This is a genomic window from Pseudomonas simiae (assembly GCF_000934565.1).
In the GTDB taxonomy this organism is placed as follows: domain Bacteria; phylum Pseudomonadota; class Gammaproteobacteria; order Pseudomonadales; family Pseudomonadaceae; genus Aquipseudomonas; species Aquipseudomonas simiae.
The window spans coordinates 749476-864194 of sequence record NZ_CP010896.1 but is presented as its reverse complement, the minus strand read 5'-3'; the positions used below and the strand labels follow the sequence as shown (position 1 = coordinate 864194).

The following is a 114719-nucleotide window of genomic DNA, read 5'->3' as shown; positions in this document are numbered from 1 at the left end:
GCCAAGGACGCCATTCCTTCGGACCTCAAGCCCCACGACGAGAACGGCGACGTGATCGAAGAGGAAGAACCGCAGGCCCTGGGCAACAACCAGGACCGTTCGTGGTTCAGCTACATGACCTTCGGTGTGTTCGACTGATTGCACCTGCCGTCATCAAAAAGGAGCCTTTCGAGGCTCCTTTTTTGTGGGCGGTATTATTGCGCTGTGCGCCTGGCACGTCCTTGGCTAAACTGGCGCATTCCTTGTCGAGAAACTGCCCATCATGCTTCGTCTACTGTTCTGGATTGCCGTCATTGCCGCCGCAGTATGGTTCTGGCGCAAATTCAAAAGCCCGGCCGCCAAGCAGCAACGCACCAGCGAGCCTGACGCTGCCCTGATGGTGCGCTGCGCCCACTGCGGCGTGCACCTGCCGCAGGATCGCGCCTTGAGCTCGCGCCAGGAGTGGTATTGCACCCAGGCGCATTTGGAGCAAGGGCCGAAGTCTATCCAGCGTTGATCCGACCTTCGGGCGCATAAGGCGCGGGGTCGATGATCGGCGCACGCTCCAGCAGCAGATCGGTAAACAACTGGCACGACGCCGGCGCAAGCACCAGGCCATTGCGGTAATGGCCGCAGTTGAGCCACAAGCCCTTGAAGCCCGGCACTTGGCCGATGTAAGGAATACCTTCCGGCGAACCTGGGCGCAATCCGGCCCAATGCCCAACCACCTCGGCGTCCGCCAGCGCGGGAATCAACTCCACCGCCGAGGCCTTGAGGCTTTCCAGCGCCGTTTCAGTGGGGGTCTTATCGAAGCCTTCATGCTCCAGCGTGCTGCCGATCAGGATGTGCCCGTCACGTCGGGGGATCGCGTAACGCCCCTTGGCCAGGACCATGCTCGACAAGAAATCCGAAGCGCATTTGTACAGGATCATCTGGCCCTTGACCGGTTCGACCGGCAGCGACAGGCCCAACGTACCAAGCAGCTCACCGCTCCAGGCGCCGGCCGCCAGTACGACCTGATCGCCGAAGATCGCCCCATCAGCAGTGCTCACCCCCACTACATTGCCCGCATCCAGCAAAAAACCCGTCACTTCACATTGTTCGTGAATGGTCACGCCGGGCAATGTCAGCAGTGCCGCCTTGAGGGATTTGACCAGACGCGGGTTGCGCACATTGGCGACGTTAGCCATGTAGATCGCATTGGCGTACCCGCCACCCAACACCGGAACGGCGTCATGGGCGGCCGACACGTCCACTTTGCTCAATGGACGGCCTTCGCGCGCAGCCCAGGCCAGGGCCTCGGCTTCATCGTCCAGGTCCAGCCAGTACAGGCCCGTGGTATGAACCTCTGGGTCAACACCGGTCTGCGCAAACAGGCGCTGCGCCAACTGTGGATAAAAGTCCTGGGACCAATGGGCCAGCGCAGTGACAGCGGGGCTGTAGCGCCACGGATACAGCGGCGAGACAATACCGCCGCCCGCCCAGGAGGACTCCTGCCCCAACCCCGCGCGCTCCAGCAACACCACTGCTTGCCCTTGGGTCGCCAGGTTGAACGCCGTCAACAAGCCGATGACCCCGCCACCGACAATCACTACCTGCTGTTGCTCTGCCATCATTTGATCCAGCCGATAAAAAGGAACAAGCGCACCTGGCGCCCAGTCATCCCGCACCCTCATCATTGCCCCCAGCACTGCCTGCGCGAAATGTCAGGTGCAGCGCCCGGATTGGTCCTCGCACCGGTACTGGTCAGGCTGAAGGCGCCGCAACGATCGCCGGTCATGACCGAGTCGACGCCAGGCGTAGCCACCAGCTGGAAATCCTGAGGGTTCAATGCTGCGGTGATTCTATAGCGATCGTTGCCCGCACTGACGCCGCTTGCATCAATAAAAGTGCCGCTCCTCGTATAAAAACGTTCCAGATGCTGAGCCTGGTCGGTCAATAACGCGACGATTTCAGCGCGATAGACCTTTTTCATATGGCCGGTATAGCCGGGGTAAGCAATCCCGGCCAGCACGGCGATGATGGCCACGGCGATCAGTAACTCGATCAGTGTAAAACCCCGCCTGTCCATGCCCATTTCAACGCTCCTTATTGAAGTTGCCGCCAGGCCACCCGCCGGAAACGCGAGCCGCCCTCTTCTTCTACATGCGCATAGACGCTCTCCAGCACCGTGCGCAATTGGCCGCTCAACCCGACAGCCGTCACTCGATATACGTCGGCCACGGTTTGTGGTGGTAAATGCGCCAGCCCCACCGCGCCCCCCAGGGCTTGAACGCCGTATAGACCGCCGTCCAGTGCAGTCCAAGTAATGCCCGACACAGGGTCCACCCCAGCCCCAACCACCGAATAGGCGGCGGCCGGCGGTGCACAGGTGACAATCGACCGGCACGGCGGCAGCGTCGCAAATAACCGCTGCACCACCGACTCCCCACGCCGCAAGCCACTCTCGGCGCTTTGCAGCGATTGATTACGGTGCCAGAGACTGGCGGTGACCTTTTGCTGGCTGACCGCCCCTTGCATGGATGACAGACCGATCAGCGACAACAGCAACAACACCACCAGGCTGATCAGCAGCACCATGCCGGCCTGCCGCAGACGAATAGGCTTTTGAAGCATCATGTCAGCCCTACCCCAGACGGTTACGCAGTGCCGCCACGACGCTGTAGGTTTGATCCTTCACCCGCTCGGTCGGGTCTCGCAGCGTCATCAGGATGCGCACGCTGCGTATCAAGGACAGGTCCGCCGGGCTTGCGTCGTAGCGCGCCACCTGCGTGGAAGACGGTTTGGCGGCCATGCCAAAGCTGATATCAAACCCTTGCACGTTATCCACCAACACCGCCTTGGCAGGCGCCGCAGGCGTGCTCACTCTCAATTGGCCCGCTTCGAAGGTGTAGGTGATCTGGCGCAGCGCAAACCTGATGTGTCCAGGGGCAGGCGCAGGCGCATTGCCGGCGTAAGACTGCGCGGTTCCAGTGCAATCGGACAACACCGTCCAGTCAGGCTTGCCACTCTGCTGACCAACATCCGCCGTCACCAGCGACAGCGACTTCACACCCGCCTCAGCCTTCCAACTGACAGGCTGATCAAAGGCTGCTGGAGCGTCGTCGATAAACGCCGTGGCCAGGCAGCCAAACATGCCCGCCTGGCGAATGTCCTGGACGATCTTGCCCAGCACGAACCGCGCATCGTCCTGCAGCAACATCGCCGCCTGCTGGCTGGCATGGGTGGCTCTGGAACTAATCACCACCTGGCTGACCCCAAGCACCAATACCAAGCCCACAGCCAACGCCAGCAGCACTTCCACCAGGCTGAAGCCCCGAACACGATGCCTCATTGCGCCCCCCTTGATTCATCGCTGATGCGGCTGGTCAGGGTGAACGTTTCCCGAGCGCCCGGCCTGTTCGCGCCCCGGCTGTCGTCCCAACTGATGCTGACAGTCACCTCACCCGCACTGACCGACACCGAGCCTTTGGCGCTGGCCCCGGCAAAGCCGAGGATATTGGCCTCGAAATCATGCAGGTCCAGATCGCGCACGCTGGCGGATGCGCTGCTGGCCGGGGCTCGCTCGGCCCGGCCCCAGGAGTAGTCGACCGCAGAATTGGCGCGGATCCGGTCAAGCATGTCATAGGCAATGAAACTGGCCTGGCTGGTCATTCGGGAACTGTCGGTGTACTTGAGCGCATTCAGCTGGATCACCGCCGTGCCTAACAGGCCAATGGCGAGGATCAACACGGCAACCAGCACCTCGATCAGCGTCATGCCAATTTGGTGCCGAGACAGATCCTGGGGGAAACCGGTGTTGGGGCAGGCTGGCATAACCGTCGTCATCCATGTCGAGGTCCGGAAAAAGCAGGAGAAACCTGCTGTGCGGCCCAAGACTAGCGTCGGTTTTTCGCTCGCGCTGCTCCTGGAACAAAGGGAAATACTTTGGACATGAAGGCCATCATTCGGCGCAATGCACTGGGCGCTATACCTAGGACTGCACCTGAACCCAAGGAGGGACGACACATGCACCAACAAGGTTTCACCCTGATCGAACTGCTGCTCGGGTTGATCGTGAGCGGCATCCTGGCTGGCCTGGCAACCCCCGGTTTCAAGGGGTTGCTGGACTCACAGCAGCGACACGGCGCGGCGCAATCCTTGACCGCAGGCCTGCGCTACGCACGCACCGAAGCCATCGCCCGTAACCAGGCGGTGGTCATTCATGCGCGTGAGAACAGCTGGAGCCAGGGCTGGCGGGTCATTGTGGATGCGAGCGGGCGCGGCCATTTGGATGACGACAACCCAGTCCTGCGGGAGCATCAGGACAATGGTGGAGTGACGATCGTTGGCAATGGGCCGGTCAAAAACCAGGTGCGCTTCAGCGGATTGGGCGAACCGGTTTTTTCAGGCGGAGGTTTTCGCGCTGGCACCGTGCACGTATGCGCCACAGATCTGGCGCAGAGCCTGTATCAGGTGGTACTGGCACCCAGCGGGCGCATCAGCCTGCGCAGCGAGCGTGCCGAGCAGGCGTTGTGCCGGAGCGACTCCGGCACACAGGTACTCAGAGCAGCGAGCGAACCCGTAGCTCCTTGGGCATGGAGAAGGTGATGTTCTCTTCACGCCCAGCCAGTTCATCCGCACCGGTGGCACCCCAGGCATGCAACTGCTGGATAACGCCGCGCACCAGCACTTCCGGGGCGGAAGCGCCTGCCGTGATACCGATACGCTCGACGCCATCGAACCAGCTGCGCTGCATGTCTTCGGCGCCATCGATCAGGTACGCCGGGGTTGCCATGCGCTCGGCCAACTCACGCAGGCGGTTGGAGTTGGAGCTGTTAGGACTGCCAACAACCAGGACCACATCGCATTCATCGGCCAGTTGCTTGACCGCGTCCTGTCGGTTTTGGGTGGCGTAGCAGATGTCGTCCTTGCGTGGCCCACCGATGGCCGGGAAGCGCGCGCGCAGCGCGTCGATCACGCGGCTGGTGTCGTCCATGGACAAGGTGGTCTGGGTCACGAATGCCAGGCGCTCAGGGTTCTGTACCTGCAGGTTGGCGACGTCTTTTTCGTCTTCCACCAGGTAAATTGCCCCGCCATTGCTGGCGTCGTACTGCCCCATGGTGCCTTCGACTTCCGGGTGACCGGCATGGCCGATCAGGATGCACTCTCGTCCGTCACGGCTGTAGCGCGCCACTTCGATGTGCACCTTGGTCACCAGCGGGCAGGTGGCATCGAAGACTTTCAGGCCGCGGCCTGCCGCTTCGGTACGTACTGCCTGGGAAACGCCGTGGGCACTGAAGATGACGATCACGTCATCCGGCACCTGGTCCAGTTCCTCGACAAAGATGGCGCCACGCGCGCGCAGGTCTTCGACCACGAATTTGTTGTGGACGACTTCATGGCGCACGTAAATCGGCGGCCCGAAAACTTCCAGGGCGCGGTTGACGATTTCGATCGCCCGGTCCACGCCGGCGCAGAAGCCACGGGGGTTGGCGAGTTTGATTTGCATGCTGTGCCTCGTGTCTTGCAGCGCAAGAAATTGGATCAACTCAACTCTGTAAGAGTAAGCCTCTGTAGGAGCCGGGCTTGCCCGCGATGCAAACGACTCGGTATATCAAGTACGCCGAGGTGACGCTATCACAGGCATGCCAGCTCCCACAGGAACCGGTTTAGTCAGTCAGAGCGCTTTAACGTCGATGATTTCAACGTCAAAGGTCAAGGTTTTACCGGCCAACGGGTGGTTGAAGTCGATGGTCACTTGCGCGTCATCGAAAGTCTTCACCACACCGGGCAGTTCGGTATTCGCCGCATCGTTGAAGATCACCAACAAGCCTTCCGACAGGTCCATGTCCTGGAACTGCGAACGCGGGATGATCTGCACATTTTGCGGGTTGGGCTGGCCAAAGGCGTTTTCCGGCAGGATCTGCAGGGTACGCTTGTCGCCAGCCTTGAAACCGAACAGGGCCGCTTCGAAGCCCGGCAGCAGGTTGCCATCACCGACCTTGAAGGTGGCCGGTGCTTTGTCGAATGTGCTGTCGACCGTGTCGCCATTCTCCAGGCGCAATGCGAAATGCAAAGTGACTTCCGTGTTCTGGCCGATGCGTTGCTCAGCCAATACCTGATCAGTCATTGACGGTCTCTCCGGTTTTCTTGCTTTTGAACATATCCAGCGCCAGCATGATCGCACCGACGGTGATGGCGCTGTCGGCAAAGTTGAACGCCGGGAAGTACCAGCGGTTCTGCCAATGCACCAGAATGAAGTCGATCACATGGCCCAAGGCAATGCGGTCGTACAGGTTGCCCAGCGCGCCGCCCAACACAAGGGCCAACGCAATAGCCAGCCAGGTGTCATCGCGGCCGAGACGCTTGAGCCACACCACCAGCACCGCACTGACCACCACGGCGATCAGGGCGAACAGCCAGCGCTGCCAGCCGCCGCCATCCGCCAGGAAGCTGAAAGCGGCGCCGGTGTTGTAGGCCAGGGTCCAGCTGAAGTAATCCGGGATCACCACGATCTGCTGGAACATCTCCAGGGAGCCCTCGAAATGAGCCTTGCTGGCCTGGTCGATGACCAGGACCAGCACACTCAATACGAGCCAGCCCAGACGTCCAAAACGACTGGCTGCATTAGGCATAGTGGCGAACCTCACCAGCACCCGAGATGTTGTCGACGCAGCGACCACAGATTTCCGGATGCTCAGGGTTCACGCCGACGTCTTCACGGCAGTGCCAGCAACGGGCGCATTTAGGGAAGGCCGACTTGACCACTTTGAGCTTGAGGCCAGGTACTTCGGTGGCGACCGCATCCGCCGGGGCCTGGGCGAATGGCGCCAGGCTTGCGGTGGAAGTAATCAGCACGAAGCGCAGTTCGTTGCTCAGCTTGGCCAGGTCGGCGGTCAGGCCGTCCTCGGCAAACAGGGTGACTTCGGCTTGCAGGTTGCCACCGACGGCCTTGGCCGCACGCTGCACTTCCAGTTCCTTGTTCACCGCGACCTTCACGGCCATCACACCTTCCCAATACTCGCGGCCCAGTTCGAAGTCGGCCGGCAGTTCGGTCAGGCCTTCGTACCAGGTGTTGAGCATCACGGACTCGTTACGCTCGCCCGGCAGGTATTCCCACAGTTCGTCGGCGGTGAAGGCCAGGATCGGCGCGATCCAGCGCACCAGCGCTTCGGAGATGTGGTACAGCGCGGTCTGCGCCGAACGGCGGGCCTTGCTGTTGGCGCCGGTGGTGTACTGGCGGTCCTTGATGATGTCGAGGTAGAAGCCACCCAGCTCCTGCACGCAGAAGTTGTGGATCTTCGAGTAAACGTTCCAGAAACGGTATTCGCCGTAGTGCTCCTGCAACTCGCGTTGCAGCAACAGGGTACGGTCCACCGCCCAACGGTCCAGAGCGAGCATGTCCTCGGCTGGCAGGAGGTCGGTGGCCGGGTTGAAACCGGTCAGGTTCGACAGCAGGAAGCGTGCGGTGTTACGGATGCGGCGGTAGGCATCGGCGCTGCGCTGCAGAATCTGGTCCGACACGGCGATTTCGCCCGAATAGTCGGTCGACGCGACCCAAAGACGCATGATGTCGGCGCCCAGGGTGTCGTTGATCTTTTTCGGCTCGATCACGTTCTTCAGCGACTTGGACATCTTGCGGCCCGTCTCGTCGACGGTGAAGCCGTGGGTCAGCAGTTCGCGGTACGGCGCGTGGTTGTCGATGGCGCAACCGGTCAGCAGCGACGAGTGGAACCAGCCACGGTGTTGGTCCGAGCCTTCCAGGTACAGGTCGGCACGCGGGCCGGTTTCGTGACCCATGGGGTGCGAGCCGCGCAGCACGTGCCAGTGGGTGGTACCCGAGTCGAACCAGACGTCGAGGGTGTCGCTGATCTTGTCGTACTGCGGCGCTTCATCGCCCAGCAGCTCGGCGGCGTCCAGCTTGAACCAGGCTTCGATGCCTTCCTGTTCGACACGCTGGGCCACGACTTCCATCAGTTCGACGGTGCGTGGGTGCAGCTCGCCGCTTTCCTTGTTCAGGAAGAACGGGATCGGCACGCCCCAGTTACGCTGGCGGGAGATGCACCAGTCCGGGCGGTTGGCGATCATCGAGTGCAGGCGTGCCTGGCCCCAGGCCGGGACGAACTGGGTGTCTTCGATGGCTTTGAGCGAGCGTACACGCAAGGTGTCGCCGGTGGTCGGCTCTTTGTCCATGCCGATGAACCACTGCGCGGTGGCGCGGTAGATCAGCGGGGTCTTGTGGCGCCAGCAGTGCATGTAACTATGCTGGATGGTGGCGGTTTGCATCAGCGCACCGACTTCACGCAGCTTGTCGATGATCGGCTGGTCGGCCTTGAAGATGAACTGGCCGCCGAAGAACTCCAGCGAAGGCACATAGACGCCGTTGCTTTGCACCGGGTTGATGATGTCGTCGTTGACCAGGCCATATTTTTTGCAGATGACAAAGTCGTCCACGCCATAGGCCGGCGAGCAGTGAACAATGCCGGTACCCGAACCCAGTTCGACGTAGTCAGCCAGGTACACCGGCGACAGACGGTCATAGAACGGGTGGCGGAAATTGATCAGTTCCAGCGCAGAGCCGGTGGTGGTCGCGATCACCGAACCTTGCAGTTCGTAGCGGGCAAGGCATGCCTCGACCATTTCCTCGGCCAGCACCAGCAGGCGATCACCGACGTCCACCAGGGCGTAGGTGAATTCCGGGTGCACGTTCAACGCCTGGTTGGCCGGGATGGTCCACGGGGTGGTGGTCCAGATCACGATGGCCGCGGGCTTGCCCAGGCTTGCCAGGCCAAAGGCCTCGGCCAGCTTGGTGTCGTCGGCGATCGGGAAAGCCACGTCGATGGTCGAGGACTTCTTGTCTTCGTACTCGACTTCCGCTTCGGCCAGGGCCGAACCGCAGTCGAAGCACCAATTCACGGGCTTGAGGCCCTTGAACACGAAACCGCCCTTGACGATCTCGGCCAAGGCACGGATTTCACCGGCCTCGTTCTTGAAGTTCATGGTCTTGTACGGGTTGTCCCATTCACCGAGCACGCCCAGGCGGATGAATTCGGACTTCTGCCCTTCGATCTGCTCGGTGGCATAGGCGCGGCACAGTTCGCGGGTTTTATCCGCGCCCAGGTTCTTGCCGTAGGTCACTTCGACTTTGTGTTCGATTGGCAGGCCGTGGCAGTCCCAGCCCGGGACATACGGCGCGTCGAAACCCGACAAGGTCTTCGAGCGCAGGATCATGTCCTTGAGAATCTTGTTCAGCGCATGACCGATGTGAATCGTGCCGTTGGCATAAGGAGGGCCGTCGTGCAGGACGAATTTCGGACGATCCTTGCCAATTTCGCGCAACTTTCCGTACAGGCCAATACTGTCCCAGCGCTGCAGGATCTGCGGTTCGCGCTGTGGCAGGCCGGCCTTCATTGGGAAGGCGGTGTCCGGAAGGTTTAGCGTGGCTTTATAGTCGGTCATTTAAGGCTCTTCGGTTAGCGATGGGCGCTAGGTGCGGCTAGTGCACGGGCGGCGGCGACATCCGCATTGATCGCCGTTTTCAACGCCTCAAGGGAGGCGAAACGCTGCTCTTCACGCAGCTTTTGGTGGAAAACCACCGTCAAACGCCGGTCATACAGATCACCGGCAAAATCCAGCAGGTGTACTTCCAGGTGGGCCTTGCCATCACCTGCAACCGTGGGCCTGACACCTATATTGGCGACTCCCGGCCACGATTGGCCGTCGATGTCGACGCTCACCAGGTAAACCCCGGTCAGCGGCACACGACGGCGCTTGAGTTGCACGTTGGCGGTTGGCGTGCCCAATTGGCGCGCCAGCTTCTGGCCGTGCAGGACCCGTCCGGCAATGCGGAACGGGCGACCGAGCAAACGCTCGGCCAAGGCGAAGTCGGCAGCGGCCAGGGCGTTACGCACCTGGGTACTGCTCACGCGCAGGCCGTCCAGTTCGACGGTTTGCGCGGCTTCGACGGTAAAACCCTGGTTGACGCCCGCATGCTGCAGAAAATCGAAATCCCCGACGCGGTCGCAACCAAAGCGGAAGTCGTCACCCACCTCCAAATGCTGCACGCCCAGGCCATCGACCAGGATACGGTCGACAAACTCGGCGGCGCTCAGGCTTTGCAAACGCTGGTTGAAAGCCAGGCAGAGGACACGGTCCACGCCCTCTTCCGCCAGCAATTGCAGCTTGTCCCGCAGGCGGGCCAGCCGGGCTGGCGCAGTCTCGGGGGTGAAGTATTCCCGCGGCTGTGGCTCGAAAATCACCACGCAGCTGGGCACGCCCAACTCGACCGCACGCTCGCGCAGCCGAGCCAGGATAGCCTGGTGGCCACGGTGAACACCGTCAAAGTTGCCAATAGTGGCGACGCAGCCCCGATGCTCGGGGCGCAGGTTGTGGAGACCTCGAACCAGCTGCATAACGCGCTTCTTGCTCATAAAGTGGTCGATTATAACCACACCCGGCCCCGGACGACAGGCAACAGCACAGGCCAAATGGATCGAATCGATAAAACAACGGTTTTATCGCGGCAAACTCTCTAACCCAGGGACTTGCGATTGAAATCCCGCAGGCGGAAGCCCTGCGCCAGCAACATCCCGAAGTACACCACCACGCCCGCAACGACCAGCACGCCAAGGCGCAGGAAGCGCTCCAGCATATGGCCTTCGTCCCAGGCCGGCATGAAGTGCATCAAACCCAGCAGCACGGCCGACATCACCCCCACCGCCACCAGCAGCTTGAGGGCAAACAGGCCCCAGCCTGGCTGTGGCTGGAACATTTGCTGTTTACGCAGTTGGTAAAACAACAATCCGGCATTGATGCATGCGCCGGCACTGATGGCCAGGGCCAGGCCAGCGTGCGCCAGCGGCCCGATGAACACCAGGTTGAGCAATTGCGTGACGATCAGCGTGAAAATCGCGATCTTGACCGGCGTACGGATGTTTTGCTGGGCATAGAAGCCGGGGGCCAGCACTTTGATCACGATAATGCCGAGCAGGCCGACGGAGTAGGCGATCAGCGCATGCTGCGTCATCAAGGCGTCATGGGCATCGAACTGGCCGTATTGGAACAGCGCCACGGTCAACGGCTCGGCCAGGATTCCCAGCGCCAGGGCACACGGCAGCACCAGCACAAAGCACAGGCGCAGGCCCCAATCGAGGATACGCGAGTATTCCTGGCGATCCTTGCTGGCATAAGTGCGCGCCAGGGTCGGCAGCAGGATCGTGCCCAGCGCCACGCCCAGCACGCCGGACGGCAACTCCATCAGGCGGTCGGCGTAGTACATCCACGACACCGAGCCGGACACCAGCAACGAGGCGAACGCCGTGTTGATGATCAGCGAAATCTGACTGACCGACACGCCCAGGATCGCCGGCAACATATTGCGCATCACGCGCCACACGCCGGTGTCCTTGAGGTTCAGGCGCGGCAACACGAGCATGCCGATCTTTTTCAGGTGCGGCAGCTGATAGAGCAGTTGCGCCAGGCCGCCCGCCAATACGGCCCAACCGAGGGCCATTACCGGCGGATCGAAATACGGGGTAAGAAACAGCGCGAAGATGATCATGCTGACGTTCAGCAGGGTCGGCACGAAGGCCGGCACCGAGAAACGGTTCCAGGTATTGAGGATCGCTCCGGCCAGGGATGACAGGGAGATCAGCAATATATAAGGAAAGGTCACCCGCAGCAGATCCGTGGTCAGCGCGAACTTTTCCGGGGTATTGGCAAAGCCGGGGGCCGTGGCCCAGATCACCCAGGGCGCGGCGAGCATGCCGAGGAGGGTCACCAGCATCAGTACCAGGGTCAACAGGCCCGAGACATAGGCAATGAACGTGCGGGTGGCTTCCTCGCCCTGCTGGGTCTTGTATTCGGCCAGGATCGGCACGAATGCCTGGGAAAACGCGCCTTCGGCGAAGATCCGTCGGAGCAGATTAGGCAATTTGAACGCAATAAAGAAGGCATCCGTGGCCATGCTCGCGCCAAAAATGCGCGCCAGCAACGTGTCACGCACAAACCCCAGAACACGGGAGATCATCGTGATAGAGCTGACAGCGGCCAGCGATTTGAGCAGATTCATTGAAAGAGTTTGCGCCTTTAGATAAAGAGCAGGCGAACAAAGCGCCCACTTATGCGATACTGCGCGCCTGCAACAGCACAGAGCCAAAGCTCGCGAGTTTACAGGTCAAGCGCCGGAAATAAATCACCCGCCTCTTCAGATCGACCACTCAGCAGTTCGCATCAGCCGCTCTTGACAACCCATCAAGTCATCGGCATGATTCGCGGCCTATTTTGTTTGCTATTTCCTAAAAAGTCTTTCGAGGAGCTCGACGGTGGCCAACACACCTTCCGCCAAAAAACGTGCAAAACAGGCTGAGAAGCGTCGCAGCCACAACGCCAGCCTGCGTTCCATGGTTCGTACCTACATCAAGAATGTAGTTAAAGCTATCGACACCAAAGACGCTGAAAAAGCTCAAGCAGCTTACGTTCTGGCTGTGCCAGTTATCGACCGCATGGCCGATAAAGGCATCATCCACAAGAACAAGGCCGCTCGTCATAAGAGCCGCCTGAATGGCCACATCAAGGCTCTGAGCGTTCCTGCTGCAGCCTAAGTGGTAACAACTGCAACGCAACCCAGGTTGCGAAACAGTTAAGAAATGCCCCGTACCGAAAGGTCCGGGGCATTTTTGTTTGTGTGGGAGCGGGCTTGCTCGCGAATGCGGAGTGTCAGTTACCAGATGAGATGTATTGACTGATCCACTGCATTCGCGAGCAAGCCCGCTCCCACATTTCGACCGCAGTGTATTTTCAAGACAAAAAAAACGCCCCGAACCAGTCGGGGCGTTTTTGCTACCTATTGATCAAACCACGATCAATGGTGGTGACCACCTTCACCGTGAACATGACCGTGCGCCACTTCTTCCTGGGAAGCGTCGCGGATGGCAACGATCTTCACTTGGAAGTTCAGGCGCTGGCCAGCCAGCGGGTGGTTGCCGTCGACGGTCACATCGTCGCCGTCCAGATCACGGATGGTCACGATCTGCATTTGGCCGTCCGGCGCGGAAGCGTGGAACTGCATGCCCACTTCCAGCTCGTCAACGCCTTCGAACATGCTGCGGCTCAGGGTGCTGACCAGTTCGGCCGAGTACTCGCCGTAGGCATCTTCAGGTTCTACGGCAACGCTCAGCTCATCACCGACGCTCTTGCCTTCCAGTGCCTTTTCCAGGCCTGGGATGATGTTACCTGCGCCTTGCAGGTAGACCAGCGGCGCGCCGCCGGCGGAGCTGTCGATGACCTCACCAGCGTCGTTGGTCAGGGTATAGTCGATGGAGACAGCCTTGTTAGCGGCGATCGTCATGGGGCGAGACCTTTTGCATAAGAATGAAGAACGGACAAGTCTAAACAAGGATTTGCCCGAAAGCGAACAGAACCCGGACAGACGGGGCCGATCAACGGCTTCCTTCATCATCGGGTTCCATCAGGACGACGACCAGCACTGGGTCGCCGAGCTGTCCTGCGGCCACACCCAGCACCTGCGCCACCAGCCACCCTGGCAGTCCCGCGCCTGGGTGCTCGACCCCGCCCAACGCCTTGAAAAAATAGGCCAGCCCTTTGCCTGCGGCTGGTGTGCGCAAGCGCACGAATAACGATAACCTTGGCGCCTGATTCCCGGTAGACGTTCAATCATAGAACCTCACCGAAGCCATGCACCTTCAGAGAATTCGCATGCAGACTTTTTTTATCGCGCCCACCGATTTTGGTGTGGGTCTGACCTCCATCAGCCTCGGGCTGGTGCGTACCCTTGAGCGGGCCGGACTGAAAGTCGGCTTTTTCAAGCCGATTGCCCAACCGCACCCAGGCGATACGGGCCCCGAGCGTTCCACCGAACTGGTGGCGCGCACCCACGGCCTCAAGCCGCCACAGCCCCTGGGCCTGGCTCACGTGGAGCGCATGCTCGGCGACGGCCAGCTCGATGAACTGCTCGAAGAAATCATCACGCTGTACCAGCAAGCCGCCGTGGGCAAGGACGTGCTGATCGTCGAAGGCATGGTGCCGACCCGCAGCGCCAGCTATGCGGCGCGGGTCAACCTGCACCTGGCCAAGAGCCTGGATGCGGAAGTGATCCTGGTCTCAGCGCCGGAAAATGAAGTGCTCACCGAGCTCTCCGGCCGCGTGGAATTGCAGGCCCAACTGTTCGGCGGCCCGAAAGACCCGAAAGTACTCGGCGTGATCCTCAACAAGGTGCGCACCGACGAAAGCATGGAAGCCTTCTCGGCGCGCCTCAAGGAACACTCACCCCTGTTACGCAGCGGCGATTTCCGCCTGCTCGGCTGCATTCCCTATCAGCCGGAACTCAACGCGCCACGCACCCGCGACGTGGCCGACCTGATGGGCGCGCAGATCCTCAACGCTGGCGACTACGAAACTCGGCGCATGACCAAGATCATCATCTGCGCCCGCACCATGCGTAACACCGTGGAGCTGCTCAAGCCCGGCGTGCTGGTGGTGACGCCCGGCGACCGCGACGACATCATTCTCGCCGTCAGCCTCGCGGCGATCAACGGCGTGCCGCTGGCCGGCCTGTTGCTCACCAGTGACACCTTGCCCGACCCGCGCATCATGGAGTTGTGCCGAGGTGCCTTCCAGGCGGGCCTGCCGGTGCTGTCAGTGAGCACCGGCTCCTACGACACCGCCAACCAGCTCAATAGCCTGAACAAAGAAATCCCCATCGATGACCGCGAGCGTGCGGAGATCATCACCGATTTCGTCGCCAGCCACCTGGATGCGCGCTGGTTGCACCGACGCTGCGGCACACCCCGGGAAATGCGCCTGTCACCGGCGGTGTTCCGCTACCAGTTGATCCAGCGCGCCCAGGCCGCCAACAAGCGCATCGTGCTGCCCGAAGGCAGCGAGCCGCTGACCGTGCAAGCGGCCGCCATCTGCCAAGCGCGGGGGATTGCCCGTTGCGTGCTGCTGGCCAAGCCGGCAGACGTGGAAGCGGTCGCCCGCGCCCAGGGCATCGAACTGCCCGAAGGTCTGGAGATTCTCGATCCGGACCTGATCCGCCAACGCTACGTCGAACCGATGGTGGCCCTGCGCAAGAGCAAGAGCCTCAATGCGCCGATGGCCGAGCAGCAACTGGAAGACACGGTGGTGATCGCCACCATGATGCTTGCGCTGGACGAAGTGGACGGCCTGGTCTCCGGGGTTATTCACTCCACCGCCAACACCATCCGCCCTGCCTTGCAGTTGATCAAGACGGCACCGGGCTGCACCCTGGTGTCGTCGGTGTTCTTCATGCTGTTCCCCGAGCAGGTGCTGGTGTACGGCGACTGCGTGATGAATCCGCACCCCAGCGCGGCCGAATTGGCGGAAATTGCCCTGCAAAGCGCCGATTCAGCGGCTGCATTCGGCATCACCCCGCGTGTGGCGATGATCAGCTACTCCAGTGGTGACTCGGCCAGCGGTGAAGAAGTGGAAAAAGTCCGCGAAGCCACCCTGCTCGCCCACGAACAGCAAAGCTCGCTGTTGATCGACGGCCCGCTGCAATACGACGCTGCCGCCAACGAAAACGTAGCCCGACAACTGGCCCCCAACAGCCAGGTCGCCGGCAAGGCCACCGTGTTTGTGTTCCCCGACCTCAACACCGGCAACACCACGCACAAGGCCGTGCAGCGCAGCGCTGATTGCGTGAGCCTGGGCCCCATGCTCCAGGGCCTGCGCAAGCCGGTCAACGACCTTCCACGCGGCGCCCAGGTGGATGACATTGTGTACACCATCGCGCTCACTGCGATCCAAGCCGCCAACCGACCTATGGATATTTAAATGCTGGCTTTTCTACCTGCCTCCGTGCGCGGGGTGATTGCGTCGCTGTTGTTGGCGCTCAACACGATCCTGTTGTGTTCGTTCCTGTTTATCGTCGCGTTGTTCAAGGCGCTGCCGTTTGCCAAGCGCTTCAGCGAATGGCTGATGAACCACACCCATGAAGCCTGGGTCACCAACAACAAGGGCTGGATGAACCTGGTACGCCGCACGCGCTGGCACCTGACCGGGCTCGAAGGGCTGGACTATCAGCACTCGTATCTGGTGACCAGCAACCACCAGAGCTGGGTCGACATCATGGTGTTGCAATACGTGCTGAACCGGCGGATCCGTCCGCTGAAGTTCTTCCTCAAGCAGGAGCTGATCTGGGTGCCGGTGATTGGCCTGGCATGGTGGGCGCTGGGCTTTCCGTTCATGAAGCGCTACACCAAGGCCTACCTGGAAAAGCACCCGGAGAAGAAAGGCAAGGACCTGGAAACCACCCGCAAGACCTGTGCGAAATTTCGCGACAACCCGGTGGGCATATTCAACTTTGCCGAAGGTACGCGGTTTACGCCGGGCAAGCATGCCCAGCAGAACTCGCCGTTTCGCTACCTGCTAAAGCCCAAGGCGGGTGGTATCGCGTTTGTGCTGGATGCGATGGGTGAGCAGTTGAAGTCACTGGTCAACGTGACCATCCACTACCCTGCTGGCCGCCCAGGTTACTGGGATTTACTGTGCGGGAATGTGAAAGACGTGGTTGTGCAGTTTGAAGAGGTGCAGATTCCGGCCGAGTTCATTGGCAAGAATTATGAGCAGGATGGGGCGTATCGGTTGGCGTTTCAGGGCTGGATCAACCAGCTTTGGGAAGACAAGGACCTCCTGCTGGAAAAACTGCACAAAGATTTCCCAGGCGAACAGTAATCAACATGTGGGAGCGGGCTTGCTCGCGAAGGCGGTTTGTCAGTCGCCAGATGTATTGGCTGATCCACCGCATTCGCGAGCAAGCCCGCTCCCACATTTTTGACCGAGTCTGATCTTGAGAATGAAAAAAGCCCGCCACCGATCACTCGGTGGCGGGCTTTTTTATGGCCGCGAGGGTTAGATCGCGCCGCGCTGACGCAACAGCTCCAGCACTTGCTTGACGCTTTCTTCCAGCGACAGTGCCTGGGTGTCGATCACCAGGTCGGCGTTCAACGGCACGTCATACGGGAAGGACTCGCCCGGGATGTTATCCCCACCGGCGGCGTACAAGCCTTGCGGATCACGCTCGGCGCACACCAGCGGCGACGCTTGCACGTAGACCGTCAGCAGGCGATCGCTGCCGATCAGCGCCTTAGCCTGTTCGCGGCCTTCGGCATCCGGGGCCACAAACGCGGCCAGGGTCAGCAGGCCCGCTTCGTTGAACTGACGCGCCACATGCGCGGCACGACGCCAGTTCTCGGTACGGCCGGCACGGTCATGCGGCAAGCCCTTGTTCAGGTCGTGACGCAGGTTCTGGCCATCCAGTACGAACACCGCACGGCCCATGTCGAAGAGCTTGCGCTCAACCGCGTAGGCCAAGGTGCTCTTGCCGGCGCCCGACAGGCCGGTGAACAGCACGGTGGCCGGTTGCTGGCCGAAGCGCAGCGCGCGTTCTTCGGTGGCTACGTGAGCCAAATTGCCGTGCTGCGCCGAGCTGCCGTGGGTGATAGGCGGCGCGATGATCATGCCGGCTGCCACGGTGCCGTTGGTCAAACGGTCGATGACGATAAACGCACCGGTGGTGCGATTGCTGTCGTAGCCGTCCAGGGCGATGGCGGCATCAAGGCTGACCTTGACTCGGCCAATTTCGTTCAGTTGCAGCGAACTCGCCGGACCTTCGGCCAGGGTGTTCACATCCACGCGGTGCACGATGCTGGTGATGGAGCCCGGCACGTAGCTGGTGGCGCGCTTGATGTCGTATTTCTTGCCCGGCAGCATCGGTTCTTCAGCCATCCACACCAGCATGGCGTCGAAGGCGTCGGTCACTTGCGGCACGTTATCGGCGTGTACCAGCAAGTCGCCACGGGAGATGTCGATCTCGTCTTCCATGGTCAGGGTCACGGCCTGGCCTGGGCCTGCGTGTTCCAGCTCACCCTCAAAGGTGACAATGGACTTGACCCGGCTGCTCTTGCCCGACGGCAATACCACGACTTCGTCGCCCTTGTGCACGATGCCGCTGGCCAGGGTGCCGGCAAAACCGCGGAAGTTCAGGTTCGGGCGATTGACGTACTGCACCGGGAAACGTAGGTCGGTGTAGTTGCGGTCGTTGGCAATCTCGACGGTTTCGAGGATTTCCATCAGCGACTGGCCGGTGTACCAAGGCGAACGCTCACTCTTGTTCACCACGTTGTCGCCCTTGAGCGCCGACATCGGCACAAAGGCCAGGGTGCTTGGCTTGAAGGCGATACCGTCGGCGAACTTCAGGTAATCAGCCTTGATCTGCTCGAATACGCTTTGGTCAAAGCCATTGATGTCCATCTTGTTGACGGCCACCACGATGTGCTTGATGCCCAGCAACGAGGCGATAAAGCTGTGACGACGGGTCTGGGTCTGCACGCCGTAGCGGGCGTCGATCAGGATGATCGCCAGGTCACAGGTGGACGCACCGGTGGCCATGTTGCGGGTGTACTGCTCATGGCCGGGGGTGTCGGCGATGATGAATTTGCGCTTGGCGGTGGAGAAGTAGCGGTAAGCAACGTCGATGGTGATGCCTTGCTCACGCTCGGCCTGCAGGCCGTCGACGAGCAACGCCAGGTCGATATCGTCGCCAGTGGTACCGGACTTCTTCGAATCGCGGGTGATGGCTTCCAGGTGATCTTCGTAGATCATCTTGGAGTCGTGCAGCAGGCGCCCGATCAGGGTGCTCTTGCCGTCGTCGACGTTGCCACAGGTCAGGAAGCGCAACATTTCCTTGCGCTCGTGCTGGCCCAGGTAGGCGAGGATGTCCTCGCTGATCAAATCAGATTGATGCGACATGACAGCCCCTTAGAAATAGCCTTGACGTTTTTTATCTTCCATCGAGCCGGCACCATCGTGGTCGATGACACGGCCCTGGCGCTCGGAAGTTCGCGTCAGGAGCATTTCCTGAATGATGTCCGTCAGCGTCTCGGCTTCGGACTCCACCGCGCCCGTCAACGGGTAGCAGCCAAGGGTACGGAAACGTACTTTCTTTTTGACGATTCGGGCTTTGTCTTCGTCAGACAAGTGCTCAAGGATGCGGTCGTCGTCGATCATGATCAACGTGCCGTTCTTCTCGATCACTTCGCGTTCGGCGGCGAAGTACAGCGGTACGATCGGGATGCCTTCCAGGTAGATGTACTGCCAGATGTCCAACTCGGTCCAGTTGGACAGCGGGAACACACGGATGGACTCACCCTTGTTGACGTTGCCGTTGTAGACGTTCCACAGCTCGGGACGCTGGTTTTTCGGGTCCCAGCGGTGCTTGCTGTCGCGGAACGAGTACACGCGCTCTTTGGCGCGGGATTTCTCTTCATCGCGACGGGCACCGCCGAAGGCTGCGTCGAAACCATGCTTGTCCAGGGCCTGCTTGAGGCCTTCGGTCTTCATGATGTCGGTGTGCTTGGCGCTGCCGTGGGTGAAGGGGTTGATGCCCTGCGCCACGCCGTCCGGGTTCACGTGGGTGATCAAGTCCAGGCCCAGTTCTTCGACCATCTTGTCGCGGAACCGGTACATCTCCTGGAATTTCCAGCGGGTGTCGACGTGCATCACAGGGAACGGCAGTTTGCCCGGGAAGAAGGCCTTGCGTGCCAGGTGCAGCATCACGGCGGAGTCTTTACCGATTGAGTAGAGCATCACCGGGTTGTCGAACTCGGCGGCGACCTCGCGGATGATGTGGATGCTTTCCGCCTCCAGCTGTTTCAGATGCGTCAGTTTGTCGACCATGGTTACTCACGGAAAAACGATCTTATGGACGGCCAGCGGGCCGTGTTCGAGCGAGGCATGCTAGCACAGCACCTGCTTCTATTCAGGGAGCGGACTAGATCGAAACGGTATATGAATATGCCCCCAAGTTTGGGCTTTCTGTGGTGAGGCTCAGATCGGATTGGGGCAATCGATGAAGAGATGTTCCAACGCGAAGCGCCGCGCCAGGTAATCACCCAGCGCCTGTACACCATAGCGCTCAGTGGCATGGTGGCCGGCGGCGATGAAGCTGACGTCGTTTTCGCGGGCGCTGTGAAAGGTCTGCTCGGAGGCTTCGCCGCTCAGGTACAGGTCGACGCCGGCGGCAATCGCCTGGTCGATGTAGCCCTGGCCACCGCCCGTGCACCAGCCGACGCGACGGATCATCTCGCCGCCTTCGATCAATAGCGGTTCGCGGCCCATGACTTCCTGCACGCGGCGGGCAAAATCACGGGGCGACAAGGGCTCGGCAAGGGAGCCGACCAGGCCGACGACCTTGGGGTTGCTCGGGTCAAGCGGGCCTTCTACCGTGATATCCAGCTGACGGGCGAGTTGCACGTTATTGCCGACCTCGGGGTGCAGGTCCAGCGGCAAGTGGTAGGCGAGCAGGCTGATGTCGTGCTTGAGCAGGGTCTTGAGGCGGCGCTGTTTCATGCCGGTGACGCAGGGGTTTTCGCCTTTCCAGAAGTAGCCGTGGTGCACCAGGATCAGATCGGCCTGGGCCTCGACGGCCGCGTCCAGCAGGGCCTGGCTGGCGGTCACGCCACTGACGATGCGCATCACCTGCGGGCGGCCCTCGACCTGCAGGCCGTTGGGGCAATAATCGGCAATTTTTGCACTGCCGAGGTAGCGGTCCGCTTCCTCGACGAGGGTGGTAAGGGGGACGGCCATAAAAGACTCCTAAATATCCCGTTCGCAGGCGTCACAGCCTCGTATAATGCGCGACATTATGGGCGCTCTCTCGCCCCCTGCAACCTGTCAGGACTAACTTGATGCTCAAGGCGCTGCGTTTTTTTGGATGGCCATTGTTGGCTGGCGTGCTGATCGCGATGCTGATTATTCAGCGTTACCCCGAGCTGGTGGGCCTACCCAGCCTGGATGTGAACCTGCAACAGGCACCGCAGACCAGCGCGGTGGTACAAGGCCCGGTGACTTACGCCGATGCGGTCACCATCGCCGCCCCTGCGGTGGTCAACCTGTACACGACCAAGGTCATCAACAAGCCGGCGCACCCGCTGTTTGAAGATCCGCAGTTCCGCCGCTATTTCGGCGACAACGGGCCCAAGCAGCGGCGCATGGAGTCCAGCCTGGGTTCGGGCGTGATCATGAGCCCCGAAGGCTACATTCTCACCAACAACCACGTGACCACCGGCGCCGACCAGATCGTGGTGGCCCTGCGTGACGGCCGTGAAACCTTGGCCCGCGTGGTGGGCAGCGACCCGGAAACCGACCTCGCGGTACTGAAGATCGACCTGAAAAGCCTGCCAGCCATTACCCTCGGCCGTTCCGATGGCTTGCGCGTCGGTGATGTGGCGCTGGCCATCGGCAACCCGTTTGGCGTCGGGCAGACCGTGACCATGGGCATCATCAGCGCCACTGGGCGTAATCAGTTGGGCCTGAACAGCTACGAAGATTTCATCCAGACCGACGCGGCAATCAACCCCGGCAACTCCGGCGGTGCGCTGGTGGACGCCAATGGCAATCTGACCGGTATCAACACGGCGATTTTCTCCAAGTCCGGCGGCTCACAGGGCATCGGTTTTGCGATTCCGGTGAAGCTGGCGATGGAGGTGATGAAGTCGATCATCGAGCACGGTCAGGTGATTCGTGGCTGGCTGGGGATTGAAGTGCAACCGTTGACCAAGGAATTGGCCGAGTCGTTTGGCTTGACCGGACGCCCAGGCATCGTGGTCGCCGGAATCTTCCGCGATGGCCCGGCGCAAAAAGCCGGCCTGCAATTGGGCGATGTGATTCTCAGCATAAATGGCGAACCGGCAGGTGATGGCCGCAAGTCGATGAATCAGGTGGCGCGGATCAAGCCCACGGACAAGGTCGCAATACAGGTGATGCGCAACGGCAAAGAGATCAAGTTGCTGGCGGAAATCGGTTTGCGCCCACCGCCGGCGCCGGTCAAGGAAGAGGAATAATTCGCTGCCCAGGTGCCCATTCGAGGGCACCTGTAAGCTGATATTTCAGAGCGATCCATTCTCATCGGTCATGTTATATTGTTTCAATATCGCTATTGGAATGCTCTATCATGCCGTCTCGAAAAATCGCCCCCTTGGCTGGCCTGGCCTTGGGTTTGCTGCTCGACCCCGCCTACGCCGAAGAAAATACCCTGGAACTCGACACCATCAGCGTCACCACTGACGCCTACGAGTCCGCCTCCAGCCCAGTCAAAGGTTACCGCGCCACCCGTTCCGCCAGTGCGACAAAAACCGACACGGCGATTCGTGACATCCCACAATCCATCAGCGTGATTCCCGCCACGGTGCTCAAAGACCTGGGCAGCACCAACGTGGAACGCGCCCTGGAATTTGCCGGCGGCGTGTCCAAGCAGAACAACTTCGGCGGCCTGACCCTCTACGAATACAGCGTGCGCGGCTTCACCACGTCGGAGTTCTATCAGGACGGCTTCAGCGCCAACCGTGGCTACCCGAGCACACCGGACGCGGCCAACATTGAACGCATCGAAGTGCTCAAGGGCCCTGCCGCCAGCCTGTACGGGCGTGGCGATCCCGGCGGCACCGTGAACATCGTCACCAAGAAGCCTCAGCCTGAAGCCTTCACTACCTTGCAAACCAGCGCGGGCAGTTGGGACCGCTATCGCACCGCTGTGGACGTGAACACCCCGCTGGACAGCGAAGGCAAGGTGCTGACTCGGGTCAACCTGGCGGTGGAAGACAACCACAGCTTCCGTGACCACGTGCAGAGCAAGCGGGTATTCGTCGCGCCTTCGTTCAGCTGGCAGTTGGACCCGGATACCAGCCTGCTGGTGGAAAGCGAATTCGTCCGTCACAGCTCCACCTTCGACCGAGGCATCGTCGACGCCCCCGGCCTATCCCGTTCCACCTTCCTCGGTGAACCCAACGACGGCGATATCGACAACCACAACAACCGCCTCCAGGCCACCCTCGAACACCACCTCAACGACGCCTGGAAACTGCGCCTGGCCAGCCATTACAAGCAAGGCAGCCTGTGGGGCGACGCTTCGGAAAACCGTGCACTGAACCCCGACGGCCACACTATCAACCGCCGTTATCGCGAACGCTCGACGGGTTGGCACGACAGCATTACCCAGCTGGAGCTGCGTGGGCTGTTCGACATTGGCAGTTGGCAGCATGAACTGCTGGTCGGCACCGAGTACGAGGACTACCGCAAGAAAGAACGCGTGACAGCTATCGGCGGCCGTGACTACGCCATTGACATCTACAACCCGGTTTACGGCCAGCCCAAACCCAACGGCACGCGCTCCGGCACCGACTTCTTCGAACAGACCAAAAGCCACGCGCTGAACCTGCAAGACCAGATCATCTTCACAGATCGCTTGCGCGGCATGGTCGGTGTGCGCTTCGAGCATTTCGAGCAGAGCATCGACGACTTCACCCGCAACCACGCCAAGAGCAAGCAGACTCACGACGCCTTTACTCAACGCGCCGGCCTGCTCTATCAGCTCACGCCGCAGGTTGGGGTGTTCGCCAACGCCTCCACGTCGTTCAAGCCCAACAGTGGCCTGGACGCCAACAACAAATCCTTCAAGCCGGAAGAAGGCGTGGGCTATGAAGTGGGGATCAAGAGCGAGCTGTTCGACGACCGCCTCAGCGCAACCCTCGCCGCGTTCCATATCGAAAAGGAAAACGTATTGACGCTGGACCCGGCCACCAATCTCAACCGCGCCGTGGGCAAAGCGCGCAGCCAGGGTCTGGACCTGCAAGTGAGCGGGCAAGTAAGCGATGCCATAAGGGTGATCGGCGCGTTTGCCTACATCGACGCCGAAGTGACCAAGGGCGATAAAACCATTCCCGCCGGCAGCCGGATTCTCGGGGTCGCCAAGCGCAGCGGCAGTCTGTTGGGGGTGTATGAATTCCAGGACGGCGCGTTGCGCGGCTCCGACCTGGGTGCAGCGATCACCTACGTCGGTGATCGCTCCGGTGAGGCCGGCACGGGTTTCGAGCTGCCGGCGTACCACACGGTTGATCTGCTGGCCCATTACAAAGCCACGGAGAATGTCACCGTGGGTTTGAACTTGAACAACCTGTTTGATGAGAAGTACTACGAGCGGTCCTACAGCAATTACTGGATCAATCCGGGTGAGCCGCGCAATCTCACGGTCAGCCTGACGCTTAACCTGTAAACACGGTAAACCATGTGGGAGCGGGCTTGCTCGCGAGTGCGGTCTGTCAGTCACTGATTATTTGACTGATCCACCGCATTCGCGAGCAAGCCCGCTCCCACATTTCGATCTTCACTCGGCTTGAGTTATAGCTGCGTTGGCGCTCTTTCGCACAAAGTATTCAGCGCCTTAGCCCATTGCGGATCATCATTGAGGCACGGCACCAGCACCAACTCCTCGCCCCCAGCTTCGCGGAACTGCTCAAGCCCACGATCGCCGATTTCCTCCAGCGTCTCGATGCAATCGGCCACGAACGCCGGGCACATCACCAGCAGCTTTTTCACGCCTTGCTGGGCCAATGCCTCCAGGCGCGCTTCGGTGTAGGGTTCGATCCACTTCGCGCGGCCCAGGCGCGATTGGAACGACACCGACCATTTATCTTCCGGCAAGCCCAGGCGCGCGGCAAAATCACGGGCGACGCTGAAGCATTGCGCGCGATAGCAGGTCTTAAGCACCTCGTCGGACGCGTTCTTGCAGCAGTCGGCATCCTTGAAGCAATGCTGGCCGGTAGGGTCGAGCTTGGTCAGGTGGCGCTCAGGCAAGCCGTGGAAACTCAGCAGCAGGTGGTCGTAATTCTGTTCCACGTATGGCCGCGCGCTTGCTACCAGGGCATCGAGGTATTCGGGCTGATCGTAGAACGGTTGCAGGATGGAGAATTGCACATCGAGCTTTTTGTCGCGCACCACGCGCTTGGCTTCCTCAATCACCGTGGTCACGGTGCTGTCCGCGAACTGCGGGTACAGCGGCGCCAGGGTGACTTTACGGATGCCCTGGGCGGCGAGGCGGGTCAGCACCGTTTCAATGGACGGCTCACCGTAGCGCATCGCCAATTCCACCGGGCCTTGAGTCCACTGTGCGGTCATCTGCTGTTGCAGGCGACGACTGAGCACCACCAGCGGCGAGCCCTCGTCCCACCAGATGGACGCGTAGGCGTGGGCCGACTGCTCGGGGCGCTTGATCAAGATCAGTGACACCAGCAAGCGCCGCACCGGCCACGGCAGGTCGATCACATAAGGGTCCATCAAGAACTGATTGAGGTAGCTGCGCACATCGGCCACCGAGGTGGACGCCGGTGAACCCAGATTGACCAGTAACAACGCGTGATCCGTCATGCAACATCCTATCTTTAGAGGCGGCTGGACACGTCATCCAGGGCCGCGTGCAACTCAGTAAACTGGAAGGTGAAACCGGCGGCCAACAAGCGCTCGGGCACTGCCTTCTGCCCACCCAGCAACAGGCCGGACAACTCACCCAGGCCGACCTTCAATGCAAAGGCCGGCATCGGCATGAACGCCGGACGGTGCAGCACCCGGCCCAGGGTTTTCGCAAACTCGCGATTGCGTACCGGGTGTGGCGCGCAGGCATTATAAGGACCACTGGCATCAGCCTTGTGCAGAAGAAAATCAATCAGGGCGATTTGATCCTTGATATGTACCCACGGCATCCACTGCCGACCAGTGCCGATAGGCCCGCCCAGCGCCAGTTTGAACGGCAGCAACAGCCGCGACAAAAAGCCGCCCTCGGCCGACAACACCAAACCGGTCCGTACCAACACGACGCGAATCCCCAAGGCTTCGGCGCGCTGGGCAGTTTCTTCCCAGGCAATGCACAGCTGGCTGGGGAAATCGTCCTGCACCGGGCCGCTGGCTTCGGTCAACTCACGCTCACCGCCGTCGCCGTACCAACCCACCGCTGAACCGGAAATCAACACCGCAGGTTTTTGCTCCAGCCCCTCAAGCCACGCCAGCAAGGTTTCAGTCAGACTGATGCGGCTGCTCCAAAGCAGCGCCTTGCGCTTGTGGGTCCAGGGACGATCAGCAATGGGCGCGCCGGCCAGGTTAATGACGGCATCCACCGGGCCGATAACCTGTTGCAGGTGTTCAACGCCTGCTACCTGTGCGCCGCACAGCTTGGCAACCTGTTCCGGATGACGACTCCACACCGTCAGTCGATGCCCTTGAGCAAGCCAGTGTTGGCAGAGTTGGCGGCCGATCAGGCCAGTACCGCCGGTCAGCAAAATGTGCATGGGATCTTCCTCATGTAACGTTCGCCGCCCCGCACTGGTCTATTTTATAAGCAGGGATCAATTTGAACGGGCGTAACGTTGGATTAAGCCTGTGCTTTAACCATAGGTCACGCCGTAAGAACAGGTAAGCCAAAACTTATACCAAAAAACAATATTGTACAGCTATTGGTGTCGGCGTAGTCTGTACCAACGGTAAAACGAGGCCTCCCATGACTGTTCCCATCGCGATCATCGGCACCGGCATCGCCGGTCTCTCCGCCGCCCGAGCGTTACGAGACGCGGGGCACGTCGTACAACTCTTCGATAAAAGCCGCGGCAGTGGTGGCCGCATGTCCAGCAAGCGCAGCGATGCCGGCTCTCTGGACATGGGGGCGCAATACTTCACCGCCCGTGACCGGCGCTTCGTCAACGAAGTGCAACGCTGGCAAAGCAATGGCTGGGCCGAGCAATGGAAGCCCCAGCTGTACAACTTCAAGTCCGGCCAACTCACGCCCTCTCCCGATGAACAGATCCGCTGGGTCGGCACGCCGCGCATGAGCGCGATCACCCGTGCGCTGCTCGACGACCTGCCGGTGGAGTTCGGTTGCCGCATCACCGAGGTGTTCCAGGGCAAACAACACTGGAACCTGCTGGATGCCGACGGCGAAAACCACGGCCCGTTCAGTCACGTGATCATCGCCACTCCAGCGCCCCAGGCCACCGCCCTGCTGGCTGCCGCACCCAAGTTGGCCAGTGCCGCCGCTGGCGTGAAGATGGACCCTACCTGGGCCATCGCCCTGGCGTTCGACAAGCCCCTGGATACGCCGATGGAGGGCTGCTTCGTCCAGGACAGCCCCCTCGATTGGCTCGCGCGCAACCGCAGCAAACCGGGGCGCGACACCCACCTCGACACGTGGGTATTGCATGCCACCAGCGCATGGAGCAGGGCCCATCTGGACCTGTCCAAGGAGGCGGTGATCGAGCACCTGCACGGCGCTTTCGCCGAACTGCTGCACAGCGCCATGCCCGCGCCGTCGTTCAGCCTGGCGCACCGCTGGCTCTATGCGCGACCGTCCAGCAGTCATGAATTCGGCGTACTGGCCGACGCCGATCTGGGCCTGTACGTGTGTGGCGACTGGTGCCTGTCGGGCCGGGTAGAAGGTGCATGGCTCAGTGGCCAGGAAGCCGCGCGACGCTTGATGGAACACCTGCAATGAACCGCATCAATCCCGCAAAACTGCTGCTGTCAAAATGGACAGCAGCGCGCCCCCGAAACAAGGAAAAACACTTCCTGGTCACCGAATTGTTTCGTGATGATGAAGGCACCGTGCTGGAAATCGAACTGCAGGCGGTCATGACCCACCGCAGCGAACGCCTGCCCTGGCAAACCCTGCAGGATATCGACGCCTGGAAAATCGGCTGGAAATAGCCAACGCGCAAAACTTGTACAAATAGTTTGACTTGTACAGCATCGAATCTATGATGGGATTTAGTTGTACAAGATTAAAACCTTGTACAGGAATCTTGCGAGGGTTCGTTTATGTCCAGCATCACCAAACCGAAGATCGCCATCAGCGCCTGCCTGCTGGGCGAAAACGTGCGCTTCAACGGTGGCCATAAACAATCCCTGCTGTGCAGCCAGACTCTCGCCGATTATTTCGACTTTGTGCCGCTGTGCCCCGAAGTCGCCATTGGCCTGGGCATTCCCCGCGAACCCATCCGCCTGGTGGGCGACCCTGCTCACCCGCAAGCCGTCGGCACGGTGAACCGCGAGCTGAACGTCACCCAGCCGCTGGACGACTATGGCCAGCAGATGGCGGCGGAACACACCGACCTGTGCGGCTACATTTTCATGCAGAAGTCGCCGTCCTGTGGCCTGGAGCGGGTCAAGGTGTACCGCGAAAATGGCACTCCGGTGGACGGCGGCGGGCGCGGTATCTACGCCCAGGCCTTTTGTGCCCGCCATCCCAATCTGCCGGTGGAAGAAGACGGTCGGCTGAATGACCCGGTGCTGCGTGAAAACTTCCTGACTCGCGTATTCGTGTACGCCAGTTGGCAGCAACTGCTGGCCGAAGGCCTGACCCGTCACCGCCTGCTGGCCTTTCATTCGCGCTACAAATACTTGTTGATGGCCCACAGTCCGGCGCATTACAAAAGCCTCGGCCACCTGCTGGGCAGCATGACCAAGGACGCCAACCTGGATGAATTGGCCAGCGGTTATTTCAGCGAGCTGATGACCGGCCTGACCAAGTGCGCCACCCGTGGCACCCACACCAATGTGCTGCAACACATCAGCGGTTACCTCAAGCAGGCCATCAGCGCCGACGACAAGCAGGAAATGCAAACCGTCATCGGCCAATACCGCCACGGCATCGTGCCTTTGGTGGTGCCGATGACCCTGCTCAAGCACCACTTTCGTCAACACCCGGACCGCTACATCGCGCAGCAGGCCTATCTGCAACCGCACCCGGAAAACCTCAGCCTGCGAAATGCGATCTAGACCATGAGAGCTGCCCTGCTAGACGAACCCGGCGAAGACTTCGCCCAAGCCCTCGAAGATGGCTGGCTGCCGATCCGCGAAGTGGCGCGCCAGACCGGCGTCAACGCCGTGACCCTGCGCGCCTGGGAACGCCGTTACGGCCTCATCGTGCCCCAGCGCACACCCAAGGGGCATCGGCTGTTCAGCGCCGAGCATGTACAACGTATCCACACCATCCTCACCTGGCTCAATCGCGGCGTACCGGTCAGCCAGGTCAAAGGCCTGATCGACTCCGCCCAGGCCATTCCCGATGCCGTCGAAAACGAATGGCACAGCCTGCGCCAGAACCTGGTGCAAGCCATCAGCGAATTGACCGAGCGCCGGGTGGATGACGCCTTCAACCAGGCCATGGCGCTCTACCCGCCCCGCACCCTGTGCGAGCAACTGCTGCTGCCGTTGCTGCAGGAGCTGGAACAACGCTGGCAAGGCCAGTTCGGCGCGCAGATGGAACGGGTGTTTTTCCTGTCCTGGCTGCGCAGCAAGTTTGGCGCGCGCATCTACCACAATAATCGTCAGCTGCATGGTGCGCCGCTGCTGTTGGTCAACCAATCCGACCTGCCCCTGGAGCCGCACCTGTGGCTCAGCGCCTGGCTCGCCAGCAGCGCCGACTGCCCGGTGGAAGTGTTCGACTGGCCGCTGCCCGCCGGTGAGCTGGCCCTGGCGGTGGAACACCTGCAACCGCGTGCGGTGCTGCTCTATTCGAGCAAGTCGCTCCATCTGTCGGCGTTCGCAAAACTTCTGAGTGGCGTCAGTTGCCCAAAGTTGATTGTCGGACCAACGGTATGCATCCACCAGGCCGAGTTGTCCGTATTAACCCATGACCTCCCCGAATTGTTCGTCGCCGAAGATCCGTTGTCGGCTCACCAACTGCTGATCCAGCGTGGACTTGTTTAAATGCATTTGATCTGGCTGCGCACCGACCTGCGCCTGCACGACAACACTGCTCTGGCCGCCGCGAGCCAGCGGGGCCCGATTGCGGCCGTGTACCTGATCACGCCGCAGCAATGGCAGTCCCACGATGATGCGCCGTGCAAAGTGGACTTCTGGCTGCGCAACCTGCAAGACCTGAGCAAAACGCTGGGCGCGCTGAATATTCCCCTGCTGATCCGCACCGCAGCCACTTGGGACCAAGCGCCCGACGTACTGAGCAAGCTGTGCCGCGAGCTGTCGGCGGAGTCGGTGCACGTCAACGAAGAATATGGCATTCACGAAAGTCGTCGTGATGCTGCCGTGTACAAGGCTTTGGAAGCCGATGGCGTGACCTTCCACCGTTACCTCGATCAACTGTTCTTCCAACCCGGCAGTGTGCTGACCAAGACCGGTACATATTTCCAGGTGTTCAGCCAATTCCGTAAAGTCTGCTACACCCGCCTGCACAGCGCCCTGCCGCGCATGGTTGCAGCGCCAAAGGCCCAGGCGCCGCTCAAGCTGAAAAGCGATCCCGTCCCGAACACAGTCGAAGGTTTCGCCCCACCCAGCGACAGCCTGCGCGCCCTCTGGCCAGCCGGTGAAGACGAAGCCCGGCGGCGCCTCGATGCCTTCGCCGATCAGCAAATCAGCTACTACAAAGACGAACGCGACTTCCCCGCGAAACCCGGTACCAGCCAGTTGTCTGCCTACCTTGCAGCGGGCGTCGTTTCGCCGCGACAGTGCCTGCATGCCGCGCTGCAAACCAACGGCGGCGAGTTCGAAAGTGGCGACCTGGGCGCCATCACCTGGATCAATGAATTGCTGTGGCGCGAGTTCTACAAACACATCCTGGTCGGTTACCCACGGGTGTCGCGCCACCGCGCGTTCCGCCCGGAAACCGAAGCCGTGGCCTGGCGCAACGCGCCCAAGGACCTCGCCGCCTGGCAGGAAGCGCGCACCGGCTTGCCGATCATCGATGCGGCCATGCGCCAACTGCTGGAAACCGGCTGGATGCATAACCGCCTGCGCATGGTGGTGGCGATGTTCCTGACCAAGAACCTGCTGATTGACTGGCGCGAAGGCGAGCGTTTTTTCATGCGCCACCTGATCGACGGCGACCTGGCGGCGAACAACGGCGGCTGGCAGTGGAGTTCATCCACCGGCACCGACTCCGCGCCATACTTTCGGATTTTCAGCCCGTTGAGCCAATCGGAGAAATTCGACGCTGAAGGCGTGTTCATCAAGCACTGGCTGCCGGAACTGGCCGCGCTGAATAAAAAGGACGTGCACAACCCCGAAGCCGCCGGCGGCCTGTTCGGCGTGGCTGACTACCCGCGCTCGATCGTCGACCTGAAAAAATCCCGTGAACGTGCGCTGGCCGCTTTCCGCAACCTGCCCTCGCGCCAAGCCGCAGGGGGCGACTATGAGTGACTTCCTGCGCCGCTTCGCCCAGGCCTTCACCGCGCTGGACAAGCACAACTTGCACCTGCTCGACAGCCTGTACAGCCAGGACATTGCTTTCGCCGACCCGCTGCACGAAGTCCATGGCTTGCCAGCCCTGCACCGCTACTTCGCCGATCTGTACAGCAACGTCAGCCAGCTGCGCTTTGACTTCCACAGTTTCGACCAGGTCGCCGAAGGCGAAGGTTACTTGCGCTGGAAAATGAGTTTTTGCCACCCTCGCCTGGCCAACGGCAAAGTGATCCGGGTGGAAGGTTGCTCGCACTTGATGTGGCGCGACAAGGTGTACCGCCACCGGGACTATTTCGATGCCGGCGCCATGCTGTACGAACACTTGCCCGTGCTGGGCAGCGTCATCAGCTGGCTTAAAAGGAGAATGGGATGAGCCTGACACCGCCCCGCCGTTATTGGCTGACTGGCGCCAGCAGTGGTATCGGTGCCGCACTGGCCGTGGAGTTGCTCAACAGCGGCGCCCATGTGGCGCTCAGTTCCCGCACCAAAGGGCCTTTGGAAGCGCTCGCGCAACGCTACCCCGGCCAAGTGCTGGTGGTGGCGGGCGACCTGACCAACAGCCAGACCGTGCGCGAGATCGGCGAGCATATCGGCGTGGTCTGGGGTTCGCTGGACACGGTGATCCTCAATGCCGGCACCTGCGAGTACGTGGACGCACGTCAGTTCGACTCATCGATCATCGAGCACGTGGTTCGTACCAACCTGCTGGCGAGCAGTTATTGCATCGAAGCCGCCCTGCCGCTGTTGCGCGCCGGGCAGACGCCACACTTGGTGGGTGTCGCCAGCGCCGTGACCTACTTGCCAATGCCGCGCGCCGAAGCCTATGGCGCCTCCAAGGCTGGCTTGCGCTACCTGTTCGAGTCCCTGCGCATCAGCCTGTCGCCGGAAAATATCGACGTGACCGTGATCAGTCCGGGCTTTGTCGATACGCCACTGACCGAACGCAATGACTTCCCCATGCCGCTCAGTTGGTCGGCGGACAAAGCCGCGCGGCACATCTTCGCCAAGCTGGAAAAACGCCCGCTGGAAATTGCCTTTCCCGCCCTGTTTATCGCCACCCTGTGGCCGCTGTCGAAACTGCCAAACCGCGCACAACTGATCATCGGTAAACGCATGTTGCGCAGCCCGCCGCCGAAGAAGGACGACCTATGAAGATCGCCATCATCGGCAGCGGCATCGCGGGGCTGACCAGTGCCTACCTGCTCAGCCGTCGTCATGAAATCACGCTGTTCGAAGCGGGCAACCGCATCGGCGGGCATACCCACACGGTCAACGTCACCGTCGACGATAAAAGCTACGCGATAGACACCGGTTTTATCGTGTTCAACGACTGGACCTACCCGAACTTCATCCGCCTGTTAGGGCAGATCGGGGTGAAGTTCAAACCCACTGAAATGAGCTTTTCGGTGTGCGACGAAAACACCCGGTTCGAGTACAACGGCAACAACATCAACAGCCTGTTTGCCCAGCGCAGCAACATCCTGTCGCCCGGGTTCTGGGGCATGTTGCGCGACATCCTGCGTTTCAATCGCGAGGCACCGCTGGACCTGCAAGAGCAACGCATCAGCGCCGACATGACGCTGGGGGATTACCTCGAAGCGAAAGGCTATGGCCCGCGGTTCATCCTGCATTACATCGTGCCGATGGGTGCCGCGATCTGGTCGATGTCGCTGGTGGACATGCTGAAATTTCCGCTGCAGTTCTTTGTGCGCTTTTTCAAGAATCACGGGCTGCTCTCGGTGAACAACCGGCCACAGTGGTGTGTGATCGAGGGTGGCTCAAGCAGCTATATCGAACCCCTGACCCGCAACTTTCGCGAACATATCCGCCTCGATTGCCCGGTGCATCTGGTGGAGCGCAATGAAGAGGGCGTGGTGGTCCACAGTGCCGCCGGCACCGAAGCCTTCGACAAGGTGGTGTTTGCCTGCCACAGCGACCAAGCGCTGGCGTTGCTCGGCGACCCCAGCGAGTCCGAGCTGCAAATATTGGGCGCACTGCCCTATGCCGACAATGATGTCGTGCTGCACACCGACACGCGCCTGTTACCCGACCGCCAATTGGCCTGGGCCAGCTGGAACTACCGGCTCACCCCCAACCGTCAGACGCAGGCGGCGGTCACCTATGACATGAACATCCTGCAAGGCATCGACAGCGACACCACGTTTTGCGTCAGCCTCAACCAGACGCCGATGATCAACCCGCTGAAGATTCTTGCCCGCTACACCTACGCCCACCCGCAATACAGTCTGGCGGCAGTGGCGGCCCAGGGACGCCGGGAAGAAATATCCGGCGTGCGCAACACCTTCTACTGCGGTGCCTACTGGGCCAACGGTTTCCACGAAGACGGCGTGGTCAGCGCCCTGCACGTGGCCCAGGCGTTTGGAGAAGCCCTGTGAACAGCGCCCTGTACAGCGGCTGGATTGCCCATCGCCGGTTTGCGCCCAAGGCCCACGCCTTTCGGTACCGCATCGGCCTGCTGTACCTGGACCTGAGCGAGGAACACGAAGTGCTCGGGCTTACGCCCCTGGCCGGGCGCAGCCGCCTGGCGCCTTTCGGTTTTCGCCAGCAGGACTACCTGCGTGAATTGACGCGCACCGGCATGAGCTTGAGCGATGCCGTGCGCCAGGAAGTCGGCAAGGCACTGGGGCGTACACCCCAGGGCGTTATCTGCCTACTGACCCAGGCCCGCAGTTGGGGCCTGGCTTTTAATCCCGTGAGTTTCTTCTACTGCTTCGAGGCCGACGGACGTCTGGCCGCGATCCTGTGTGAAGTGACCAACACCCCGTGGCGCGAGCGTTATCACTACGTGCTGCCGGCCCAGGCACTGAACGCGAATGAGCACCAGCACTTCGCCGTCGCCAAGGCCTTCCATGTGTCACCATTCTTGCCGCGCGACCTGGAATACCGCATGAGCTTCAGCCCGCCCGCCGCCAAACTCGGCGTGCACATGGCCGATTGGCAGGGCGAATTGAAAGTCTTCGACGCCACCTTGAGCCTGCAGAAAGAGACGCTGAACCGCACCAGCCTGCACCGCTACTTGTGGCGCTTTCCCTGGATGACCGCCAAGACCTGCCTCGCGATCTATTGGCAGGCCCTGCGCCTGTTGCTCAAACGCACACCGATTTTTTCCCACCGGGCCGCCGATGGCGCCTCTCGCACCGCAGTCGGGTACACCAAGGATCGCCGCCATGAAATCCCCTAGCTTATCGGTCAAAACCCATCGCCTGAACGTCAACGGCATGACCGCCGCGCTGCTGCGCAAGGCCGTGCTGCGGCAACTCAGCCAGTTGCGCCATGGTCAGTTGGTGGTGATCGAGGACGGCGAGCGCCAGGTATTCGGTGCACGGGAAGCGCATCTGTTGGGGGAGATCCAGATCCTGGATTCGGCCGTGTGGGGCCTGGTGGCGGCCAACGGTTCCATCGGTGCCGGTGAAGCCTTTATCCACGGTTACTGGAGCAGCCCGGACCTCACGGCGGTGGTGCGCGTGATGGTCAGTAACCTCGACGTACTCGATGCAATGGAAGGTGGCCTGGCACGCCTGACACGTCCGTTCACCCAGGGCCTGCACTGGCTCAACCGCAATACGCGCAAGGGCTCGCAGAAAAACATTGCCGCCCACTATGACCTGGGCAATGACCTGTTCGAAGAGTTCCTCGACCCGACCATGATGTACTCGGCGGCGCAATTCCTGACCGCCGACGACACCCTGGAACAGGCGCAACTGAATAAATTGGAGCGCATCTGCCAGAAGCTCGCCCTCAAGCCCAGCGACCACCTGCTGGAAATCGGCACCGGCTGGGGCAGCATGGCGCTGTATGCGGCGCAGCAGTATGGCTGCAAGGTCACCACCACGACCTTGTCCAAAGAGCAGTTTGCCTACACTGAAAAACGCATCGTCGCCCTGGGGCTGCAGGATCAAGTCACGCTGCTGTTACAGGATTACCGCGACCTTACGGGCCAGTACGACAAGCTCGTGTCGATCGAGATGATCGAGGCGGTGGGTCATCGCTTCCTGCCGACCTACTTCAAACAGTGCGCGCACCTGCTCAAGAGCGACGGCCTGATGTTGCTGCAAGCCATCACCATTCGCGACCAACGCTACGAACAGGCCAAAACCAACGTCGACTTTATCCAGCGCTATATCTTCCCGGGCGGCGCCCTGCCCTGCGTGCAAAAAATGCTGCAGATCGTCAGCCGCGACACCGATATGAACCTGCTGCACATGGAAGATTTCGGCCTGCACTACGCGCGCACCTTGCGCCTGTGGCATGAGAATTTTCGCCGCGCGCACGGCCGCCTGGCAGAATTGGGCTACGACGAATACTTCCTGCGGTTGTGGGAGTTTTACCTGTGCTACTGCGAAGGTGGCTTTATGGAGCGCACCATCGGCACCGCGCAATTGCTGTTGGCCAAACCATCCGCGATCAACCCGCCGCTGCTCGGTCGTTTCAGTGCTTAAGACACTGGCCAACGCCGTGCTGTTTCAGTGCGGCTGGTTTGCTTGTGTGCTTGGCGGTGACAGCGTGTGGCTACTGGTCGGGCTGGCCGTACTTGCCATTCATCTGCTGTGGATAAGTTCGTGGGCCGCCGACGGCAAGCTGATCCTGAGCGTAACGGTCGTAGGCACGTTATTGGATACCACGTTGCGTGCGCTGGGCGTGTTCCAGTTCACGGAACCGGGGCCGCTGATTCCCTTCTGGTTGATCCTGTTGTGGGCGTTGCTGGCGACGACATTGCGCCATTGCCTGGCCTGGAGCGCCCGTCCCTGGTGGCGTGCGGCAATATTGGGCGCAGTGGGCGGCCCGCTTTCCTACTTTGCAGGCAGCCAATTGGCGGGGGTGAAATTTGGCTTCGCCCTCGCGCCGACGATGGTTGTCCTGGCGCTGCTGTGGGCGGTGGTGTTTGTAGGGTTGCACCGATTGGCACGCTGACGCCTGTCAGTCGTTTCACACCTGTATCACCCGCTTGCCTTACACTGCCCCCTATGACGAACATCCCCCACACCCAAATCACCGAACCCGCGGTCACCTGCTCGACCTGCGCGGCTTGCTGCTGTCAGTTGGAGGTCATGCTGATCACCGACACCGGCGTGCCGGAGCGCTATATCGACACCGATGACTGGGGCGGCGAAGTGATGCTGCGCCTGGACGACGGCTGGTGCGCGGCGCTGGATCGGGACACGATGATGTGTACGATCTACGAGCGACGGCCGCTGATCTGCCGGGAATTCGAGATGGGAGCGCCGGAGTGCCTGACCGAACGCGAAGGGATTGCGACGGCGTATCGCTGATCATGAAATGAGCGGGGATCTAAATGTGGGAGCGGGCTTGCTCGCGAAAGCGGTGTATCAGTCAGACATTTACCAACTGACACACCGCTTTCGCGAGCAAGCCCGCTCCCACAGGGGATCTTCAACGGCCTGAAGGTTACAGCGGCATGGTGTAATGCAGCGCGTAACTCTCTACACCATCGTTATTGCTGCTGATGCCGGCGTTGGAATAATGCGTGGCACGAATGCCCACTTCATGCCCACCCGCGAAGCGCAGGCCGAAACCCAGACGGTCTTCGAACTGGAAAGCCTGGCCGATGTTGTTGTCTTCCACTTTGGTGCGCGAGAACACCGCAACACCAATCCCGGCTTCGATATAAGGCTTGACCTTTTCCCCGGCAAACTCGTACACGAACACCGGCGAGAACGACAGGCTGCTAACGCTGGCGCGCTTGTCTCCGTCCCAATAGGTGTAGGCGCCGCTCCAGTAACCGGTCAATCGACCGGTATCGCTCTGCCACCAGCTTTTATCCCAGTCCGATGTCAGCCCCAGCCGATAGGTCATGGTCGAATCGCTGGTGCCCCCCACACCCAACTCCAGGCCAGCGGCCTGCGCTGAAACAGAGTGCCCCACTACTGCGGCCGCAATCGCAGCCAAACAGAACAAGCGCTTCATAAGAAACATCCTTTCCGAACGAAGTTATATGGTTTTGTACAGGCTATCTCGCTATAGAAGCTGGCGTGTAGTCAGAAGTTCCAGTGGATAACACCGGAATTTCACGAAATTTTCACGCACCAAAGCTTCGCACAACGCCCGGATATTTCCATAGTGTCGGTAGGATATTTCTTAGCTGATACACATCGCCACTGGTCCAGAACTGTGCAGGTTCAGGCTTGCCGTCGGCCAACAGGTCGCGCTCGCCCAGCAAACGCTTGAGCTGGCGGGCCACGGCAGCGCCGGTGTCGATGAGGATGATGCTGGGAGGCAACATCTGCGCCAGGAGTGGCTTGAGGAAGGGGTAGTGGGTGCAGCCAAGGATGATGGTGTCACAGCCGGCGCTGAGCAGCGGCTCGATGTATCCCTGCAACATCTTGCGCAGGGCGGGGCTGTTCAGGTCGCCGGTTTCAATCAGTTCCACCAGCCCTGGGCAGGGTTGGGTAATGACCCGCACATCCGTCGCGAAACGGTCGAGTAATGCCGCGAATTTGGCGCTTTGCAAGGTACCGGTGGTGGCAAGCACGCCGACCACGCCACTACGGGTCGCTGCGGCGGCCGGTTTGACGGCCGGCTCCATGCCCACCAGTGGCCAGTCGGGATAATCCTGGCGCAAGTCAGCAACCGCCGCGACCGTCGCGGTATTGCAAGCGATCACAAAGGCCTTGGCGCCCTTTTCGCGGAAAAACTCGGCAACCAACCGCGATCGCTCGCGAATGAACGCGGGCGTTTTCTCTCCATAGGGGATATGCCCGCAGTCGGCCACGTACAGCAACGACTCATGGGGCAACAATTGCTGGATTTCGTCCAATACCGACAAACCGCCGACACCGGAGTCGAACACACCAATAGGCGCGCCCTTAACCATGCTGAGTCCCGCAGACGCTACAACCGGGGTCACGCTTGACGCGCAATTCGCGAAAGCGCGTGGTCAAGGCATCGATGAGCAACAGGCGGCCCACCAACGGCTCACCGAACCCGGCCAGCAGTTTCAAGGCTTCCAGCGCTTGCAAGCTGCCGACCAGCCCCACCAGCGGGCCGACCACGCCGGCTTCGCTGCAAGTGAGTTCGGTATCGCTGCCGTGCCCGTATAAACAGTGGTAGCACGGGCTTTCGGCGCGACGCGGGTCGAATACCGACAGCTGCCCTTCAAGGCGAATGGCTGCACCGCTGATCAAGGGTTTAGCCGCCGCGACGCAAGCCGCGTTGACCGCTTCGCGGGTGGAGAAGTTATCGCTGCAATCGAGCACCACGTCCACCGCTTCGACCGCGGCTGCCAGTGAATCAACATCCAGGGCGGTGCGGTGGGCGATCAGCTTGATCTCGGGGTTGATAGCCGTCAGGCGGCGCAAGGCCGAATCGACCTTGGTCTGCCCGACGCTGTCGGTGTCATGGATGATCTGGCGTTGCAGGTTGGTCAGGTCGACGGTGTCGAAGTCCGCCAGGTGCAACTCGCCCACACCGGCTGCCGCCAGGTAAAGCGCAACGGGTGCGCCCAGGCCACCGAGGCCGATGATCAGCGCCCGGCTGTTTTTCAGGCGCAATTGGCCGTCAATGTCGACATGCTGCAACAGAATCTGTCGGCTATAGCGCAACAGCTCCTGATCGGTCAGCACGGACGGCGTCCCAGGGTAATGCGCTCGTGACCGCCGAGATCGATACGGCTGTGTACGTCTTCGAAACCTTCACTCAACAGCAGGTCGCGCACGGCGGGGGCCTGGTCGTAACCATGCTCCAGCAGCAATCGCCCACCGGCATTCAGGTGAGCGGGAGCGTGTTTGATGATCAGGCGCAGGTCGTCCAAACCATCATGGCCGGCCACCAGTGCACTGGCCGGTTCAAAGCGCACATCGCCCGCCACAAGGTGCGGATCATTGGCGGCGATGTAAGGCGGGTTGCTGATGATCAGGTCATAGGTATGACCTTGCAACGCGCTGAACCAATGGCTGTTCAGCACCGTGGCGTTAGTGAGGTGCAGCCGCTGGCGATTGCGCTCGGCCAAGGCCACGGCTTCCAGCACGCGGTCGACGGCGGTGACCTGCCAGGCCGGGCGTTCGCTGGCCAGGGCCAAAGCGATGGCGCCGCTGCCGGTGCCCAGGTCGAGGACCTTGGCGGGTGTGGCCGCTAACAACTCCAGGGCGGCTTCCACCAGCAATTCAGTGTCCGGACGCGGGATCAGCGTGTGGGGCGCGACCTCCAGGTCCAACTTCCAGAAGCCTTGCTGGCCAAGGATATAGGCCACCGGCTCACCGCCACGACGGCGTTGCAGGAAACCGGCAAAGGTCAGCGCGTCTTCGCTGGTGACGATTTTTTCCGGCCAGGTGTGCAGGTAACTGCGCGACTTGCCCAACGCCGCCGCCAGCAACAATTCGGCATCCAGACGCGCAGTGGGCGAGTCCGGCAGGTCGGCGGCGCGCAGCAGGCTGGCGATGATGGTCATTTATTCACCTATCGCCGCGAGTTGATCTGCCTGGTATTCGGCGAGCAACGGCTCGATCACCGCGTCGACACCACCGGCAAGAATCTCGTCCAGGGAGTAAAGCGTGAGGTTGACCCGATGGTCGGTGACCCGGCCCTGGGCAAAGTTGTAGGTACGGATTCGTTCGGAGCGATCGCCCGAACCCACCAACAGCTTACGCTCGCTGGCAATCGCGTTGGCGGCGGCGCTGGTCTGCTGGTCGTTGAGCTTGGCCGACAGCCACGACATCGCCCGCGCGCGGTTCTTGTGCTGGGAACGTTCTTCCTGGCACTCCACCACGATGCCCGAGGGCAAGTGGGTGATGCGGATGGCGGAGTCGGTCTTGTTGACGTGCTGACCACCCGCGCCCGACGAGCGGTAGGTATCGATGCGCAAGTCCGCCGGATTGATCTCGATGGCTTCCTGTTCGTCCGGCTCGGGCAGCACGGCGACAGTGCACGCGGAAGTGTGGATACGACCTTGGGACTCGGTCGCCGGCACGCGTTGTACGCGGTGCGCGCCAGACTCGAACTTGAGCTTGCCGTAAACGTTATCGCCTTCAACCCGCGCGATGACTTCTTTATAGCCGCCGTGTTCGCCCTCGTTCTCGGACAGGATTTCCACCCGCCAACCGCGACGCTCGGCGTAACGCGAATACATGCGGAACAGGTCGCCGGAGAAGATCGCCGCCTCGTCGCCGCCAGTGCCGGCACGGATTTCGAGGAAGACGTTACGCCCGTCGTTCGGGTCCTTGGGCAGCAGCATGCGTTGCAGATCGCCTTCCAGCGCGGCGAGTTTTTCCTTGGCTTCGCGAACTTCTTCCACGGCCATCTCGCGCATGTCCGGGTCGCTGTCCTTAAGCAGTGCCTGGGCGCCTTCAAGGTCGGCCTGCACTTTGAGCAGGTTCTTGTAGGTAGCCACCACCGGCTCAACGTCGGCGTACTCCTTGGAATAGGCACGGAACTTGGTTTGATCGGAGATGACTTCGCCATCGCCGAGCAAAGCGGTCAGTTCTTCGAAACGGTCCTGGAGCACGTCCAGTTTATTGAGCAGTGACGCTTTCATTGCGATTTTTTATCCGAAGAGCTATCTGACGCGCCCTCACCGAGGGCAAAGAGTTCCTGGGCCATGGCCAGCGCATCGAGGCGGCCTTCGGCAGTAAGCTTTTTCAATTGTACGCTGGGTGCGTGGAGCAGCTTGTTGGTGAGACCGCGAGCCAGTTGCATCAGCACTTCTTCGGCGCTGCTGCCGTTGGCCAACAAACGCTGAGCCTTGATCAGCTCCTCGTCGCGCAAGCGCTCGCCCTGCTGACGATACGCCTTGAGCACATCCACCGCCGCCAATTCACGCAGGCGCACCATGAAATCTTCGGCGCCCGTGCTGACCATCTCTTCAGCGGCCTGGGCGGCGCCCTGGCGGCTCTTGAGGTTTTCGGCGACCACTTCGTGCAAATCGTCGACGCTATAGAGGTAAACGTCGTCCAACTCGCCGACTTCGGGTTCGATATCGCGGGGAACGGCGATATCCACCATAAAGATCGGCTTGTGCTTGCGCAGCTTCAACGCACTCTCGACCGCGCCCTTGCCAAGAATCGGCAACTGGCTGGCCGTGGAGCTGATGACGATATCGCTGCGCACCAGTTCGGCCGGGATATCCGATAGCAACACAGCATGGGCGCCGAACTGCTCGGCGAGGATGCTTGCGCGCTCCAGGGTACGGTTGGCGACCACGATGCGCTTCACGCCCAGGTCATGCAGGTGACGGGCGACCAGGGTGATGGTCTCGCCGGCGCCGATCAGCAGCGCCTGGCTGCGTTGCAAGTCACTGAAAATCTGTTTGGCCAGGCTGACGGCAGCAAACGCCACGGACACCGGGTTTTCACCGATGGCTGTATCGGTGCGTACTTGCTTGGCGGAGTTGAACGTGGCCTGGAACAACCGGCCCAGCAGCGGGCCGACGGTGCCTGCCTCACGCGCCACGGCGTAGGCGGACTTCATCTGGCCGAGGATCTGCGGTTCGCCCAGCACCAGCGAATCGAGACCGGCTGCCACACGCATCATGTGACGAACTGCCGCATCTTCTTCGTGCACATAAGCACACGCACGCAGGTCATCGAGGCTCAAATGGTGAAAATCGGCCAGCCAGCGCAGTACGACATCCGCTGAAAGATGTTCCTGCTCTATATAGAGCTCGCTGCGATTGCAGGTCGAAAGGATCGCAGCTTCGCGACTGTCGGTGAGCCGGCAGAGCTGCTGCAGGGCCTCAACCAACTGCTCCGGCGTAAACGCCACGCGCTCGCGCACGTCTACGGAGGCAGTCTTGTGGTTAATACCGAGTGCGAGGAAGGCCATTCAATATCGCTGATGATGTCGGGAAGCCGACAATTGTCCTACTTCGATAGATTCAGAACAACCACCGTCGTCTATTGTCCCTATATGTTGTGCCTATGAAAGGCGTCCGCTGAGTCTCGGTTATGTTTGGCCGAAGGCTTGTGTCATGATGATCCGACCGCAGGTTAGTCGTCCTCTTCCTATATGAATAGATCTTCCGCGTTGCTCCTTGCTTTTGTCTTCCTCAGCGGCTGCCAGGCCATGGCACCCGTGTCGCCGGACGGTACGCCGCCGGTGGAAGACAGCACCCCCGCCCCTGAAAAGCCTAAGGTTTATTCCTCGTTCAGTGAAGAAACGGTGTTCAGCCTGCTGAGCGCGGAGCTGGCCGGCCAGCGCAATCGTTTCGATATTGCGCTGGATAACTACGTGACCCAGGCCATCAACACCCAGGATCCGGGGATTTCCGAGCGCGCGTTCCGCATCGCCGAGTACTTGGGTGCCGACCAGGCTGCGCTGGATACGTCGTTGATCTGGGCGAAAAACGCACCGGACGATCTGGAAGCCCAGCGGGCGGCAGCCGTTCAACTGGCACGCGCCGGGCGCTATGACGACTCCATGATCTATATGGAGAAGGTGCTGCAGGGCAAGGGCGATACCCATTTCGACTTCCTCGCGCTGTCGGCGGCCGACACTGACCAGGACACGCGCGATGGCCTGATGAAGAGCTTCGACCGCCTGCTGCAAAAACACCCGAAGAACAGCCAGCTGATTTTCGGCAAGGCCTTGCTGCTGCAACAGGATGACGAAGCCGACGCGGCGCTGAAACTTCTGGAGCAGAATCCGCCGGAAGAAGGCGAAATCGCCCCGATCCTGTTGCGCGCGCGCCTGCTGCAGAACCTCAATCGCGGCAAGGAAGCGATTCCGCTGCTGGAAAAAAGCATCAAGAAGTATCCCGAAGACAAGCGCCTGCGCCTGACCTATGCGCGCATGCTGGTAGAGCAGGACCGCATGGAGGACGCCAAAGTGCAGTTCGCCAGCCTGGTCCAGCAATACCCGGACGATGACGAACTGCGCTACTCCCTGGCACTGGTGTGCCTGGAAGCCAAGGCCTGGGACGAGGCCAAGGGTTACCTTGAAGAGCTGATCCAGCGCGAAAGCCATGTGGACTCGGCGCACCTGAACCTCGGCCGTATCGCCGAGGAGCGCAACGACCCGCAGGCTGCCCTGCTCGAATACGCCCAAGTCGGCCCCGGCAATGACTACCTCCCGGCCCAGTTGCGCCAGGCTGACATCCTGATGAGCAACGGCCGCACCGACGAGGCGGAAAAGCGCCTGGCGGCTGCGCGCGATGCCGAGCCGGACTATGCGATCCAGCTGTACCTGATCCAGGCCGAGACCTTGTCGGCCAACAATCAGAGCGAGCGCGCCTGGAAACTGCTGCAACAAGCCTTGTTGCAATTCCCCGACGATTTGAACCTGCTGTATACCCGCGCCATGCAGGCGGAAAAACGCAATGACCTGGCACAGATGGAAAAAGACCTGCGCCTGATCATCAAACGCGACCCGGACAATGCCATGGCCCTCAACGCGCTGGGCTACACGCTGTCCGATCGCACCACGCGTTACGCCGAAGCCAAGGTGTTGATCGAACAGGCTCACAAGCTCAACCCGGAAGACCCGGCCGTGCTCGACAGCCTGGGCTGGGTGAATTACCGCCTGGGCAACCTGGACGAAGCCGAACGCCTGCTGCGCCAGGCGCTGGAGCGCTTCCCCGATCAGGAAGTCGCCGCTCACCTGGGCGAAGTGCTGTGGGCCAATGGCAAACAACGCGAAGCACGCCAGATCTGGGAAAAATTCCTCAAGGAACAACCCGAAAGCCCCATCCTGCGCGGCACCATCAAACGCCTGACCGGATCCGAGACCCTTTAAGCTTATGTTCTTGCGCCACATTATTATTTTCAGCTTTATCGCCCTGCTCGCCGGTTGCGCGGGTTTCGGCGCCCGTGAATCCGTTGAAGGCCAGGGCAACCCGGCGCAATGGAAACAACACAAGGACAAGCTCAGCAGCATCGATGGCTGGCAGATCGAAGGCAAAGTGGGGGTTCGCGCGCCGAAGGACTCCGGCAGCGGCACCTTGTTCTGGCTGCAACGCCAGGATTACTACGATATTCGCCTGTCCGGCCCGCTGGGACGTGGCGCGGCGCGCCTGACGGGTCGACCGGGGCAAGTCAGCCTCGAAGTGGCCAACCAGGGGCGTTATGAAGCGACCTCGCCGGAAGCGCTGCTGGAAGAACAGATTGGCTGGAAGCTGCCGGTGTCTCACCTGGTCTGGTGGGTACGCGGTCTGCCCGCGCCTGACAGCAAGAGTCGCCTGAGCCTCAATAGCGACAGCCGCCTGGCAACGCTGGAACAAGATGGCTGGCAGGTGGAGTATTTGAGCTATGTGGAACAAAGCGGCTATTGGCTGCCCGAGCGCATCAAGCTGCACGGCACCGACCTTGACGTCACGCTGGTGATCAAGGACTGGCAACCGCGCAAGCTGGGGCAATAACGTGACCGGACAAACATTGACCCTGCCCTCCCCGGCCAAGCTCAATCTGATGCTGCACATTCTCGGTCGCCGTGAAGACGGCTATCACGAGTTGCAAACACTGTTTCAATTTCTCGACTACGGCGATGAACTGACCTTCGCCGTGCGCGACGATGGCGTGATCAAGCTGCATACCGAATTCGAAGGCGTCCCTCACGACAGCAACTTGATCGTGAAGGCGGCGAAAAAACTTCAGGAGCAATCCGGTTGCCGGCTCGGCATCGATATCTGGATCGATAAAATTTTGCCCATGGGCGGTGGAATCGGTGGCGGCAGCTCGAATGCCGCCACCACATTGCTGGGTCTGAATCATTTATGGCAACTGGGCTGGGACGATGATCGCCTGGCAGCGCTGGGCCTGACGCTGGGCGCCGACGTCCCGGTTTTCGTGCGTGGGCACGCGGCTTTCGCCGAGGGCGTAGGGGAAAAACTCACCCCCGAATACCCCGAAGAGCCGTGGTATGTCGTGCTTGTTCCGCAAGTATCTGTAAGTACAGCAGAAATTTTTTCAGATCCACTGTTGACACGTAACTCTCCTCCCATTAAAGTGCGCCCCGTTCCCAAGGGAAACAGTCGAAATGACTGCTTACCGGTTGTAGCAAGGCGTTATCCAGAAGTACGTAACGCTTTGAATTTGTTAGGTAAATTTACCGAAGCAAAATTAACCGGAACTGGAAGTTGTGTGTTTGGGGGCTTCCCAAGCAAAGCTGAAGCTGATAAAGTCTCGGCCCTTCTTACAGAGACCCTTACAGGGTTTGTAGCAAAGGGAAGCAACGTTTCGATGTTGCATCGCAAGCTGCAAAGTCTGCTCTAAAGGAACCGAGTGTTAGGCACTCGTTGCAACAGATACAGGGGCGTCGCCAAGCGGTAAGGCAGCAGGTTTTGATCCTGCCATGCGTTGGTTCGAATCCAGCCGCCCCTGCCATTTCTATACTCATCCAGGTTACCCTCAGCCTCTAGGTACTGCGCGTGTCCAAGATGATGGTCTTTACGGGGAATGCTAACCCCGATCTGGCTCGACGTGTCGTACGTCAGCTGCATATCCCTCTCGGTGACATCTCTGTCGGTAAGTTTTCCGACGGCGAAATTACAGCCGAGATCAATGAAAACGTCCGCGGTAAAGACGTCTTCATTATTCAGCCGACTTGCGCTCCGACCAACGATAACCTGATGGAACTCGTCGTGATGGCTGATGCCTTCCGCCGCTCCTCAGCGACTCGAATCACAGCTGTAATCCCTTACTTTGGTTATGCCCGTCAGGATCGCCGTCCGCGTTCCGCACGTGTGGCTATCAGCGCGAAAGTCGTTGCTGACATGCTCACCGTGGTAGGTATCGACCGTGTGCTCACGGTTGACCTGCACGCTGACCAAATCCAGGGGTTCTTCGATATTCCGGTAGATAACATCTACGGCTCCCCAGTATTGGTGGATGACATCGAAGACCAGCGCTTTGAAAACCTGATGATCGTGTCCCCGGACATTGGTGGCGTCGTGCGTGCACGAGCTGTTGCCAAATCCCTGGGCGTGGACCTCGGGATCATCGACAAACGCCGCGAGAAAGCCAATCACTCTGAAGTGATGCATATCATCGGTGATGTCGAAGGGCGTACCTGTATTCTGGTTGATGACATGGTCGACACCGCCGGCACCCTGTGCCACGCGGCGAAAGCCTTGAAAGAGCACGGTGCGGCTAAAGTCTTCGCCTACTGCACACACCCTGTGCTGTCGGGCCGAGCGATCGAGAACATCGAGAACTCCGTGTTGGACGAACTGGTGGTGACTAACACCATCCCGTTGTCCGCCGCAGCTCAAGCCTGTGCGCGTATCCGTCAACTGGATATCGCACCGGTCGTTGCCGAGGCGGTCCGCCGCATCAGCAATGAAGAATCGATCAGCGCGATGTTCCGCTAAGGGTCAAACCTTCGGCACATCCCACTGACGAAAAGCGCCCCGCCCTGACATTCTGTTGGGGCGGGGCTTTTTTGCCCATGTCGAGTACGGCGCTGGTCGCAAACGCCCCTCGATGATGGCTATTTTGGAGATACAAAATGACTGACTTTACTCTGAACGCTCAAGCGCGTACTGACCTGGGGAAAGGTGCGAGCCGCCGCCTGCGTCACGCCGCCAACATCCCAGCCGTTGTATACGGTGGCAACAAGCCTGCTGAATCCGTGACCATCCTGGCCAAGGAAATCGCCAAGCTGTTCGAAAACGAAGCTGCCTACAGCCACGTTATCGAACTGAACGTCGACGGCGCCAAGCAGAACGTCATCGTTAAAGCGATGCAGCGTCACCCGTCCAAGCAGTTCATCATGCACGCTGACTTCGTTCGCGTTGTAGCTGGCCAGAAACTGACCGCTATCGTGCCTGTGCACTTTGTTGGCGAAGAAGCTCCGGTCAAGAAAGGCGGCGAGATCTCGCACGTCCTGAACGAAATCGAAGTGACCTGCCTGCCGAAAGACCTGCCTGAGTTCATCGAAGTCGACCTGTCGGCTCTGGAAGTCGGCGCAATCGTTCACCTGTCCGACCTCAAAGCCCCTAAAGGCGTTGAGTTTGTCGCACTGGCTCACGGTGATGACAAAGCTGTTGCCAACGTTCACGCTCCACGCGTTGCTCCAGAAGCTGAAGAAGGCGCTGCAGAGTAATTCACTCTGTATTGCCGGAGCTTGAGGAAACATCGCGGACCGAAACGTAGCGAGAAAGCGGGCGATAACGCGGCGTTTACTCTTGAGTAAATAGCTTCTGTCGTCCACTTTCGCCGCACACAGGTTGCGGCGATGTTATCCACAACTCCAAAGGAAGGGCCCCTGTCGTGACTGCCATTAAACTGATCGTTGGCCTGGGAAATCCAGGCGCCGAATACGAACAGACCCGGCATAACGCGGGGGCCCTTTTTGTTGAGCGCATCGCCCACGCCCAAGGTGTGAACCTGGTGGCCGATCGCAAATATTTTGGCCTGACCGGGCGCTTCTCGCACCAGGGTCAGGATGTTCGTCTGCTGATTCCCACCACCTACATGAACCGCAGCGGCCAGGCTGTCGCGGCGCTTGCGGGGTTCTTCCGGATCAAACCCGAGGAAATCCTGGTGGCCCATGACGAATTGGACCTGCCGCCCGGTGTCGCCAAGCTCAAGCTCGGCGGTGGGCACGGCGGGCACAACGGCCTGCGCGACATCATCGCGCAGCTGGGTAATCAGAATAATTTCTACCGCCTGCGGCTCGGCATTGGCCACCCAGGCGTTGCCAGTATGGTTTCAAATTTCGTCCTGGGTCGTGCGCCACGCGCCGAACAGGAAAAACTCGATGCCAGCATCGACTTTGCCCTCGGCGTGCTGCCGGATATCTTCGCCGGTGAATGGAACCGCGCGATGAAAAACCTGCACAGCCAGAAGGCCTGACTCTTACCGAGGGGAAACACCATGGGATTCAATTGCGGCATCGTCGGCCTGCCCAACGTCGGCAAATCCACCCTGTTCAACGCCCTGACCAAGTCCGGTATTGCAGCGGAGAACTTCCCCTTCTGCACCATCGAGCCCAACAGCGGTATCGTGCCGATGCCGGATCCACGCCTGGACGCCCTGGCGGCCATCGTCAATCCAAAGCGCATCCTGCCGACCACCATGGAGTTCGTCGACATCGCCGGCCTGGTCGCAGGCGCGTCGAAAGGTGAAGGCCTGGGCAACAAGTTCCTGGCCAACATCCGTGAAACCGATGCCATCGCCCACGTGGTCCGCTGCTTTGAAGACGAGAACGTGATTCACGTCTCCAACAGCGTCGACCCGAAACGCGACATCGAGATCATCGACCTGGAACTGATCTTTGCCGACCTCGACAGCTGCGAGAAGCAACTGCAGAAAGTCGCGCGCAACGCCAAGGGTGGTGACAAGGACGCCGTAGTCCAGAAAGGCCTGCTGGAGCAGTTGATCGCGCACTTCACCCTGGGCAAGCCGGCACGCAGCCTGATGAAGACCATGGGCGCTGACGAGAAGGCCGTAATCAAAGGCTTCCACCTGCTGACCACCAAGCCAGTGATGTACATTGCCAACGTCGCCGAAGATGGCTTCGAGAACAACCCACTGCTTGATGTGGTCAAGGCCATTGCCGACGAAGAAGGCGCCATCGTTGTTCCGGTGTGCAACAAGATCGAAGCAGAAATAGCCGAACTCGACGACGGCGAAGAAAAAGACATGTTCCTTGAGGCCCTGGGCCTGGAAGAGCCTGGCCTGAACCGCGTGATCCGCGCTGGCTACGAGATGCTCAACCTGCAGACCTACTTCACCGCCGGTGTCGAAGAAGTCCGCGCCTGGACCGTCAAGGTCGGTGCTACCGCACCGCAGGCTGCCGGTGTGATCCACACCGACTTCGAAAAAGGTTTTATCCGTGCCGAAGTAATCGCCTACAACGACTTCATTCAGTTCAAGGGTGAAGCCGGTGCCAAGGAAGCGGGCAAGTGGCGCTTGGAAGGCAAGGAATACATCGTAAAAGATGGCGATGTGATGCACTTCCGCTTCAACGTGTAAGCGTTACCTGCGGTTTATACCGCGAATAAAAAGCCGATGCATTGCATCGGCTTTTTTGTGGGCGTTTGAATTTCACTAACGAAAAAATTAAAAACGTCATGACGTGATACATTTGCTCATAAATTTTAAAAGCGAAACGCAAGACACCCGATAAAAAGCCTCATTGCAAAAACACCTCTTTAGAATATTTCCTTGCAACGTTAAGACTTTCCCTACACCTGAAATGGCGAAACTCGCCCATCAAGACTTGAAACTTTTTTATTCGCTGAAACGTATAACTTTCACGTCATCCATCGCTCTGGCCAGTTCATGACAACATAAAAAAATCCTGTTTAACTGCGTTCATATGGAGATAGCCCTCATCATGCGGCCACCGCACTGGAGCAAAATAATATGTCGACGCTCAATCAGAATAGTCTTATAGAAGATATAACTTTCTCTGATTGCCCGAGCATCGAAAGGACTATAAACAACACCGCCGCTCTGGATATAGATATTCTGCTATTGGGAGAAACAGGGACCGGTAAAGATACGTTGGCACAACATATTCATTACCTATCCCAGCGTAAGGGAAACTTCGTTGCCGTCAACTGCGCCGCCATTCCGGAAAGTCTTGCCGAGAGCCAGCTGTTCGGCGTAAACAGCGGCGCCTATACGGGGGCCATGCAGTCCCGGGCTGGATTCGTTGAAGCAGCCCATCTGGGCACCTTATACCTCGATGAAATCGATAGCATGCCACTGACGCTACAAGCCAAGCTGTTACGCGTGCTGGAATCCCGTGGAGTCGAGCGTCTGGGCTCGACCCGATTTATCCCGGTGGATATGCGCGTGATCGCATCTGCCCAACGCGTCTTGCACGAGATGGTCGAACAAGGCACTTTTAGACGTGATCTCTACTTCCGCTTGAATGTCGTCAGCATCCACCTTCCGGCCTTGCGGGATCGACGAGCGCGAATCATCCCTATGTTCCTCCACATGATTCAGCAAGAAGCTGATCATTTCAAACTCGCCTACCCTCCCCCTCCCGATAGCCAATTGTTGCAGCAGTTGCTGTGCCACCCCTGGAAGGGCAATGTCCGCGAGCTTCGATCTACGGCGAAGCGCTTTGTATTGGGCCTGCCTCCGCTTTCAGCAACCGTGATCACCCGACAGGAAATAGAGATGGGCCTGAAGGCGCGCATGCATCAGATGGAAAAATCGCTGATTGAAGAGTGCCTGCGCCAAAATAGCCATTGTGTGGACAGTGCGGCAACCGAACTGGGCGTTCCCAAAAGAACCCTGTATCACCGCATAAAGCACTTGGGAGTGTCACTGGGTTGAGCGCACCGGAAACAAACCAATACATTTATTGAAACATAGCCTCCAGCGATGCGTGGAACGCATACATTTCTTGAACCACATAATTGATGGAACGGCACTACGGATGGAGAGTTTTTTCTTAAGGCGTGCTGTTTCACTTACACATATTAATTACGGAGAACACTATGGCTATTCCTAGCGGATCATCCTACTCACCTTATTCGGGCGGCTACGGCGGTGGCCAAATGTCTGCTCAAGATGCTGACCAAGGCTTGGAAGCTGCAGAAGCAAAAAAACGCGCAGATGGTGTAAAAAACGCATTTAAGGGTGCAGAAAACCAAAATACCTCGGGTATCAAGGCAGCATCCGACAAACTCAACGTTTAATAGCTTCAACTTACAAAAGCCTTCCTACGGCCCCGGCGGGGAAGGCTTTTTAAGCAAACACGGAGATAAGCCCCCTCAACGTTAGTTTCGACGTTACAGGATCCTACTATGATAGGCATTATTAAGCAGACTGAACGCAACTCTCTATCCGAGTCCCTCACAGACCATAAATTAACGGACTTGAGTACGGATATTGACTTTTTTAACGCCGCCGTAACCGCTTCATCATTTTCGAAACACGCCACGGGTAGCACCGTTACGCAAAACTTACTTTCCGAGGCAGCAGGCAAGCTAAGTTCTGTGACGGACCGTATGACTAGAAGCCTGCGTGCCTTGAGCAGCCCGAATAAGCTGGATGAAGCTCGAAAATATCCGGGCCAACTTTCCGACGCGCTCCTACTTCAGCAGATGCTGTCAAAATCCGTCGGTAAAACCGCACAATGCATTGATAAAATCAGCAGTCTTCAGTAGGTTAAAATGAATCACCTGCTACCGTTTGTATTGGTTATATGTCTCTCTCTCCTGCTGCAGGCCTGTAGTGAACGGGTCGAGCTTCATCGTCAGCTAACTGAGCAAGAGGCTAACGAGGTAGTAGCGGAGCTGGCTGACAAACATATCCGCGCCACTAAAGTTCCGGCAAAAGATGGCGTTATCGTTGTTGTCAACGCCACCGAGATTGCGCGTGCGGTACGAACGCTGGAGGCCGTAGGGCTCCCTCGGGCAGCACGCACTACGCTGGGTAACACCTTTCGTAAAGAAGGTGTGATCTCAACGCCGCTGGAAGAAAGAGCGCGCTATATCTATGCATTGTCTCAAGAACTTGAAACAACTTTATCGAACATTGACGGCGTTATCGTCGCCCGGGTCCATGTGGTATTGCCTGAGCGCGTCGCGCCTGGAGAGCCTGTGCAACCTGCCTCTGCGTCAGTGTTCATCAAACATGATCCTAGGCTTGACCCAGACAGCATCAGGGCGCGTGTTCGCAGGATGGTTGCTAGCAGCTTACCGGGCATGGCCACAGCGGTCGACAACTCGCAGAAATTGACCGTCGTGTTCGTGCCGGCGACAGCTTATCTGGAGCAACAGCGTTTGGCTTACTTCGGGCCGTTCCTGGTTCCCGAAGATGACCTCGGTTTCTGGAGAATCTGTGTGACTGTTTCGCTGCTCGCAGTGGTGTTCATGGTATCGGGAGGTATGTTCTGGCAAAAGCGAAAGCAACGAGTTATGCCGACGCCTGACGTGCGCGCTCAAACACATGAAGTGTCTTCCAGCATGACTGCTCATTCCAGCAATGAGTAATCTCGCCTGGGCCCAATGGTGGGCCGCCCCCTGGTTATATGCGCATGAAGACTGGAAAAGCATCGATAACTACGCGGCACTTATACAACTCCATCGCAGCGGGCAGGTGGCTACGGGGACACATTTCGGTATTGCTCCATGCCTACCTCCGATGCCTGACCCTGCATTAATTCAACTGGCGACTGCTTCTGCGGAGCAACTTGATCTGGCGATTGGGTTGATTGAGGGCATTTGCCGCCCGGCCTATGCGACAGCATTGGATGAGCATCATCACCTGTGGTGTAACAGCCTATCCAAGGCTCTGCCACTTGATATCGTGCAGCCTGATAACGACCCATTGCAATTGCTACGCGCCTGGATTCCTCCGGCGACCTGGCAGCGGATCCGCCTGCGCTTTCCTCGCCACCGTGTACTTGATCTAGAGCAAATGCCATTGGCGCTCAAGGGTTCGCACAGCCGCCTTGATACGCTCTGGCATGCTGTCGTGTGGCGTATTGGCGCCATGGATGGCACCCGCAATCCTGTTGATTCATGGGAGCATGGAGAATAACGATGTTATGTCGCCGCATCATCAACTCGCCTGGCGGAACACGTGCGCTCCCGGGGAGCCTTCTCTCCTGCGAAACCCTGGCAAGTTACACCCAAGCCGACAATGTGGTTGAGCAGGCAAAAGCGGGAGCCCGACAGTTACTACAGGAGGCCAATGAACAACGTGAGCAGCTTCTGGAAAAAGCGAGTCTGGAAATATGGCAACGTGCCGATGCACAGCTCAAACGCTGGGAAGCCGAGCGCCAAGCCTTGTGTGACAACCTCGAGCAATACGCAACCTCAATTGCCAACCAGGCTATCTCCCTTCTACTTGAAGAAACACCCGCCCCCCAACGTATTAAGGCTCTGATCAGGCAACTGCTGGCGTGCCATGTGCCTGCAATTAAGGCAACGCTTTTATGCAACCCACATGAGCTTGAGACAGTCAGGCAATGCCTAGACAGTGACAGCGGTAATTGCTGGACGTTGCGCGCGGAAAATACGATTGAACCTCAAAACCTCATATTGAATACCGAAGAGGGCGACTTTCGTATTGACTGGACAGCCTTGATCAGTGCTCTCGTCAGACAGGATCCCCCCCTTTCGCACGATAGAAGCAGGCAGACGCTTTCCTAAAAATAATTGAATACAACTGGAACTATTTCGAAATAAAAACCAAGAAGAGGTACACCCCTCATGGAATACCTCTATGAAATATTTAGACGGCTTCAAAGACAGGCTTCTAAGCGACGCCAGACATACTAAAAGGGAATACAACTACGCAGCAGAAAACAACTCTGGTTCGGAGGAAGACATCGGGCTGTTTTTCAATCTTTTACAGCGACACCGCACCTCCGAATACGTCTACCAAGAGCAAAACCGAGTGAAGCACATGCTACTGAAGTCCTGCCTGGATAGCGTGCCGTAAATTGAAAGAACTGTTTTCTGAATACCTGAGGAACGGCACCGGGGAATTAACGCTGTTCGAGAACGATGAAGCGGTTGTACTGCGTCACTGTTCGGGAACCCTGCTGCTTAGTGTTCAACTGGCCCGACACTCCCGGAATGAATCAATGCTGGTGAGCTGGATGCGTCTGGGCGCCGTCAGCCTGGCCCACTTTCAAGGTGCGCTCGCTCTGTCACCAGACAGCGGTGACCTCTGGCTGATCCATTGCGTGCCTAACCCACACGACGAACAGCATCTGCTGCACTGCATCGAGAGCCTGCTCAACCAACGCGATACCTGGCGCGCCACCGTCGCGCGCCTGAACAAACCCATCCATCAACTCAAACCTACCTGGCTACGTTCGTTGTTGCACTAAACAGGGAAACACCTATGCATAACACGATCTGCAAGCGCAGCGACTTGCGCATTAACTCGCGTGAAACTTCATCCAGACGTTTCAACTGGTCAAGTCTGGTAGCGCTCGCCTGTTTGCTGTCCCCGGCGCACAACGCCCTTGCCGCGATACCCCCCGAATGGAAAAACACCGCCTACGCCTATGAGGCCGACCACAAACCGCTGCGGGAAGTACTCGAAGACTTCGCCCAGACATTCGGCACGCAACTGCAAATCGAAGGCCTGCTGGAAGGCGACGTCAACGGCAAGATTCGCGCGAATACCCCACAGTCACTGTTGGACAGACTCGGGGTTGAGCATCGTTTTCAGTGGTTTCTCTACAACAACACGCTGTTCATCAGCACGCTGGACCAGCAGGAGTCCGCGCGCCTGGAGGTCTCGTCAGAGACGATTTCCGACCTCAAGCAGGCGCTGACCGATATCGGACTGCTCGATAGCCGTTTCGGTTGGGGTGAGTTACCGGAAGACGGTGTCGTGCTCGTCTCCGGCCCCAAGCGCTATATCGAACAGATCAAGCAATTCAGCAGCCAACGCCGGTCACCGGATGAAAAACAGAGCGTACTGAGTTACCCGTTGAAGTTCGCCAATGCGGCGGACCGCCAAGTGGATTACCGCGGCGAAAAGCTCGTCGTTCCCGGCGTCGCCAACATCTTGCGAGGGCTTTTGGAACCGCGTTCCCCGTCTGCGCTCACAGGCTTGACCCAACGTCCGGCCTCCCAGCCAGCGCCGCTTACGCCCAATGTGCCGCGGCTGGGCAATCCGTTGCTGAGCCAAATGCTCGACGCCAATGGCACCACAGGTCAAATGGCTCCCATGCCTGCATTGACCTCACGGGCCCCGGTATCCACGAGCCGAATCCGAGTCGAAGCCGACGTACGCAATAACGCCGTGCTGATCTATGATTTGCCGGAACGCCAAACCATGTACCGCGAATTGATCACCCAGCTCGACGTCGCGCGCAAGTTGATCGAAATCGATGCGATCATTCTCGATATCGAACGTACGCAATTGCGTGAATTTGGGGTGAACTGGGGTTTCCAGAACAGCCGCTTCCGCGGTGGCGTCAACATGGCGCCCGGCACCTCCTCACAGTTGTCGATTGATAACCGCGACCGTTTCTACGCCGATATCCGCGCGCTGGAAGCCAAGGGGCTGGCTACCATGGTTTCGAACCCCTCGGTGCTCACCCTGGAAAACCAACCAGCGGTGATCGACTTCAACCGTACCCAATACATCACCCCCGGTAGAGATTACGCAACCATTCTGCCCGTCACCGTAGGCACCAGCCTTCAGGTGGTTCCTCGGGTAACGACCGGACGTGGTGTGCACCAGATCCATTTGGCGGTCGATATAGAAGACGGTAATTTCGACGAGACCAATCCCGACCGAGACCCCAATCACCCTGATGTGCGCCGGGGCAAGGTCAGCACGCAGGCCGTGATGCGGGAAAAGCGCTCGCTGGTGGTCGGCGGCTTTCATGTCACTGACAGTTCCGACCAGCAAAAGAAAATCCCGCTGCTGGGGGATATTCCGTTACTGGGCAAGGCGCTGTTCTCTTCGACAGAACGCCACAACAATCGCCGTGAGCGTTTGTTTATCCTGACACCTCGCGTCATCGGGGACCAGGACGACCCGTCGCGCTACTTGCCACAAGACGACCAGGCCGAGTTGCAAGCTGCCCTCGCACCACTGGCCAGGCGCTACTCACCGCATCAGCCGGTGATCAAACGCAGTGACATCATCACCACGCTGGCGCGCTTGGTCAGTGGAGAAGTCCCCAAGGCTTTCAGCGCGGCACCGATGCCTCTGGCGCTGAACACCTTGTGCAGCACCCGTGATTTGCTGGCGCTGAACACCGACCGCAGTCAGTGGTACGCCGGCCCGGAATACAACGTGGCGGTGGTGGTGTTGCGCAACCAGTTCAAACGCAATGTGCGTATCGATGAAAAGGAATGCAGCAACTCGCAGACCCTGGCAGTCACCGTGTGGCCACGTGCCTGGCTCAAGCCGGGTGAAGAAGCCGAAGTATTCATCGCCATGCGCCCGGTAGTGAGAGATGAACACCTCAGCGTGCCCCGCCCCTCCATGATCACTCCAGCTCAGAAGGCCACGCCATGAAAAACCGACTGTTGTGCGTCATCCTGATTGGCGCAGCGATACTCTTCACCGGCTGTACGCCCACGTGCAAAGGTGATTCGTGCTCACGCCCGCAATCGAGCAAGGACAAGATGGTGATCTGGTGGCCGCCGCAGATGCGCGTCGAGCCCGCCCCCTCCGGTGAGCGGGCGGACTACCAGACGGTGTCATTGGAACGATGAGTTCCCCGAATATGCCCGGCGCCCCACGGCAGGTATTTTTCGACAACCTGGTGAGTGGCGCTGCTGCTCACCTGCCCCTGGCGCCCGGTATCAAGGTCTGCGCACAGCACGCTGGCCAGCGCCCTGGGGTGGCCTTGTGCATTGCGCGCGAGGCCCTGCAGGCTGGGCAATTGCAACAAGTGCTAGAGCGACGCTTTGAACAAGCGCTGGTGTTCGAGGGCTGCTTTATCTACCTCGATCCCCAGCACGCCCTGGTGATATGGCACGCGCTGCCGGCAACCGCCAACGCTCTCGACAGAATCCTCAGTCGGATGCTGTCGCTGGCCACTCTGCAAGCCTTGGACAGGTGATCAGCGCCGCTCAAGCTCGGGAAGCTCCAGGGTTTCGCGCTTGGCCTCATCATCGAGCTCGCGCAAGGTTCGGTAAATCAGCGCCACGGCCTGCAAGGTTTCCCGAGGGATGCTCGCGCCCAATTTTTTCGTGTAAAGCGTGCGAGCCAACCATACACATTGGATTACCGGCACGTCGGCCGCCTTGGCACGGCGGATCAATTTGCGGGCTTCATCGTCCGTGCCTTTACTCACCAACATCGGCAGCGGTGTCTTACCCGGCCGGTAATACAAGGCGACAGCAAAGTGCGTCGGGTTGACCACCAGCATGTCGGACTCCTCCAGCTTGGGCAGCTTGACCTTCGGTTCTTCCTGGGCCAACTGGTACGCCAACGAACGGCGCTGCCCCTTCACATGAGGGTCACCCTCCATGTCCTTGTACTCTTTGACGACCTCCACTTGAGTCATGCGCATGCGCTTGGCAAAAAAGTGCTTGGACAGGATCAGGTCGACCAGCGCCAGCACCAGCAGCATGCCAAGGCACACATGCAGCAGATGACGGAACAGCGCGATCAACGCCACGATGTAGCTCTGCAGGTCACTGGTGGCCAGGTTGATCAACGTGCCCACCGAGGGCCGAATTACCACATACAGAATCAAACCGATAAGGAAGGCTTTCGTCACGCTCATCAACAGGTTCATCAACTGTTGGGCTGAGAACATTTGCTTGACCTGGCTGACGGGATTAAGGCGATTGAAATCCATCTTCAGGGCCTCCGGCGCAAACAGCAGCCCGAACTGCATCCAACTGCTGATCAGCTTGGTGGTAATCGCGACCCCGACCATCAACAGAGCAAAGGAGAAGAACACTCCCAGCCCGTCGAACAGCACCTCTTCCAGTGCACGCGTGAAGGGCTGATTCAGGCGTGATATCGGCAACAACATCAATTGCTGGAAGCGTTGCAGGCTGGTTTCGGCGGTGAATAAGGCGATTTCACTGATGGCTGTCAATGCCAGCAGCTTTGCAACATCCTGGCTTTGGGCGACCTGGCCTTTCTTGCGTTGGTCACGCAGTTTCTTGGCTGACGCCGGGTGCTTTTTTTCGCCGGAATCACTCATGGGACCGCGACCTTGATCAACTGTCCCAGCACGTGTTTGAGGTCACCCAGCGAACCCATGCGTCCGACGATCAAGTCCTGCAGCAACGCAAAGTAGAGCAGCAGAATACCGATACCCGCGAGGCTTTTGACCGGTGGCGCCAGCGTACTGACCTGCAGTTGCTGACTGTAGACCCCCAGCAACGCGATGCCGAACTCCAACAACAGCAACACCGCGATAAAAGGAGCGGCATAGAGCAGCATGTGCGTGAAGGTATCGCCCAGCAAGTCGATAAACAGGCTCATCCCATTCTCTGCCGGCAGCGGGAACCAGACGGTGGGAGGCCAGATCAGGTAACTGTCCCAGATCACCTGGGTCAACGCGCCCAACCCCAAGGTAGTCATCAGCAGGAAAATCGCCAATTGCTTGAACAGATGCCCCATCGGCGTGGCATCCGGCCCCAGTGAAGGATTGAGCTGACCGCCGGCCAATGCGCCGCGTTGGTTATCCAGCAACGCCCCCACTCCCTCGAACATCCAGAACGGCATCGACAGCAGTACCCCCAGCAATAATCCCAGGGCCACTTCCTTGAGCACCAGCGCAGCCAATATCAGCGCCGAGTAGTCATGTCCCTCCAACGCTGCATGAATACCCGGTGCGGGCAGCAGTGCCATGACCATCACGATGGTGACCCGCAACCTGCCACGTATATGTTGAAAACAGAACGCCGCGACTAAGATGCCACAGGGATAAATACGCGCCATGCCGATGAGCAGGCTGGGCACGAACTCGAGATACAGCAGCACGGGCGATACCTCAATTCAGGGCCGAGCGGCCGATCATTTCGAAGGTCAGGTTGATCAGCTGGATCAACTCAACGCCGATCCAGCGCCCGGTCATGATCAGCGTGACACCCACCGCCACCAACTTGATACCAAAGGGCAGAGTCTGGTCCTGTATCTGCATCAGCGCCTGCACCAACGACGTCAGCACCCCCACCACCACCGCCACCATCAGCGGCGGCGCCGTCAGCACCACCACCAGCAACATGCCCTGTTTGAACAGCACGATCGGTTCCATAGGCCACTCAGAGATAGGAGAGGAACAAGCTGTCGAGCAGGCGCGACCAACCGGACACCATCACGAACAACAGCAGTTTGAGCGGCAGGGAAATGGTCATTGGCGAGACCATTTGCATGCCCAGTGCCAGCAGCAGGTTGGAGACAATCAGGTCAATGACAATGAAGGGGATGTAGATCAGAAAGCCGATCTCGAACCCCGCCTGCAGTTGCGACAGAACAAAGGCCGGGACCAGCAGGATCAAGTCTTCGCGCTGGACCTCCTGTGCCATTTTCGCCGGCCACAGGCGCGCGGTATTTTCCAGCAGATGGGTCAGTACATCCGGGTCCACGTTGCGCAGCATGAATGCACGCAACGGTTGGATAGCCTCACGTCCCGTCTGCAAAAAATTGATCACGCTGCTTGTGTCCACGGGCGAGGCCTTGATGCCCTCGGCGATCTCGTAACCGACCGGTGCCATGATAAACAGCGTGGCGGCCAACGCGATGCCATTGACGGCCATGCTCGGCGGCACCTGCTGCACACCGATAGCGTTGCGGGTGATCATCAGCACGATGACAATCTTCAAGAACGATGTGCAAATGATCAGCAGCATTGGCATCAACGCCAACGCTCCCACAAACAGCGCCAGGATGAGGGGATCGATCCCCTGGAATGTCATCGACCGAACATCACGCGGGACAACTGTAACCCCAGGCGCCCGTCTATTTCGACCAATTGACCCTGGCCAATCGGCCGGTCGCCGTAATACAAGCCAGCCATGCCCGGCGCATAACCGCCGATGCCGAGCACCGCGCCAGGCGCAAGGTTACGCAATTCGCCCAGGGTAAGGTTCAACGTGCCACAACGTACGTTCAGCGCCATGCTCAGCTCATCGAACGGTTCGTGGCCGAATACGTCCATCACGGGTTCATCCTCTTCATGCCCGGCGTAATGGGGGGCGATGAAATCTTCGTCCATAGACGTGTCCTCGATTGAAGTAAGGGTCAGGCACAACGGCCCGCTGTCATCGTCAATGCGCCCATGCAATCGCCGTGTACCCGCCTGCACGTAGCCGCTGCCCTGGACTAGAAAACAGGCCTGTTCAAAGACCAGCACATCGCCTACACGCAGGTTGCGTGCTTGCGCGATCGGTAACTGCAGACGCCCAAGGACCACCGCAATCGCTAACCGAAACGACGCTGGCATCGGCCTGGCGATGGCGCGCCAAGGCCCGGCATCGCATAGCGCTAGAAAGCTCTCCGGGGCCAGCCACAAATACCCCTCGACCCGGGTTGTCCCCAGGATCACGCTGATTCGACAGCCGAACGCCTTGGGTCGAGCACTCTCCAGCAATCGCACATAGCCCAGCAGGGCCTTCACCTGCGGACTCAAGTGGAGCTGGAACAGCGGCCAGAACCAGGATTCCGGGTCGTTGCCGGACGGCGCCAAGACCACCGGACATTCCCCCAGCAGGCTGAGCAACGGCCCGGCTTCGGCGAGCGCCAACACGCCGCACACCGTTTCGAAGCAAAGAGCTTCGCCACCCGCGGGCGCGCGGCCAGGTTCGAGCAGCAACTGACCGTTGCGCCCTGCCACTTGGAACGGCAGGCACAAGCCACGCCCCAGTCGACGCCGAGCGGCGACCGAGTCGCCCTTGATCAACGGCAATGCGAGCAGTGGCACGATCATGCGCAACTGACATTGGGCAGAAACAGGCTGACCGGCTGTCCCAGCGTCGCCGCGAACCGGTCCTCACACTGTTGCCGCACACCGCTGAGCCAGCGCACCGTCGCCTTCTCTTCCGCATCCAGCTCGACATTCCAGGCGCCCTGTTCTCGGCGCACACTGGCGTTGATCCGCCCCAGGCGGGGCAAGTACAGGACTGCCTGAAGCGGCCACTGCGAGGCAGCCTGCATGCGCGGCGCCAGTTGCTCGGCCAGCGCCTCGATCATCGCCGGGCCACCCGACGTCCTGGTTCGTGCTAGCGGGGTACCCGCCCCAGAGCCCTCACCGTCATCAGCCCACAATTGGGAAAACAATCGCGTTAGCTCCGCAGGAACGACACCCGCCATTCCCGGCTCTCGCTCTTCTCGCGCGTCACGCGGACGGGGCCGCTCGGCGGGCTTATCTGAAACCTGGGTCATGTCGGCTCCTGCGCCAGTAAAAGAGATAACTCCTGAAGTTTTTCCACCTGCCGCAGGCAGGCGGTGACCTGCTTCTGGGCTCGGCCGACGCAGGTCTGCTTTTCTTCCTGCTGGCCCTGCAAGGCTTCCAACTGCCCCATGCCTCGCCGCGTAACGGCAGACAAGGAACGCTCCTGCGCCCCCCAGGACTTCAGCGCCTGCAGGTTCAATACCTGGCCCTGGTGCTGGCTGAGCAGTTGGGCACTGCGCTCGGCTTCATCGCGCCGAGTCTGTTCAAGTGCCTCCTCGGCCTGCCGGATAGTGGCAAGCAGAGCCTGCTGGGCGCGCTTCGCCTCACGCAAGGCTCGCTCGGCCCGATCTGCCCGGTGCCGACGCAGGCGCCGCAGCGTCTCGACTTCGCCAAGCAGACCATCAGAATGGGACATAGGCGGTCAGCTCCTTGAGTTGCTCCAGCGTCGCAGCCATCGGCGCAGGCTCACGCAAGTCCTGGCGCAAGAAATTATCCACAGCCTGGCGACTGTCCACCGCCAGGTCGGTCAAGGCATCGCTGCCGGGCTGGTATTCCCCCAGCTTGAGCATCAGTTCGATCTGTTGATAGGCCGACAACAAGCGTCGCAACGCCGTACCCGCCTGAATATCCGCAGGCTCGGCCACGTTGCTCAGGATCCGCGACAGACTCGCCAGCACATCCACTGCGGGATAGTGCCCGCGCTCGGCCAACTTGCGAGACAGCACGATATGACCGTCGAGCAGCGAGCGGACCTCATCGGCCACCGGATCGTTCATGGAGTCCTGCTCGATCAGCACCGTATAGATCGCCGTGATTACCCCCGCACGGGTCAACCCGGCGCGCTCCACAAGACGCGGCAGCAGGCTGTATACCGATGGCGGCAGACCGCCGCGACCGAGAGGTTCGCCGGCGGCCAGACCGATTTCGCGCTGGGCCCTGGCAAACCGGGTCAGGGAGTCGATCAGCAACAACACACGCAGCCCCTTGCGCCGATAACCTTCAGCCAGTGCCGTCGCGGTGAAGGCCGCGCGGGCTCGCTCCATACTGGATCGGTCGGACGTAGCGCACACCAATACGGCTTTGGAGCGCAGCTGTTCATCGAGTTCATGATCGAGAAACTCACGCAGCTCGCGGCCCCGTTCGCCGATCAGGCCGAACACGATGACATCGCAGTCCACGTTACGGGCGATCTCCGCCAGCAGGGTGGTCTTGCCGCACCCGGCACCGGCGAACAGGCCCACGCGCTGGCCTTCGCCCAACGTCAGCAGGCCATCGATCGACCGCACGCCGGTGGCCAGCGCGCGGTTGATGCGCGGGCGCTCAGTGGGCAGCGGCGCCTCACACAACACCGCACTGGTGTCCGGCAAATCGGCCTCGACAAACGCACCGGGGCCTTCTCCCGTAATCGGTCGCCCGAAACCATCCAGCACTTGCCCCAGCAATGCCTCGCTGACCTGAACCCGATGCGCGACGCCAAGACGCTCCACGCCAGCGCCCACCTGCACCCCCTCCAGATTGCCCAGGGCGCTGAGTACCGCATCCTGCTGATCAAAACCGATGATCTCGGCCAGCATGTAGTCGCCCGGCTTTTTCTCGACCCTGCACAAGTCACCGATACGCGCCTGGGGCAGCCGACACTGGAGCAACATGCCATTGACGCGCTGGATGCGCCCTCGCATCGTCACCGGCGCGAAGGTGGCCAGCGACTGGACTTGACGCTGTTGCCAGGCCTCCAGGCGTGCTTGCATTTCCGCACTCACCAGCGCACCTCATAGCGCTGTTCGCCATCGAACACCACCTTGCTGTTGTCGATCAGCACCAGGCGCAGGCCGTCGACTTCATCCCCGACAAACAGTCGGCTGCCCTCCTCCAGGACCACGTGTCCATTCGGCCCGCCCACGATCTGCACAATCTTGAACGGCAACGTCCCATCGCGTACGCGCACACGGCTGATCACCGGGACCGCGCTGTCGAACTGCTCGCCAAAACGGCTGAGCATGCGCGCGACCAGTTCCACATCATCCTGTGAGACATCCCCATTGAGCGCGACCTGGCCATTGACCACTTGCAAGCTGACACGCTGGCTCAATTCACGTTCGCCGAGCATCTTCAACAGTTGCTGGCGGACCTCAAACGGCGAGGCCAATTCGTGCTTCTGCACCACAGGCGGCATCAGGGATGCCTGAGCCTCAGGCTTCCCGGTGGACGCCATGCCCACCACGATGAAGATCACCGTCACCACCAGCACCAGCGTGATCAGGCGCTTCTGCTGCGCCTGGGAGATGGCCGACAACTTAAGCACCGGCACCGGTTCACTGACCCGTGGCGACACAGCCGGTGCGGGGGCTGGTGCCTGGGGCCAGGGCTCATCGGCCAAGGTGACGCACAACCGCACGTTCCCCACCGAAAACGTTACGTTCAGCCCCAGGTGCGCAATTTGCGCCAGCACCTGACCATCGGCATCCTGCAACAACCCGGCCTCAGCCTGCACCGACCAGTTCGAGTCGACAAGCCGCAACCGGGCATGCTGCTCGGCGATGCCAGGGTCATTCAGCACCAGGTCAGCATCGGCGTGGGCACCGATGCTCCACTGCTCCCCGAACAAGGGCAGCGCCGCTCCCTGATGCCGCCCATCAAGCACGCGCAACTCGAACATCATCGAGCCCTCCGTGCTGAACAAAACCGAACCGTCATGCCACCGCACCGCGCATCAATTCGTCCTGGCCCAAGTCAAAGCGCCCCAGCACCTTGACCTTGGAGGCGCTGCCCAACTCGGCGAAAGACAGCACCGGCACGTGGTTGAACTCCTCCAGCAGCAGCGTGCGCAGCGGGCTGCGCAAATCCTGTGCGACCAGCATCACGCTCTTGAGTTTTGGCCGTACGGGAAAAGCTTGATTGAGCAGGCTGACCAACACCGCACTGTGTTCGTCATCAAGGGCGAAGAACACCCCCGTCTGAGTCTGGCGCAGCGCCTCACGCAGGATGTTTTCAGTCTGCGGCGACAACAGCCAGGCATGCAGGCCGTCGGCTTCGCTGTACTGGTGGTAGATCTGTGCCTTGAGCGCGATGCGCGCGTAGTCGGCCAGCGCGTCCGGCTCACGTTCATGCTGGCCGTACTCGATCAGCGACTCGACGATCAGCCGAACGGCGCGCAACGGCACACCCTCGCTGGCCAGGCGTTGCAGGACCGCCGAAAACCGCGACAGCGGCATAATCCGCTGCAGCTCCTGGACCAGTTCCGGTTGGTTGTGTTCCAGCCAACTGAGGATCGACTTGCTTTCCTGGATCCCCAGGAACTGCGGCCCGCTGAGCATCATCGCCTGCTTCATGCGCTCGACGATGAGGCTCGCCGCGGTGAAGCGCTCCAACTGCGGATCATCCAGCAGCGGATCATCCGGTGCCAACCAGAGCCAATCCTGTTCATCGCGCTCTACCAGCCCCGCAATGGCGTGCGCCGGCTCAACCGACAACGCCTTACGCTCAACCGCCACATGGCTGACAACCGATGCCTTGACCATCGGTACTTCGTGGACACAGAAACGCATTTCATCGTCGGCCAGTGAGTCGTCGAGTTCCACCTCAAACGGTGGCAGCGTCAGGCCGATATTGGCGACCAGTGCATTTCGGGCCTGGCGAATCGAGTGAACAAGATCAGCCACCTCAGGCGTCCCTCGTATCACCGGGGAGAATTGCAACAGATAGGGTCTCGACGGATCAAACCCACGCAAATCCTCACTGCCGTTCTCTTCGGGACGCACCGCTTCGGCGGTTTCAGCAGCGGGCTGTTCCTGCCGTTGACGCTGGCGCATCAGGTAGTACCCCAGGCTGCCGGTAACCAGCGCAATCAGAATGAACACGCCCGTCGGCATGCCGGGTACCACGGCAAAGGCGAGCATGCCCACCGAGGCGATCATCCAGCTCTTGGGTTCGCTGGTCATTTGCCGGGCGATTTCGGCGCCCATGTTGCTGGCGCCCCTGCGTCCGTCCGGCGCCACACGGGTGATGATCATGCCGGCGGTGAGGGAGATCAGCAGCGCCGGGATCTGTGCGATCAGGCCGTCGCCGATGGTCAATACCGAGTACAGCGATATTGACTCGGAAGCGCTCAGGCCATGCTGGAACATGCCCGTGGAGAAGCCGCCCAACAGGTTGACCACAACGATGATCAACCCCGCGATGGCATCCCCTTTGACGAACTTCATCGCGCCGTCCATGGCCCCAAACAGTTGGCTCTCACGGGACAATTGTTCCCGTTTGTCCCGCGCTTGCATGCCGTCAATCAAGCCGGCACGCAAGTCGCTGTCGATGGACATCTGCTTGCCGGGCATCGCGTCCAGGCTGAAACGCGCGGCCACTTCGGCCACCCGCTCCGAGCCTTTGGTGATCACCAGGAAGTTGACCAGGGTCAGGATCAGGAAGATCACCATCCCCACGGCGAGGTTGCCGCCAACCACGAAATTACCAAAGGCCTCGACGATATGACCGGCGTCCTGCTCCAGCAGGATCAGGCGCGTCGTGGCAATCGACAGCGCCAGGCGAAACATGGTGGTCAGCAGCAGTATTGACGGAAACGATGAGAACGCCAGGGGGCCTGGCAGGTACAACGCCAACACGATCAACAGGCATGAGATGCAGATATTGAGCGCGATCAGGATGTCCACCAGCCAGGTGGGCAGCGGCACGATAAAGATGAAGACGATGGCCATCACCACCACGGCGCCCAGCACTTCTGCGCGTTGCGCGACCTTGAGCAGAAAGCTGTTGATGGCCGAAAGCGCAGTCACGCCATGCCCCCCAGCTCAGCAGGAAGACGCGCAGGGCCACGTGTCACCCGATCCAGTTCGCCGATCACGGCCAGGAAACCACGCAGGGTTTCTTCGCGTACTCGACTGTCGAGCCATATCGCCAATGGCAGTTGCTGGACCAGCGGATACAGTGCATTGAGGGCCAACAATTGCTGGGGGCTCGAACTGCCCAACAGGTCGCTCCCGAGTCGCAGTATTTCAGCAGCAGCGATACCTGCACCGGCGTAACCCAGCAGGCGTTGCAGCAGGGCCACGGCATCATGATCGATACCCAGGCGTTGGAGCAGGGCGTTGCAACCGGTCAACACGCCGCTCAACTGTCCACAGCTTTGCAGCCCCAGTAACAGGGTACGCAGCATCGGCGTAGGCAGTGATGACACCTTGGCCGCGATGTCGTCCGCCAAAGCCTTGCGCATCATCTTGAGCCCTTCGGCAAGCCGTTCCTCGCCATACACCCCCAGCAGCGCCTGCATCATCGTCGACAACGATTGGCGTGTGACCACACTGGCGTAGTAGAGCGCACGCAGCGCCTGGCGCTCCTGTGGATCGGCACTGCCCGCCTGCAGCGCCAAAGCAATGTTCAGGCCTGCCTGGATCTGCCCTTTGAAGCGGACCTCCAGCTTGGCGATGGCATCTCGGGCCAACGCCGCTTCCGATGGGCGCACTTCAGCGTCTGCCTGGGTTGCCACATATTTGAGTACCACGAATGCACGCGCGGGGTCCCCGCCAGCCAGCGACAGCAATTTGTCGACACTGGGATGCTGCAGCAATTGCCAGCGGATGCGGCGCGAAAGGCTCGCAAGGGTCGCCTGGGCAGGGTGCCCCAACTGATCATAAATTTGCGCAAGCTGTTCGGCCGGAGGCACGCGCACGCTCATCTTCCGCTGACTCAAGGGCTGGCTGTTGTTTTGCACTTCCAGGCTGAACAGGTGAGCGAGCTCATCCAAGCCCGGAACTGGCACCGGCGTGGAGGTCTGGCTGACAGCAGGTTGATCCAACTGCTGGACGGCTGGCACATCCGGGGAAGATTCGACTTTCATGGACAGACCTGAACAGGAAGAGTGTTTCCCTGTGTGGCAAGGCCAGCTCAAACGGTTCCATCAAGTCGAATGCCACGAAAAATTTGAAAAGACTTGCACAGACCTCCGTGGCATCTATGCAAGGTCCTGCGCAAAATCACTCCACTACAAAATATTTATTCATAAAAATCAGTCAGTTATATAAAAAACAGTCTTGGCATAGCCAGTGCTAAAGGGGTTCCCGTCGACACCTTTTCGACTGCGTCTACACCAAGGAAACAATCATGAATATCCCTATTGAAGCTTTAGCGCACCTCGTTGGCAGCTCGCCTCAATTCATGCTTCACCTGACAGACGAACAGCAAAAAAAACTTCGGCGCTTCATTCACAAGCGCGTACTCAACCCGGAAGATGCAGATGATCTTCTGCAATTGACGTACCTGGAAGCCTGGCGCAACCGAGAGCGTTTCAGCGGCAATGCGACGCTCAGCACGTGGATGTGTGGTATCGCGCAAAACCTTATCCGTAACCACTTCAGGCGCATGTACGCCAAGCCGGTGCATTGCGAGTTTGACGAGTCGCTCTGGCATGGTCAGGAGGACAATCGCAACCTGGATTGGGAATTTGAGGTCAACCGTCGCCTGGAAAAAACCCTGAGCGCTATCGACCATCTGCCGGTGGAAATGCGCAAGACCCTGTACGCCTCACTGGAAACCGACGGCAGCTATCAGGACACAGCCGACGCGTTGGACATTCCTATCGGCACCGTGCGTTCGCGCCTGTCACGGGCCCGCGAACAGCTCAAACGCGCCACGCACAACCCGAAACACCCGTAGCGTCAGTGCACGCGTTGAGCGGCAGGGATATCTGCTCAACGCGATCGAGTTTCGCGGGTACTCGGCAGGGCGAAGAGTGATCCACTCGTCGCCAGATTCGCTGATTTCGCTTAAACAGTTGAAAGCGTAGATAAAAATTCAAAATAAATGCTTGACGCATTGCCGTTCTACGCGAATAATGCGCGCCACTTGGCTACATAGCTCAGTTGGTTAGAGCATAGCATTCATAATGCTGGGGTCCGGGGTTCAAGTCCCTGTGTAGCCACCAAGTACCGATACATAGACGTCTACAGCAGTCTATGAATCACCTCAAGAAGCCCGCCTCGTGCGGGCTTTCTTGTTTCTGGCGTTTCACAAGGCAACAGCCTGACAGCGCCATGTCCTGAACGTCCCTCCCCTGCGCGACACGCTCATCGGCCCGGAAATGCTCACCACAGGGCGACAGTTGGGTTAACCACGAGCACTGAAACTCCATTTCTGTATCCGTTCTGTGTGATTTCCGGTATCGACATCAGATAACGACTACATCCGAAGACATTCGCTTCCAAGCATGATCCCCATGGCTGAAATACAGCCACATTGCCCTGAACTGCCCTCAAGCGGAGGCTGCTTGGATATGAAACAAGGATGTCTTGTGACAAACAATTCAGAGGTGAATGTCGCACCGCCAACACCGCTGATCATTCCCGACATACAACTGCCATTCTCCAACCCGACACCGCGCTCTGATCACGATGTGTTGAGGGAGCGTGTGCTCGCCTGGGCGCAAAGATACGGCCTGATCGGTCGCCGAGGGGCACACCGGCTAAGTACCACTGCGCTGCTCGACCTGGGGATGGCGCTGTGCGGGCAGGCGCCCACGCAGCAAGCCGAAACCCTGGTGTGCTGGTATCTGTGGGCACTCATACTCGATGACCGAATCGATGATGGGCCCTGGGCAGAAAATGGCGTACTGGAGCGTTTCGTCACAGCGGTGCAGGCAATAACCGAGAACGACGGTGCCGATCCGCTGGATGAAATCGGCCGATTTGATGACCCAATGCTCGGTGTCCTGATTGATGATCTGTGGCCACGGACACGGAACTGGGGTAACGAGCGTTGGCGGCATAGACTTGTACAGAATTTGCTCAGACACCTGCGTGCGCAGGCGACACTGGTAAACATGCGCGAAACAGGAGCGGCACTCACACTGTCCGAATATCTGCCGTTGCGACGGGACTCGTTCGGTGCACTGTTCTTCTTTGATCTCATCGATGCGGCCGAAACGCTCGACCCCTACCAGCACTCAGCCGATATCGAATGGTGGAGCAGGCTGCGGGAGCACGCTGCCGATATCATCACCTGGACAAACGATATCCACTCGATTGCCAAAGATGTGGTGTGTGGCGAGCGCTTCAACCTGGTGTCGATTCTCGCGGACAGCGCCGGCACCGACTGGCCTGCATCGATCGAAGCGGCCCATCAGATGGTGAACGCGGCTGTCTCGGCATTCACCGAGCTCGCCGCCAAGCACACCCGCCAACGACCATCCGCCGCCACCGACCCGGACCGACTGCGTCAGGTTGCCCGTGCGGCGGGCGACTGGCACAGGAGCGTGTCCCGGTATCACCTGCAGGCCAACGACCCGACGGGTCGGATCAACCAGCAGGTGGACCTGAACCTCACCCCGCCTACCCTGAAATCCCGGCAATTCGAAATCGACCCCTACCCCCTTTATGAGCGTTTGCGTACCACGCTGCCGATCGTCTACGACGAGCCCACGGATGTGTGGCTGGTCAGCCGGTATGCGGATGTCAAAGCAGCGCTGACCCATCCCGGAGCGAGCAGCAACAACTACAGCTGGCAGATCGGACCGTTGCTGGGGCACACCCTTGTCGCCATGGACGGCTGTGAGCATGCCCAGCATCGAGCGTTACTGAGCCCGTCGTTCCGCAGCAAGGCCCTCGAAGTACTCGAAGCATCGATCACTTCGGCGAGCATGGACCTGCTGGCGCAGATGCAGGGCCGTCACCGGGTGGACCTCATTGCCGACTTCACCTGCGCGTTGCCCGTGCGGGTGATGGCCCGTGCACTGGGTCTTCCGGCGCAGACCACTGAAGAGGTAGAGCAGCTGAAAAAGTGGTGTGCCATTGGCTTCGCCTACATGGGCAACTATCGACAGGATCCGACCCTGTTGACCGGTGGATTGTCCAACCGCGACCGTTTCTACGATTTCATTCAGCCACATATCGACGCCCGCCGCACGGTACCCACCGACGATTTGATCTCTCATCTTCTGGCGGCACGGATTGACGGTCAGCCATTGCCCGAGGCGTTCGTCAGGGCCTACTGCGCGATCCTGATGACGGCCGGCAGCGAGACCAGCCACGGTGCCTTGGCAAATCTCATTGTGAACCTGCTGGACGAGCCCGGCGTCAAGGAGGCGGTGATGGCCAATCCAGACTTGATGGACAATGCGCTCGCAGAAACCTTGCGACGCAATCCTCCCTTGCAGCTCGTTCTCAGGGAGGCCCGTGAATCGTTGGAGCTGCCGTCTGGAACCATTCCTTGCGGCGCGACCTTCGCCTGCCTGATCGGCTCGGCCAACCGTGATCCAGACCACTTCACCGATCCGGACACCTTCAATATGTCGCGCCCTCACCAGGAGACAAATCATTTTGCCTTCGGAGCGGGTCGGCATTTCTGCCTGGGATCGATACTGGCACGGATGGAGATCACGATCGGCGCCCGCCTGCTGCTACAGACCTTTCCAGGCGTCCGCTGGGCTCCAGGGTTCCAGCCCGCCGAACACGGCTTCCTCAACCGCTGCCCCGACCGGCTGGAGGTCGCACTGTGAACACCACTGGCCCAGCCGAGGAACCCGGCTACACCAACAGCTATCTCGGTGATCAGCAGGCCGGCCAACTAATGCGGCTGCGCACCCTGGAGCGTGCCTTTGACCCGTTGAGTCGAACAGTCTTTGGCCTGCTGCCTCTCCCGGAAAGGCCGACCATTCTTGACCTCGGCGCAGGCGCTGGATCATTCGCAAGCTGGCTGAGCACGCGATACTCCGACGCGACTGTCATCGCCACCGACATTGACCCCCGATTTCTCACCGACATACCCGGCATTCGGGTGATCACTCACAATGCCGCGACCGATGATTTTCCTGCGGCGTCTTTGGACGTGGTGCACGTTCGGGCCTTGTTGTGCCACCTTCCCGAACGCGAAGACATTCTGACCCGATTGGCCACCTGGGTCCGTCCAGGCGGCTGGCTGGTAATCGAAGATGTGAGTCTGCAACCCAGCCTTGGAACAGCCAACCCGTTGTTCCGCAAAGTCGCCCAGGCCGGCGTCACGCTCCTGGAGCAGTCCATTGGATCCGACATGCTCTGGGCCGATACCCTTCCAGGCCGGCTACGTGAACGGGGGCTTTCCAACATCGGCTATCGCACCCTGGAAGGCCGAATCGGCGACGACAGCCCGGCTGATGCCTTCTGGGCGACAACTACAGCACACGCCGGGCCGGCACTGCTCAAGCGCGGCCTACTCTCTCAGAACGACCTTGATGCCATGGTCAAACTGCGCGCCTCCCCGACGTTCACCGAGGCCGCTTTGACGTTTATCAGCGCCTGGGGACAAGTGCCCGAACGTGGGTAAGCGACCGCATCTGCACGAAAGAGGACACCCGATGAACGACAAAGTGATTTTAGTCGATGCACACGATATTCAGATCGGTGTGTGTGACAAACGCGACGCACACCTGGGAACGGGACGGCTGCATCGCGCCTTTTCGGTACACCTGATCGACAGCGCCGGGCGCCATCTGATTCAACGTCGCGCAGCAGGTAAAATGCTGTGGCCCGGTTTCTGGTCGAATGCTTGCTGCAGCCATCCGGCACCTGGCGAGACTGTTCCGGATGCGGCGTCACGCCGTCTGCGCGAAGAACTGGGGATCTCTGCCTCCTGCCGCTCGCTGTACAGTTTTGAATACCATGCGCACTTTGGTTCGATCGGGGCAGAACACGAACTTTGTCATGTATTGATTGCTCAATCTGACGCGGTGGTCTCCCCGACCACGGAGGAAGTCAGTGAGGTCGCGTGGCTGACCCGCGCGCAAGTATCAGCCCAACTTTCAGATCCGGCAGTCCCCTTCACACCCTGGTTTCGAATGCAGTGGTGCCGCCTGCTAGCGCAGCACCCCACATTCGATACCCCCGCATGTCAGGAATAAGTTCAGCGCCTTGCCAGGCTTGGTGTCCTCACACGCAGGTCTCCCAGGTCAATCGTCAGATCATTGCCCGGCCGGCTGCCCAGCGTGTCGTTCAGGTTCATCCGCAAGGGCTTATCGGCGTCCAGACCATATTCAAGGTCTGCATTGACGCGCTTCTGGGTATGACTCAGGCCCGCACTGCTGGAAAAACTGAGATTCGTCATCGAGGGTATCGACATGCCATGGGACTGGGTGGCGGTATAGCTCAGACTCATGTGTTTGACCCGCAGATTGGTGCGATCGCTCAGTGCGCGCCTGATCAGCGGCTCAGAACTTTCACCGGCAAGGTGACTGCGCTCTATCGCTCGCAGGATCTCTGGTTTGAGCTCCATGCCAAGCGTCACCGAAGTGCCCTCGCCATGCTGCAACTGATCGAGCACCTGGGCAAATTGTGGGTCAGCCTTCAACCACTGCTCGATCGCCGCTTTGTTGGCCGGCGCCACATCATCCAGCCAGGTATGACGGCCATCGTCCCTTAACCCCACGCGGGTGACAGAAGACTCCACTGACGCCAGTTGGCGAAGACCCTGTTTCACCAGGTCCTGCTGGACCATCAACCCATTCAATGACTGGCTGATGGCATGGTAAGCATCCGGCTTCGTCGCTATCGGCGGGTGCGTCGCGAGAAACCGTTGCACCGAGGCTAGCTGCTGATCCACCGTATTCCCCGACAGCTCGATCGCAGCCAGATCCTGCCTGAACGTCGGTGAGTAAAGCGACACACTGCGCTTCAGGTCATCAACCTGAGACTGAGTCACCGGTTGCGGATGCTTGAAAGAAAAACTGAAGGCCTGCGATTCGCCGCGATCAAACTTCACCATGACCGACAGTTCCGGCAATGCAAACACCGCCGCGCTGGGCCCACCGCTTTCGGCGCTGACCAACGCTAACGCATTGAGGGGCGCGATATTGGCCCCCACGCCTCCTTGCCGGAGGAACTGTGCGCTGGTTGCCGCATTGTGACGGGTGCCGGTTGCAGTGCGTGTGGCGGACTGACTCTTATCGGTATGGAAAAGATTGAGGTTTGCCACCCCGCCAACGCCAGCACGTATAACCGAGTCCAGCTCTGCGATGTCTTCCTGCGGGCTGTACATCAAGCGCAATTGCGCAAGTGCGTCCACATTGACGTCACCACTGACCTTCGAACTCTTACCTGCCGCATGCTCCTCCCCCAAAGCCAGCAGATCATAGACGCTACCTGTCTCACCGGTAAGGATCGACATCATCTTGCCAAAGTCCGCCTCTTTGACGTCGAAGGCGATGCTTGCTCCCTGGTTTTTTGCAACTGCGGCCGTCAGTTCCGCTGCAACCCTCAAGCCCGGCCCTACTGCGCCCGATCCTTTGCCTAAGGTCACGCCCGAGCCCACCGAACCCGCCAGTCGCCGCATGTCGTCCGAACTGATTTCAACCCGAGCGCCTTTGTCGGTACGGCTGATACTTACCCCATGGGTATGAGACTTGGAGACGCCCAGGAAAAACTCTACGGGGGCAATTGGCTTTATCCCCGTCACCATCAACCCCAGGCTTTTGCCTTGGGTTCGGCTCGGGGAAAGGGTCTGGCCACTGCTCAGTTGCTGTACTTGCTGCGTCATCGCGTCTTTGATGGAGGCATCCTTGGGCAATCCCAAGAGCCCCGAAAGATGCCAGTGAAGCGCAGAGCCGGGTGTGCCAAGGTCCTTGGCCAACAGCTTGAAGTTGCCATACAAGGATTCGGCCTGCGCATAACTGGCGATACCTTGGCTGGCCAATGTGTGCACAGGGCTGTCCTGGAACGCTTGCATGACATCCGCAAGAGACTTTTCCAAGCGTGCCAAGGCGCTTGGGCTATGGCCTGATGTAGCGTCGAGCGCCTGTACCAGGTCCGCCAATTGCTTGAGCGTACTCGCATGATGGATCAGATCGCCTTCGATCAATGCCGAGGGGTGATCGAGGTCCCGCTTGCCCCCGGGCTTGGCCGTGGGAAGCGTCACGCCCTGCCCCTCAAAGTTGGCCAACAACGCGGCGGTCGTTTTTTCCGACGAGGGAGAGACTCTCTTAAACGCTTCATAGAGCTGATGCAGCGTCGAGCCAGGGTTGATTTCCGCCCTGTTCAATGTGGGCTTGGGGTCGAACGTTACACCGTGAGCGTCGCCCAAGCGGCGTGCGCTTGACTGGCTACTCTCCTCCACCTGCGTCAGCGCCTGGCGAATCTGCCCGGCCAGGGCCTGTCGCGGTCCTGGTTCGCTCAACGCGGTGAGCCGCAGATCCAATTCAGCCGAAACCGGCCTGCTCTGCGCGAGAGGAGTGAGTTGCTGGTGCAGTCGCCGATCGTCAGCGTAGATGCCCTCCAACCCCTTGCGGCCATTGAAGTGCTGCTGAACACCTTTGGCTTTTTGGCTGAGGGCCTCCAGGGGATGAAAGTGTGCGCTGATCCCTTGAGAATATTGACGCTTGAGCGGCACCCCCTCACGGGTTTGCCCCATGACATTGCTGCCGACTGACAATGCCCCGCCGGGAAACTGCGCGCGCAGTTGCGTACTGGCCAACGTGTCGGCTAACGATGGCGCCGGGGTCGTCGATTGCATCGGGCCCCACTCCAGTGCTGAGGCGCTGGCATTATCCAGTCGGTAGAGCTGCTTGTTCCACCCCCCAATCAAGTGCTTATCAGCGTCCATCCGCAAGGACTCCAACGGTTGGCGACCCGGAAGTTCAACGCTGCTCCAGTGCTGCACGCCCGCGGTAGTGCCCTGCCAGGCTTCGCGATTCAACCTGAACAGTTCTCCGCCCTGGGTATGTGCATAAAGATTGCCCACGTGATCCAGGGCCAGTGTTTTGATGTCAATCGCGGGTGACGCGTGTAACGGCTGGGCGTCCCCATCGCGATGGACCTGAAGCTGGTTGGTCTGGTCGACGGTGACAAAATTGCGGCCGTCAGCGACAGCGAATCCGGTAATGCGCCGCTGACTATCCCCTGCGAGCACTTCGTCAAGGGTCACTTGCGGGCGCGGCGCAGGAAGAGCGGCCAAGTCATGGCTGGCACCCTCCATCAGCGGATCGCGCACTTGGCTGATGGCCACGGCCTTCAGTTGCCCTTCTTGCAGCACATAGGCACGACCATCCAACCCACGCTCCAGATGCTCGACACCGGGCTGAACGGTGTCTTGCCAACGTTGCGCCGCCGCGTCCCAGGTCAACAGGGTGCCCGCATCCAAGGCAACCTTGCCCCGCTGTCCCAGATCGACCGCCGCCGCCAGTGCGTGTTGGCTGGGCAGCGGCAGGCCTTTCTCGATGCCCTTGACCAGCACGTCGCTAAGGTTCCATTGCGGACGTAGGGTGTTTGCGTCCCCCAGGGGCACGCTGTGCAATTGCTGACGTGCGTCGCGAACCTGAGCATTGAGTTGCCCCGCATCATCATGAAAGAAGCCTTCGACACTGACGGCTCCCTTCAACGCCCGCTCCAGCGATTCAAGCGGTTGACGGACCATCGGCAACTGTTGATCTCGCGCTATGCGCAGGTCTGCTTGGACCAATTCTCCGTCCGTGGTCGCGCCATACAGCGCGTTTCCCGACAACCCGATACGGGCGAGCTGCACGGGCGCTCCCAGCTCATCCACCGGCTGCACGGCCTGCACACTCCCGCCCTGGACATGCACCAAAGAAGCCTCCCGGGCCTGGTTCAGCTGCACCGTAGTGCGGCCATGCGCACTGCTGTCGGCAACGCCCTTGGGGGTCTTTAGCAACTGCCCCTCGTTCGTCAGGCCAATACGGTTGAATGCACGAGCGTCTGCGTCATGCATCCACGACAGTGTGAGGGGTTCAAAGCGAAACAGTCGATCGCCGTCCAGGCGAAACTGCTGGCCATCCACCGTCGTTTGAACCGCGCTGACGCTGCCCAGATGCGCGCGCCCCGGACTCTCGACAACGTCGCCGATTGCATCCGGAAGGCTGCTTTTGAACACCGCCGCGACCGCCGGTGTGGAATGGATGTGAAACACATGCTGGCGCTCGTCCTTCATCCGCAACGTATGCGTACCTGCTGTCGAAGGACCATCAGCCACATAGTGTTTATTGGGCTGGTTGAGGTGGTGGGCGATATCACGGCCAGTCAGTGTCGTATCAGCCTGTACCTTGCCATCGTTGAGGGAAACATCGAACTGCATTGAGGTCGGGTGCAAGGGTTGATAGTGCAGCAACACTGGCGGAGACAGTTCCTGGCCCGGCCTCTTCAAGCGTTCCACCAGATCATTCTGTAACTTGAAAAGAGCTTTCAATTCCGTGCGCATGGCAATACTCCCAAACAAAATTCATCACAGCTGTCTAGTGGGCATCCGCCCTGTTTGGTTCCACCACGGGCCTTTCCACAACGGCGACTGCATGCGCACGAAAAAACCACTCAACTGTATTTTGACGCTCGCTTGACCCACTGTTAGTGTCCGGCTCCATCCCTACACGGAGTGCTTTCGATGAAACTGGATATCTTTCAAGTCGACGCTTTCAGTCAATCGGTCTTTGGCGGCAACCCGGCTGCGGTGTGCCCGCTGACCGAGTGGCTCAGCGATGAGCAACTGCAAAACATCGCAGCGGAAAACAACCTCTCCGAAACCGCCTATTTCGTACCCCGTGGCGAGTTCTACGAGTTGCGCTGGTTTACCCCGGAGGTCGAAGTGGACCTGTGCGGCCACGCCACACTTGCGGCGGCCTGGGTGTTGATTCACCTGCTGGGGGATGCGCCTGAAGTGTTGCGCTTTGCGACACGCAGTGGCGAACTGCGGGTCACGCGTAACGGTGACGAGTTGGCAATGGACTTCCCGGCCAAGCAACCCCAGCCTTGTGAGCCACCCGATGGAATGTTGAGCGCGCTGGGCATTGAACAGGCCGAAGTGTTCAGCACCGATGACTACATCGTGTTGCTGGAAGACGAAGCGCAAGTCGCCGCACTGAAACCGGATTTTGCCCACCTCAAGGGTTTGCCGAAACGCGGGATTGCAGTGACCGCCAAAAGCGCACGGTTCGATTTTATCTCCCGCTGGTTCGGGCCCAACGTGGGCGTGAATGAAGACCCGGTCACCGGCTCGGCCCATACGTCACTGGCGCCGTTCTGGGCCGAACGCTTGGGCAAGTCGAGCATGACAGCGGAGCAAGGCGGAACGCGCCGCGGCCAGCTGCGCTGCGAACTCAAGGGTGACCGCGTGATCATTTCCGGCCATGCCGTGCTCTACCTGCAAGGCACGATTTACCTGTAAAAAGCAGTGCCCCAAGGACAACAGATCATTCTCAAAATGAACGGAGTTCAGCGCGTGTTTTCGATTTCCCGCCGTCAACTGTCGGTGATTGCCGCAGCCCTTGCCCTGGCTGCATGCAACACCTCTGTCAACGAACCGCCACCGGCACCGGAGCTGGGTTCAGGCTATCGCACCGACCTCACCACCCAACAGGCCAAGCGTCATATGGCAGCGGCCGCCAACCCGCTGGCGGCCGAGGCCGGGCGCGAAATGCTGCGCAAGGGCGGTTCGGCGATCGATGCGGCGATTGCGATGCAGGCGGTGTTGACCCTGGTGGAGCCGCAGTCTTCCGGCATCGGCGGTGGCGCGTTCATCATGCTCTGGGACGGGAAAAAGGTGCACGCCTATGACGGCCGAGAAACCGCTCCGGCCGGGGCGACGCAGCAGTTGTTCCTGAGGGCTGACGGCAAGCCGATGGCATTTCCGGAAGCGCAGATCGGCGGACGCTCGGTCGGCACCCCTGGGGTATTGCGTGCGCTCGAAATGGCGCACAAGAAGACCGGTCATCTGCAATGGGCCGAGCTGTTCGAGCCGGCGATCCGGTTGGCGGAACAGGGTTTTGCCATTTCTCCACGCCTGCACAGCCTGATCGCGGCCGACCGCTATATCGCGCAATCGCCGGACATGGCGGCGTACTTCCTGAACGCCGATGGCACACCCAAAGCCACCGGTACCCTGTTGAAAAACCCGGCGCTGGCCGATGTGTTCAAACGCATCGCCAAGGAAGGGCCGGATGCGCTGTACCAAGGGCCGATTGCCGATGAGATCGCACGCAAGGTGCAGGGCCATCGCAACGCCGGCAGCCTGTCCCAGGCGGACCTCAAGGGCTATACCGCCAAGGAACGCACGCCGCTGTACACCGATTACAAACAATGGAAAGTCTGCGGCATGCCGCCGCCATCCTCGGGCGGCGTCGCCATCGCACAAATCCTCGGCACCTTGCAGGCGCTGGAAGCCCGCGATCCTGCCCTGGCCATCGCAGCGATGCAACCGCTGAAAAGCCCGTCGCCCGCCGGCCTTGAGCCAACCCCCGAAGCCGTGCACCTGTTGGCCGAAGCCGGACGCCTGGCCTTTGCCGATCGTGGCCTCTACGTCGCCGACGCGGACTTCGTCCCGGTGCCGGTGGCGGGCCTTGTCGCACCGGATTACCTGGCAAAACGTGCCGCCCTGATCGGCGCGCGCAGCATGGGCATCGCCAAGCCGGGCGTGCCGGCGGGCATCCAGGTGGCCTACGCACCGGATCGCTCGCCGCTGCGCATTTCCACGTCGCAAGTGGTGGCGGTGGATGACCTCGGCGGCGCCGTGTCGATGACCACCACGGTGGAAGCGGCGTTTGGCGCCCATGTCATGGTCCAGGGCTTCCTGCTCAACAACCAGATGACCGACTTTTCGTTTATCCCCGAGGAAAACGGCCAGCCCGTGGCCAACCGTGTCGAGCCGGGTAAACGCCCGCGTTCGGCCATGGCGCCGACCCTGGTGTTCGACCGCAAGAGCGGCGAGTTACTGGCCACGGTCGGCTCCCCCGGTGGCTCACAAATCATCGAGTACGTGAGCAAGTCGCTGGTGGCGATGCTCGACTGGAAACTCGATCCGCAAGCCGCCATCAGCCTGCCCAACTTCGGCAGCCGCAATGGCGCGACCGAACTGGAAAGCGGCCTGTTCAGCCCCGCGCTGAAACAGGCCCTCAAGGACAAAGGCCATGCGCTGAGCGAGATCGATATGACCAGCGGCATCCAGGCCATCGTCCTCACCCGGGATGCCCAGGGCAAGGTGTCGCTGAGCGGCGGCGCCGACCCTCGGCGTGAAGGCGAAGCGGTCGGCGACTGATTAATCATTCAACGGAGAAACGCCCGTGCAGCAAGCAGATAACCTCGGCGCCATTCCCGGCATCGACCACGGTTTTTGTTCGATCGATGATCCGCTGCGCCCGGAAGCGGTGTTCATCTGCAAGCAAATGCACAGCGCCTCAGTGATTGAATGGCAAGCCGGCGCAGTGCCCAATACGGTGGAGGCAGATGGGGTATATACCGGCGAGCCTCACCCCATCGCGGTGATCACGGCCGATTGCCTGCCCATTCTCATCGCCGCCACAAACGGCGAGAAGGTAGCGGCCGTCCATGGCGGGTGGAAAGGCTTGCAAGGCGGGATTGTAGCTAACGCCGTGCAGCGTTTTGCTGATGAAGGCATTGCCGTCGACCAGTTGCGGGTGGCGATCGGACCGTCGATCAAGCCATGCTGCTATGAGGTGAGCGAGGGGTTTATCACACAGTTCCAGGCGGATCAGGGGCACTTGTGGTTGAACGGGCGAGCGCCGTGGAGCGCCGCGCAGCCCGCGCCGTTGCTGCCACCTGAAATTGCACCACCCCACGCCAGGCAAGCGGGCAGTGCGTGGTTTGATTTGAGTGGCTATGGGGTGATGTTGCTGCAAGCAGCCGGCATCCGGCGGGAGCAGATCGAGGTGAGTAAGGTGTGCACTTACTGCACCTCTCCCACCTTTGCCAGCTATCGCCGAAGGACGCATAACCCGGAGGAACAGAAGACGTTGATCTATTCGTGGATTGCTCGTCTCACCGACTGATCTTCAACCCCTTACGCCCCGCATGCCGCTCCAATGCCAGCTCGATCAACCGGCTCACCAGCTCGCTGTAGCTCATGCCCGCAGCCTGCCACAACTTGGGGTACATGCTGATGCGGGTGAAGCCGGGCAGTGAGTTGATTTCGTTGATCAGCACTTCACCGTCGTCGGTGAGGAACACGTCGACCCGTGCCAGACCGGAACAGCCCAGCACCTCGAACGCCTCGATGGCCAACCCGCGAATGCGCTCGCTGGCTTCCTGGCTGATATCGGCCGGCACCACCACCTGGGCAGCCTGGTCGTCAATGTACTTGCTGTCGTAGGAATAGAAACCGCTGCTCACCACGATCTCCCCACAACCACTGGCGATGGGGTTTTCATTGCCGAGCACGGCGCATTCGATTTCACGGCCTTTTACGGCGGATTCAACCAACACCTTTTCATCAAAACCCAGGGCCAGTTCGACGGCCGCGTGGTACTCGGCTTCATCGCCGACTTTACTCACGCCTACCGAGGAACCCTGGTTCGCAGGTTTGACGAACATCGGCAGGCCGAGCTTGTTCACCGCAGCCTCAAACGACGTACGTGCCGCGTTGCTACGGGTCAGGGTGATGAACGGGGTGACCGCAATGCCAGCATCGCGCAGCAAGCGCTTGCTGATGTCCTTGTCCATGCACACGGCCGAGCCGAGCACGTCGGAGCCGACGAAAGGCAAGTCCGCCATGCGCAACAGGCCTTGCAGGCAACCGTCTTCGCCGAGGGTGCCGTGGACAATGGGGAAGATCACATCCACATGCTCCAGCAGGCCCGTGCCCGAAGTTTCCACCAGTTGCTGGTTGGCCTTGCCGGGCACGACCGCCAGCTCGCGGTTGGACTGGTTGAGGGCGATCAGGGCCGGGTTTTCCTGGTTGAGCAGGAAATTCGATGTGTCGTTGAGGTGCCAGTGGCCGGCCTTGTCGATGCCGATCAGCACCGGCTCGAAACGGGAGCGATCCAGCGCATCAACAATGTTGCGCGCCGACTGCAACGAGACTTCATGCTCGGCCGACCGGCCACCAAAAATAATACCTACCCGCACCTTGCTCATGACCCGGCCTCACTGTTGAAAGTAAGGCTTCTTACCACGTGTGGTCAGCGATTCGCTACCAGATGTGCACCGAACAACAGGTAGCAGCCCCCGGCAAAGCGGTCGAGCCATTTGCGTGAACGGCTGTAAAGGTCGGCCATGCGCTGACTGGAAAACACCAGGGCCACACACGAATACCAGCTGAACGACAAGGTGGCCATGGTGATTACCGCCAGGGTCAGCAGCATCGGCGAGGGAGACGGCGGCATGGTGGACGCGAAGATGGTGGCCACAAACAGCGCCGCCTTGGGGTTGGACAAGTTGCCCAGCAGGCCCAGCCGCCATGCGGAAAACAACGAGCGCCGTGCCTCAGCCGACAGCATGCCCTGGCCCATGGCCGGTGCCGAGCGCCTGAATAGCTTCAACCCGAGGTAGATCAAGTAGCAGCCACCCATGATCTTGAACGCCAGGTACAGCATCGGCGCAGCGGTAAACAAGGACTTGATCCCCAGGCCTCCGGCCAGTCCCCACAGGATGGTACCCGTCGCCACGCCGGCCGATGCCACCACGCCATGGCGGCGCGAACAACTGGCGGCCAATTGCGCCGTGTTGAAAAAGTTGGGGCCGGGCGTCACCACTGCCACCGTCCACAGCAGGGCCAGCGAAACCAGGGGCGCCAGGTAGGCGGGGTTGAAAAAATCCATGAGAGGCCGCTCCATCAGTGCAAGGCACGAACAGCAATCATAGGCCTCGCCCACACCCTGCACAATCGTACAAGACCTCGGCAGACAATCCGAGCCAGACTGGGTTAACGTACTTCCCTCTCTTTTTTGTGACACGCCACCATGGGCAAACCCACCGCCATCCTCGACTGGCTGCACCGCGCCCCGCATGCCAGCGGCCTGGACCGTATCGAGGCCTATTTTGCCGGCTTCGCCTTCGACCCGCATCGCCATGACACCTACGCCATCGGGCGGACGCTGATGGGTGTGCAGAGTTTTCACTACCGCGGCGACATGGTCCACAGCCTGCCCGGCACCACCATGGTCCTGCACCCCGATGAGACCCACGACGGTCATGCGGGCAGCGACGAAGGGTTCAAGTACCGGATGATTTATGTCGAGCCGTCGCTGATCCAGCAGATTCTCGGCGGCAAGCCGTTGCCGTTCATCCCTAACGGTTTATCCACGGATCCGAGGCTGTTCCGCGCCAGCGAAGTGCTGCTGCAGAACCTCGAAAACCCCATCGACCCGTTGCAGGAACAGGACGCCCTGTTCGACCTGGCCCACGCGCTCAGCAACGTGTCGGGCGCCATCATCAGCCGCAAGACCTTCGACTATGTGGCCGCCGAGCGCGCGCGGGAATTTATCCACAGCGCCCTGGGCCGCAGCATCACCCTGGATGAAATGGCCAACCATGCCGGCCGCGACCGCTGGGCCTTGTCGCGGGATTTTCGCTTGCTGTTCGGCACCAGCCCCTACCGCTACCTGACCATGCGTCGGTTGGATCTGGTGCGCAGCCTGCTGGCCCAGGGCCAATCGTTGGTGGACGCGGCGATGACCGCCGGCTTTACCGACCAGAGCCACATGACCCGGCAGTTTCGCAGCACCTACGGCATGCCACCGTCGCGCTGGGTAAAAATGTCAGACCGTTTCCAGGACAGGTGACCCGGCCGGGCGCTTGGGGCGCAGCGCCAACAGCGCGCCTGCCAGAGCAACAGTGCGAGGAAACAGTACCGGACGCCGAAGCGGTTCATGCGCTCACCCTCCGTCGCCGGGCGCAGTCGGACGATCTCGCTGGTCTATCCGCCGTACCGGCAGTACTCACCGAAGTGGTGAGTTTCACGCCTGCGGCGTCAAGCTCGAAGCCTGGAGTTGACCTCCGATGGTCAAGAAATGCCCGCCTGCCACATGGTGCAACGTGCGCAGTTCATCATGCCCTTCGAAGTGCCACCGGCCGTCGCTGAATACGCGGTCGTCGGCATAGGCCGCGACGACTTCACCCAGGAAAAGATCGTAAGTCTGCTGGTTGTGAGGCTCGGGCAGCAGGCGGCATTCCAACCACGCCACACAACCTTCCAGCAGCGGTGCTTCGGTGTGTTCTCCCTTGAACGTTTGCAAGCCGTAAGCGGCAAACTTGTCAGTCTCGGAGCCGGTGGTGTTGCCGACCGTCTGCACAAGATCCACCTGGGCCGCGCAAGGCACCTGGAGCACAAAGGTGCCGGCGCCTTCCAGCAATTGACGTGTCCAAGTGGCCTTGTCCAGCACCACGGCGACTTTAGGCGGTTCGAAATCCAGCGGCATGGCCCAAGCAGCCGCCATGATATTGCGCTGGCCGTTGTGCGCGGCGCTCACCAGCACGGTCGGGCCATGGTTGAGCAAACGGTAGGCTTTGGACAGCGGAACGGGGCGACGGTGGGTAGGGCTCATGGACGGTCGACTCTTTTATGCCAGAAAGCGCCTACGATACCCGAAGCCCCGGGCTCAACTCGACAGTTGGTTGGCGAACTGCCCGACCGCACTGACCACCTTTTGCGCGCCGTCCTGGATCTCCACGATCACCGTGCCCGCTTCGGCCGCCAGAGCCAGGCCTTGCTCGGCTTGCAGGCGTCCGTCGGTCATCAGGCTGACCGCATCGCGGGCCATGTCCTGGTTCTGACGGACCACGCCCACAATCTCCTCGGTCGCCTTGCTGGTACGCGAGGCCAGTTGCCGCACCTCATCGGCGACCACCGCAAAACCACGCCCCTGCTCGCCTGCACGCGCCGCTTCGATCGCGGCGTTGAGCGCCAGCAGGTTGGTCTGCTCGGCAATGCCGCTGATGGTATTGACGATGGTGCCGATCACCTGGGACTGGGCGTTCAGCGCTTCAATGCCTTCGCCAGCCTGTTGCATGTGCTTGGCCAGGTCGCGCATCACATCCACTGCCTGAGTCACGACGGTCGTACCGCGTTGGGCGCTGTTATCGGTTTGCAACGAAGTGCTGTAAGCCATGTTTGCCGCCTCGGCAACCGCCTGTTCCTGGTTGACCTGATCGGTGATCACCGTGGCGAACTTGACCACTTTGTACAGCCGGTCGGTGGCATCCATCACCGGGTTGTAGGTGGCTTCCAGCCAGACCACACGGCCATGGCTGTCCACGCGTTTGAAGCGCGCCGCGACGAACTCACCGGCGTTCAGACGTTTCCAGAAGTCCTGGTACTCGGTGCTGTTGTATTCCTCCGGCTCGCAGAACATGCGGTGATGTTTGCCCTGGATTTGCGCCAGGCTGTAGCCCATGCCACTGAGGAAGCGATCGTTCGCCGTCAGCACGTGGCCACCAAGGTCGAACTCGATCACCGCGGTGGAACGCACCAACGCGGTGATCAGGTTTTCATGCTCACGGGAAGCCTCGATGGTGCGAGTGAGGTCGCTGGAATAAATCGAGAAATGCTTGATGCGCCCATCGGAACTGCGCACTGGCTGCACAATCGAGCGCAGCCACACTTCCTGGCCATTGCCGCGCACCAAGCGCACGGTGCCGGCGAAATGTTCGCCGCGCACCAGTGCGTTCTTGAAGCGCAGCTGGAACTCGTCTTTGCGCACGTGGGCCGGCACCAAGTCTTCGATCGGACGCCCAAGCAGTTGGCCACTCTGGTAGACCAGTTCCTGCAGGAAGTTGGCATTGGCCCACTCCACCCGGCCTTCGGCGTCCAGCGTCAGGCACAGCATTTCACTTTCCAGGCTCTCCTTGACCTGATTCAAGCTGGACAACTCTTCGCGAAGAGCCGCCAGCTCCTGCTTCAAACGGGTGTTGAACATGGGGCACCGATGATCTAATGGGGGAGATGGATCTGACCTGCATCGGCGCTCCCGGTGTTTTCTGAAGAGGGCTTTAGCCCCATTCCCGAGTATATTTTTAGCCCCATCAGCTGCCATTGTTTCGGCACACGCCCATCACTTGATACTCAAGGGTATTGAGCTTGCCGCTGGAGTCTTCGTAGGTCATGCGCGACGGCACCGTGTTGCACGAGCGGATCGGTGCCGTGACGTTGACCACCTCGGCAATGTCCAGCTTCATGCCATAGCGATAGGCCTGGACTTCGGGTGCCGGCTTGCCCTTTTTGGCGGCGTAGTCGGCCATGGCCTTTTCATTACGCTCCATCATCAGCGCGAACGTACGATCGCCCCCGCCTTCAGCCAAGGCACCAAAAGACAAGACTGCCGTTAACACACCCAGGCCGATTGAATAAACGTTCATGCTTAGTTCCTCGATTGAAAGTTCAGTGTCGAGACTAACCAACTGACCCTGACGCAATCTTCACCAGAACATTACTTATTTGTTAGATAACGGTGAGTTTCCATAATTGTAATGTTCACGCCACGTCTTCGTTATCCAGGGTTTGCAACTATCAGCCCGGGCCAGATCAATAAGAACGCCCACTCCCATAAGAAGCTGAACACTGCCAGTCACCAGGAGCGAACCATGCGTATCCGTCACTACAGCCTTCACCTCTCACTGTGCGCCGCCTTGCCCTTCACGGCTGTGGCCGCGCAAGACCCACCCGAGGGGTTTATCGAAGGCAGCACCGTTAACGTGCTGGCACGTAATTTTTACTTCAATCGCGATGATCGCAAGGGCCAGTCCAGCCCCACCGGCAACGGCTATTCAGAAGCCTGGGCGCAGGGACTGATTGGACGATTCGAATCCGGCTTTACCCAAGGCACCGTGGGGTTCGGTCTGGACGCATTTGCCATGGTCGGCGTGAAACTCGACTCGGGCACCGGTCGCAGCGGTGGCAAAGGTTCGTTCGGCGTGTTGCCGGTGGACAGCAGCAACCACCCGGAAGACAACTACAGCAAAGTCGGGGGTGCCGCGAAATTGCGTGTGCTGGACACCGTGATCAAAGCCGGCGATGTATTCCCGCTGACCCCGGTCGTGGCCTACGGCGATTCGCGCGTCTTGCCCGAAAGCTTTCGTGGCGTCACCGCGCAAAACACCAGCCTGGAAGGCCTGAGCTTGCAGGGCGGACGCTTGACCGGCATGAGCCAGCCTGCGCAAAGCGGCATGGACAAGGGGTTTGCCACCTTCTACGCAGGCCCGGTCGACTCGCCCTGGATCGGCTATTTCGGCGGTGACTACACCGTCAACAAAAACCTTAGCTTCAGCCTCTACAGCAGTCGCTTGAAAGACGCCTGGGACCAGTACTATTTCGGCAGCGCCGCCCGTTATCCACTCAATGACGAGGTCTCGCTGTTCGGCGACTTCAACTACTACAAGGCGGTGGACGAAGGTAAGAAGCGGCTGGGGGCATTCGACAACAACATCTGGAGCGCCAGGCTCGGCGTGAAAGTCGGCGCCCACAGTCTGGCTGTCTCGCACCAGCGCAACAACGGCGATGACGACTTCGATTACCTGCGCCAGTCGGACTCGATCTTCCTCAACAACTCGATCCAGTACAGCGACTTCAACTCGCCCAAGGAGCGCTCATGGATGGTGCGCTACGACCTCGACATGCAGGCCTTCGGCATTCCCGGCCTGTCATTCATGACCCGCTACGGCAGAGGCTCCGGCGCTGACTACAGCAACGCCAACGCGGTGTACATGCGCCGTGATGGGGCCGGCAATCCGCTTACCGATCAGCGCCGCTGGGAACGGGATATCGAAGCCCGCTATGTGGTGCAGGCGGGCCGTCTGAAAGATTTGTCGTTGCGACTGCGCCAGGCGACGGTGCGCTCAAGTGCATTTGAGTCGGACTTGGAAGAAGTTCGGGTGATTGTCGAATATCCAATTGCGGTGCTGTGAGGCAGGCCAATTACATTCACTTTCTAATGCGCTACATCTGTTCACAAGTTGAAATCTGACAGAACTGTAATATCGGCCTCACCTTCTCGTTAAGTTGCACTTTTTACACTGCACATCGAACACACCTCATCTCTGCGGCTTTTGTGTAGCTCCTTTGGAACAGAGATGAACTTTTACGCCCCGGTTGGGGCGTTTTTTTTGAGTGCAGACTTGAGTGACGAATCGTCGCACTTGCCTGAGGCGGCTTGACCCTAAAGCTACTTCACGGTTCAGAATTTTCCTACGCTCAATTCAGCCTCGCTATGGGGCCATGCCCCTGTCGTTTTCTTTGAAGGTAATTCCCCATGCGTATCCTTGTGGTTGAGGACGAACAGAAAACCGCCGACTACCTGCAGCAAGGCCTGACCGAAAGCGGTTATGTCGTCGATTGCGCCGCCAGCGGCATTGATGGCCTGCACCTTGCCAGGCAACACAGCTACGAATTGGTGATCCTGGATGTCAACTTGCCTAACACCGACGGCTGGGAAGTGCTGGAGCAACTGCGCCGCGACGGTAACCAGCGCGTGATGATGCTCACCGCGCGTGGGCGGCTGGCCGACAAGATCAAGGGCCTGGACATGGGCGCCGATGATTATCTGGTCAAGCCCTTCGAGTTCCCCGAGCTGCTGGCCCGTGTGCGCACGTTGTTGCGACGCAGCGAGCACATCCCGCTGCCGGATGTGCTGCGCGTCTCGGACCTGGAACTGGACCCACGCCGGCATCGCGCCTATCGCGGCAACCGTCGGATCGACCTGACGACCAAAGAATTTGCCTTGCTGCACGTGCTGATGCGCCAGGCCGGCGAGGTGATGACCCGCACGCAGATCATCTCGCTGGTGTGGGACATGAACTTCGACTGCGACACCAATGTGGTGGAAGTCTCCATCAGCCGCCTGCGCGCCAAGGTCGATGATCAGAGTGAGGTGAAGCTGATCCACACGATTCGCGGCGTGGGTTACGTGCTGGAGGCGCGCCCATGAAGACCAGTAGCCTGTCGATGCGCCTGGGGCTGACGGTCAGCCTGATGGGCGCCGGGTTGGTTGTGCTGCTGGCGAGCCTGGCGTACCTGGCCCTGACCCACGAACTGGACAAGCTGGCACGCAAGGGCCTGGAAAACAAAATGGAGCAACTGGCCCATACCCTCGGCCAGGGCCTCGATGAACACCGCATCACTAACCGCCCGCACTCACTGCTGGACCTGGTGATGGGCCACGACAATATCTACCTGACCATCATCGGCGCACGCTCCGATGCGCCGCTACTGCTGAGCGTCGGCGCCAAGCCCCAGCAACCGCTGTTGCTCGACGTGCCCACCGGTAAAAACCTGGCTTATTTGAACTGGGTCGACGGCCAGGGCAATCGTATCCTCAGTGCGACGCGCCTGATGCCGTTGCAAGGCGGCGAGTACGTACGCGTGCTGCTATCCCTGGACCGCTCTGATGATGAAGCGTTGCTCAGTGCCTACCTGCGTTCCACGGTGATCGCCCTGCCGATGCTGCTGATCCTGATCGGCATGGGCGCCTGGTGGCTGGTGCAACGCGGGCTTGCACCGCTGCAGCAGTTCAGCCGCGTGGCGGCCAAAGTCAGCACCCAGGACTTGACCCACCGGCTGTCCCTGGACAACCTGCCCAAAGAGCTGGGCGAACTGGCCCAGGGCATCAACTTCATGCTGCACCGCCTGGACGCCGGGGTGCAGCAACTGACGCAGTTCTCCGACGACCTGGCCCATGAACTGCGCGCTCCCTTGACCAACCTGATGGGCAAGGCCCAGGTGACTTTATCCCGCGAGCGGCCCTCAGACGAATACAAGGCCAGCCTGGAGTCCTGCACCGAGGAAATGGAACGCCTGTCGCGCATGGTGTCCGACATGCTGTTCCTGGCCCAGGTCAGCCACCCGGCGGCGCGGGCCGGGTTTGCACCGGTGTCGCTGGAGCAGGAAGCGCAGCGGGTGATGGAGTTGTTCGCCCTCAGCGCCGAGGACAAAAACGTCAGCCTGACCCTGCGCGGCGACGCCTGGGTAACGGGAGATCGCCTGATGATTCAGCGCGCCATTTCCAATCTGCTGTCCAACGCCATTCGCCACACCCCTCGCGACGCCAGCGTCTTGCTGCTGGTGGAAAGCTATGAGCAGAGCGTGTCGCTGTCGGTGGGCAACCCGGGGCGCGGCATCGAAGCCCATCACCTGCCGCATCTGTTCGAGCGTTTCTACCGCGCCGACAACAGCCGCGCCCGTGCTGAAGGCGGCACCGGCCTTGGGCTGGCGATTGTGCAGTCGATCATGCACCTGCATCAGGGGCACGCCGACGTCAGCAGCCAGCCGGGCCGTTTCACGCGGTTCAGCCTGGTGTTTCCTCGTCCTTGCGATGCGCCCACTGATACAGCGCCGGCAGCACCAGCAAGGTTAGCAACGTAGAAGAAATAATCCCGCCGATCACCACCGTCGCCAACGGCCGCTGCACTTCGGCGCCGGTGCCGGTGGCCAGCGCCATGGGGATAAACCCGAGGGAAGCCACCAATGCCGTCATCAACACCGGGCGCAACCGGGTCAACGCGCCTTCGTTGATCGCCATCGACAATGAGCGCCCTTCCTCGCGCAGGTTACGGATGAACGCAATCATCACCAGGCCGTTCAACACCGCCACGCCGGACAAGGCAATAAAGCCCACTCCTGCCGAAATCGACAGCGGAATATCCCGCAGCCACAGCGCCATGATCCCACCGGTCAAGGCGAACGGAATCCCGGTGAATACCAGCAGGCCGTCCTTGAGGTTGTTGAACATCATGAACAGCAAACCAAACACCAGCAGCAACGCCACCGGCACCACGATGCGCAACCGCTCGGATGCTTCCTTCAACTGTTCGAATTGGCCGCCCCAGGTGGTCCAGTAGCCCGCCGGCACCTTGACCTGAGCGAGAATCGCCGCCTCAGCCTCTTCCACGAACGAGCCGATATCGCGTCCGCGCACGTTGGCACTGACGATCACCAAACGCTTGCCGTTCTCACGACTGATCTGGTTCGGGCCAAGCACCAGGTCCAGGCTCGCTACCTGGGACAACGCAATGAAACCCAACTGTCCAGACGCATTACCCGGTACCGGAATCAACAACCGCGACAACCCGTCGATATCGGTGCGCAGCGCGTCAGACAAGCGCACGACCATGTCGAAACGCCGGTCACCTTCGTAGAGCGTGCCCGCCTGGCGCCCCCCGACAGCGACGGCAAGGGTGTCCTGCACATCGCCCACATTCAGGCCAAAACGCGCGGCTTTGTCGCGGTCGATATTGATGGTCAGCACCGGCAGGCCGGAGGTCTGTTCAACCTTGACTTCCGAGGCGCCACCGAGCTTTTGCAGGGTCTCGGCAATTTCCCCGGCGGTCTTGTTCAGCACGTCCATGTCATCGCCAAACACCTTCACCGCCACATCGCTGCGCACACCGGAGATCAACTCGTTGAAACGCAGCTGGATCGGCTGCGATAACTCGTACGCGCTGCCCGGCACAATCGCACTGGCGCGCTGGATGTCGGCGATCAGGGTTTCGCGGGACTTTCGCGGGTCCGGCCATTGGTCCTTGGGCTTGAGCATCACGTAGCTGTCGGAAATGTTCGGTGGCATCGGGTCGGAGGCAATTTCCGCTGTTCCGGTGCGCGCAAATACCCGCTCGATTTCCGGCACCTGGGCCATCAAGGTTTTTTCCAGCTGCTGTTGCATCTGCACCGATTGCGTCAGGCTGGTGCCGGGCACGCGCAAGGCCTGCTGGGCGAAATCGCCTTCGCTGAGGCTGGGGGTAAATTCGCTGCCCATGCGGCTGGCAACAACGCCCGAGGCGACGATGGTCAACACGGCCAAGCCGAACACCCACGGACGACGCGCCATCACCCAGTCCAGCACCGGTGCATAGACCCGACGCGCGCTGCGCATGACAAGGTTTTCTTCTTCCTTGACCTTGCCGGTGACGAACAGCGCAATCGCCGCCGGCACGAAGGTCACCGATAGAATCATCGCGCCCAACAGGGCAATCACCACGGTAAACGCCATAGGGTGGAACATCTTCCCGGCCACCCCGGTGAGGGCGAAGATCGGCAGGTACACCACCATGATGATCAGTTGCCCGAAGATCAGCGCCCGTCGTGCTTCCTTGGCGGCGGCAAACACTTCGTGCAGGCGCTCGCTGCGAGTCAGCAGTCGGCCATGGCGGTGCTGTGCGTGGGCCAGCCGGCGGATGGCGTTCTCGACAATCACCACCGCGCCGTCGACGATGATGCCGAAATCCAGCGCGCCAAGGCTCATCAAATTGGCGCTGACTTTGTTGGTAAACATGCCGGTAAAGGTGAACAGCATCGCGAGGGGAATCACCATCGCGGTGATCAGCGCGGCGCGGATATTGCCCAAAAACAGGAACAACACTGCCACCACTAAAAGAGCGCCTTCGAAGAGGTTTTTCTTCACGGTGCTAATGGCTTTTTCGACCAGGTTGGTGCGGTCGTAGACGGTGACGGCGACCACCCCCTCGGGCAGCGAACGGTTGATCGCTTCAAGCTTTTTCGCCACGGCCTGGGACACGCTCCGGCTGTTTTCGCCGATCAACATGAACACGGTGCCCAGCACCACTTCGCGGCCATTTTCCGTGGCGGCACCGGTACGCAGTTCACGGCCGATCTCGACCTGGGCGACATTGCGCACGCGAATCGGCGTGCCATCCGAACTGGTAATGACGATATTGGCGATGTCCTCGATAGACGCCAATTGCCCCGGCGCGCGGATCAGCAGTTGCTCGCCGCTACGCTCGATGTACCCGGCGCCGACGTTGGCGTTGTTGCGCTCCAGCGCGGTGACCAGGTCATTCAAGGTCAGGTTGTAGGCGGCCAGACGCTTGGGGTCGGGCGCAATCTGGTACTCCTTGGCGAAGCCGCCAATGGTGTTGATCTCGGCCACGCCCGGCACGTTGCGCAGTTGCGGCTTGATGATCCAGTCCTGGATGACGCGCAGGTCAGTCGGCGTGTAAGGCGTGCCGTCGTCCTTGCGCGCGCCCTCCTTGGCCTCAACGGTCCATAGGAAAATTTCCCCAAGCCCGGTGGAAATTGGCCCCATCGCCGTTTCGATCCCCAAGGGCAATTGCTCACGAGCGACTTGCAAGCGCTCATTGACCAACTGGCGAGCGAAGAACAGGTCGGTGCCGTCCTTGAAGATCACCGTGACCTGGGACAACCCGGAACGTGACAGCGAACGGGTCTGCTGCAAACCCGGCAAACCGGCCATGGCGGTTTCGATGGGAAAGGTGATGCGCTGTTCGGTTTCCAGCGGCGAAAACCCGGCCGCCGCCGAGTTGATCTGCACCTGCACGTTGGTGATGTCGGGCACGGCGTCGATGGGCAATTTCTGATAGCTGGCGATGCCGACACCGGCCATCAACAGCACCGCCAGCAGCACGATGATGCGCTGCTCGATGGCAAATTGGATAAGGCGCTCAAACATGGGGAATCACTCGCGGGATCAATGGGCGTGTTCGGCCGAGCCTTTGCCCAGTTCGGACTTGAGGATGAAGCTGCCGACAGTAGCCACCTGTGCCCCGGCCTCAAGGCCCTGGCGCACTTCAACGTAGCCGTTTTCACTCGTCCCCAGTTCCAGGTGGCGGGTGATGAAACCCTCGGGCGTGCGTACGAAGACCGAGGGCTTTTCCTCGACGGTCTGGATTGCGGTTTGTGGGACGGTGACCTTTGCCTCGTAAGAATCTGTGACGAGTTGCACGTTGACGAACAAGCCCGGGCGCCACGCATCGTCAGGGTTGGCGACACTGACGCGCACGGTGGCAGTGCGGGTTTGTTCACCGAGCAGGTTGCCGACAAACGCCACAGTGCCCTGCACTTCGGTGCCCATTTCGGTAGAGCTGACGTTGACCGGTTTGCCGACCCGGACCTTGTTCAAGTCCTTGGGAAATACACCGAACGTGACCCACACGTGGGACAGGTCCGAGAGGGTGAAGGCGTTACTGGTTTCACCCACGACTTCGCCAACGCCCAGGTGTTTTTCCACGACCACGCCAGCAAAGGGCGCGCGCAGTTCGTAACGATTGCCGCCAACCAGCCCCGCACTGCCACTGAGCGCGGTCATCTTCTGGCGGGCATTGTTCAGGGCGATTTCGGCTTCTTGCAGCGTCTGGCGCGCCAACAGGTAATCCTGCTCGGCGGAGATTTTGTCTTGCCACAATTGGCGTTCGCGCTGGAAGGTGGTGCGTGCCAGTTCGACGCGTCGTTCGCTGGCCGCCAACTCGCTGCGCTGGTCGGACACCTGCTGGCTGGCGATCACCGCCAACAACTCACCCTTCTTCACCGACTGACCGAGGTTGACCTTCACCGACTCCACCACGCCCGCCGCACGCGGGACGATGTGAGAGGTACGGTCTTCATCCAGGCGCACTTCCCCCGGTAACGTCAGCAGCGTGCCGATTGAACGCGGTTCAGCCATCGCCAGTTGAATGCCGGCCGCCTGGATCTGCTGTTCGGTGAGTTCGAGTGCGCCCTCTTCTTCGTCGGCCCTGGTGAGGCCGGACAGCATCAGGCCCAGGGCGACGGCGAGTGCGACGCCGTGTCGGTTCTTCATAGTGGACTCCAAAGAGAATCAAAAACGGGCGAGATCGCCGTAAATCCGCTCGATACGCACCCAGGCGTCGGTGGCCTGGGCGGTGGCAGTGAGGTATTGGGTGCGCGCCGCGATCAGGGTGCGCTGGGCGTCCAGCACGTCGAGGAAGCTGAACTTGCCCATTTCGAAACCACGGGTGGCGCTGTCCACCGCGCTTTGGGCGGCGGGCAGGATCTGCTGATTGAATACGCGCACCTCGGTATTCGCGGACTGCCACAGGTCGACGGCCTGGCGGGTTTCGGTACGCAGGCGCAGTTCGGTGGCGTTGCGCAGGTCGCGAGCCTGGTCGGCGCGACGCGTCGCGGCGAGTACATTGCCCTGGTTGCGGTTGAACAACGGGATCGGCATCGACACACCGACCAGGTTCACCCGTTCACGCACGCTGGCATCGTATTGGCTGCCGATGGACACATCGAGGTCGGGAATACGCTGGGCTTTTTCCAAGCCGATGCTGGCTTCGTATTGCAGGATGCTCAGTTCGGCCAGGCGCAACTCGGCGGTTTGCTCAAGGCGTGCCAGCAACTGGGTGGCTGACGGCACGGCCAGTGTGGAAGGGTTTCGTGTGGCGACGGCCTGGAAGTTCGGCGCCGCGCTGCCAGTGCTGGCGGCCAGGCGACGATAGGCATCGGTGAGGCCCATCTGCGCGCGGTCACGTTCCAGGCGAATCTCCGACAACTGCACTTGGGCCCGCGTGGCCTCCACCGGCGAGGCTTTGCCTGCTGTCACCCGACCGTTGGCGACAACCAGCCCGCGTTCGGCCACCGTCATGGAACGCTGCGCCAGGTCGAGGCGCTCCTGTGCGCGCAGCGCACCATAGTAGTTGTCGATGACTTCGGCGCGCAGGCTGTTGCGCCGCTGCTCCAACGTCAATGCGGCGGCGTCCTGCACACGGGACGCGACGTCGATACGCGCCCCCCGTTTGCCGCCCAGTTCCAGGGCCTGGCTGATCTTGATGCTGGTGGTGCGGGAGTCGCGGCGGGTGTCTTCCACATCCCAGGAAGCCACCGGGTTGGGGATCAAACCGGCCTGCTGACGCCCGCCCTGGGCGATGTCGATTTCCCATTGCGCGGCCGCCAAATCGGGGTTGTTGGCGAAAGCGGTTTGCAGGGCTGAATCGAGGGTCAGGGTTTGTGCCTGGGCGGCGCTGGCAACCACCCACAACACACCCGCTCCGAGAAGTTTTTTAACGGAAATTGCCATAACAAGAGTTCCACGCCCATGAAGTACAAGCGGGGGCAATGTAGCCGTCGCGACTTATCAAGGCGGTGGAGCAAAGATTACAAATCCGACAGCAATGGCTCTGCGGCGGGCATCACCGCCTCTTACCGCTGATCGCACCAAAACGGCACATAAGCACTTGGCCAACGTCGTATCAGGTATGCTTTTCGAGCAGGAAACAAAAAGAAACAATTTTCCCGACCTGTTCGATGAGGAGCCCTGTTTTGGAGTTATCGACTGCCGTGTGGATGGTTCACGACACCCGCCTTATGTTCTGTGTACTGCTGGCCATCGCCAGCATCATCGTGCTGATCAGTGCGACCAAATTGCCGCCGTTCCTGTCGATCCTGATCGGTACTTTTATCGCCGGGGTCGGCGCCGGGCTGCCGCCCGAAGCAGTGGCCAAGGCGTTCAGCAAAGGCGCCGGGGCGATCCTCGGTGAAGCCGGGATCATCATCGCCCTGGGCTCGATGCTCGGCGCACTGATGGCGGAGTCGGGTGCTGCCGACCGTATCGCCACCACCTTGCTCGGGTTGGGCAAGGGCAAGGCATTGCCCTGGGTGATGGCGCTGGTGGCCATGGTGATCGGCCTCCCGCTGTTCTTCGAAGTGGGCTTGGTGATGATGGTGCCGATCATCTTGGTGATGGCTAAACGCTCGAACCAGCCGCTGCTGAAAATCGCGATCCCGGCGCTGGCGGGCATGACCACCCTGCATGCCCTGATGCCACCGCATCCGGGGCCGCTGATCGCAGTGAGCGCGTTGCATGCCGACCTGGGGTTGACCATGTTGCTGGGCTTCTGCCTGGCAGTGCCGGCGGTGATCCTGGCTGGCCCGATCTATGGCAACTGGCTGTCCAAACGTCTCCACGTAGACGAGCCGGCCGACATCGGCGCGCTGTTCAGCGCACCACCCAAGGCACCGCGCCAGCCAAGCTTTACCGTGTCATTGCTGATCATTCTGCTGCCGGTGATCCTGATGCTGGGCAGCACCTTGGCCAAAGTCGCGCTGCCGGCTGAAAGCGCCATCGGCCTGACCCTGAAATTCCTCGGCGAACCGCTGATCGCCCTCGGCCTGGCCGTGATCGCCGCTGTGATCTGCCTCGGCTGGGCTGCCGGCATGCCACGCGCGGAAGTCGGCAACACACTGCGCAAGGCCCTCGCGCCCATCGCCGTATTGCTGCTGACCATCGGCGCTGGCGGTGGTCTCAAGCAAACGCTGCTGGATGCCGGCGTGAGCCAGACCATCAGCAAGGTCGCCGAAGGCGCGCACATGCCTTACCTGCTGCTGGCCTGGTTGATCGCCGTGGCGTTGCGCCAGGCAACCGGCTCGGCCACCGTCGCGACCACGACCACCGCAGGCATCCTCGCGCCGATGATGGCCGGGCTCGCAGCGACCCAGAGTTCGTTGGTCGCGCTGGCGATTGGCGCCGGCTCAGTGTTCTTTTGCCACGTCAACGACGCCGGGTTCTGGATGGTGCGTGAGTACTTTGGCCTGCAGTTGAAGCAGACGATCTGGGTGTGGTCGGTGTTGCAGACTATTGTGTCCGTGGTGGGCCTGGTCGGTACGCTGCTGCTCTGGCACTTCCTGACCTGAGCCTTAGGCAGCCAGGGTGTGGCGCTTACCGAACAGCGCCACACTTACCACGCCCACCGCCCCCATCACCACGCAGTACCCCACGCAAATCCACGGGCTGGTCGGCATCAGCGCAATCAGCAACAACGGCGTGGTACTCGCCCACAGCGCGTAGGCAATGTTGTAGGTAAAGGAAATTCCCGACACCCGCACCTGCGCTGGAAACAGGCCGACCATCACCGATGGCACCGCGCCTACTACTCCGCAACTCAAGCCCGCTACGGCGTACGCCGCACCCAGCCAGATACCGCCGCTGATCAGGCTGGCGTACAGCACCGCAATACCCACTGGCAGCAACAGGCTGTAGACGAGCACCGCGCGCCAGGCGCCGATGCGGTCGACCAGCAAGCCGGCCAGCACACAGCCGATATTCAGGAACACGATACCCAGGGCGCTCAAGGCGAATGTGTGGCTGGGGCTCATGCCGAACGTTTTCTGCATCATGGTCGGGGTGATGACCACCAGCACCACAACGGCAGAGGTGAGCACGCAGGTGAGGATCATCGCCGGTAGCAACACGGCGCGATGGTCACGCAGCACGGTGCGCAGAGGGAGTTCGGCGGCGGCCTGGCGGCGGGCCTGCATTTCGAGGAACACGGGGGTTTCGCTGAGCCAGCGACGCAGCCACACGCCGATCACACCGAACACGCCGCCGAGCAGGAAGGGAAAGCGCCAGGCGTAGTCAAGGATTTCGACCGGGGTGAAGACTTGCGCCAGCAGGGTCGCCGTCAGTGCGCCGAGCAGGTAACCGAAGGTCAGGCCGGCTTGCAGAAAACCCAATGCGTAACCGCGATGGTGGGTCGGCGCGTGTTCGGCGACGAAGGTCCAGGCACTGGGCACTTCACCGCCCACCGCGGCGCCTTGCAGCACGCGCAACGCCAGCAGGATCAGCGGTGCGAAATAACCGATTTGCGCGTAGGTCGGCATGATCCCGATCAGCAGGCACGGCAGCGCCATCATCAGGATGCTCAGGCTGAACACGCGCTTGCGCCCCAGATGATCGGCAAAGTGCGCCATCAGGATGCCGCCCAGCGGGCGCGCCAAGTAACCGGTGACGAAAATGCCGAAACTTTGCAGCAGGCGCAGCCACTCAGGCATTTCCGGCGGAAAGAACAGCTGGCTCAAGGTCAACGCGAAAAAAACGAAGATGATGAAGTCGTAGATTTCCAGGGCACCGCCCAGGGCGGCCAGGCCCAGGGTTTTGTAGTCGGAGCGGGAAAAACGCTGCGCCTGTGCAGGAAAGGTGGCAGTCATGTGAAGACTCGGCAGACAAACAAAATGGCGTGCAGGTTATGAGCTGAACCCAGTGATGGCAATCGCGACAGATATATTTGTTTTCCTCATGGATCGATGAAGATAACTGCATTCCCATATCAATGGCCGTAGCGGAACATGCCGGGAAATAGCCTTCACCCTAATAACTATAAGAGGAAAGACTCGTGGCCGACGCTATCGAAGAAAGCCGCTATGCCCGATTTGCCCTGCGCTGCTCCAACTTCGCCGAACGCTGGTTTCCAGACTCCTGGGTGTTTGCGGCACTCGCCGTGATCATCGTCGCCGTGGCGACACTGGGCATGGGCGCCGCGCCGACCGAAGCCGCCAAAGCGTTCGGCGACGGGTTCTGGAGCCTGATTCCATTCACCATGCAGATGGCCTTTGTGGTGATCGGCGGTTATGTGGTCGCGAGTTCTCCGCCAGCGGTGAAACTGATCGACCGTCTGGCGCGTATCCCCAAGAACGGTCGCTCGGCCGTGGCTTGGGTAGCGTTGATCTCGATGGTCGCCTCCTTGCTGAACTGGGGCCTGTCCCTGGTATTCGGTGGTTTGCTGGTGCGGGCGCTGGCACGTCGTACAGATTTGCGCATGGATTACCGCGCAGCCGGTGCAGCCGCTTACCTGGGGCTTGGTGCCGTATGGGCGCTGGGGCTGTCATCGTCCGCCGCGCAGTTGCAGGCCAACCCGGCCAGCCTGCCGCCGTCGATCCTGTCGATCACCGGCGTGATCCCGTTCAACGACACCATTTTCCTATGGCAATCCGGCGTGCTGTTGCTGGCATTGATCGTGGTCTCGCTGATCATTGCCTACGCCACCGCCCCCGGCCCGAACAGCGCACGTGATGCCAAGGCCTGCGGTGTCGACCCGGCGTTCAACATGCCCAAGCTGCAGGCGCCGACCCGCCCCGGCGAATGGCTGGAACACAGCCCGTTGCTGACCGTCCTGCTGGCATTGCTGGCGGCCGGTTGGTTGTTCCATGAGTTTTCAACCAAGCCGGCGATCAGCGCGATCTCGGGGCTGAACACCTACAACTTCCTGTTCATCATGGTTGGCGCCCTGCTGCACTGGCGCCCGCGCAGCTTCCTCGATGCAGTGGCCCGTGCGGTGCCCACCACCACCGGCGTGCTGATCCAGTTCCCACTGTACGGTTCGATTGCCGCGCTGATGACCGTGGTCAAGGGCGGTGACGGCCAGACCCTGGCGCACCATATCTCGCTGTTCTTCACCTCCATCGCCTCCCACGACACCTATGCATTGTTGATGGGCGTGTACTCGGCGGTGCTCGGCTTCTTTATCCCGTCGGGCGGCGGCAAGTGGATCATCGAAGCGCCTTACGTGATGCAAGTGGCCAATGACCTGCAGTATCACCTGGGCTGGGCGGTGCAGATTTACAACGCGGCCGAGGCGCTGCCGAACCTGATCAACCCGTTCTACATGCTGCCGTTGCTGGGCGTATTGGGGTTGAAGGCGCGGGATTTGATTGGCTTCTCGTTTGTGCAGTTGCTGGTGCACACGCCGTTGGTGCTGTTCCTGCTGTGGGCGCTGGGGACGACACTCAAGTACCTGCCGCCCGTGATGCCGTAAACGCTTCTGTCACATCTCCTGCCTAAGCTTCACCCCAGGCCCGGCACGCTTCCGTCACCTTGATCGGCACGCCACCGATCAAGGTGCACAGGATTGCAGTGCAGCGCGGCCACGCTACAAAACCCATGAGTCACCCTCAGAACTTTTATGCCCTAAGGCCTCGCCTTATAGACTGAACCGTTCAAGTTTTGCCATATTTGCCGCCTCTTCACCGAAACATCCAGCAACAAATAAACTAAAAACAGCCGCGAGAAGCCTCGGATGACCAACGAAACAGAAGACCAGAATTCCGTAAAAAAGCCCTCCGACACCCTCCCCGACTCCAGCCGTCGACGCTTTTTAGGCGGCGTTGCCGTGCTTGGCGCCGGGGCGACCCTGAGCGCCTGCGGCAGCCCGGCAGATCAGCCAGGCCCAGTCACCCAACGTGATCTGACGCCTGCCGAACTGGACAAGGCCCTGCACGACAACGTGAAGAATGTGGTGGTGATCTACGGCGAGAACCGCAGTTTCAACAACCTGTTTGCCGATTTCCCTGGTGTGGAAAGCCCGCTGTCCGCACTCAAACCCGCCGACTACCAGCAACGCGACCGCGACGGCAGCCTGCTGGACACGCTGCCGCAAGTCTGGGGCGGCGTGACTCAGCTTGGGCCACAGACGATTGACGGGGTGGTTTACCCCAGCGCCACCCAATATCAGGAGCACTTGCCCAACGCACCTTACGCACTGAAAGGTCCGAACGGCGAAGACCTGCCATTGAGCCTGGTCACTCGCGACCTGTGGCACGTGTTTTACCAGAACCAGATGCAGATCAATGGTGGCAAGAACGACAGTTTTGTCGCCTGGGCCGACTCGGGTGCGCTGACGTTTGGTCACTACCCGCAAACGCGCTACTCATTGCGCTTGTGGGACGTCGCCAAAGAGTTCGTGCTTTGCGACAACTTCTTTCAAGGTGCCTTTGGCGGCTCGTACCTCAATCACCAGTACTTGATCAGCGCTCAGGTGCCGTTTTACCCGGACGCCGCCAATTCCGTGGCCAAATCCCAGATCGCCACGCTGCAGGGCGACGACCCGACCGGCACGCGCCTCAAGCCGCTGGACCAATCCCCGGCCAGCGCCATGACCGGCCCCCCGCAATTCGGCCCCAGCGCACTGACGCCGGACGGCTATGCGGTCAACACCATGGCACCTCCCTACTGGCCGACCTGGATCCGCGATCCCGAGCGCCCGGACTACGCCAAGCCCGATCTGCCCAGCGTGCTGGTGCCGCAGTCCCACGAACACATTGGCGATAAGCTGTCGAAGAAGAACGTCGATTGGGCCTGGTACGGCGGTGCCTGGCAGGCCACGATCGACGAGCACAAGGATTCGCTGGCCATTCCAAAGATCCCGAGCTTTCAGTACCACCACCAGCCGTTCAATTACTTCAAGCAGCAAGGCCCGGAAAACCGCGCTGAGCGCAACAAACGCCTGCGCGATGGCGGCCTGGGCGATGAGCCGAGCACCAACCGCTTCATGGCGGATGCCCTGGCCGGAACACTGCCGGCGGTGACGTTCTACAAACCCCAGGGCAACCTCAACATGCACGCCGGTTATGCCGACGTGGCTTCGGGCGATCGCCATATCACCCGCGCCCTGAAAATGCTGCAGGAAAGCCCGCAGTGGAAAAACATGGTGGTGATTATCACGGTGGATGAAAACGGCGGCTGGTGGGACCACGTCGCACCGCCAAAAGGCGACCGTTGGGGCCCTGGCACACGGATTCCCGCGATTGTGGTCTCGCCATTCGCGCGCAAGGGCACGGTGGACCATACGGTTTACGACACGGCGTCGATCCTGCGGTTGATCACCCGGGTGTTCCAATTGGAGAAACTGGACGGCCTCAAGCTGCGCGACGACGCGATGACCGCCCGTGGCCAGAAGCCCATGGGTGATTTGAGCAACGCCTTGCAGTTCAACCTGTAGGTTTTCTTATCCAATAGCGACATGCACGGTGATTTAGCACGCGATTTCCCTGGTCAACCGCTACTGTGTGCACGTGGGCTTTCACCCCGCGCAGACGGGCTTTCGCTGACAAGGAATCGAGTATGTTCAAACCGAACAGGTTGTCATTCACCCTGGCCGCACTGCTGTCCAGTGCGGCCGTACAGGCCGACATCGAGGTGCAACTGGGCAGCACGCAACGTGTGACCCAGTTGTTCGCGTTCCCCAATAACTGCAACGTGATCTGCTTCCGGCCGTGGACGCTCGAGCAGACTGCCGAGCATTATTTGAACCAGAGCCTGCAGCGTGACGGTTACAACCGCGCCAAGGTCAGCGTCAAAACCCGTGACGGGCAGGTGTCGGCGACGTTCACCGGCGTGCCGGACGGCTACGGCCAGCCCTTGACCACGCTACTCAACACCGCTGACCTGGCCTACCAAGGCGCGAGCAAGCTCAACAGCGACGGCAAATGGGCCTATAACTGGTACCTGTTCCTGCCGCTGGGCATGGCCCTGGAGAACCGCAAAAGCATCGAGTTGCTGCACTTCCCGCCGGATTACTCGCTGACCCAGGCCCAGGACTACCTGGAATCGGCCACCACCGACCGTTGGGCCACCCTGCTCACGGAGAACGGTATCCCGGCTACTGAAACACCGGCTTACCAGACCATCATTGATATCGCGCCCATCGCCGCGCCGTCCAACGCGGGCAAGGACCTGGAAACCGTCTACGGCTACTTCACTGAATACCAGACGCGCATGGTCCAGGAACTGAGTCTGCCGGCCAAAGGAGCGTTGCCGATGGTGGCGTTCGGTGCACCGGTGCGCAGCTGGATCAAGCAACAATACGGGCAGACCGTGGCGGTGCTGGGCCTGGCGCAGATCAGCCCGGTCGCCGGCAAGACCGTCCCGGTGCTGGGCGCCAACCACCCGAGTTACATTTGGTATGCCGCGAGCCCCGACACTTACGACGGCAACGAGCAGAAAGCCGACGAGGCCGGGTTGAAGGTGATGGGCCAGGATCTGAGCGCCGCCTGCTGGCAAGCCGGGATGGGGCAGAAACCGGCAAGCGATCCGAATGTGTTGCTCAAGGCGTGCATGAACACCTGGCAGGTCACACGCAAGGAGCAAACCTGCGAGTTGTTCTATACCTCGGTGCGCAACCTGTCCACGGAGGAGGCCAACGCCAAATGCGCCACGCCGGCCATCAAGACCCAGTTGAAACAACTGAAGAACGCGGCCCCCGCACCGGCCATTGCGGCGCCGGCGCTATAGTTCGCACAAAAAAGCCGATTTGACTGTCAACATTGACAGTAGCAATCGGCTACCTGTTCAGCGAGTCTTGAGCCGCGTCCAACAGCTGCAAGACTGGTAGTCAGCCCCACCCTCTGGTCGATGCAGCCTAAGCCAGGAGAGTTATGAAGACTCAAGCCATGGATAAGGCTAGAACCGCGGTAAGTGACTGCCTTTACCCTTTCAAATCAGAGCTGGCAAAAGGACAAGGCTACCCGTCGAGCACGCAATTCGAGGTCATACAGGCCCCCGGCGGCAGGGTTGCCGGGGTCAAGACTCTCGCGGCCTTTGACGGGCGTGTATGCATCGCCAGGATCTCCGGCTACGTCTTGAGCGAGCGACGCCTGCACACCTTGCAGCTGTCGCCGCGCATCCACCTCTACGACTGTTGGTTCAGTGGGCTGCTGTCGCATTCGTGCAAACCGAACGTGTTTCTCGACGTGCACTACCTGGAGGTCTGGGCCCTGCATGAAATCCCTGCCGGCGCCCTGCTGACCATGGATTACGCGGTGACCGAAGACGCGCTGTTCCGACAGTTCGCCTGCCAGTGTGGCGAACTCAACTGCCGGGGCTGGATTACCGGCCGTGACGAGCCGCTGAACGCCGAGGGGCAGGCGTTCATGGCCCGGTGGCGCGAGCGCAAACGCTCTTAGGCTTCACCCAACGGACGCAGGCGATACTGCGGCGGCAGCTGCTCGAAACCACTGATGGTGGTGTTCAAGCTCTTCCAGCGGCCATCCTTGATGCCGTAGATGCAGCCATGGATCGACAGGCTCTGCCCACGGTGCCAGGCGTTTTGCACAATGCTGGTATGGCCAACGTTGGCCACTTGCTGGATCACATTCAGCTCGCACAGGCGGTCGACGCGCTCTTCTTCGGTCGGCAGCTGGGCCAGCAGGTCACGGTTTTCGTAATAAAGATCACGAATGGTGCGCAGCCAGCCGTCGATCAAGCCGAACTGCCGGTCCTGCATCGAAGCACGCACGCCGCCACAGCCATAGTGGCCGGTGACGAGAATGTGTTTGACCTTGAGCACGTCCACCGCGTACTGGATCACCGACAGGCAATTGAGGTCGGTGTGCAGCACCACGTTGGCCACGTTACGGTGCACGAACAGATCACCCGGCAGCATGCCGACGATTTCGTTGGCCGGGACGCGGGCGTCGGAACAGCCGATCCACAGGTATTCCGGGGTTTGTTGGCGGGCGAGCTTGGCGAAGAATTCGGGATCTTCCTGTTTGATCGCGTCCGCCCAGCGTTCGTTGTTATCAAGCAGGTCTTGTAGTTCGTTCATCAGGGAAAGCCTCAGGAATGATGCGCAGTTTTGTGACTGACAACCCTTCGTCCAGGTCACGCCGCACGCAAATTAGCTTGAATCTTTGGGACGCGCAGCCTGTCCACACACTATAAGCCCCACAGTATGAGGATTGGCCATGACTGAATCACGACGTCCCTACGGCGCTACGCAGCCTGAACCCATTGACGACAACGAAGACCGGATGGGCTCGATGCGCGAGCTGGATTTTGACGAGGAAGCGCCTACGGCAGAGATTGGCGATGAGATTCCACCTCGCGAGCGCGAGCATCTGATGCCCGAAGAGCGGGTGCGTGAGGCCGGGATGACGGGCGCTTCGACGGCGGATCATGAGTCTACGGATGATGACATGAGCCCGGAAACGCTGATCCATGAAGACGGTGCGCGGGATGCCCAGGAAGCCGGTGAAGGCGAGCAGGCGGATTGGGACTTGAGTATCGTCGATGAAGATGAAATTGGCGGCGGGAATGGGTTGGATGAGGCAGAGCTGGCCGACCTTGATCCGATTGACGGCAACCGCTGAAAAAACGCGGTTCAACAGGTGAGAGCGAGCTTGCTCACGAATGCGGAGTGCCAGTCGACCGATATCTTGACTGACACACTGCTTTCGCGAGCAAGCCCGCTCCCACATTTGGATTTGTGGTTAATCCACCAACGTGCAGGCCATGACGACCGCGTCTTCGCGGCCCCCGATGGCAGGGTAGTAATCTCGACGCCGACCAATTTCATTGAAGCCATAGCGCTCATACAGGCGGAACGCGCCAGTATTGCTGTCACGCACCTCCAGGAAGCACTCACGTGCACTGGCGGCGTAGGCACGGGACATCAAGTGTTCCAACAGCGCCAGGCCAAGGCCGCGGCCCTGATTCTCCGGCTTTACGGTGATGTTCAACAGGTGCGCTTCGTCGAGGATGATCTGCACCACGCCATGCCCCACCTGCTGCTCCCCTTCGAACATCAGCCAGATCTGGTACTTGCCCAGCCCATCGAGAAAAATGCCACGGGTCCAGGGATGGCTGAACGCCGCGTATTCGATTTTCAGCACGGCGTCGAGGTCAGCCTCGGTCATCGGGCGGAAGGATAAAGCCTCACTCATCGGTTGTTTTCCAGCGCGCCATCAGCCGGCGCATGGCTTGCCAGACATCAGCCTTACGCTGTGGCTCTTCCATTAATAATTCCAGGCCCGGCAGGGCCCATACCGAACCCAGGCCTTCGACCTGCAGTTCGCGATACCAGGCTTCGGCATTGGCTTCGCCGGCAAAGCGCACGGCGGGCAGGCCGATCAGCCACAGGCACACACAGGGTTCGTCCTCCAGGCGTGCCGACACAAAACCTTGCACAAAATCCCGAGCGGCTTCCGGGCCCTGGTCCATGTTGCCGCGGACCAGAAGCGGCCAGCGCACCGGGTCGCCGACGATCTGCGGGCTGTCGGGCAGGCCGGCGGCGCGCAGCATGTCCTTGAGCAGCATGTAGGCAGGGTCGCGGGTCTGGAAACGTTCGCCGGTGGGCAATTCCACCAGCAGCAGACAGCGTCCGGCACGCAGCAATTGCAGGGCAAAACGCGGTGGCGGCACCACCGGGGCCTTGACCACCGGCGCCGCCTCTTCCACCACCTTGGCGGCCTTGGTCACCGGCGACGGACGCGGCACTTCGACCTTCGCCCGTTCGACGACCGGGCGCGTCTCAGGCGCAGGCTTGACCACCGCCACCGGCGCGGCCGCCTCCTCGCCCGACGACTCGAACGCCTCAAAGGGCTCAAGCGCCTGCAACAGCTCCGGCCGCGACGGCGCGGCAAACGGCAGTTCGGTGCGGGGCAGCCAGTTGACCACCTGCATGGCGGTCAAGTAAGCGCGACGTCGGGACTCGATAAGCACAGCTCGGCCACTTGTGGATAACTAAAGAGCGGGGATTCTACCGCTGTTCGGCAACAATCGCCCACTGCGCACTGACCGGCTGTGGATAAATCCCGCGCCCGATGCAGTACAATCGCGACTTTTAATCGCCAACCAGCCGGCCATTCCCATGATCGAACCCAAGCGCGTCCTGCGCGCCCTCGCCGAACACTGGGCCTTACTTGAGCCACTGTGCGAACACTTCGACCAAGGCACCCTGAGCCTGGGTGAACTGCGCGCACAATTGGCCGCCCAACAACTGGACAGCACGCCCCAGGACATCACCAGCCTGCTGGACGTGTGGATTCGCCTGGATATCCTGGTGCCTGTCGCCAAGAGCCCGAACCGTTTCGAGCTCAACGCACAGATCCACGACTTCCTCGCCTATCTTCGCAAGGAGCACCGGCTTGGCCTGTGCCTGGAAATCGAAGCCTACCTGCGCCACCTTGAGCGCCTGGCGGGTTATATCCAGGACGCCTTCGACATCCGTGATGGCCACGACCTGGCCCGCCAACTGCGCCTGCTCGACATGCGCGTGCGGGACGTGCTGAAAAAACTCGCCAACGACGAACAGGCCCTCGCTGCCGTGGCCGACCGCGCCAAGACCAGCGACCGGCAGATCCCGTTGCGCCAGCGTTACGCGGAGGTGTTGGCCACCTGGGACGAGTACGTCGAACCGATGATCCAATTGGTGAACGCCGACGGCGCGTTCGAGCAAGGCGTGCGCAAGGTGGAGAATGTGCTGCTGCGCATGCTCACCGAGCAACAGCGCCTCGGCCACCTGGTGGATGACGACATGCTGCTGCGCACTCACGCGCGCATCCTCGAAATGCAGACCAGCGCCCAGCTGACCTTGCGTCACGCCCGCGAGCTGTTGCTGCCACTGCGTGAAGAAGCCCGCCGACACAATGCCGTGACCCGTGGCGCGGCGCTGGCGCTGTCGGCGATTCGCCGCAAAGGCCTGGACGCGGTGCCGCAAGCGGCGATGCCGATGTTCACCCGGCCGCAAAGCACGTTTCTCGGCAGTGCCAGCCAGGTCGAAGCCTATGTGTACGCCCTGGCGAATTTCGAGCCGAAACCGGCGCGTTTCCCCAAGGCGCACAAGTCCCACAAGGGCGACGCCCAGCGCGCACCGCGCACGGTCAAGGAGATGCTCGAGCGCTGCGAAGACGCACTGCCGATGCCGGATCTGATGACCTGGCTGCTGGAACAGGAACCGGACGGCGCCACCGACGAATTGCTGTACTGGTTCTCGCGCCTGTCCCGCGAAAAACGCTTCAAGCGCGAGCGCCTGGAACGCCGCGATTACCACACACACGAGCACCAGGTCAGCCTGCGCTCATTCGCCCTGCTCCCGGCTGGATCCGACGTCGCCGAGCACTCTGCGAGTACACCTCATGCATCTTGATCTATCCGAACTGTCCCATCTGGCGCCGATCTTTCGCGAGCTGTTCAAGGGTTACCACGTCAGCCGCCGCGACCCGGAGCTGTACGCGCAACTGTCGAACTTCCAAGACCAGTACCGCACGCTGTTCAAGGCTTTGGGCTTTGAGCTGGTCTGCGATACCCGCGGCTTCTACTACTTCGTGCCGGACACCGCCGTGGCCGCCGCGCAGGTTAACAAGACCGCCCAGCGCCTGGCGTTGTTCACCTTCATCATCGTCGAGCACCTGGCCGATCAGGGCCGTGACCCGATTGCCGTGCTGGATGGTGGCAGCCTGGGCCGTGATGAACTGCCGTCGCTGCTGGAGAAGTACCGCGACCTGTTTATCCAGGCCGAAGTGCAGACCCAGGAAGAGCTCGAAGAGAAAATCATGCGCCGCATGACTCAACTCGGGTTCGCCAGCGAAGACAACGGCATCTATCGCTTCCTGCCGCCAATGCACCGTTTCCTCGATGTGTGCCTGTCGGTGCAGCAGGACCGCGATCTTGCGGCCAGCATCCATAGCGTGTTGCCGCTGCCGGCACCGGTGATCATCGACGAAGACAGCGATGAGAAATTGCTGAAAACCGATGACCCGCTGGACTTGAGTGACTTTGCGGACGAAAGCGAAGAAGACGCCCTGGCCCGCGCCATTGCCGAAGAACAGGAGACCGACGCATGAGTAAGGAACGCTACGGCATCCGCCGCTTCGCCCTATTGAACACCGCCGGTTACAGCCTGGGCCTGTTCCCACTGGAAGAACCGCTGTCGGTGTATGGCGCGAACAACCTGGGTAAATCCGCGTCGATCAACGCCTTGCAGTTCCCGATCCTGGCGCGCATGTCGGACATGAGTTTCGGCAAGTACACCCTGGAGCAATCGCGGCGTTTCTATTTCGCCACCGATACCAGCTACATCCTGGTGGAGGTCTCTCTACCCCACGGCCCGCACGTGATCGGCGTGGTCGGTCGCGGCCCGGGCGGTGGTTTCGGTCACCAGTTCTTCGCCTATGCCGGCAAGCTGGACTTGGCCCACTACCAGAAGAACGACACCTGCCTGCGCCAGAAGGAGCTGTTCACCAACCTTGAGCGCGAGGGTTTGAAAGCCTACGAACTCAAGCCCGATGAGCTACGTCGTTTGCTGGTGGGCGGCCATACGTCGATCCCGCTGGACTTGACCCTGATTCCGCTGCGCTCCACCAGCGAACAAAGCCTGAAGACCTTCCGCGCGCTGTTTATCAACCTGCTGCACATGCGGGAAATCACCGCGGCCAAGCTCAAGCAGCTGTTCCTCGATGCGTTTGAACACAGCCTGCGTTCCGGCAGCGTGGATTACATCGCTGCGTGCGAAGAAGCCTTCCGCGATGTAAGGCGCATGGAGCAGGACTACAACTCCTTGGTCGCCGCCGGTCCATTGGTCGAAGCGCTTTCCAACGGCGTGAAACAACGCGACATCCTGCGCGGCAAATTGCATCGCCTGTCACCCTTGCTGGATTCGTTGCTGGGCACCTGGTCGGACTACGCCAGTGCGCGCAAGGAAGAACTGACCATTCAGGCCGAGCATTACCGTAACGAGCAGGACGCGCTGCAGAATGACCAGCGCGGCGGCACCCAGGAATTGATGCGCCTGGAGCGTGAGATCAGCGGGATCCAGCGTTGGCTGGGTGAGCTGTCGGTGCTCAAACATCGCTTTGCGCTGGTGGATGACGTGAAGGTGCTAGAGCAACAGCTGCTGGCAGCCAAGGATGCTCACGATGAGCTGGCGGGCGCATTGGCGCAGTCGCGGCAGTTCAGCGCCGAGGATCTGGACGAGCGTCTGCGCGACCTGGAAAAGCGCCTGAAGTCGGTCAAACAGCAGCTCGACCATGCGGACAACAACAGCTACGCCAAGCTGCGGGAAGAATTCTCACAGCAGGATGTCGAGCGTCTGATGCGTCTGTTCAACAGTTCGTTGTTCAGCCTGCCGTTGGGCGAGCATGGCATCACGCTGGACGAGGATGGCCAGTGGGTCAAATCCCTGGAGCAGATCCTCGATGGCTTCAAAGGCGAGCGCTTTGAAGTACCGGGGCTGTCCATCGACATCTCCCACATCGAACCGCCGGCGTTGCAGGCGCTTGCGGATCGCGCGGCATTGCGCGACCAGAAAGAGCGCCTGGAAAAAGAACTCAAGCAACTGAAAACCCAGCAGGCCGTCGCGTCTGACCGCGCTGCGAGCAAGACTCAGACCGAAGCGCTGTACCAACAGGTGCTGGATGCACAAAAGGCGCTGGAAGACTTCCGCCGTGCACAAACCCTGAGCGCGGAGGAAGGCGAGAAGCTGGAAAACCTGGCGCAGATGGAAGCAGCGCAGGATGAGTTGAAACGCTCCAGTGATGCCTTCACTGAACGCGTCCAGCAGCTGTCGGCCAAGCTGCAACTGGTGGGCCGTCAGATCGGCGATATGGAAGCCAAGCAACGCACGCTGGATGACGCATTGCGCCGTCGTCAACTGCTGCCGGCGGACTTGCCATTCGGTACGCCGTTCATGGACCCGGTCGACGACTCCATGGACAACCTGCTGCCCCTGCTCAATGACTATCAGGACAGCTGGCAAGGTCTGCTGCGCGCCGATGGGCAGATCGAAGCACTGTATGCCCAGGTACGTCTCAAGGGCGTGGCCAAGTTCGACAGCGAGGACGATGTCGAGCGTCGCCTGCAGTTGTTGATCAACGCCTATGCACACCGTACCGATGAAGCCCTGACGTTGGGCAAGGCGCGCCGTGCGGCGGTCACCGACATTGCGCGGACCCTGCGCAATATTCGCAGCGACTACGACAGCCTTGAGCACCAGTTGGCGCTGTTCAACCGTGAGATCAACAAACGCCAGGTCTCCAACCTGCAAAGCTTCCGCATCGTGCTCGCGCCGAACAAGGAAGCCCTCAAGCATATCGACCAGATCATCCACAGTGCCGGCCAGTATGAAGAAGGCGAGACGCTGTCGGTGTTCGACCTGAGCCAGAGCGCCGAACAAGACAACAAGAACGAAGAAGCCAAGGAATACCTGGCTCGCCTGGTGGCGGCCAACCATAACCAGTTGGGCCTCAAGGACTTGTTCGAGCTGGCGTTCGAAATCACCAAGGTGCATGGCCAGCCAGTGATTCACACCGACATCGATGGTGCGGCGTCCAACGGCACCACCATGACCATCAAGGCGCTGACCAACATGTATCTGTTGCTGCACTTGATGGACCGCGACCAGGCTGGGCGTGTGCGCTTGCCGTACTACCTTGACGAAGCGGCGGACATCGACGAGAAGAACCAGGCGGCGTTGCTGGAAACCAGCTTGCAGCTGGGCTTCGTGCCGATTTTGGCCAGCGTGAAGCCACAAGTATCCGCCCAGGTGGCGATCGACCTGGAAGGCGGCAGTGGGCCGAACGGGATCTATATCGACGAGGCGGACTGGAAGTACATCCGTCGCCACGATGTGGTGAAGGCGACAATGAATGTGCAGGCGGATGAGCCGGAGTTGGATGAAGTCTGATTTGTTTCGCTGAAATGCAAAAGGCCGCGATCTTCGGGATCGCGGCCTTTTTTGTCGGCGTTTATTTGCCGAGTGGGATTTTAGGCGCCCAGGTCAGCCATTCATCTTCGAACTTGTCGAACAGCGCGAAGGTTTGCTGTGGGCGGGCGGGGTTGCCCATGCGCTCACCGTCTGGGGTGGCGAAGGCGATACCGCCGGCGACCAGGGTTTCCAGGGACTCGGTGCGTACCGTCGCGCCTTTGAACAGCCCAAAGTCGAGACCAAAGCCACTGGTGTTCCAGAAGCGGCTGCCGCTGCGCACCAGGGGAGCGTACTTGGGCTCGATCAGGATGTGGATCAGTACGCGGTCAGCGGTCTGGCCCAATTCGTAGCCGGTCACTTTGCCCACGGTGACTTCACGGTAAGTGACCGGTACGCCTTCCTTCAGTGAACCGCGGCGTGCGGCGCTGAGGGTGAGGCTCAAGCCAGCTTCCTGGTGCACGGCTTCTGGGGGTTGATCCAGCGCGACGAAACTCTTTTGTGGGCCGGCATTTTTCGCCGCTGGCAGCACTTCAATGTATTGCCCGGTGACCAGGGTTTCCAGGTTAGAGGTTTTCATCAGTCCCAGCTCAGGCTTGACCACCCAGAACTGACTGCCGGCGCGGGCAATGCGGTCTGCCACTTGGGTGATACGGGCGCTGAGCAGCACCGATTGCATGTCGGCACTCAGGTCGACACTCTCAATCTTACCGACGTCCAAACCTTTGAAACGTACGGGCGTGCCAGGACGCATGCCATCGGCGCGGTCGACCTTGATGGTCACCAAGGTGCCGTGTTGGTTGGCGGCTTCGCGGTCGGCAAACAAGCGGAAACGCGGGATGCGCTTTTTCAGAGGCACGTTCGGCTCCGGGGTTTCGAAGGCGATGCCGCCGGCCATCAGGCTGGCCAGGGATTCACTCTTGACCTGGATGCCGCCTGTGAGGCCACCGGTCAGGGTGACGCCGCTGGCATTCCAGAAACGCGTCGAGCCGTTGACCAGGTTTTCGTATTCCTTCTCGATATGGACGCCGATCACCAATTGCTTGTTCTTGCGCGAGAACTGGTAGCTCTGCACCGAGCCGACCTTGACCTGCTTGTAGAGGATCGGACTGCCGACATCCAGGGAGCCGAGGTTGTCGGTGAACAACACCATGTGCAGGCCTGGTGAGCGCAGGTCCAACGGTGGAGCCTTGGCGCGGGCAACGAATTCGCGCTGTGGGGCGGTGCCTTTGTCACCAGGGCGGATGGCGATGTAATTGCCTTTGACCAAGGCTTCAAGCCCGGTGATGCCGGCCAGGGAAATCGAAGGTTTGACCACCCAGAACTGGGTGTCTTGCACCAGGTAATCCTCGGCCAGTGGGTCGAGGGTCAGTTCTGCGTTGGCGCTGGACAGGTCCGGGTCGACCTTCAGGGTTTTCAGGCTACCGACCTGGATGCCTTTGTACATCACTGGCGTACGGCCAGCTTGCAGACCTTCGAAGTCGGTGAGCTTGACCTTGACCCGGATGCCGGCTGCGGCCGCGTCAAAATCCTCGTACAAACGGAAGGGCAGGCTCGGATCCGTGGGCGGGCTGTCCTTGCGATTTTCCGGCGTGGCGAAGGCGATGCCGCCGGCGACGATGCTGGAAAGGGATTCGCTGCGGACTTTTACACCGGAGAGATTGGCGTCGATGCTGATGCCGCTGGCGTTCCAGAACCGTGTGTGTTTACGCACAAGACTGGCGTAGGTTGGCTCGATGTAGACCTTGATCTCGACCGTGCTCTGGTCTTCGGAGAGCAAGTAGCTTTTGACCTGACCGACCTGGATCTGTTTGTAGAACACCGGACTGCCACGGTTGAGCGAACCAAGGCGGTCGGCCTTGACGGTCAAGTGCAGGCCCGGTTTCGCGTCGGACAACGGCGGCTCTTCGGAGAGCGCCTTGAATTTGCGCGTGGGTTCACCGTCGCCTGGGCTGGCGGCGATGTAGTTGCCTGACACCAGGGTTTCCAGGCCGGTGATACCGGCGAGGCTAACGCTCGGTTTGACCAGCCAGAAGCGCGTATTGGTTTTGAGGTATTGGTCGACGTCCTTGTTCATCTCGATGGTGGCGATCACCCCGCGATTGTTACCCTCGTCGTCCAAGGCCAGAGCCTTGACCTTGCCCACCGGCATACCTTTGTAGACCACTTCGGTCTTGTTGACCTGGATGCCTTCGCCGCTTTCAAAGCGCACCTGGATATCGATGCCTTGTTGGGAATAGGCACGCCACCCCAGCCAGCCACCGATGATCAGGGCAATCAGGGGCAGCACCCAAATAGCCGACCAGTTGGAAGCTGGGCGGGTTTTAGCTTTAGGCAAATCACTCATGGTCGTCGTCCGACTCCGTGTTATCCCAAATCAGTCGGGGATCGAAAGTTACTGCGGCAAGCATCGTCAAGATCACCACACTGGCGAACGCTGCCGCGCCGAGATTAGCCTCGACGCTGGCAAGTCGCCCAAAGTTTACAACCGCCACCAGGATGGCGATCACGAAGATATCCAGCATGGACCAGCGGCCAATGAATTCGATAAAACGGTACATCACAATGCGTTGTTGCGCGGACAGCGGTTGGTGACGCTGCACCGAGAACAGTAGCAGACCTATGCCGACCAGCTTAAATGTCGGCACCAGGATACTGGCGATAAACACCACGGCGGCGATAGGGAACATGCCGTGCTGAACGAGTTGGATCACACCGGCCATGATGGTACTGGGATCCCCCTGCCCCAAGGAATTGATCGTCATGATGGGGAGCAGGTTGGCGGGGATGTACAAAATTGCCGCAGTGATCAGCAACGCCCAGGTGCGAGTGAGGCTATTGGGGCGCCGCGCATGGATCAACGCACCGCAGCGCGTGCAGAGCTGCTCGTCGCTATCGGGGTCTTGCTTGTTCAACTCATGGCATTCGGTACAAATCAGAATGCCTGCATCAATCGCCCGCATGATCATCCTCTCCTGACAACGCTTGCCAGATCTGGTGGGGCGACATCACCACCTCAAGCAGCACCTGAACCATTAATAAGCTGACGAAACAGACAAGACCCAGGCCCACCGTGATGGCGGCCATGTCGGCGAGTTTAACGATCGCCACCAGTACGCCCATCAGATAGACCTCCAACATCCCCCAGTCTTTCATGTGATGGTAGATGCGGTAAAACAGCAGTCCATAACTGCGGCCGATGTTCCAGCGAATGCTGAGCAACACTGCCAACTGGCAAAGCAGCTTGAGCAATGGGATACCCATGCTGCATAGGAATACCACGGCGGCAACGCCTTGCATGCCGGTATCGAACAAGCCAACGACGCCGCTCCATACCGTGTCTTCAGAGGACTGCCCAAGTAGATTGAGCTGCATGATCGGCAGAAAGTTCGCGGGGATGTACAACAGCAACGCCGCCAGCACCAAGGCGAGGCTTCGCTCAACGACGTTGTGGCGGTGAGCGTATAGCTCGTAACCGCAACGCGGGCATTGGGCTTTTTCGCCAAGGGCGAGCACTGGTTTGCGCATCAGCAAGTCGCACTCATGGCATGCCACCAGGTCGTCCAGCGGTAAATCCGACACCTCAAGGGCATCAACCGGATCGGGCATAAGTAGGGCTCGGACTCTAAAAAAAGGTTAGGTGCCTATTCTAGTGGTCTGGTTCAGAAATAACTGTGCAAATTTGTCGGGGGATTCGAGGCGCTAATGTTTTCGACCGCCCAAAACAAAACCCCATCTGCTTTCGCAAATGGGGTTTCGGAATTTAATCTTGACGATGACCTACTCTCACATGGGGAAACCCCACACTACCATCGGCGATGCATCGTTTCACTGCTGAGTTCGGGATGGGATCAGGTGGTTCCAATGCTCTATGGTCGTCAAGAAATTCGGGTACTGAGTCGTGACCTGATGGCCTCGCTTCAGCAAATTGGGTATGTGACAGATCGGTGTTTTGTGAGATATCGAACTTTCGGTTCGTATCATCTTCACACACCGCAATCTGATGCTCGTTAGAGTAGTCAAATTGCTTGGGTGTTATATGGTCAAGCCTCACGGGCAATTAGTATTGGTTAGCTCAACGCCTCACAGCGCTTACACACCCAACCTATCAACGTCGTAGTCTTCGACGGCCCTTCAGGGAACTCAAGGTTCCAGTGAGATCTCATCTTGAGGCTAGTTTCCCGCTTAGATGCTTTCAGCGGTTATCTATTCCGAACATAGCTACCCGGCAATGCCACTGGCGTGACAACCGGAACACCAGAGGTTCGTCCACTCCGGTCCTCTCGTACTAGGAGCAGCCCCTCTCAAATCTCAAACGTCCACGGCAGATAGGGACCGAACTGTCTCACGACGTTCTAAACCCAGCTCGCGTACCACTTTAAATGGCGAACAGCCATACCCTTGGGACCGGCTTCAGCCCCAGGATGTGATGAGCCGACATCGAGGTGCCAAACACCGCCGTCGATATGAACTCTTGGGCGGTATCAGCCTGTTATCCCCGGAGTACCTTTTATCCGTTGAGCGATGGCCCTTCCATACAGAACCACCGGATCACTAAGACCT

The 114719-nt window shown here is 60.2% G+C and carries 109 protein-coding genes, 2 tRNA genes and 2 rRNA genes (2 of these 113 only partly in view); 61 read left to right on the top strand and 52 right to left on the bottom strand.

All coding sequences use genetic code 11. From position 1 onward, the window contains the following. Positions 1–138: the 3' portion of an outer membrane protein assembly factor BamD gene (locus PF1751_RS03810; RefSeq protein WP_010213249.1), read on the top strand. 888 nt of this gene lie to the left of the window's left edge; 138 of the gene's 1026 nt are visible here — the last part of the coding sequence; its start codon lies beyond the left edge, outside the window; the stop codon is at positions 136–138. A 124-nt stretch (positions 139–262) separates the two neighbouring features. Continuing rightward, the gene (locus PF1751_RS03805) at positions 263–496 is read left to right on the top strand and encodes a PP0621 family protein (RefSeq protein ID WP_028618786.1); all 234 of its coding nucleotides are present in this window, start codon (positions 263–265) and stop codon (positions 494–496) included. On the opposite strand, the gene thiO is transcribed toward PF1751_RS03805, so the two are convergent. From thiO to pilV, 5 genes are all read right to left on the bottom strand, one after another. Then, complete coding sequence (gene thiO, locus PF1751_RS03800) at positions 483–1592, bottom strand: glycine oxidase ThiO (RefSeq protein WP_010213251.1); 1110 nt, start codon at positions 1590–1592, stop codon at positions 483–485. The two genes, PF1751_RS03805 and thiO, sit on opposite strands and share 14 nt — an antisense overlap. Before the next feature lie 62 nt (positions 1593–1654). Further along, entirely contained in the window at positions 1655–2056 is a 402-nt protein-coding gene (locus PF1751_RS03795; RefSeq protein WP_044286628.1) for a type IV pilin protein, read from the bottom strand. Positions 2057–2067: 11 nt separating this feature from the next. Further along, positions 2068–2598 (bottom strand): pilus assembly PilX family protein, encoded by a 531-nt coding sequence (locus PF1751_RS03790; RefSeq protein ID WP_044286627.1) that lies wholly within the window; start codon positions 2596–2598, stop codon positions 2068–2070. Between the two features lie 7 nt (positions 2599–2605). Further along, positions 2606–3313: a PilW family protein gene (locus tag PF1751_RS03785; protein WP_010213256.1), complete on the bottom strand. Its 708-nt coding sequence runs from the start codon at positions 3311–3313 to the stop codon at positions 2606–2608. Then, complete coding sequence (pilV, locus tag PF1751_RS03780) at positions 3310–3795, bottom strand: type IV pilus modification protein PilV (protein WP_021491922.1); 486 nt, start codon at positions 3793–3795, stop codon at positions 3310–3312. Before pilV ends, PF1751_RS03785 begins: the two co-directional genes overlap by 4 nt. A gap of 192 nt (positions 3796–3987) precedes the next feature. On the opposite strand from pilV, the gene PF1751_RS03775 reads away from it, so the two are divergent. Beyond that, the gene (locus PF1751_RS03775; RefSeq protein WP_021491923.1) at positions 3988–4569 is read left to right on the top strand and encodes a GspH/FimT family pseudopilin; all 582 of its coding nucleotides are present in this window, start codon (positions 3988–3990) and stop codon (positions 4567–4569) included. Here the strand turns inward: PF1751_RS03775 and ispH are convergent. The 6 genes from ispH to murJ form a co-directional block, all read right to left on the bottom strand. Continuing rightward, positions 4523–5470 carry a 4-hydroxy-3-methylbut-2-enyl diphosphate reductase gene (gene ispH, locus PF1751_RS03770; RefSeq protein ID WP_010213261.1) on the bottom strand — a complete coding sequence of 316 codons (948 nt, stop codon included), beginning with the start codon at positions 5468–5470 and terminating at the stop codon, positions 4523–4525. The two genes, PF1751_RS03775 and ispH, sit on opposite strands and share 47 nt — an antisense overlap. A 168-nt stretch (positions 5471–5638) precedes the next feature. Further along, positions 5639–6076 carry an FKBP-type peptidyl-prolyl cis-trans isomerase gene (gene fkpB, locus PF1751_RS03765; RefSeq protein ID WP_010213263.1) on the bottom strand — a complete coding sequence of 146 codons (438 nt, stop codon included), beginning with the start codon at positions 6074–6076 and terminating at the stop codon, positions 5639–5641. A 7-nt stretch (positions 6077–6083) separates the two neighbouring features. Further along, entirely contained in the window at positions 6084–6596 is a 513-nt protein-coding gene (gene lspA / locus PF1751_RS03760) for a signal peptidase II (RefSeq protein ID WP_010213265.1), read from the bottom strand. Beyond that, positions 6589–9420, bottom strand: a complete 2832-nt coding sequence (gene ileS, locus PF1751_RS03755) for an isoleucine--tRNA ligase (RefSeq protein WP_010213267.1) — start codon at positions 9418–9420, stop codon at positions 6589–6591. Before ileS ends, lspA begins: the two co-directional genes overlap by 8 nt. A gap of 14 nt (positions 9421–9434) precedes the next feature. After that, positions 9435–10373: a bifunctional riboflavin kinase/FAD synthetase gene (gene ribF, locus PF1751_RS03750; protein WP_010213269.1), complete on the bottom strand. Its 939-nt coding sequence runs from the start codon at positions 10371–10373 to the stop codon at positions 9435–9437. 119 nt (positions 10374–10492) lie between these two features. Further along, the gene (murJ, locus tag PF1751_RS03745; RefSeq protein ID WP_010213271.1) at positions 10493–12031 is read right to left on the bottom strand and encodes a murein biosynthesis integral membrane protein MurJ; all 1539 of its coding nucleotides are present in this window, start codon (positions 12029–12031) and stop codon (positions 10493–10495) included. Positions 12032–12284: 253 nt separating this feature from the next. Between murJ and rpsT the strand changes: the two genes are divergently transcribed. Continuing rightward, positions 12285–12563: a 30S ribosomal protein S20 gene (rpsT, locus tag PF1751_RS03740; protein ID WP_003188401.1), complete on the top strand. Its 279-nt coding sequence runs from the start codon at positions 12285–12287 to the stop codon at positions 12561–12563. A 260-nt stretch (positions 12564–12823) separates the two neighbouring features. Here rpsT and PF1751_RS03735 read toward each other — a convergent pair whose 3' ends face one another. Continuing rightward, positions 12824–13309, bottom strand: a complete 486-nt coding sequence (locus tag PF1751_RS03735) for an FKBP-type peptidyl-prolyl cis-trans isomerase (RefSeq protein ID WP_010213275.1) — start codon at positions 13307–13309, stop codon at positions 12824–12826. Between PF1751_RS03735 and PF1751_RS28175 the strand changes: the two genes are divergently transcribed. From PF1751_RS28175 to PF1751_RS03720, 3 genes are all read left to right on the top strand, one after another. Continuing rightward, a complete protein-coding gene (locus PF1751_RS28175; RefSeq protein WP_038452681.1) occupies positions 13308–13598 on the top strand; it encodes a DUF3565 domain-containing protein in 291 nt (96 codons plus the stop codon). The genes PF1751_RS03735 and PF1751_RS28175 overlap by 2 nt on opposite strands. A 79-nt stretch (positions 13599–13677) precedes the next feature. Then, entirely contained in the window at positions 13678–15777 is a 2100-nt protein-coding gene (gene pta / locus PF1751_RS03725; protein ID WP_044286623.1) for a phosphate acetyltransferase, read from the top strand. After that, positions 15778–16677, top strand: a complete 900-nt coding sequence (locus PF1751_RS03720; RefSeq protein ID WP_044286622.1) for an acyltransferase — start codon at positions 15778–15780, stop codon at positions 16675–16677. Positions 16678–16854: 177 nt separating this feature from the next. Here the strand turns inward: PF1751_RS03720 and cysN are convergent, their stop codons facing one another. From cysN to PF1751_RS03705, 3 genes are all read right to left on the bottom strand, one after another. Continuing rightward, the gene (gene cysN / locus PF1751_RS03715; RefSeq protein ID WP_010213281.1) at positions 16855–18753 is read right to left on the bottom strand and encodes a sulfate adenylyltransferase subunit CysN; all 1899 of its coding nucleotides are present in this window, start codon (positions 18751–18753) and stop codon (positions 16855–16857) included. A gap of 9 nt (positions 18754–18762) precedes the next feature. Beyond that, positions 18763–19680: a sulfate adenylyltransferase subunit CysD gene (cysD, locus tag PF1751_RS03710; protein ID WP_010213282.1), complete on the bottom strand. Its 918-nt coding sequence runs from the start codon at positions 19678–19680 to the stop codon at positions 18763–18765. A gap of 150 nt (positions 19681–19830) precedes the next feature. Then, positions 19831–20589, bottom strand: a complete 759-nt coding sequence (locus PF1751_RS03705; protein ID WP_044286621.1) for a Nif3-like dinuclear metal center hexameric protein — start codon at positions 20587–20589, stop codon at positions 19831–19833. A 101-nt stretch (positions 20590–20690) separates the two neighbouring features. On the opposite strand from PF1751_RS03705, the gene algW reads away from it, so the two are divergent. Then, on the top strand, positions 20691–21845 hold the full coding sequence (gene algW / locus PF1751_RS03700) for a Do family serine endopeptidase AlgW (protein WP_010213284.1): 1155 nt from the start codon (positions 20691–20693) through the stop codon (positions 21843–21845). A gap of 110 nt (positions 21846–21955) precedes the next feature. Then, positions 21956–24052, top strand: a complete 2097-nt coding sequence (locus tag PF1751_RS03695) for a TonB-dependent siderophore receptor (RefSeq protein ID WP_044286620.1) — start codon at positions 21956–21958, stop codon at positions 24050–24052. A 125-nt stretch (positions 24053–24177) separates the two neighbouring features. On the opposite strand, the gene hemH is transcribed toward PF1751_RS03695, so the two are convergent. Continuing rightward, entirely contained in the window at positions 24178–25203 is a 1026-nt protein-coding gene (gene hemH / locus PF1751_RS03690) for a ferrochelatase (RefSeq protein WP_044286618.1), read from the bottom strand. Positions 25204–25217: 14 nt separating this feature from the next. Further along, a complete protein-coding gene (locus PF1751_RS03685) occupies positions 25218–26117 on the bottom strand; it encodes a TIGR01777 family oxidoreductase (RefSeq protein ID WP_010213288.1) in 900 nt (299 codons plus the stop codon). Positions 26118–26326: 209 nt separating this feature from the next. On the opposite strand from PF1751_RS03685, the gene PF1751_RS03680 reads away from it, so the two are divergent. The 12 genes from PF1751_RS03680 (at position 26327) to PF1751_RS03625 (ending at position 36308) form a co-directional block, all read left to right on the top strand. After that, a complete protein-coding gene (locus PF1751_RS03680) occupies positions 26327–27313 on the top strand; it encodes an NAD(P)/FAD-dependent oxidoreductase (RefSeq protein WP_010213289.1) in 987 nt (328 codons plus the stop codon). Beyond that, entirely contained in the window at positions 27310–27525 is a 216-nt protein-coding gene (locus PF1751_RS03675) for a TIGR02450 family Trp-rich protein (RefSeq protein ID WP_010213290.1), read from the top strand. The genes PF1751_RS03680 and PF1751_RS03675 overlap by 4 nt, the downstream gene beginning before the upstream one ends. A 111-nt stretch (positions 27526–27636) precedes the next feature. Next, the gene (locus tag PF1751_RS03670) at positions 27637–28596 is read left to right on the top strand and encodes a YbgA family protein (protein ID WP_010213292.1); all 960 of its coding nucleotides are present in this window, start codon (positions 27637–27639) and stop codon (positions 28594–28596) included. A 3-nt stretch (positions 28597–28599) separates the two neighbouring features. Next, positions 28600–29529 carry a MerR family transcriptional regulator gene (locus PF1751_RS03665; protein ID WP_044286616.1) on the top strand — a complete coding sequence of 310 codons (930 nt, stop codon included), beginning with the start codon at positions 28600–28602 and terminating at the stop codon, positions 29527–29529. Then, positions 29530–30975, top strand: a complete 1446-nt coding sequence (phrB, locus tag PF1751_RS03660; RefSeq protein ID WP_044286615.1) for a deoxyribodipyrimidine photo-lyase — start codon at positions 29530–29532, stop codon at positions 30973–30975. It begins immediately after the preceding gene. Beyond that, positions 30968–31390, top strand: a complete 423-nt coding sequence (locus PF1751_RS03655) for a nuclear transport factor 2 family protein (RefSeq protein ID WP_010213297.1) — start codon at positions 30968–30970, stop codon at positions 31388–31390. The genes phrB and PF1751_RS03655 overlap by 8 nt, the downstream gene beginning before the upstream one ends. Further along, positions 31387–32169, top strand: a complete 783-nt coding sequence (locus PF1751_RS03650; RefSeq protein ID WP_010213299.1) for an SDR family NAD(P)-dependent oxidoreductase — start codon at positions 31387–31389, stop codon at positions 32167–32169. The genes PF1751_RS03655 and PF1751_RS03650 overlap by 4 nt, the downstream gene beginning before the upstream one ends. Then, positions 32166–33413, top strand: coding sequence for an NAD(P)/FAD-dependent oxidoreductase (locus PF1751_RS03645; RefSeq protein ID WP_042571047.1), 1248 nt, complete (start codon positions 32166–32168; stop codon positions 33411–33413). The genes PF1751_RS03650 and PF1751_RS03645 overlap by 4 nt, the downstream gene beginning before the upstream one ends. Further along, positions 33410–34219, top strand: coding sequence for a DUF1365 domain-containing protein (locus PF1751_RS03640; RefSeq protein ID WP_010213302.1), 810 nt, complete (start codon positions 33410–33412; stop codon positions 34217–34219). The genes PF1751_RS03645 and PF1751_RS03640 overlap by 4 nt, the downstream gene beginning before the upstream one ends. After that, a complete protein-coding gene (locus PF1751_RS03635; protein WP_010213303.1) occupies positions 34206–35477 on the top strand; it encodes an SAM-dependent methyltransferase in 1272 nt (423 codons plus the stop codon). Before PF1751_RS03640 ends, PF1751_RS03635 begins: the two co-directional genes overlap by 14 nt. Further along, positions 35470–35949 (top strand): DUF2878 domain-containing protein, encoded by a 480-nt coding sequence (locus PF1751_RS03630; RefSeq protein WP_042571046.1) that lies wholly within the window; start codon positions 35470–35472, stop codon positions 35947–35949. Before PF1751_RS03635 ends, PF1751_RS03630 begins: the two co-directional genes overlap by 8 nt. 53 nt (positions 35950–36002) lie before the next feature. Continuing rightward, positions 36003–36308: a YkgJ family cysteine cluster protein gene (locus PF1751_RS03625; RefSeq protein ID WP_016977069.1), complete on the top strand. Its 306-nt coding sequence runs from the start codon at positions 36003–36005 to the stop codon at positions 36306–36308. 136 nt (positions 36309–36444) lie between these two features. On the opposite strand, the gene PF1751_RS03620 is transcribed toward PF1751_RS03625, so the two are convergent. From PF1751_RS03620 to hemA, 6 genes are all read right to left on the bottom strand, one after another. Next, entirely contained in the window at positions 36445–36963 is a 519-nt protein-coding gene (locus tag PF1751_RS03620) for an acyloxyacyl hydrolase (protein WP_010213306.1), read from the bottom strand. 112 nt (positions 36964–37075) lie between these two features. Then, positions 37076–37870 carry a glutamate racemase gene (murI, locus tag PF1751_RS03615; RefSeq protein ID WP_010213307.1) on the bottom strand — a complete coding sequence of 265 codons (795 nt, stop codon included), beginning with the start codon at positions 37868–37870 and terminating at the stop codon, positions 37076–37078. Further along, positions 37863–38618, bottom strand: coding sequence for a molybdopterin-synthase adenylyltransferase MoeB (locus PF1751_RS03610; protein ID WP_010213308.1), 756 nt, complete (start codon positions 38616–38618; stop codon positions 37863–37865). Before PF1751_RS03610 ends, murI begins: the two co-directional genes overlap by 8 nt. After that, positions 38612–39442 (bottom strand): peptide chain release factor N(5)-glutamine methyltransferase, encoded by an 831-nt coding sequence (prmC, locus tag PF1751_RS03605; protein WP_010213309.1) that lies wholly within the window; start codon positions 39440–39442, stop codon positions 38612–38614. Before prmC ends, PF1751_RS03610 begins: the two co-directional genes overlap by 7 nt. Beyond that, the gene (prfA, locus tag PF1751_RS03600) at positions 39443–40525 is read right to left on the bottom strand and encodes a peptide chain release factor 1 (protein WP_010213310.1); all 1083 of its coding nucleotides are present in this window, start codon (positions 40523–40525) and stop codon (positions 39443–39445) included. After that, positions 40522–41811 (bottom strand): glutamyl-tRNA reductase, encoded by a 1290-nt coding sequence (gene hemA, locus PF1751_RS03595; protein WP_010213311.1) that lies wholly within the window; start codon positions 41809–41811, stop codon positions 40522–40524. The genes prfA and hemA overlap by 4 nt, the downstream gene beginning before the upstream one ends. Positions 41812–41994: 183 nt before the next feature. Between hemA and PF1751_RS03590 the strand changes: the two genes are divergently transcribed. The 19 genes from PF1751_RS03590 to PF1751_RS03505 all read left to right on the top strand — a co-directional run bounded on the left by PF1751_RS03590 (position 41995) and on the right by PF1751_RS03505 (position 56439). Then, entirely contained in the window at positions 41995–43719 is a 1725-nt protein-coding gene (locus tag PF1751_RS03590) for a tetratricopeptide repeat protein (protein WP_010213313.1), read from the top strand. Positions 43720–43723: 4 nt separating this feature from the next. Next, entirely contained in the window at positions 43724–44341 is a 618-nt protein-coding gene (lolB, locus tag PF1751_RS03585; protein WP_044286614.1) for a lipoprotein insertase outer membrane protein LolB, read from the top strand. A gap of 49 nt (positions 44342–44390) precedes the next feature. After that, positions 44391–45194, top strand: a complete 804-nt coding sequence (gene ispE / locus PF1751_RS03580; protein ID WP_197999077.1) for a 4-(cytidine 5'-diphospho)-2-C-methyl-D-erythritol kinase — start codon at positions 44391–44393, stop codon at positions 45192–45194. Positions 45195–45230: 36 nt separating this feature from the next. After that, positions 45231–45305 (top strand) — tRNA-Gln (locus tag PF1751_RS03575). 44 nt (positions 45306–45349) lie between these two features. Beyond that, complete coding sequence (locus PF1751_RS03570; RefSeq protein WP_003171603.1) at positions 45350–46291, top strand: ribose-phosphate pyrophosphokinase; 942 nt, start codon at positions 45350–45352, stop codon at positions 46289–46291. A 137-nt stretch (positions 46292–46428) separates the two neighbouring features. Continuing rightward, positions 46429–47025: a 50S ribosomal protein L25/general stress protein Ctc gene (locus PF1751_RS03565; RefSeq protein ID WP_010213317.1), complete on the top strand. Its 597-nt coding sequence runs from the start codon at positions 46429–46431 to the stop codon at positions 47023–47025. A 167-nt stretch (positions 47026–47192) separates the two neighbouring features. Beyond that, positions 47193–47777, top strand: coding sequence for an aminoacyl-tRNA hydrolase (pth, locus tag PF1751_RS03560; RefSeq protein WP_010213318.1), 585 nt, complete (start codon positions 47193–47195; stop codon positions 47775–47777). A 21-nt stretch (positions 47778–47798) separates the two neighbouring features. Continuing rightward, on the top strand, positions 47799–48899 hold the full coding sequence (ychF, locus tag PF1751_RS03555) for a redox-regulated ATPase YchF (protein ID WP_010213320.1): 1101 nt from the start codon (positions 47799–47801) through the stop codon (positions 48897–48899). Positions 48900–49292: 393 nt separating this feature from the next. Beyond that, complete coding sequence (locus PF1751_RS03550; RefSeq protein WP_044286611.1) at positions 49293–50219, top strand: sigma 54-interacting transcriptional regulator; 927 nt, start codon at positions 49293–49295, stop codon at positions 50217–50219. 164 nt (positions 50220–50383) lie between these two features. After that, entirely contained in the window at positions 50384–50584 is a 201-nt protein-coding gene (locus PF1751_RS28790) for a hypothetical protein (RefSeq protein ID WP_137205936.1), read from the top strand. Between the two features lie 108 nt (positions 50585–50692). After that, on the top strand, positions 50693–51055 hold the full coding sequence (locus PF1751_RS29385; RefSeq protein WP_021491935.1) for a hypothetical protein: 363 nt from the start codon (positions 50693–50695) through the stop codon (positions 51053–51055). A gap of 6 nt (positions 51056–51061) precedes the next feature. Then, positions 51062–51883, top strand: coding sequence for a type III secretion system inner membrane ring lipoprotein SctJ (sctJ, locus tag PF1751_RS03540; protein WP_010213325.1), 822 nt, complete (start codon positions 51062–51064; stop codon positions 51881–51883). Next, on the top strand, positions 51876–52433 hold the full coding sequence (locus PF1751_RS03535; RefSeq protein WP_010213326.1) for a hypothetical protein: 558 nt from the start codon (positions 51876–51878) through the stop codon (positions 52431–52433). The genes sctJ and PF1751_RS03535 overlap by 8 nt, the downstream gene beginning before the upstream one ends. 2 nt (positions 52434–52435) lie before the next feature. Then, positions 52436–53047, top strand: a complete 612-nt coding sequence (sctL, locus tag PF1751_RS03530) for a type III secretion system stator protein SctL (protein WP_042571041.1) — start codon at positions 52436–52438, stop codon at positions 53045–53047. 73 nt (positions 53048–53120) lie between these two features. Further along, a complete protein-coding gene (locus PF1751_RS03525; RefSeq protein WP_010213328.1) occupies positions 53121–53339 on the top strand; it encodes a hypothetical protein in 219 nt (72 codons plus the stop codon). Position 53340: 1 nt separating this feature from the next. Then, positions 53341–53733 carry a CesT family type III secretion system chaperone gene (locus PF1751_RS30005; RefSeq protein WP_029529247.1) on the top strand — a complete coding sequence of 131 codons (393 nt, stop codon included), beginning with the start codon at positions 53341–53343 and terminating at the stop codon, positions 53731–53733. Between the two features lie 14 nt (positions 53734–53747). Further along, entirely contained in the window at positions 53748–55889 is a 2142-nt protein-coding gene (gene sctC / locus PF1751_RS03515; RefSeq protein ID WP_042571040.1) for a type III secretion system outer membrane ring subunit SctC, read from the top strand. Then, a complete protein-coding gene (hrpT, locus tag PF1751_RS03510; protein WP_010213331.1) occupies positions 55886–56089 on the top strand; it encodes an HrpT family type III secretion system protein in 204 nt (67 codons plus the stop codon). Before sctC ends, hrpT begins: the two co-directional genes overlap by 4 nt. Positions 56090–56100: 11 nt before the next feature. Beyond that, entirely contained in the window at positions 56101–56439 is a 339-nt protein-coding gene (locus PF1751_RS03505; RefSeq protein ID WP_021491940.1) for a hypothetical protein, read from the top strand. Here PF1751_RS03505 and sctU read toward each other — a convergent pair whose 3' ends face one another. The 11 genes from sctU to sctW form a co-directional block, all read right to left on the bottom strand. Further along, positions 56440–57537 carry a type III secretion system export apparatus subunit SctU gene (gene sctU / locus PF1751_RS03500; RefSeq protein WP_010213335.1) on the bottom strand — a complete coding sequence of 366 codons (1098 nt, stop codon included), beginning with the start codon at positions 57535–57537 and terminating at the stop codon, positions 56440–56442. Further along, positions 57534–58322 carry a type III secretion system export apparatus subunit SctT gene (gene sctT / locus PF1751_RS03495; RefSeq protein ID WP_044286609.1) on the bottom strand — a complete coding sequence of 263 codons (789 nt, stop codon included), beginning with the start codon at positions 58320–58322 and terminating at the stop codon, positions 57534–57536. Before sctT ends, sctU begins: the two co-directional genes overlap by 4 nt. A 10-nt stretch (positions 58323–58332) precedes the next feature. After that, a complete protein-coding gene (sctS, locus tag PF1751_RS03490; protein ID WP_010213339.1) occupies positions 58333–58596 on the bottom strand; it encodes a type III secretion system export apparatus subunit SctS in 264 nt (87 codons plus the stop codon). 7 nt (positions 58597–58603) lie between these two features. Then, positions 58604–59257 carry a type III secretion system export apparatus subunit SctR gene (sctR, locus tag PF1751_RS03485; protein WP_010213341.1) on the bottom strand — a complete coding sequence of 218 codons (654 nt, stop codon included), beginning with the start codon at positions 59255–59257 and terminating at the stop codon, positions 58604–58606. Continuing rightward, complete coding sequence (locus tag PF1751_RS03480; RefSeq protein WP_044286608.1) at positions 59254–60267, bottom strand: FliM/FliN family flagellar motor switch protein; 1014 nt, start codon at positions 60265–60267, stop codon at positions 59254–59256. The genes sctR and PF1751_RS03480 overlap by 4 nt, the downstream gene beginning before the upstream one ends. Continuing rightward, positions 60264–60530: a type III secretion system HrpP C-terminal domain-containing protein gene (locus PF1751_RS29715; protein WP_010213343.1), complete on the bottom strand. Its 267-nt coding sequence runs from the start codon at positions 60528–60530 to the stop codon at positions 60264–60266. The genes PF1751_RS03480 and PF1751_RS29715 overlap by 4 nt, the downstream gene beginning before the upstream one ends. A gap of 188 nt (positions 60531–60718) precedes the next feature. After that, complete coding sequence (sctO, locus tag PF1751_RS03470; protein ID WP_010213344.1) at positions 60719–61147, bottom strand: type III secretion system stalk subunit SctO; 429 nt, start codon at positions 61145–61147, stop codon at positions 60719–60721. Continuing rightward, positions 61134–62480 (bottom strand): FliI/YscN family ATPase, encoded by a 1347-nt coding sequence (locus PF1751_RS03465; RefSeq protein WP_198729527.1) that lies wholly within the window; start codon positions 62478–62480, stop codon positions 61134–61136. Before PF1751_RS03465 ends, sctO begins: the two co-directional genes overlap by 14 nt. 8 nt (positions 62481–62488) lie before the next feature. Then, complete coding sequence (locus PF1751_RS03460; RefSeq protein ID WP_031290790.1) at positions 62489–63388, bottom strand: FHA domain-containing protein; 900 nt, start codon at positions 63386–63388, stop codon at positions 62489–62491. A gap of 34 nt (positions 63389–63422) precedes the next feature. Next, a complete protein-coding gene (gene sctV / locus PF1751_RS03455) occupies positions 63423–65516 on the bottom strand; it encodes a type III secretion system export apparatus subunit SctV (RefSeq protein ID WP_021491945.1) in 2094 nt (697 codons plus the stop codon). Next, entirely contained in the window at positions 65513–66577 is a 1065-nt protein-coding gene (gene sctW, locus PF1751_RS03450; protein ID WP_044286607.1) for a type III secretion system gatekeeper subunit SctW, read from the bottom strand. Before sctW ends, sctV begins: the two co-directional genes overlap by 4 nt. A gap of 263 nt (positions 66578–66840) precedes the next feature. On the opposite strand from sctW, the gene PF1751_RS03445 reads away from it, so the two are divergent. The 5 genes from PF1751_RS03445 (at position 66841) to idi (ending at position 71605) form a co-directional block, all read left to right on the top strand. Next, complete coding sequence (locus tag PF1751_RS03445) at positions 66841–67392, top strand: RNA polymerase sigma factor (RefSeq protein WP_010213349.1); 552 nt, start codon at positions 66841–66843, stop codon at positions 67390–67392. A gap of 191 nt (positions 67393–67583) precedes the next feature. Next, positions 67584–67660: transfer RNA gene (locus PF1751_RS03440), tRNA-Met, on the top strand. A gap of 348 nt (positions 67661–68008) precedes the next feature. Continuing rightward, positions 68009–70228 (top strand): cytochrome P450, encoded by a 2220-nt coding sequence (locus tag PF1751_RS03435; RefSeq protein WP_226994551.1) that lies wholly within the window; start codon positions 68009–68011, stop codon positions 70226–70228. Next, on the top strand, positions 70225–71031 hold the full coding sequence (locus PF1751_RS03430) for a class I SAM-dependent methyltransferase (protein WP_044286604.1): 807 nt from the start codon (positions 70225–70227) through the stop codon (positions 71029–71031). Before PF1751_RS03435 ends, PF1751_RS03430 begins: the two co-directional genes overlap by 4 nt. 31 nt (positions 71032–71062) lie before the next feature. Then, complete coding sequence (gene idi, locus PF1751_RS03425) at positions 71063–71605, top strand: isopentenyl-diphosphate Delta-isomerase (RefSeq protein ID WP_010213355.1); 543 nt, start codon at positions 71063–71065, stop codon at positions 71603–71605. 2 nt (positions 71606–71607) lie between these two features. On the opposite strand, the gene PF1751_RS03420 is transcribed toward idi, so the two are convergent. Beyond that, positions 71608–75906 (bottom strand): AvrE-family type 3 secretion system effector, encoded by a 4299-nt coding sequence (locus tag PF1751_RS03420; protein ID WP_044286603.1) that lies wholly within the window; start codon positions 75904–75906, stop codon positions 71608–71610. 180 nt (positions 75907–76086) lie between these two features. Between PF1751_RS03420 and PF1751_RS03415 the strand changes: the two genes are divergently transcribed. The 3 genes from PF1751_RS03415 to pgeF are packed head-to-tail and all read left to right on the top strand — an operon-like array spanning position 76087 to position 79483. Then, positions 76087–76866: a PhzF family phenazine biosynthesis protein gene (locus PF1751_RS03415; protein ID WP_010213357.1), complete on the top strand. Its 780-nt coding sequence runs from the start codon at positions 76087–76089 to the stop codon at positions 76864–76866. A gap of 36 nt (positions 76867–76902) precedes the next feature. Then, positions 76903–78732 carry a gamma-glutamyltransferase gene (gene ggt / locus PF1751_RS03410; protein ID WP_044286602.1) on the top strand — a complete coding sequence of 610 codons (1830 nt, stop codon included), beginning with the start codon at positions 76903–76905 and terminating at the stop codon, positions 78730–78732. Between the two features lie 25 nt (positions 78733–78757). Further along, the gene (pgeF, locus tag PF1751_RS03405) at positions 78758–79483 is read left to right on the top strand and encodes a peptidoglycan editing factor PgeF (protein WP_010213360.1); all 726 of its coding nucleotides are present in this window, start codon (positions 78758–78760) and stop codon (positions 79481–79483) included. Here the strand turns inward: pgeF and ddlA are convergent. Together ddlA and PF1751_RS03395 are read right to left on the bottom strand one after the other, a co-directional pair. Beyond that, complete coding sequence (gene ddlA / locus PF1751_RS03400) at positions 79473–80567, bottom strand: D-alanine--D-alanine ligase (protein ID WP_044286601.1); 1095 nt, start codon at positions 80565–80567, stop codon at positions 79473–79475. The genes pgeF and ddlA overlap by 11 nt on opposite strands. A 44-nt stretch (positions 80568–80611) precedes the next feature. Continuing rightward, complete coding sequence (locus PF1751_RS03395) at positions 80612–81250, bottom strand: LysE family transporter (RefSeq protein WP_021491953.1); 639 nt, start codon at positions 81248–81250, stop codon at positions 80612–80614. 141 nt (positions 81251–81391) lie between these two features. Between PF1751_RS03395 and PF1751_RS03390 the strand changes: the two genes are divergently transcribed. Continuing rightward, a complete protein-coding gene (locus tag PF1751_RS03390) occupies positions 81392–82213 on the top strand; it encodes an AraC family transcriptional regulator (RefSeq protein WP_010213364.1) in 822 nt (273 codons plus the stop codon). Positions 82214–82387: 174 nt separating this feature from the next. On the opposite strand, the gene PF1751_RS03385 is transcribed toward PF1751_RS03390, so the two are convergent. The 3 genes from PF1751_RS03385 to PF1751_RS03375 form a co-directional block, all read right to left on the bottom strand. Beyond that, on the bottom strand, positions 82388–82975 hold the full coding sequence (locus PF1751_RS03385; protein ID WP_044286600.1) for a flavin reductase family protein: 588 nt from the start codon (positions 82973–82975) through the stop codon (positions 82388–82390). A gap of 54 nt (positions 82976–83029) precedes the next feature. Then, entirely contained in the window at positions 83030–84346 is a 1317-nt protein-coding gene (locus tag PF1751_RS03380) for a methyl-accepting chemotaxis protein (protein WP_042571030.1), read from the bottom strand. 106 nt (positions 84347–84452) lie between these two features. Next, complete coding sequence (locus PF1751_RS03375) at positions 84453–84785, bottom strand: DUF2790 domain-containing protein (protein ID WP_044286599.1); 333 nt, start codon at positions 84783–84785, stop codon at positions 84453–84455. Positions 84786–85010: 225 nt separating this feature from the next. Between PF1751_RS03375 and PF1751_RS03370 the strand changes: the two genes are divergently transcribed. From PF1751_RS03370 to PF1751_RS03360, 3 genes are all read left to right on the top strand, one after another. Further along, positions 85011–86330 (top strand): OprD family porin, encoded by a 1320-nt coding sequence (locus PF1751_RS03370; protein WP_042571028.1) that lies wholly within the window; start codon positions 85011–85013, stop codon positions 86328–86330. Between the two features lie 344 nt (positions 86331–86674). Further along, positions 86675–87349 carry a heavy metal response regulator transcription factor gene (locus tag PF1751_RS03365; RefSeq protein WP_010213373.1) on the top strand — a complete coding sequence of 225 codons (675 nt, stop codon included), beginning with the start codon at positions 86675–86677 and terminating at the stop codon, positions 87347–87349. Next, on the top strand, positions 87346–88782 hold the full coding sequence (locus PF1751_RS03360) for a heavy metal sensor histidine kinase (protein ID WP_044286598.1): 1437 nt from the start codon (positions 87346–87348) through the stop codon (positions 88780–88782). The genes PF1751_RS03365 and PF1751_RS03360 overlap by 4 nt, the downstream gene beginning before the upstream one ends. Here PF1751_RS03360 and PF1751_RS03355 read toward each other — a convergent pair. From PF1751_RS03355 to PF1751_RS03345, 3 genes are read right to left on the bottom strand one after another with little or no spacing between them, the layout of a single operon-like run. Then, a complete protein-coding gene (locus tag PF1751_RS03355; RefSeq protein WP_044286597.1) occupies positions 88706–91843 on the bottom strand; it encodes a CusA/CzcA family heavy metal efflux RND transporter in 3138 nt (1045 codons plus the stop codon). The genes PF1751_RS03360 and PF1751_RS03355 overlap by 77 nt on opposite strands. Positions 91844–91861: 18 nt before the next feature. Next, entirely contained in the window at positions 91862–92968 is a 1107-nt protein-coding gene (locus PF1751_RS03350; RefSeq protein ID WP_044286596.1) for an efflux RND transporter periplasmic adaptor subunit, read from the bottom strand. An 18-nt stretch (positions 92969–92986) separates the two neighbouring features. Beyond that, a complete protein-coding gene (locus PF1751_RS03345) occupies positions 92987–94207 on the bottom strand; it encodes a TolC family protein (RefSeq protein ID WP_044286595.1) in 1221 nt (406 codons plus the stop codon). Between the two features lie 242 nt (positions 94208–94449). Here PF1751_RS03345 and PF1751_RS03340 point away from each other — a divergent pair, with 242 nt between their 5' ends. Next, on the top strand, positions 94450–95820 hold the full coding sequence (locus PF1751_RS03340) for a GntT/GntP/DsdX family permease (protein ID WP_044286594.1): 1371 nt from the start codon (positions 94450–94452) through the stop codon (positions 95818–95820). 3 nt (positions 95821–95823) lie between these two features. On the opposite strand, the gene PF1751_RS03335 is transcribed toward PF1751_RS03340, so the two are convergent. Continuing rightward, on the bottom strand, positions 95824–97113 hold the full coding sequence (locus PF1751_RS03335; protein WP_010213385.1) for an MFS transporter: 1290 nt from the start codon (positions 97111–97113) through the stop codon (positions 95824–95826). A gap of 185 nt (positions 97114–97298) precedes the next feature. Here PF1751_RS03335 and PF1751_RS03330 point away from each other — a divergent pair, with 185 nt between their 5' ends. The 4 genes from PF1751_RS03330 (at position 97299) to PF1751_RS03315 (ending at position 102642) form a co-directional block, all read left to right on the top strand. After that, complete coding sequence (locus tag PF1751_RS03330; protein WP_010213387.1) at positions 97299–98717, top strand: short-chain fatty acid transporter; 1419 nt, start codon at positions 97299–97301, stop codon at positions 98715–98717. Positions 98718–98978: 261 nt separating this feature from the next. Beyond that, the gene (locus tag PF1751_RS03325; RefSeq protein WP_010213389.1) at positions 98979–100679 is read left to right on the top strand and encodes an acid phosphatase; all 1701 of its coding nucleotides are present in this window, start codon (positions 98979–98981) and stop codon (positions 100677–100679) included. 122 nt (positions 100680–100801) lie between these two features. Continuing rightward, positions 100802–101971 carry a hypothetical protein gene (locus PF1751_RS03320; RefSeq protein WP_010213390.1) on the top strand — a complete coding sequence of 390 codons (1170 nt, stop codon included), beginning with the start codon at positions 100802–100804 and terminating at the stop codon, positions 101969–101971. A gap of 143 nt (positions 101972–102114) precedes the next feature. Next, positions 102115–102642: an SET domain-containing protein gene (locus tag PF1751_RS03315; protein WP_044286593.1), complete on the top strand. Its 528-nt coding sequence runs from the start codon at positions 102115–102117 to the stop codon at positions 102640–102642. Here the strand turns inward: PF1751_RS03315 and can are convergent. Beyond that, positions 102639–103283: a carbonate dehydratase gene (gene can / locus PF1751_RS03310; RefSeq protein ID WP_010213394.1), complete on the bottom strand. Its 645-nt coding sequence runs from the start codon at positions 103281–103283 to the stop codon at positions 102639–102641. The genes PF1751_RS03315 and can overlap by 4 nt on opposite strands. Before the next feature lie 139 nt (positions 103284–103422). On the opposite strand from can, the gene PF1751_RS03305 reads away from it, so the two are divergent. Further along, positions 103423–103827 (top strand): hypothetical protein, encoded by a 405-nt coding sequence (locus tag PF1751_RS03305; RefSeq protein ID WP_010213395.1) that lies wholly within the window; start codon positions 103423–103425, stop codon positions 103825–103827. 120 nt (positions 103828–103947) lie between these two features. Here the strand turns inward: PF1751_RS03305 and rimI are convergent, their stop codons facing one another. Both rimI and PF1751_RS03295 read right to left on the bottom strand, forming a co-directional pair. Then, positions 103948–104400, bottom strand: a complete 453-nt coding sequence (gene rimI, locus PF1751_RS03300) for a ribosomal protein S18-alanine N-acetyltransferase (RefSeq protein ID WP_010213396.1) — start codon at positions 104398–104400, stop codon at positions 103948–103950. Continuing rightward, positions 104393–105139 (bottom strand): hypothetical protein, encoded by a 747-nt coding sequence (locus PF1751_RS03295; protein ID WP_031291041.1) that lies wholly within the window; start codon positions 105137–105139, stop codon positions 104393–104395. Before PF1751_RS03295 ends, rimI begins: the two co-directional genes overlap by 8 nt. Positions 105140–105326: 187 nt before the next feature. Between PF1751_RS03295 and mksB the strand changes: the two genes are divergently transcribed. From mksB to mksF, 3 genes are read left to right on the top strand one after another with little or no spacing between them, the layout of a single operon-like run. Next, complete coding sequence (mksB, locus tag PF1751_RS03290) at positions 105327–106604, top strand: Mks condensin complex protein MksB (protein ID WP_010213398.1); 1278 nt, start codon at positions 105327–105329, stop codon at positions 106602–106604. Beyond that, positions 106594–107301, top strand: coding sequence for an Mks condensin complex protein MksE (gene mksE / locus PF1751_RS03285; RefSeq protein WP_044286592.1), 708 nt, complete (start codon positions 106594–106596; stop codon positions 107299–107301). Before mksB ends, mksE begins: the two co-directional genes overlap by 11 nt. Continuing rightward, a complete protein-coding gene (mksF, locus tag PF1751_RS03280; RefSeq protein WP_010213400.1) occupies positions 107298–110138 on the top strand; it encodes an Mks condensin complex protein MksF in 2841 nt (946 codons plus the stop codon). The genes mksE and mksF overlap by 4 nt, the downstream gene beginning before the upstream one ends. Before the next feature lie 61 nt (positions 110139–110199). Here mksF and PF1751_RS03275 read toward each other — a convergent pair whose 3' ends face one another. The 5 genes from PF1751_RS03275 to PF1751_RS03255 all read right to left on the bottom strand — a co-directional run. Continuing rightward, positions 110200–112503, bottom strand: a complete 2304-nt coding sequence (locus tag PF1751_RS03275) for a PqiB family protein (RefSeq protein ID WP_010213401.1) — start codon at positions 112501–112503, stop codon at positions 110200–110202. Next, entirely contained in the window at positions 112496–113119 is a 624-nt protein-coding gene (locus PF1751_RS03270; protein ID WP_010213402.1) for a paraquat-inducible protein A, read from the bottom strand. Before PF1751_RS03270 ends, PF1751_RS03275 begins: the two co-directional genes overlap by 8 nt. Then, on the bottom strand, positions 113106–113765 hold the full coding sequence (locus PF1751_RS03265) for a paraquat-inducible protein A (protein WP_010213403.1): 660 nt from the start codon (positions 113763–113765) through the stop codon (positions 113106–113108). Before PF1751_RS03265 ends, PF1751_RS03270 begins: the two co-directional genes overlap by 14 nt. 158 nt (positions 113766–113923) lie before the next feature. Then, positions 113924–114039 (bottom strand): 5S ribosomal RNA (gene rrf / locus PF1751_RS03260). A 156-nt stretch (positions 114040–114195) separates the two neighbouring features. Further along, positions 114196–114719, bottom strand: a 23S ribosomal RNA gene (locus tag PF1751_RS03255); it runs 2368 nt beyond the window's last position.

Excerpts from the sequence above, each read along its gene's own strand:
- ispE (WP_197999077.1), top strand. The coding sequence starts at position 44,391 with ATGCTGCACATTCTCGGTCGCCGTGAAGACGGCTATCACGAGTTGCAA.
- can (WP_010213394.1), bottom strand. The coding sequence starts at position 103,283 with ATGAACGAACTACAAGACCTGCTTGATAACAACGAACGCTGGGCGGAC.
- PF1751_RS03395 (WP_021491953.1), bottom strand. The coding sequence starts at position 81,250 with ATGGATTTTTTCAACCCCGCCTACCTGGCGCCCCTGGTTTCGCTGGCC.
- PF1751_RS03315 (WP_044286593.1), top strand. The coding sequence starts at position 102,115 with ATGAAGACTCAAGCCATGGATAAGGCTAGAACCGCGGTAAGTGACTGC.
- PF1751_RS03505 (WP_021491940.1), top strand. The coding sequence starts at position 56,101 with ATGCCCGGCGCCCCACGGCAGGTATTTTTCGACAACCTGGTGAGTGGC.
- mksF (WP_010213400.1), top strand. The coding sequence starts at position 107,298 with ATGAGTAAGGAACGCTACGGCATCCGCCGCTTCGCCCTATTGAACACC.
- PF1751_RS03625 (WP_016977069.1), top strand. The coding sequence starts at position 36,003 with ATGACGAACATCCCCCACACCCAAATCACCGAACCCGCGGTCACCTGC.
- PF1751_RS03720 (WP_044286622.1), top strand. The coding sequence starts at position 15,778 with ATGCTGGCTTTTCTACCTGCCTCCGTGCGCGGGGTGATTGCGTCGCTG.
- PF1751_RS03365 (WP_010213373.1), top strand. The coding sequence starts at position 86,675 with ATGCGTATCCTTGTGGTTGAGGACGAACAGAAAACCGCCGACTACCTG.
- PF1751_RS03375 (WP_044286599.1), bottom strand. The coding sequence starts at position 84,785 with ATGAACGTTTATTCAATCGGCCTGGGTGTGTTAACGGCAGTCTTGTCT.
- PF1751_RS03550 (WP_044286611.1), top strand. The coding sequence starts at position 49,293 with ATGTCGACGCTCAATCAGAATAGTCTTATAGAAGATATAACTTTCTCT.
- PF1751_RS03535 (WP_010213326.1), top strand. The coding sequence starts at position 51,876 with ATGAGTAATCTCGCCTGGGCCCAATGGTGGGCCGCCCCCTGGTTATAT.
- PF1751_RS03655 (WP_010213297.1), top strand. The coding sequence starts at position 30,968 with ATGAGTGACTTCCTGCGCCGCTTCGCCCAGGCCTTCACCGCGCTGGAC.
- murI (WP_010213307.1), bottom strand. The coding sequence starts at position 37,870 with ATGGTTAAGGGCGCGCCTATTGGTGTGTTCGACTCCGGTGTCGGCGGT.
- PF1751_RS03525 (WP_010213328.1), top strand. The coding sequence starts at position 53,121 with ATGAAATATTTAGACGGCTTCAAAGACAGGCTTCTAAGCGACGCCAGA.
- sctJ (WP_010213325.1), top strand. The coding sequence starts at position 51,062 with ATGAATCACCTGCTACCGTTTGTATTGGTTATATGTCTCTCTCTCCTG.
- prmC (WP_010213309.1), bottom strand. The coding sequence starts at position 39,442 with ATGACCATCATCGCCAGCCTGCTGCGCGCCGCCGACCTGCCGGACTCG.
- PF1751_RS03415 (WP_010213357.1), top strand. The coding sequence starts at position 76,087 with ATGAAACTGGATATCTTTCAAGTCGACGCTTTCAGTCAATCGGTCTTT.
- PF1751_RS03385 (WP_044286600.1), bottom strand. The coding sequence starts at position 82,975 with ATGAGCCCTACCCACCGTCGCCCCGTTCCGCTGTCCAAAGCCTACCGT.
- PF1751_RS03420 (WP_044286603.1), bottom strand. The coding sequence starts at position 75,906 with ATGCGCACGGAATTGAAAGCTCTTTTCAAGTTACAGAATGATCTGGTG.
- PF1751_RS03805 (WP_028618786.1), top strand. The coding sequence starts at position 263 with ATGCTTCGTCTACTGTTCTGGATTGCCGTCATTGCCGCCGCAGTATGG.
- PF1751_RS03435 (WP_226994551.1), top strand. The coding sequence starts at position 68,009 with ATGAAACAAGGATGTCTTGTGACAAACAATTCAGAGGTGAATGTCGCA.
- PF1751_RS03590 (WP_010213313.1), top strand. The coding sequence starts at position 41,995 with ATGAATAGATCTTCCGCGTTGCTCCTTGCTTTTGTCTTCCTCAGCGGC.
- PF1751_RS03650 (WP_010213299.1), top strand. The coding sequence starts at position 31,387 with ATGAGCCTGACACCGCCCCGCCGTTATTGGCTGACTGGCGCCAGCAGT.
- PF1751_RS03790 (WP_044286627.1), bottom strand. The coding sequence starts at position 2,598 with ATGATGCTTCAAAAGCCTATTCGTCTGCGGCAGGCCGGCATGGTGCTG.
- PF1751_RS03795 (WP_044286628.1), bottom strand. The coding sequence starts at position 2,056 with ATGGGCATGGACAGGCGGGGTTTTACACTGATCGAGTTACTGATCGCC.
- PF1751_RS03265 (WP_010213403.1), bottom strand. The coding sequence starts at position 113,765 with ATGCCCGATCCGGTTGATGCCCTTGAGGTGTCGGATTTACCGCTGGAC.
- mksB (WP_010213398.1), top strand. The coding sequence starts at position 105,327 with ATGATCGAACCCAAGCGCGTCCTGCGCGCCCTCGCCGAACACTGGGCC.
- rimI (WP_010213396.1), bottom strand. The coding sequence starts at position 104,400 with ATGAGTGAGGCTTTATCCTTCCGCCCGATGACCGAGGCTGACCTCGAC.
- PF1751_RS03785 (WP_010213256.1), bottom strand. The coding sequence starts at position 3,313 with ATGAGGCATCGTGTTCGGGGCTTCAGCCTGGTGGAAGTGCTGCTGGCG.
- PF1751_RS03275 (WP_010213401.1), bottom strand. The coding sequence starts at position 112,503 with ATGAGTGATTTGCCTAAAGCTAAAACCCGCCCAGCTTCCAACTGGTCG.
- sctW (WP_044286607.1), bottom strand. The coding sequence starts at position 66,577 with ATGAAAGTCGAATCTTCCCCGGATGTGCCAGCCGTCCAGCAGTTGGAT.
- ispH (WP_010213261.1), bottom strand. The coding sequence starts at position 5,470 with ATGCAAATCAAACTCGCCAACCCCCGTGGCTTCTGCGCCGGCGTGGAC.
- idi (WP_010213355.1), top strand. The coding sequence starts at position 71,063 with ATGAACGACAAAGTGATTTTAGTCGATGCACACGATATTCAGATCGGT.
- PF1751_RS03670 (WP_010213292.1), top strand. The coding sequence starts at position 27,637 with ATGTCCAGCATCACCAAACCGAAGATCGCCATCAGCGCCTGCCTGCTG.
- PF1751_RS03390 (WP_010213364.1), top strand. The coding sequence starts at position 81,392 with ATGGGCAAACCCACCGCCATCCTCGACTGGCTGCACCGCGCCCCGCAT.
- PF1751_RS03665 (WP_044286616.1), top strand. The coding sequence starts at position 28,600 with ATGAGAGCTGCCCTGCTAGACGAACCCGGCGAAGACTTCGCCCAAGCC.
- PF1751_RS03350 (WP_044286596.1), bottom strand. The coding sequence starts at position 92,968 with ATGAAGAACCGACACGGCGTCGCACTCGCCGTCGCCCTGGGCCTGATG.
- PF1751_RS03445 (WP_010213349.1), top strand. The coding sequence starts at position 66,841 with ATGAATATCCCTATTGAAGCTTTAGCGCACCTCGTTGGCAGCTCGCCT.
- ribF (WP_010213269.1), bottom strand. The coding sequence starts at position 10,373 with ATGCAGCTGGTTCGAGGTCTCCACAACCTGCGCCCCGAGCATCGGGGC.
- PF1751_RS03685 (WP_010213288.1), bottom strand. The coding sequence starts at position 26,117 with ATGCACATTTTGCTGACCGGCGGTACTGGCCTGATCGGCCGCCAACTC.
- PF1751_RS03705 (WP_044286621.1), bottom strand. The coding sequence starts at position 20,589 with ATGGCCGTCCCCCTTACCACCCTCGTCGAGGAAGCGGACCGCTACCTC.
- PF1751_RS03565 (WP_010213317.1), top strand. The coding sequence starts at position 46,429 with ATGACTGACTTTACTCTGAACGCTCAAGCGCGTACTGACCTGGGGAAA.
- sctS (WP_010213339.1), bottom strand. The coding sequence starts at position 58,596 with ATGGAACCGATCGTGCTGTTCAAACAGGGCATGTTGCTGGTGGTGGTG.
- PF1751_RS03680 (WP_010213289.1), top strand. The coding sequence starts at position 26,327 with ATGACTGTTCCCATCGCGATCATCGGCACCGGCATCGCCGGTCTCTCC.
- PF1751_RS03775 (WP_021491923.1), top strand. The coding sequence starts at position 3,988 with ATGCACCAACAAGGTTTCACCCTGATCGAACTGCTGCTCGGGTTGATC.
- sctR (WP_010213341.1), bottom strand. The coding sequence starts at position 59,257 with ATGACATTCCAGGGGATCGATCCCCTCATCCTGGCGCTGTTTGTGGGA.
- PF1751_RS03345 (WP_044286595.1), bottom strand. The coding sequence starts at position 94,207 with ATGGCAATTTCCGTTAAAAAACTTCTCGGAGCGGGTGTGTTGTGGGTG.
- cysD (WP_010213282.1), bottom strand. The coding sequence starts at position 19,680 with ATGGTCGACAAACTGACGCATCTGAAACAGCTGGAGGCGGAAAGCATC.
- sctL (WP_042571041.1), top strand. The coding sequence starts at position 52,436 with ATGTTATGTCGCCGCATCATCAACTCGCCTGGCGGAACACGTGCGCTC.
- PF1751_RS03620 (WP_010213306.1), bottom strand. The coding sequence starts at position 36,963 with ATGAAGCGCTTGTTCTGTTTGGCTGCGATTGCGGCCGCAGTAGTGGGG.
- ddlA (WP_044286601.1), bottom strand. The coding sequence starts at position 80,567 with ATGAGCAAGGTGCGGGTAGGTATTATTTTTGGTGGCCGGTCGGCCGAG.
- lolB (WP_044286614.1), top strand. The coding sequence starts at position 43,724 with ATGTTCTTGCGCCACATTATTATTTTCAGCTTTATCGCCCTGCTCGCC.
- PF1751_RS03370 (WP_042571028.1), top strand. The coding sequence starts at position 85,011 with ATGCGTATCCGTCACTACAGCCTTCACCTCTCACTGTGCGCCGCCTTG.
- murJ (WP_010213271.1), bottom strand. The coding sequence starts at position 12,031 with ATGAATCTGCTCAAATCGCTGGCCGCTGTCAGCTCTATCACGATGATC.
- PF1751_RS03305 (WP_010213395.1), top strand. The coding sequence starts at position 103,423 with ATGACTGAATCACGACGTCCCTACGGCGCTACGCAGCCTGAACCCATT.
- PF1751_RS03380 (WP_042571030.1), bottom strand. The coding sequence starts at position 84,346 with ATGTTCAACACCCGTTTGAAGCAGGAGCTGGCGGCTCTTCGCGAAGAG.
- PF1751_RS29385 (WP_021491935.1), top strand. The coding sequence starts at position 50,693 with ATGATAGGCATTATTAAGCAGACTGAACGCAACTCTCTATCCGAGTCC.
- PF1751_RS03335 (WP_010213385.1), bottom strand. The coding sequence starts at position 97,113 with ATGACTGCCACCTTTCCTGCACAGGCGCAGCGTTTTTCCCGCTCCGAC.
- PF1751_RS03635 (WP_010213303.1), top strand. The coding sequence starts at position 34,206 with ATGAAATCCCCTAGCTTATCGGTCAAAACCCATCGCCTGAACGTCAAC.
- phrB (WP_044286615.1), top strand. The coding sequence starts at position 29,530 with ATGCATTTGATCTGGCTGCGCACCGACCTGCGCCTGCACGACAACACT.
- cysN (WP_010213281.1), bottom strand. The coding sequence starts at position 18,753 with ATGTCGCATCAATCTGATTTGATCAGCGAGGACATCCTCGCCTACCTG.
- PF1751_RS03675 (WP_010213290.1), top strand. The coding sequence starts at position 27,310 with ATGAACCGCATCAATCCCGCAAAACTGCTGCTGTCAAAATGGACAGCA.
- algW (WP_010213284.1), top strand. The coding sequence starts at position 20,691 with ATGCTCAAGGCGCTGCGTTTTTTTGGATGGCCATTGTTGGCTGGCGTG.
- PF1751_RS03465 (WP_198729527.1), bottom strand. The coding sequence starts at position 62,480 with ATGCAAGCACGCCTGGAGGCCTGGCAACAGCGTCAAGTCCAGTCGCTG.
- PF1751_RS03325 (WP_010213389.1), top strand. The coding sequence starts at position 98,979 with ATGACCAACGAAACAGAAGACCAGAATTCCGTAAAAAAGCCCTCCGAC.
- PF1751_RS28790 (WP_137205936.1), top strand. The coding sequence starts at position 50,384 with ATGGCTATTCCTAGCGGATCATCCTACTCACCTTATTCGGGCGGCTAC.
- sctO (WP_010213344.1), bottom strand. The coding sequence starts at position 61,147 with ATGTCCCATTCTGATGGTCTGCTTGGCGAAGTCGAGACGCTGCGGCGC.
- PF1751_RS29715 (WP_010213343.1), bottom strand. The coding sequence starts at position 60,530 with ATGATCGAGGCGCTGGCCGAGCAACTGGCGCCGCGCATGCAGGCTGCC.
- PF1751_RS03295 (WP_031291041.1), bottom strand. The coding sequence starts at position 105,139 with ATGCAGGTGGTCAACTGGCTGCCCCGCACCGAACTGCCGTTTGCCGCG.
- PF1751_RS03460 (WP_031290790.1), bottom strand. The coding sequence starts at position 63,388 with ATGTTCGAGTTGCGCGTGCTTGATGGGCGGCATCAGGGAGCGGCGCTG.
- PF1751_RS03270 (WP_010213402.1), bottom strand. The coding sequence starts at position 113,119 with ATGCGGGCGATTGATGCAGGCATTCTGATTTGTACCGAATGCCATGAG.
- PF1751_RS03645 (WP_042571047.1), top strand. The coding sequence starts at position 32,166 with ATGAAGATCGCCATCATCGGCAGCGGCATCGCGGGGCTGACCAGTGCC.
- PF1751_RS03320 (WP_010213390.1), top strand. The coding sequence starts at position 100,802 with ATGTTCAAACCGAACAGGTTGTCATTCACCCTGGCCGCACTGCTGTCC.
- PF1751_RS28175 (WP_038452681.1), top strand. The coding sequence starts at position 13,308 with ATGGGGCGAGACCTTTTGCATAAGAATGAAGAACGGACAAGTCTAAAC.
- PF1751_RS03695 (WP_044286620.1), top strand. The coding sequence starts at position 21,956 with ATGCCGTCTCGAAAAATCGCCCCCTTGGCTGGCCTGGCCTTGGGTTTG.
- hrpT (WP_010213331.1), top strand. The coding sequence starts at position 55,886 with ATGAAAAACCGACTGTTGTGCGTCATCCTGATTGGCGCAGCGATACTC.
- PF1751_RS03355 (WP_044286597.1), bottom strand. The coding sequence starts at position 91,843 with ATGTTTGAGCGCCTTATCCAATTTGCCATCGAGCAGCGCATCATCGTG.
- pta (WP_044286623.1), top strand. The coding sequence starts at position 13,678 with ATGCAGACTTTTTTTATCGCGCCCACCGATTTTGGTGTGGGTCTGACC.
- PF1751_RS03735 (WP_010213275.1), bottom strand. The coding sequence starts at position 13,309 with ATGACGATCGCCGCTAACAAGGCTGTCTCCATCGACTATACCCTGACC.
- ychF (WP_010213320.1), top strand. The coding sequence starts at position 47,799 with ATGGGATTCAATTGCGGCATCGTCGGCCTGCCCAACGTCGGCAAATCC.
- pilV (WP_021491922.1), bottom strand. The coding sequence starts at position 3,795 with ATGCCAGCCTGCCCCAACACCGGTTTCCCCCAGGATCTGTCTCGGCAC.
- sctU (WP_010213335.1), bottom strand. The coding sequence starts at position 57,537 with ATGAGTGATTCCGGCGAAAAAAAGCACCCGGCGTCAGCCAAGAAACTG.
- sctC (WP_042571040.1), top strand. The coding sequence starts at position 53,748 with ATGCATAACACGATCTGCAAGCGCAGCGACTTGCGCATTAACTCGCGT.
- PF1751_RS03360 (WP_044286598.1), top strand. The coding sequence starts at position 87,346 with ATGAAGACCAGTAGCCTGTCGATGCGCCTGGGGCTGACGGTCAGCCTG.
- lspA (WP_010213265.1), bottom strand. The coding sequence starts at position 6,596 with ATGCCTAATGCAGCCAGTCGTTTTGGACGTCTGGGCTGGCTCGTATTG.
- PF1751_RS03480 (WP_044286608.1), bottom strand. The coding sequence starts at position 60,267 with ATGATCGTGCCACTGCTCGCATTGCCGTTGATCAAGGGCGACTCGGTC.
- ileS (WP_010213267.1), bottom strand. The coding sequence starts at position 9,420 with ATGACCGACTATAAAGCCACGCTAAACCTTCCGGACACCGCCTTCCCA.
- mksE (WP_044286592.1), top strand. The coding sequence starts at position 106,594 with ATGCATCTTGATCTATCCGAACTGTCCCATCTGGCGCCGATCTTTCGC.
- prfA (WP_010213310.1), bottom strand. The coding sequence starts at position 40,525 with ATGAAAGCGTCACTGCTCAATAAACTGGACGTGCTCCAGGACCGTTTC.
- ggt (WP_044286602.1), top strand. The coding sequence starts at position 76,903 with ATGAACGGAGTTCAGCGCGTGTTTTCGATTTCCCGCCGTCAACTGTCG.
- hemH (WP_044286618.1), bottom strand. The coding sequence starts at position 25,203 with ATGACGGATCACGCGTTGTTACTGGTCAATCTGGGTTCACCGGCGTCC.
- hemA (WP_010213311.1), bottom strand. The coding sequence starts at position 41,811 with ATGGCCTTCCTCGCACTCGGTATTAACCACAAGACTGCCTCCGTAGAC.
- thiO (WP_010213251.1), bottom strand. The coding sequence starts at position 1,592 with ATGGCAGAGCAACAGCAGGTAGTGATTGTCGGTGGCGGGGTCATCGGC.